The organism is Mesorhizobium loti, assembly GCA_014189435.1.
In the GTDB taxonomy this organism is placed as follows: Bacteria; Pseudomonadota; Alphaproteobacteria; order Rhizobiales; family Rhizobiaceae; genus Mesorhizobium; species Mesorhizobium loti_G.
Genome location: CP050293.1, coordinates 7,102,363 through 7,215,000, shown reverse-complemented (window position 1 = coordinate 7,215,000; position 112,638 = coordinate 7,102,363). Strand labels below are relative to the sequence as shown.

The window sequence follows — 112,638 nt, the reverse complement described above, 5'->3', positions numbered from 1 at the left end:
ACGACCAGGCTGGTGGCGCCGCGTCAGATCGCCAAAGCCAAGGATCGCCGGCGTATGGAGGTGTCGATGGTCACCAAGGTCGGCGACCGCGACGTCATCCACACCATGCCTTTCGTGCAGATCAAGATGGCGCTGGCCGCCGGCCACACCACCAGCCGCGCCTACCCGCCCTTTGACCCGATGCAGGTGTTCGGCGACGACAGCGACGACAGTGCCCAGCCGGCGACCGCCTCTGCCGCTTCCGGCCAGATCTATGGCGCCAAGGTCGAAAGCGAGATGAGCCTGAAGACCGTCGATTTCCCGATCGAGACGGCTTCCTTCGATGAGAAGAGCGACCTGTCCGCCGACGAGGTGGAAAAGGTGGTGCGCGAAGCCGGCACCGACCTCAGCGACGGCGCCGTGCAGGTCGCTTCACTCCACTATGTCGACCCGCAGCGATTCGGCGAAGCCTTTGCCGAGAGCATGGCTGGCTCCTACGACGTCAAGATCGTGCCGGAAAACGTCTCGGTGGCGCCGCGCGCCACCGCCGACGACCAGGCGCCGGCTTTCGCCGAGGAAATCATCCCCTTCACCAAGGATCTCGACGTCACCGAGGCTTTTGCTGATTCGGGCTACACGGGTGAAGACGCCACCGGCATGGCCGAAGCCATCGCCAAGCTGCTGAACGCGACAGCGCTCAAGGCCGGAACCGTGCTGCGTGTCGGCCTGGAGGTTCACGGCGATGACGCCAAGGTCGTGCGCACCAGCGTCTACGACCGAACCCAGCACATCGTCACCATCGCGCTCGACGATCGCGGCCAGTATGTGCCCGCGCAGGAGCCGGATCCAAACCCCGAATTGCTGACGGCCTTCGATGATTCGTCGGCGCCGGTGGTGGTGCGCGGCAACCTGCCCAATGTCTATGACGGCATCTATCGCGCCGCCTATTCCTACGGCATGTCCAAGGCGATGACGCAGCGGCTGATCAAGCTGCTGGCGTCCGACGTCGACTTCCAGTCCCGCCTCAACCCCGCCGACCGCATCGAAGTCCTGTTCTCGCAGCCCGATGGCGACGACCAGACCTCGGACAGCTCCGAGCTTCTCTACGTCTCGGCGACGTTCGGCGGTCAAACGCGCAACTTCTACCGCTTTCAGATGCAGGACGGCGGCACTGACTATTTCGACGAGGACGGCTCGAGCGCCGAGCAATTCCTGTTGCGCAATCCCCTGCCCGCCGGGAAATTCCGCTCCGGGTTCGGCGCGCGCAAGCATCCGATCCTCGGCTATGTCCGCATGCACACCGGCGTCGACTGGTCCGCGCCGATCGGCACGCCGATCATCGCCGCCGGCAACGGCACTGTCGAGAAGGTTGGCTGGGCCGGCGGCTATGGCAAACAGATCATCATCCGGCATGCCAATGGCTATGAGACGTCCTACAATCACCAGAGCGCTTTTGCCAAAGGCATCGAACCGGGCGTGCATGTGCGCCAGGGCCAGACCATCGGCTTCCTCGGCCAGACCGGCCTCGCCACAGGTCCGCATCTTCACTACGAGCTGATCGTCAACGGCACCAAGGTCGATCCGATGCGGGTCCGCTTGCCTGTCGGCAAGGTGCTCAAGGGCGATGACCTCGTCGCCTTCAAGCGTGAACGCGAGCGAATCGACGAACTGCTGAAGCAGGAAGACAGCGATTCGCTGAAAGTCGCGAGCGCCAAGATCGACGGTTGATCCGTCGGGCTTTTTAGATTTCTCAGCCCTGCGGATTCTCGACGCGCCGCGACCATGGCAGCCGCTCCCCGGAAATGGTCGTCCAGGCGATAACAGCCGCAAGCAGGCAAAGCAGCGCGGTCACCGAAGAGACGGCTGCAAACGCAACGTCGCTGGCGGCGAGCCTTGCCGCATCGACGGCGGGTGCAAGTCCACCCGTCGCCGGCTCGCCAAAGCCAGGCACGCCGGGCGTTGCGTTCCCATCCAGTGCATTCGCGTAGACCCAGGCGGCGAGCGAACCCATCGCCGCCACCGCGATCAGACCGCCGATGCGCGAGACGGCATTGTTGATGCCGGAGGCCGCACCCGTATCCTTGTCTTCCACCGCCGTCATGATCGCAGTCGACAATGGCGACACCACCAGCGCCATGCCGAGTCCCATCAGCGCCATCAACGGGAATGTTCCTGTCCAGAAATTGTGCATGCCGGCATGGGTGAGCAAGGCAAGTCCGGCAAAGGCGAAAGCCACGACGAGGCTGCCGCAGGCGATCGGAAAACGTGGGCCGATCCGGTCCGACAGCTGGCCGACCGGTCCAGACAAAAGTGCGATCGACGCCGACAGGGGCAGGAAGATGAAGCCGACCTCGGCCGTGCTCAGACCCCAGCCGGCGATCAGCAGCATCGGCAGATAGAAAAGATTGGCCGACAGCGCGAAATAGAGGAAGAGCGTCGCGACATTGGCGCCGGCGAAAGCGCCGACGCGAAACAGGCTAAGATCGATCATCGGCTCGCGCTGCCGGAGTTCGAAGACGATGAAGACCGCCAGCAATACGACGCCGGCGGCAATGCTCGGCCCGGCCATGCGGCCCTCACCGCTGGCGCTCATTGAGGTCAGCCCGTAAGCGAGCGCGCCGAAGGCCAATGTCGCGAGCGCGGCGCCGCCGAGATCCAGGCTGCGTTTCTCCGTCGGCGCGTCGGCTGGAATCTTGGCCAGCAGCAGATAGATCGAGATCAGGCCGAGCGGCAGGTTGATGGCGAAGATCGCCCGCCAGATGCCGTCGCCGAAAGCCGACAGCACGAAGCCGCCAAGCACCGGGCCAAGTGCCGTGGTCAGCGCCGAAGCCGCCGCCCAGATGCCGATGGCGCGCCCGCGTTCCTTTTTCGGGTAGGCTTTGGCGATGATGGCGAGACTGCCCGGCACCATGATCGCCGCACCAATGCCCTGGACGGCACGAAATGCGATCAGCACCACCGCATTCGGCGCCAGCGCACAGGCAAGCGAAGCGACAATGAACAACGCAATGCCCGCCACGAAGGCGCGGCGCAGGCCGAATCGATCGCCGGCAGCGCCACCGGCTAGGATCAGCGCTGAGAGCGTCAACGCATAGGCATTTGAAATCCACTGCGCCTCAGCCAGGCTGGCGCCGAGGTTGACGCGGATGGCCGGTGTGGCGATGGCCAGGATCGAACCGTCGATGAAGCCGAGCGCCGAGGCCAGGATTGCCGCGATGAGCACGAAGCGCCGCTGCGACTGCGGACAGAACGTTCCATTCGTGACCGGGCTGGTCAACGGGACGGCGGCGGCTTCGCTCGGTGAATGCATGGAACCTTGCTTAGACCCCCAGCGCACAGGCAACAACCGGCCAGTGGCTTGCCGTCCTTGAAACCAGCCAGTTGGCCAGGGTCGCCCCCTATCCGGATGCAAACGGCGGCAGCCGTGCTAGGTTTTCTGGAAAGATGCAGGCGGGGAGACATCGATGAAGCGGCCACTTGAGGCATCGGCGGAGGGACGCGGCCGTATCGTCGGCATCACCGACGGGGTGTTCGCCATCGCGCTCACCCTGATCGTTCTGGAAATCAGGGTGCCGGCGCACAAGGCGATCCATTCCGAACGCGAGCTGGTTGCCGCGATCGCTGCACTGGCGCCGCGTTTCCTGACTTACGCCTTGAGCTTCCTGACGCTGACCATCTTCTGGTTCGGCCAGCAGGCGCAGCATGGTCTGATCGCCAAGTCCGACAGACGGCTTGCCACGCTGAACCTCTGCTTTCTCGCCTTCATCGCCCTGCTGCCGTTCTCGACCGACCTTCTGGCAGACTTCCTCGAGTTCAGAACCGCGGTGCTGGTCTACTGGCTCAATCTGCTGATGCTCGGCGTCACGCTGTTCGCCAGCTGGCGCTATGCGGAGAAAAACGGCTTCGTGGCAGAGGACGTCGATGCGGAAACGAAACGCACGGTCTATCTGCGCATCGTCAAGGCACAAATCCTGTGGGCGCTCGGCGCCGCACTCTCACTCATCAGTCCCTTGCTCGGCATCGGCTTCATTCTGGTCGTGCAGTTGGTCTATGCCACCGCACTTCGCAGTTCACTGCTGCGCAAAGTCATCGGCTGAAGGTCCGCCGACAAACTCCACCGTCACACCTGGCGACACCAGTTTGGCCAGTTCCCGCGCATCCCAGTTGGTCAGGCGCACGCAGCCATGGCTTTCGGTCTTGCCGATCTTCGATGGGTCCGGTGTGCCGTGGATGCCGTAGGTCGGCTTGTCCAGGGCGATCCAGACCGAGCCGACCGGGCCGTTCGGGCCCGGCGGAATGGTCAGGACCTTGTCGTTCTGGCCCTGCTTGAAATTGATGCTGGGGTTGTAGGTGTAGTTCGGATCGAGCGCGACGCGCGACACCGTATGCGTGCCGGACGGCGACGGCGTATCCGACGAGCCGATGGTGGCGGGATAGGCTGCCACCAGCTTGCCGCCGGCATCATAGGCGAAAACCTCTTTCTTGTCCTTGTCGGCGACGATGCGGGCAACCGGCGTCGAGACCAGCCTGCCGAAATTGGCGACCTTGATGATCGTGCCGGGGCGATTGAAGTTGAGCTCCGGGTTGAGCGCCTTGAGATAATTCTCGTCCATGTGGAAGCGCTCCGCCAGCGCCTCGGTCACCGACGTGTAGGCCATGCGGTCGAGCTGCGCCTTCTGGCTGTAGTCTTCAGGGATCGAGGCGACGTAGGGACCGGCCGCATCTTCCGGCGTGATGGTGTAGTTGGCGAAGGCATCGCCGCCGGATTGCGCCAGTGCCGCCTGGATGCCAACCGCATCGGTCGATCGCAGATTGCTGCCGGTGATCTGGTTGTAGGCGGCGAGCGCCTTGTCGACATTCGAACCGAAACGCCCATCGATGACGCCAGGCGAAGCGCCACCGCGGTCGAGCAGCACCTGAAGTGCGGCGACATCCTGGCGCGCTCCCAGCGAAAGCGCCGGGGCGACAGTGGTCTTGTCGCCAGCCTTGGGCGGCAGTGCCGCCTGGTCGGCGGGCGCGACCTCTTCGGTGGAATCTGCCGGCTGGGCAGGGTCTATCGAAGCCTCGTTCAGCGGCTGACGCTTGATGGTACCCGGTTTTGCCGGCTGCGGCGCATCGGGGTAATTGTTGTCGTAGTTGCCATCGTCCTGCGGTGCCGGCGGATAGGCGTCGACCGAATTGTCCCCGTAGGGATCGGATTCGTCCGACGGCGGCGGGATGACCCGGCCTTCCTCCTCCAACTGCTTGCGGCGGAACCGCGCCATGTCTTCCGGATCGTCGAGATAGTAGCGGTCGTCGGGGTTGGGCGCGCGCCCCAACTCGCGCAGACGCGTCTCCCGGCGCAACACGCGGCGATCGAGCCGGGTCTGCGGCGGCTGGATGGCGATGACCTTGCCGGAATCGGCATCGACGATGACGCGATTGCCCCTGGCGTCGTAATAGATGTCCACATTGCCGTCCTGGGCGAGCAGGATGCCGCCATCATTGGCAGCGCGGACAATCGGCTGCGCGCTGTCCTGCGTCGGGGCGGCGAACGCGCCTGAAAAGGACATCCCGACGGCCAGGGCCGAAAGAGTCAAGATCGTGCGGAACATGGTAGCCAAACTCTCCGGTCCGTAATTGCCGCCGCCCGGCAGTGTCCCTGTAAGGCGAACCCCTTCGCCAGCAAACCAGTTACACACCATATGGTTCCAACATGAACCGGGCATGAAGATGGCGGTTCTCCGGCGCGTCGAGGAATATTCGCTAGTTTGCGGCGAGTCCCAATTCCTTGCGCGCCTGCCTGGTAAGCTTCAGGGCGACAAGGCGATGGCTCTCGCGCAGATAGTCCTTCAGCGCAGCATCATCCATGCTCTGGCTTGTCCGACGCTGGATCCACGTCATGCCGCGCGAGGCGAGATAGGGCGCAGGCCGCAGGCCTGGCTGCTCCTTGAGCACATCATAGGCGATATCGGAGCATTTGAAGGTAACGAAGAGCTGCTGGCCCTGGTCCCAGCCGCCGATCGCAAACATCTTGGTCCCGACCTTCCAGACATGGGCGCCGCCCCACTGGACGACATGGTTTGTCGCGGGCAGCGAGGCGCAGAAGCTGTTGTAGTCGTCCAGTGTCATCCGCCCCCCACGTTTGTATGAAAACGCCGCGCGTCCAGCATGGACGCGCGGCGTTAGGATCAGGCTGCCGCTTCCGCGGCGACGATCGTCGGCTTCGAGCGGAAGTTCAGCCGATCGGAACCGGCTGTCACCTTGACGGTCGAGCCGTCGAGGATGTCGCCGAGCAGGATCTTCTCCGCCAGCGGATCCTGCAATTCCTTCTGCATCACCCGCTTCAGCGGCCGCGCGCCATAGGCCGGGTCGTAGCCCTTCGCCGCCAGCCAATCGACCGCCTCCTGGTCCAGCGACAGCGTGATCTTGCGGTCGACAAGCAGGCTCTCCAGCCGCTTGAGCTGGATCTCGACGATGCGGCCCATATCCTGCCGGCGCAGCCGGTGGAACAGGATCACCTCGTCGACGCGGTTGAGGAACTCCGGCCGGAACGACGCCTTGACGACATTCATCACCTCGTCGCGAACCTCATCGACATCCTGGTCCTCGCGGAGATTGACGAGATACTCTGCGCCGAGATTCGAGGTCATGATGATCAGCGTGTTGCGGAAATCGACGGTGCGGCCCTGGCCGTCGGTGAGACGGCCGTCATCGAGCACCTGCAACAACACGTTGAAGACATCCGGATGCGCCTTCTCGATCTCGTCGAACAGCACGACCTGATAGGGCCTGCGCCGCACCGCTTCGGTCAGCGCGCCACCTTCCTCATAGCCGACATAGCCGGGAGGCGCGCCGATCAGCCGGGCGACCGAGTGCTTCTCCATGAACTCCGACATGTCGATGCGCACCATGGCGCTCTCGTCGTCGAACAGGAAATTGGCGAGTGCCTTGGTCAGTTCGGTCTTGCCGACACCCGTCGGCCCGAGGAACATGAACGAGCCGATCGGCCGGTTCGGATCCTGCAGGCCGGCGCGGGCGCGCCGCACCGCTTTGGAAACGGCTTGCACCGCCTCGCCCTGGCCGACGACCCGCTTGCCGATCTCGTCCTCCATGCGCAGCAGCTTGTCGCGCTCGCCCTGCAGCATCTTGTCGACCGGAATGCCGGTCCAGCGCGAGACGATATGGGCGACGTGGTCGGGGGTGACCACCTCTTCGACCATGCCGACCTTGCCGTCCTGGGCCTCGGCCTCCTTCAGCTTCTTTTCCAGTTCCGGGATCTTGCCATAGGCAAGCTCGCCGGCGCGCTGGAACTCGCCCTTGCGCTGGGCAATGGCAAGATCGTTGCGCGCCTCGTCGAGCTGCTTCTTGAGATCGGCGGCCAGACCGAGCTTCTGCTTCTCGGCCTGCCATTTGGCGGTGATCTCGGTTGATTCCTCCTCGAGGCCGACGAGTTCCTTTTCCAGGCGGGCGAGCCGGTCCTTCGAGGCGTCGTCCGTCTCGACCTTCAGCGCCTCGCGCTCGATCTTGAGCTGCATGATGCGGCGGTCGATCTCGTCCAGCGCCTCGGGCTTGGAATCGACCTGCATGCGCAGCCGCGATGCGGCTTCGTCGACCAGGTCGATTGCCTTGTCGGGCAGGAAGCGATCGGCGATGTAGCGGTTGGACAGCGTCGCCGCCGCCACCAGCGCCGAATCCGAAATCCGCACCTTGTGGTGTTGCTCGTACTTCTCCTTCAGGCCGCGCAGGATCGAAACGGTGTCTTCCACCGTCGGCTCATCGACGAACACCGGCTGGAAGCGGCGGGCAAGGGCTGCGTCCTTCTCGACATGCTTGCGATATTCATCGAGCGTGGTCGCGCCGACGCAGTGCAGCTCGCCGCGCGCCAGGGCCGGCTTCAGGAGGTTCGACGCATCCATGGCGCCATCCGCCTTGCCGGCGCCGACCAGCGTGTGCATCTCGTCGATGAACAGGATGATGTTGCCGTTGGCCGAAGTGACTTCGGAGAGCACGGCCTTCAGCCGCTCCTCGAACTCGCCGCGATATTTGGCGCCGGCAATCAGCGCGCCCATGTCGAGCGCCATCAATTGCTTGTCCTTCAGCGATTCCGGCACGTCGCCATTGACGATGCGCAGCGCCAGGCCCTCGGCGATCGCCGTCTTGCCGACGCCCGGTTCGCCGATCAGCACCGGATTGTTCTTGGTGCGGCGCGACAGCACCTGGATGGTGCGGCGAATCTCGTCGTCACGGCCGATGACCGGATCGAGCTTGCCGGCGCGGGCATCGGCGGTCAGGTCGCGCGCGTATTTCTTCAGCGCGTCGTAACCCTGTTCGGCACTCGCCGAATCGGCGGTGCGGCCCTTGCGGACATCGTTGATGACCTGGTTGAGCGCCTGCGCGGTGACGCCGGCCTTGGCCAGTATGTCGGCGGTCTTGGCCGACTTTTCCATGGCGAGCGCCTGCAGGAGCCGCTCTACCGTGACAAAGCTGTCGCCGGCTTTCTTGGCCAGCTCCTCGGCGGTCGAGAACACTTTTGCCAGCGGCTGCGCCAGATAGAGTTGGCCATTGCCGCCCTCGACCTTGGGCATCGCTTCGAGCGCCGTCTCGACGCCAAGCTTGACGTCGCGGACGTTGCCGCCGGCGCGTTCGATCAGCGACGCGGCCAGGCCCTCGTCGTCGTCGACGAGCACTTTCAGGATGTGTTCGGGGGTGAATTGCTGGTGGTTGCGGGAGAGCGCCATGGTCTGCGCGGACTGGATGAAGCCGCGCACGCGCTCCGAGTATTTCTCAAGGTTCATATCTGTCTCCTTCCATCACCGGCCCGCTTTGCGGCACCGGATCCGATTGCGGTGACGGACCCGCCCATTCGAGCCGGGTCCAGTTGAGGCTGATATGGTGCACAGGCCCCGAACCCTCAAGACGTCTCGATACCGGCAACCGCATAATATTGCACCGCCGCCCAAAACAAAAACGGCGGAGATTTCTCCCCGCCGCTCAACGCCTTGAAATGTCGTTCGATCAGTTGTCGATGTCGACAATGACCGGTTCGGCATTGCCGCTGTCGACCGGGCTAGCTGCCACCGCGCCGGTATCGGCATTATCGCTGCCGCCGTCGACCTGATCGGCATTCACGCGCGGACGGCGCGGACGCCTCGGGCGACGGGCAGCACCGCTTTCGGCGGCCGCCTCGTTGAGTTCGGCCTGGGCGGCAAGACCTGCCGGCGACAGGTTCTCGAACAACGGAGCCGGTTCGGCCGCTGCAACGGACTCGGTCGGCGAAGCGGCTTCGGCCTCGATCGGAGCCTCGTTGCGCTGGGGCTGACCACCTTGCTCCACGGACGAACCGAAGTCGCGCTGGCCGTTCTGGCCGTAACCGCCATTGGGGCGACGATCGCGATGGCGTGCGCCATTGTTGTCGCGGCCACCATTGTTGCGGCCATTGTTGTCACGGCTACCATTGTTATCGCGGTTCTCGCGGCCACCTTCCCGGTTGAGCGCGACCTCGGCCGGCATGCCTTCGATGACCGGCTGCGGGCCGGCGCCATGGTTGGCCACCGGAACCTGAGCATCGGAGACAGTGTTGCTGTTGTTGCCGGCATTGTCGAAATCGTCGCGATCCTCGTCGCCGTCATCGTCGAAATCATCGCGATTCTGCTGCGCGTTCTGGATCGGCATCTGCGCCTGCGCGGCCGCGATGATGCGGTTGTAATGCTCGGCGTGCTGGAGATAGTTCTCCGCCATGACCCGATCGCCGGAGCTTTGCGCATCACGGGCAAGGGTGGCGTATTTTTCGGCGATCTGCTGAGCCGAACCGCGGATCTTCACGTCCGGGCCATTGCTCTCGTAGTTGCGCGTCAGGGGGATTAGGTCCCTTGCGGTTGTTGTTGTTATTATTGTTGTTATTGTTACCACCGCCGCCGCCATTGTTGTTGCGACCGCGCATGCGCCTGTTCTGCTGTTGTGGCCTCATCAAACTCTCTTCATTTTGAAATTTTCGAAAAACTCTTCACGAACGGAGGCGCTCATGCAGCCAGCCGTTTCGTCTCTTCACCGGCGTTCGCCCGCATCGATTGCGTTGGCGCCACGTGCCATCCTGTTCCGGTTACATCACTTGCCGGACGATTCCCGCACGAAGCTTGGGCATCGTTTGCGCAAGAAGGCAGCTATTTCAAAGGAAAACCGAATCGCTAAGAGCACTGCCTGCTTCGTCTCATCCGGTTAAGGCGACCCTAGCCGCATTCCCCGGCATTGCCAAGCGCTTTTTTGCACTGCGTCAAGGCTTTATCCTTTCAAAGACAATAACCCTGTCGTTTCCACCAAGGTCGCGAAAAACACCGCCCGGCCTATAGCCGGCGACAGCGAATATTTCGCAGACCTCATTGCACTGTGTATGGCCGATCTCGACCGCAATCCTGCCTTCAGTTTCCAAAAACCTTGCCGCCTCCGCGGCGATGATCCTGTAGGGGTTCAGACCGTCCGCGCCGCCATCCAAGGCCAGGCGCGGGTCGAAATTGCGGACTTCGTCCTGCAGATTTCCAATGTCTTCGGAAGGTATATAGGGAGGGTTTGCGGCAATTACATGGTACCGGCCGGAAACTTTTTCGAACCAGTTCGACTGGAGCGCCGTGAACCGGCCCGCAAGGCCCAGTTGCCCGGCATTGCGGGTTGCCGTCGCCAGCGCACCCGCGGACAGATCGACGCCGGTGGCGTTGGCTGTCGGCACGGCGCTGAGCAGGGCCAGTGCAATGGCGCCGGTGCCGGTGCCAAGATCGAGAATGCGGCATTCTCCTTCCCGGACTGCCAAGGCCCTGACGAAAGGCAGCATCGCATCGACCAGCGTTTCGGTATCCGGCCGCGGTTCCAGCGTTTCCGGCGACAGCGACAGGCGCAAACCGTAGAATTCTCGATAGCCGAGGATGCGGTGCACCGGCTCGCCACCGGCGCGGCGTCGCAAGGCGGCATCGATTTCGGCAACAACGCCGGCGTCGACCTTGCGTTCGGGGTCCGCGATGGCTTGCGTGCGGGTCGTACCGGAAAAATGCTCGACGATCAGCCTCGCATCGAGCGCCGGGTCATCGATAGCGACAGCGGCAAGCCGAGCCTGCGCTTCCCGCAGCACCTGCCCCAGCGTCTCGGGATCAGCCATCGATGCCGATATCGGCGAGCAGCTTCGACTGGTGATCGGCGATCAGCGCGTTGATGATCTCGTCGAGTTCGCCCATCATTACCCGGTCGAGCTTGTAGAGCGTCAGGTTGATGCGGTGGTCGGTGACGCGGCCTTGCGGGAAATTGTAGGTCCGGATGCGTTCCGAGCGGTCGCCGGAACCGACCTGCGACTTGCGCGATTCGGAGCGCTCCTCATCCGCCTTGCCGCGTTCGAGGTCATAGAGCCGGGCGCGCAGGATCTGCATCGCCTTGGCGCGATTCTGGTGCTGCGACTTTTCCGCTTGCACCACCATGATGCCGGTCGGCAAATGGGTGATGCGGACAGCCGAATCGGTGGTGTTGACGTGCTGGCCGCCCGAGCCCGAGGCGCGCATCGTGTCGATGCGGATGTCTTCGGCCCTGATGTCGATGTCGACCTCTTCGGCTTCGGGCAGCACCGCGACGGTTGCCGCCGACGTGTGGATGCGCCCGCTGGCCTCAGTCGCCGGCACACGCTGCACACGGTGCACGCCGGATTCGAATTTCAGATGCGCGAAGACGCCCTTGCCCGACACCGTGGCGATGATTTCCTTGAAACCGCCGGCATCGCCATCGCTGGCCGAGGCCGTCTCGAAACGCCAGCCGCGTTCGGCGGCGTAGCGCTCATACATCCGAAACAGGTCGCCGGCGAAAAGCGCCGCCTCATCGCCGCCGGTGCCGGCGCGGATTTCGAGAATGGCGTTCTTGTCGTCGGCGGCATCCTTGGGCAACAGCAGGATCTGGATGTCCTTCTGCAGCGTTTCGATGCGATCCTCGACCTCCGGCAGGTCGGCCTCGGCGAGCGCCCGCATCTCGGCGTCGGTGCCCTTGTCGGCAAGCATGGCTTCGAGGTCGGCCTGCTCATGCTCGGCCAGGCGCAGTGCCCTGACCTTGGCTACCATGTCCTGGATTTCGGCATATTCGGACGCCATGCGCACATAGGCATCGGCCGCCGGGCCGGCCGACATCTGCGCTTCGAGCATCTCGAAACGCTTGACGACTTGATCCATACGATCGCGGGGCAGGTTGACCATGATGAGGGTACTACAATGGAATCGAACGGTCGTCGGCGAAGGCCTGCAGCAGCGCCCGCATCGGCAAGCCCTGCGCCGGCGCCATCAGATTGTCGTCGAAGAACGCCTCCAACTCATCCAGCGGCAGTTCCGTCAGCATTGCCTTGACCGGGCCGATCGAAGCCGGTGACATCGAGATCGAACGGAAGCCGAGGCCGATCAGCGCCATGGCGGAAATGGGTTTGCCGGCGAGTTCGCCGCACAGGGTGACCGGCGTGTGGTTGCGGACACCGGCATCGGCGATCTGCTTCAGGACGCGCAGGAACGGCGCCGACAGCGTGTCGAAGCGGTTGGCCAATTGCGTGTTGCCGCGGTCGACAGCCATGACGAACTGGAACAGATCGTTCGAGCCTACCGAGACGAAGTCGACCGCCTTCATCAGTTCGTCGAGCTGGAACAGGAGCGACGGCACTTCAAGCATCGCACCCAGCTTCAGGCTGGTTGGCAAATGATGGGCAAAACGCGACAGATGCCGCACTTCGCGGTCGATGATCTCGCGCGCCTGGGCGATCTCGCCAAGTTCGGTCACCATCGGCAGCATAAGCTTCAATTCACGCCCGCCACTGGCCTTGAGCAGAGCGCGGATCTGGGTGCGCAGCAGCCCCGGCCGGTCAAGCGTCAGGCGGATCGCCCGCCAGCCGAGCGCCGGGTTCTCTTCCTGGATCGAGCCCTTGAAATAGGGCAGCACCTTGTCGCCGCCAATATCGATGGTGCGGAAGGTGACCGGCTTGCCGCGTGCAGCCTCGAGCACGTCGCGGTAGAGCTTTTCCTGGGCTTCGGCACGGGGAAATGTCGAGGCGACCATGAATTGCAGTTCGGTGCGGAACAGGCCGATGCCGGCCGCACCCGCTTCGGCCAGCTGCGGCAGGTCGACGGCAAGACCGGCATTCATCAGCAGATCGACCTGGACACCGTCCCTGGTCGTCGACGGCTTCTTGCGCAGCTCGCGATAGACCTCTTGCCGGCGCGCCCGGAAACGCACCTTTTCGGCATAGGCGGCTTCGAGATCGGGCTGCGGCCGCAAATGGATCACGCCCTCTTCGCCGTCGACGATGATGGCGTCGCCGTTTTCCGCCATGGAAACGGCGCCCTTCATCTGGCCGGCGACAGGGATGCCCATGGCCCGCGCGACGATGACGACGTGGCTGGTCGCAGCACCATCCTCGAGCACCAGCCCGCGCATCTTGTCCCTGGGATAGTCGAGCAGCTCGGCGGCCCCCATCGAACGGGCGACGATGATGGCGTCCTTCGGCAGCGATGCGGCGACATCCTCCGGCCCACGTCCCATCAGCTGGCGCAGAAGGCGGTTGGCGAGGTCGTCGAAATCGCTCATCCGCTCGCGCAGATAGGGATCGGTCATGTGCAGCATGCGGGCGCGCATGTCGCTCTGCACCTTTTCAACGGCTGCTTCCGCCGTCAGGCCGTTGCGGATCGCCTCTTCCAGCCGGCGCACCCAGCCGCGGTCGTTGGCGAACATGCGATAGGCTTCCAGCACCTGGCGATGCTCGCCCTCGAAGGCGACGTCGCGGCGCTCCAGCATGTCATCTATCGAGAGCCTGAGCGAGCCGAGCGAGGTTTCGAGCCGGCGAACCTCTTCCTCGCTGTCCTCGTTGAACAGATTGGTGACGACGATACGCGGCTCGTGCAACACGACATGGCCAAGCCCGACGCCGTCATTGAAGGACAGGCCGGTGAAGCTGACCGGACGGCGCAGATCGAGCTCGAGGCCGGGCCTGGTCAGCCGCGCCAGATCGCCGGTGGCGATCATCTCGGCGATCACCATCGCCGTGGTTTCGAGCGCCTCGACCTCGTCGTCGCGGTAATGCCGCATGGTCTTGTTCTGCACCACAAGCACGCCCAGCGTGCGCCCTGCCCGCAGCACCGGCACGCCGAGGAACGAGTTGTAGATCTCTTCCCCGGTCTCCGGCAGATAGGCGAAAGCCGGGTGTTCCTGGGCATTGGAGAGGTTGAGTGGCCGCGCGCTGGCCGCGATCGTGCCGACCAGGCCTTGCCCCAATCGCAACTGCGCCAGGTGGACGGCGTTCGGGTTCAAACCTTCGGTGGCGTAGAGTTCGAGCACCGAATCGGCGCGCAGCACATAAAGCGAGCACACTTCGGCGACCATGTTGGAGGCGATGTCGCGCACGATCCGGTCAAGCCGCTCCTGCGGCTCCAGCGGCTCCTGCATGAGCTCGCGGAGCCGTTTCAGCAAAACGCGCGGGCCACTGGCCTGATCACGCATCGCGGCTTCTTCTCCAATGGGCATTCTGCCCGCCGCAGTTTCCACTGCGACCGGCGCACACGCAACAACTCAAATCGTTCTCGCTACTGCTTATCCAGACCGTAGACGGAATGCAAAGTACGAACCGCAAGTTCGGTGTACGGACCGTCGATCAGGATCGAAATCTTGATCTCGGAGGTCGTGATGGCGCGGATGTTGATCGACTTGTCGGCCAGCGCCTTGAAAGCGGTGGCGGCGACGCCGGCATGGCTCCTCATGCCGATGCCGATGACCGAAACCTTCGACATGCCGGCTTCCGACTGCACGACATCGTAGCCGATCTCGGCTTTCAGCCGCTCGAGCACGGCGAGCGCCTTGTCGACATCGCCCGACGGCACGGTGAAGGTCATGTCGGTGAACTTGCCGTCCTCGGAAATGTTCTGGACGATCATGTCGACATTGATGTTGGCCTCGGCCAGCGGCCCGAAGATGCCGGCGGCAACGCCCGGCCTGTCGCCGACCCGGCGCAGCGAAATCTGCGCCTCGTCCTTGGCATAGGCAATTCCGGTGACGACCTGCTGTTCCACGATCTCTTCCTCGTCGCAAATGAGCGTTCCGGGCGGATTGAGCAAATCCCCCATTCCGGGCGCATCGGGATCGTCGAAGGACGACCGCACGAAGGTGCGCACCCGGTGCACCATGGCAAGCTCGACCGAACGCACCTGCAGAACCTTGGCGCCGAGCGAGGCCATTTCAAGCATTTCCTCGAACGAGATCTTGGCCAGCCGCCGCGCCTTGGGCTCCATGCGCGGATCGGTGGTGTAGACCCCGTCGACGTCGGTGTAGATGTCGCAACGGTCGGCCTTGACCGCCGCGGCGATGGCCACCGCGCTGGTGTCGGAGCCGCCGCGGCCGAGCGTGGCTATGCGATTGTCCGGGCCGATGCCCTGGAAACCGGCGATCACCGCCACCTGGCCCTCGCCGAAGCGCTTGACCAGGAAGGCACCGTCGATGTCGAGGATGCGCGCCGCGCCATGCGCATTGTCGGTCTTGATCGGAATCTGCCAGCCCTGCCACGAACGGGCATGCACGCCCATGTTCTGCAAGGTGATTGCCAGAAGGCCGGCCGTGACCTGTTCGCCGGAAGCGACGACCGCGTCATATTCGCGTGCGTCGTGCATCGGCGAGGCCTCGCGCGTCCAGCCGACCAGTTCATTGGTCTTGCCTGCCATCGCCGAAACGACCACCGCCACCTCATGGCCGGCATCGACCTCGCGTTTGACGTGACGCGCCACGTTGCGGATGCGGGCGATGTCGGCGACGGAGGTTCCGCCGAATTTCATCACGATGCGCGCCATGGAAGCGAAATGCCTTTGACTGAAGCCGGACCCAGCCAGAACAGCGGGAATCCCGAATAGCGGAAGGCCGGCTGACGCCGGCCGTTGAATGCGCGGCCTCCTTAGCCAAATGATGAAGGTTTCGCAAGGCTGGCGGCGGATTGCAGGCTTCAAGAAGACGGCATATTGCGTTCCACCCCGCCGCCGCCTACGAAATGCTGCCCGCGGGGAATTCCTTTTGGTCCGGCATTGCAGATGATTGCTCGTCTTCGACGCGCCACACGATGGCAATCGCTCCCGCTTGTCATTGGCTTCGCGGTGTTGGCGCTGATCGTCGGCAGCCGTGCCATGCTGGTCGAGGGCCAGAGGGCCAATCGCGCCGCCGCGCGCGAGGCAATCGAATATCAGCAATTGCTTTCCGGCCTGGTTTCGCTGGCGCAAGACGCGGAGAGCGGTCAGCGCGGCTATCTGCTGACCGGCGAGAAATCCTATCTCGAACCCTATCGGCGGGCTGTCGGCGCCATTCCGGGGCAACTTGCGCGCATCGAGAGCATGACTGCCCCGGACGACCAGGTCGTCCAGCAGATCAACCATATCAAGGACGCGCTTTCGCAAAAGCAGGCTGAAATGGCCGAGACGATTGCCCTGTACGACCAGGGCAATGCGACGAAGGCGCTGGATCTGGTCCGCAGCGGTCAGGGCAAGGCCGTCATGGACGAGATCCGGACCAGCATGGATGCGATCCGACGCATCGGCGCCGCCGCCGTCGCCGCGCGCGACGAGCATACCGACAAGGTCGAGACCTGGCTGCGCATCGGTTCGCTGGCGGCGCTACTGGCGATCTTCCTGCTTGGCGCCTACACGATCAGGGAATCGCGCCGCCGCTTCAACGAGGTGGCTGTCGCCCAGGATGAGCTGGTGCGCAAGAACATCGCGCTGGGCAATGAAATCCAGACGCGCGAAAAGGCCGAATCCCAGATCCGCCAGATGCACAAGATGGAGGCGGTCGGTCAACTCACAGGCGGTATCGCTCACGATTTCAACAACATGCTGGCGGTGATCATCAGTGCCATGAACCTCGCCCAGCGCAAGCTGGCGCGCGGCGAGCACGACATCGCAAAATTCATCGAAGCGGCGATAGACGCGGCGAACCGTGCCGCCAATCTGACCGCCCGGCTGCTCGCCTTCTCGCGCCAGCAGCCACTGGCGCCGCAGATCGTCGACGCCAACCGTCTGCTGACCGGAATGTCGGACCTGATCCGGCGCGCGCTCGGCGAAACCATCCGCATCGAAACCGTGCTGGCGGGAGGCTTGTGGAAAACCCATGCCGACCCGAGCCAGATCGAGAACGCCATTCTCAACCTGGCGGTCAACGCGCGTGACGCCATGGGCGACGACGGCAAGCTGACCATCGAGACCGCCAACAGCCATCTCGACGACGGCTACGCCGCCACCCATGCCGAGGTCGCGGCCGGCCAGTATGTGATGATCGCCGTCAGCGACACCGGTTCGGGCATGCCCCCCGAAATCATCGCCAGGGCCTTCGAGCCCTTTTTCACCACCAAGCCGGTCAACAAGGGCACCGGCCTGGGGCTGAGCCAGGTGTTCGGCTTCGTCAAACAGTCGGGTGGCCACGTCAAGATCTATTCCGAACCCGGCGAAGGCACGACGATCAAGATCTACTTGCCGCGGTATTTCGGCCCGGAGGAGCCCGCCATGCCCGCATGGCGAGGCGACAGCCCCGCCGCACCGGTTTCCGAAACGATCCTCGTCGTCGAGGACGATGCCCGCGTGCGTGCCTCCACCACCGATGCCTTGCGCGAACTCGGCTACGCCGTCATCGATGCCGCGAGTGGCCAGGAAGCGTTGCAGAAGCTGGCGGAAAACCCTGATGTCGCGCTTCTGTTCACCGATATCGTCATGCCTGTCATGAACGGCCGCAAGCTGGCGGAAGAAGCGGTTGCCCGCATGCCAGGGCTGAAAGTGATCTTCACCACCGGCTTCACCAGGAACGCCGTGGTCCACAACGGCGTGCTCGACCATGACGTGCATTTCCTGGCCAAACCCTTCACCATCGAGCAACTGGCGGCGAAACTGCGCGACGTACTGGACACGAAACAAGGCACACCGGACTGATTTCGTCGGACCTCGACAGCAGCCGGACGCCGGACCTCAAGCCACGCTTTTGCTGGCCTTGGCCTGTTGCCGGTCAGCATGGGCCTTGCCCAGCCCGACGACGACACGGTCACGCCCGTCTGCCTTCGCCTGATAGAGCGCGCGATCCGCGGCGTTGACGATCTCCGCCCATGAGGCGCCAAGCTCCGGAAAGGCAGCCACTCCGAATGACGCGGTAATGGTGCCAAGCGTGCGACCGCGATGAGCGAGATGAAGCTGCTTGATCGCTTTTCGCAGTGCCTCGGCACGCTCGGCGCCGTCCGCCAGCGAAGTGGCCGGCATCATAAGGGCGAATTCCTCGCCGCCGTAGCGGGACACCACGTCGCTATCCCTGGCATGGTCGAGCAGCACGGCGGCGACCTGTTTGAGGACGAGATCGCCGGCTTCATGGCCGAACGTGTCGTTGAACTGCTTGAAATGATCCACATCGAGCATGATCATCGCCAGAGGCTGTTCTGAACGCTCCATGCGCCTCAGTTCGCGACTGCTTGTTTCCTCGAGATAGCGGCGATTGTAGAGCCCGGTGTTCGGATCGCGGATCGATTGTTGCCGCAGCGTTTCGCGCAGGCGCAGATTGGCGAGGGCCAATGCCAGTGTATCGACGACGCCGCGCAGGATCTGCTGCCGCTCGACCAGCCAGTCCGGCCTGTCGGCGGCGTTTGGTTCGCACAGATGCACGATGCCAAGCGTCTCCCCCTGCGCCGCCAGAGGCATGCAGACATAACCGCGGCCGCCATTCTCGGTGATGTGGTTGCAGCGCGGCGTCAGCATGCCGGGGCCGGCAACATGCTCCTGGCCGCGCCGCAGCGCCCAGCAATCTTCGGGCGCAAATTGGCCAACGCTCGAACGCACAGTGCCCCAATGCGCCATCTCCTCGACCAGATTGCGCGAGGCGCTGGTCAGATGAACGGTTCCACTCAATCCGCCAAAGAAGTCGGGCATGGCCGAGCCAACGACGGAAAACGCCTCCTGGAAGGTGACGCAGGCCTGAAGCAGCTCGCCGAGTTTGACCAGGCGGGTCGTTGCCTGGGAGGTCTCCTTCAGTTCCCGGTTCAGCGTTGCCAGCTCCTCGGCGCGATCGCTGACCGCCCGCTCGGCGCTGCGCAACTCGCTGATGTCGCTCAACGTCAGCACGATGCCGCCATCGGAGCGATTGAGCGGGTTGCAGCTCGCAATCACCGGCAGGTACGATCCGTCCGGTTTTGCCAGCCGCATTTCGGCCTGATGCTGGCGGCCCGTGGTCAACGCCAGTTCAATCGGGGATGTTCCCTGCGCCAGCCTGTCTCCCGATAGTCCCCGCATGTCGAGGACCGACGGCCAATCCTGCCCCTCGATCTTGTCGTTGCGCCGCCCGACGATCTCGGCGGCCGCCGGATTGACCGAGACGATCTGGCCATTGCCGTCGATGACGGCAATGCCCTCGGCAACGGTGCGGACGATATCCTCGATATAGGCCTTTTGCTCGACGAGCTGTCCACGCGAGGATTCGAGCTCGGATGCCATGCGGTCGAACCCTTGCGCCAATTGGCCGAACTCGTCATTGGCGGTACGGCCGATGCGCGCCCCGGCGTCGCCGCGCGCCAGCGATTCGATGCCGCGATTGAGGCCGGAAAGACCGGCGCCAAAGCCGCGCAGCAGAAGGAAGGCAGAGAGCGCCGAAAGCAGCACGGCGGCCGTGGTGCTCAGACCGACAAGCCAGAGCATGTTGTTAGTGCGCTGCTCAGCGGCGCGCAGCAGCGGCGTGTACTCGAACAGGACCGCTCCGACGGTCTTGCCGGGAGGATCCTTGATCGGCACCGCGACCAGATTGATCGCTTCTGATACGTCGGCGCTGTTTTCGACGAAGTTGCGCGGCGTGCCATCCTCGATCGTCCGGCCGACTTCATTGTCGGGATCGTGGCCGTACCGTGTGCCGACATTCTGTTCTTCGCCTGGGACATCGGCAAGGATGACCTTGTCGTGACCGACGACAACGAGATCGCGTTTCGAGCCACTGTGCTGCGACCTCACGAATTCGCGTAGCGCATCGGCTCTTTCGAACAAGGAGTGCGGCGCATCGGAAGCCCTGAAGGCGATCGTCTCGGCCAATTGCCGTCCAACGCTCGTCGCTTCGGCGATTGCACCGGATCTGATCAGCGATATCTGGGAGACTATTGCAATGCCGCCCACCACGCCGATCAAGGCCGCGGCGCTTAACAAGGTAGCGATAATCTGGGTCTTGATCCGCAACAAGCCACCCCAATCCGTGGGAGGGCAATGTATATGCCGAATCCCGGTCGTGCTTCAGGAAACCGCCAACCTCGTAAATTTGATGTTAAGAAATCCTGATCGACCGCCATCTCCGGGACCGACACCCGGTGCCGGGGATTCAACGCGGCGCCAAGTTTTCTTGCTGAAGATGGCGGCTGACATGTCCCAGGGAACGCACAGCCCTGCTGGCAGAGGAAAATGCTGCCTTGACATTCGCGGCCTCACGCCCGACTTCCTAGCCTTCGAGGAGACCAACCGATGCCAGAGCCCCGACGATCGACGATCGATGCCGGAGAAGTGGAACGCTTTTCCGCCCTTGCCGCCGAATGGTGGAACCCCAACGGCAAGTTCCGTCCCCTGCACAAATTCAATCCGGTCCGGCTGTCCTATATCCGCGACCAGATAGCGGCGCGCTTCGGCCGCGATCCGCGCGCGGCACGGCCTTTCGAGGGCCTGCGCATCCTCGATATAGGCTGCGGCGGCGGCCTTTTGTGCGAGCCGATGGCGCGGCTTGGCGCCGAGGTGGTGGGCGCGGATGCCTCCGAAACAAACATCGAAGTGGCAAAGCTGCACGCGGCCGAGGGCAATGTCAGCGTCGACTATCGCGCCACGACGGCCGAGGACCTTGCCGACGCCGGTGAAAAATTCGACGTCATCCTCAACATGGAAGTGGTCGAGCATGTCGCCGACATCGACCTGTTCGTCGCCAAATGCGGCGAGATGGTCCGGCCGGGCGGCATCATGTTCGTGGCCACCATCAACCGCACGCTGAAGGCGCTCGGGCTGGCCATCATCGGCGCCGAATATGTGCTTCGCTGGCTGCCGCGCGGCACCCACCAGTTCGGCAAGCTGGTGCGCCCGGAAGAACTCGAAAAGGCGCTTGGCGGCGCCGGCCTGACCATCATCGACCGCACCGGCGTCACTTACAACCCGCTTGCCGACCGCTGGGCGCGGTCGAAGGACATGGACGTCAACTACATGGTCCTGGCGGAAAAAGGCTCCGTCTGACCAACAACGCTTTTGCTGGAATTGCTCCAGGGCCCTAGGCGTCGAGCGGCCGGTAGCCGCCGCGCCAGTAGATCAGCGCCTGGCCGGCATCGCGGGTGCGCACGGCCTCGACCGAGCCAATGACGATCGAATGCGTGCCGCGGTCGATCATCTCGTCGAGGCTGCAGTCGAAGGCGGCCACCGCATCCGAAAGCAACAAAGCTCCGGTCTTCAGCGTCATCCATTCGGCGCCCTCATAGCGGTCCTTGCCCTTGATGCCGCCGAAACCGGAGAACCGCTCGGCCACCCTTTGATGCCGGGGGCCGAGCGAGTTGACGCCGAAATGCCGGTAACGTTCGATCACCGGCCAGGTCGACGACGACCGGTTGACACAGGCGATCACCTTGGGCGGTTCGGCCGACAGCGAGACAACCGAAATGACCACCAGGCCGGAGCGGTCCTCGCCGGTGCCGGCGGTGATGACGCTGACATTGCCAACGATCAGCCGCATCGCGGCGCGAAAGTCCGCGACACCGACAGGATTTGCCTCCGAAGTCGTTGGCTCGGTCATGGTTTTCTCCAAAAAGCAATTCCAGGAAAAGTGTGAAACGGTTTTCCGTCCAGAATTGCGACAAAACAAAAAGAAGTAGAGCGGTTTGGCGTTTCCGTGAAACGATGAACCGCTCTACGCCGCCGACTGCATGGCGGCCGGCGCGATACGGATGCCGCGCTGCTCGAGGATGGGCAGGACGGTGTCGCGAAAATACGGGAACTCCTCGACATAGTCGACAAAGGACAGGGTCGAGCCGCGAAATCCGGCCTCGTGCAAGGCGGTGATCCCATCGGCGACCTGTTCGGGCGTGCCGGTGAGCGGGAAGCCGCCATGGCCAGCCGCCATCCGATCGCGGATGAGCGCAAGAAGGTCATGCGGGAACGACTGCGCATGGGCAAATTGCAGCCGCACCAGATTGTCGACCGCTGTCCAGTCGGCATTGGTGCGGGCGAAATGCTCGAGATAGTCCGTCGCTTCCTTTTCGGTCGGCCGGCAGACGACATGGGCAAAAGTCAGCACGTCGACAGTGCTGCCGGCGGCGATCGCCTGCTGCTTCAGCGCCGCGATCTCGTCCCGGGAGCGTGACAGATCGATTGCCGGCGTGAACAGGAAATCGGCATTGCGGACAGCGAATTTGCGCCCTTCTTCCGAGCCGGCGGCATTGAGGATCGGCAGGCGTGCCGACGGGCGCGGATCGCCAAGCACGTTCTTCAGCTTGAAATAGGTGCCGTCCCAGTCGAACGCCTCGGTGCGATCCCACAGCGCCCTGACGATATCGAACCATTCCTGTGCATAGCCGTATCGTGTGATGTGGTCGTCGGGCAGCGTCAGCCCGAGCGCTTCATATTCCGGCTTGTTCCAGCCGGCGACGATGTTGAGGCCGATACGGCCGCGGCTGATCTGGTCGATGGTCGCCAATTGCTTGGCGACGACGACGGGATGATTGGCCGCCGTGTGCGTGGTGGCGAAAACTGTGATGTTGCGGGTGAGCGCCAGGAGCCCGGCGGCCCAGGTGATCGTCTCCAGCACATTGCCGTGGAAATTGGTCTCGCCGCCATAGCCGATCCAGCGCGCGATCGGCAGCATGAAATCGATGCCGGCCTCGTCGAGCAGATGCGCCAGCCGCAGATTATTGTCCCAGGAACTGACCCATCGTTCGGGAACCTTGGTGACGGTCATGCCGCCGGAGCAATTGGACGCGAAGGTTCCGAGAAAGAAGGGCTGCGCATTGGCTGCGGTCTTGTCGAGCATGCTCATCGGTCGTGTTCTCCTCACTTTTTGATTATATTTTATGATAGAAAGTCTATCATAAAATCGTATGGACGCAATCGGCCGGATCGGCGCATGCTGCCGGGCGGGGAGACATGGATGAACGACCGGCGCAAACCTTCGGAAACGCAAGCCAAGCTGCTGGATCGCGGCTGGCATCTGGCGCGGACGCCGCTCGAAATCGATGTCGCCGAAGTCGAATATGCGCTGATGCGCTCTTATGAGGCGTTCGGCCACTGGCAAGCCGAATGCCTGGCAACGGTGATCGAGTTTTCCGCCAGCGGGCCGGAAAACGCGCTGCTCCACATCATCAGGATGAACGACCGGCCAAAGAGCATCCGCGACCTGGCGCAGATGACCAACCGCGACGACATCCCCAACATCCAGTACAGCCTGCGCAAATTGCTCAAGAGCGGGCTGGTCAAGCGGACCGGAAGCGGCAGGGCCGGCGTCACCTACGAAGTCACGCCGCTCGGCTATCGCGTGACCGAACGCTATGCCGACATCCGTTCCGTCCTGCTCATCGAAGCGGTGACGCGCGTTCCGGAGATGGCGGCCAAGCTCGAGGAAGCGGCGCGCACGCTCGAGCTGATGACTGGCATCTATGAACAGGCGGCCCGCGCCGCGGCCACCCACCGCCGCCGGCACCCAAGGCCGGAACCCGGCGGTGACGGCAACAGCGGCGCCGACTGACACCGCCGGCGAACTGGACCTCACCCACAATCCGCTGGCAGCGGTCGAAGGACATCGACGTGAACTAAATGGTGCTGGCTGAAAGGGCGCGGTGTATAGGACCTGATCCCGAAAAACTGGAAAGTGTCATTCCGGACTCGGCAACAACCGGAGTTGTTCGGTGGAATCCGCAAGTGCCCGCCAGATCGCGCTGAACCTCCCGGAAGCGGTGGAGAAGTCGCATTTCGGCAAGCCGGACTATCGGGTGCGCAATCGCATCTTCATGTCGTTGCCCGACGATGGCCGCGCCGTTGTCAAGTTTGGCCGCGATCAGCAGGAAATGATGACCGCTGCCGAGCCTTCGGTGTTCGTGCCCGTGCCGGGCGGCTGGGGACGGCAGGGCTGGACGTCGATCATGCTTGACGCGTGCGACGAGCAGACATTCCGCAGCGCGATCGTTGCCGCCTGGCGCAATGTCGCTCCTGCGAGCCTTAGAAAATCCTTTGAGGCCAAGTCCTGACGAACCGGAGGATGCTCAGCCCTTCTGCGTTTTGCGCCACGGTGGTGATGAACACGCCGGCGGTGATGATGATAGCGCCGACCCAGGTCAGCAACTGATAGTGCTCGCCGAGGAAGATGGTGCCGGCAAACAGGCCGACGGCCGCCGCCACATAGCCGATCTGGCTGAGATAGACCGGACCACCAACCGCCTGCAGCCTGAAGAAAAAGGCGAACATCGCCGACGCCGACGCGACCTGCGCGACGACGACCAGCGGCACGCCGCCGAGCGGCACGAAAGCCTTGCCGCCGAACAGGAGAAAAATGCCGACAAGCAGCATCGCCGCTGACGCCAGATGGCTGCCGACGGCAAGCTCGATCGGGCCGGTGCCTTCCGGCCAGTCGACCGTGCGATAGATGTTGCCGGCGGCAAGACTGACCGGAATGAGCAGCCCCATCACCACCCAGAACAGATCGGCCGGCTGGCCGGCCTCGCCGCGCGTCACCGCCACCATGACGGCGCCGACGAAGCCGACGGCGATGCCGACAATGCCCAGCATGTTGGGCCGCCGGACACGCAACAGGATGGAGAACACCAGCGTGATGACAGGTGACAGCGTGAACATGATGCCGGTGTAGCCGGCGCCCAGATGCGGGATGGCCGAGAACATCAGGAGATTGGGGACGGCATAGGACACCGCCGCGGTGACGAAAAAGTAGCGCAATTTGTGCGCGGTAAGCCGGACGCGCTGGCCGCGCAACAAGAGCACGCACAGCAAGACGCCGCCGGCGCCGAGCGAGATGACGAAGGCCCAGACCATGGCCGGCACGCCGGCAGCCGTGGCGAGCTTGCCGAACGGCAGTGTCAGGCCGAGTAGGCCGCCGGTGACGACCAGCAGGCCGAGCGCCGAATCCCAGAGAAATTTCATGATCGAACCCTGTCGCCGCGGCCCTTGGCCGGCATTGCATCTTGAGGTAAGATAATGGAAAGATTCTTAACGTCAAGATATATGATGGTGAGACAGTTGGACAGGGCAGCAAGAGCGATCGAGCAATGGAAGCGGGAGCGGCCCGATCTGGATGTCTCGCCGATGGCCGTGCTCGGGCGGCTGAACGAGGCCGCCTCGCTGATCGCTCGCGAGCGCCTGGCGCCGTTGTTTGGCCGCTATGGATTGCAGTCGGGAGAGTTCGATGTGCTGGCGACACTGCGCCGCTCTGGATCACCCTACGCGCTAACGCCGACCGCGCTCTATGAAGCGACGATGGTGACGTCGGGCGCCATGACCAACCGGCTCGACCGGCTCGAAAAATCCGGATTGATCCTGCGCGGGCCGCACCCCAACGATCGGCGCGGCATTGTCGTGAGGCTGACCGAAAAGGGCCTGGCCTTGATCGACGACGCAGTTAGCGCCCATGTCGCCAACGAGCATGAGGTTCTTGCGGGCCTGACACCGGCGGAACAGGAAACGCTCTCTCGGCTGCTTGAGAAACTGATCGGCAGCGTGAGCTAGCCGGGTCAGTTCGTCGGCTGCCGCGAAAACCGGCGCCGGTGTTTCCAGCGCCGGTATGATACGGTGAGGTCGACAAGCCGGGTCGGCATGTTGAGGTAGAGCAGAGCATCTCGCAAACCGCTGAGATAGCGTTCACTCATCGCCCTGTCGGAAAAGTCCGGCATGGCCTCGAGTGTCGCTTCGGCTTGCTGGCTCCGGCCCTTTCCGGTCGGCAATCTGGCAGCAAAGGCTATTTCTCGGCGCAGACAGACCTGCTCCACGCGATCCCGCAACGCCTCTTCGTAGCCGATACCGCATCGCATAAGCCGCGCGTGGGTGGCCTCATGGACGATAATCGAAGCGACCAATTCCGGCGTCGTCTCTTCGCTGATGATATGACGCTCGTCCAATTCGCACGCCTTCGAAGAATCCGCCCACTGCGCGACGGAAGCAGGAAGGGTTGTGACGAAGACCTGTCTTACGTCACCAAGCAGCCGTCTGTAGCGCACTGGATCAAAATCACGAATAAGCTGAAGCGCCTCGACGATCTTGTCAGTGCCCTTGTCGCTGATGATGAGCAACCCGTCGATCGTTCGGGTACCGCTGAACTTGACGGCGCCCCAGCGGGCCAATCGGCCAACGACGGCTCTTATGCTTCCTCGCGGCTCAATCGCTTCTGGGTCGCGCAAAGCTCCCTCGGAACTCAGTTGCGGTCGTCCGGAAACACCGGGATCGGCATGAACTCGACGCCGTCCTCGGCCAGGCTCTTGGCTTCTTCCAGCGTCGCCTCGCCATAGATGCCCCGCGCGTCGCTTTCCCCGAAATGGATTTTGCGCGCTTCCTCGGCGAACTTGTCGCCGACATAGTCGGCATTCTCGCGCACCTTCTCGGCCATCGCCTTCAGCTGCGCCAAAGCCTGCTTCTGCGCCTCGCCCATGGCCAGCGCTATCGTTTCCTGCTTGCGCGCCGTGGAGACGGCCGGTGCCATGAGCGCTTTCTGCACCTTGTGCGAGCCGCAGCTCGGACAGTCGACAAAGCCGCGCTTCTTCTGGGTGTCGAAATCGTCGTTGCTGCGGAACCAGCCTTCGAATTCGTGCTCGTGCTCGCAAATCAGGGCAAAGCGGATCAAGAGGCTGCACCCCTGAGACGCGGCGCCTCGCCCAAGCCGGCATTGACGGCAAAATCCCGCGCATTTTTGAGGTTGGGGATCTTCTTGCGCGCGGCAAGCGACTGCGCCGGGTCGATCTCGGCGACGATCACCGCCGGCTCGTCATGCCCGGCTTCCGCAATGATACGGCCCCACGGATCGACGATCAGCGAATGACCGTATGTTTCGCGGCCATCTTCATGCAAGCCGCCTTGCGCGGCGGCGACGACGTAGGCGCCGTTCTCGATGGCGCGGGCCCTGAGCAACACGTGCCAGTGCGCCTCGCCCGTCTGGCGGGTGAAGGCCGCCGGCACCGAAAGCAGATCCGCGCCGGCCAGTGCCTCGGCGCGGAAGAGTTGCGGAAAGCGCAGATCGTAGCAAACGGCAAAGCCGAGCTTTGCGCCCTCGAGGTCGGTGACGACGGCCTCGGTGCCCGGTTCATAGGCGGCGGATTCACGCCAGCTCTCGCCATTGTCGAGATCGACGTCGAACATGTGGATCTTGTCGTAGGTGGCGAGCGTGGCGCCGTCCGGGCCGAACAGCAGCGCCCGGTTGGCGAGCTTGCCGTCGGCGCGCAGGATGGCGGTCGAGCCGATATGCAGGAAAACGCCGAGTTCCTTGGCCAGCTTGCGCGCGGTCGAGACGATGATGTCCTTGTCCTCGGAGGTGAAGGAGGCGGCGCGCGCTTCCTTGTCGCGGATCAGCGCGCCGGTCATTTCCGGCGTCTGGATGTAGGTCGCGCCCTGGCTTGCGGCTTCACGCACCAGCCGTTCGAGATCGACCGCGTTGCGCTCGGGGCTCTCGCCTGAACGCATCTGGATCGCAGCCGCCTTGAAAACACCCATCGTCATAATCCTTAAATCGTCGCGCCGTTGGCGAGCAGTTTGTCCAGCCGGCCTTCGGCCTCCAGGTCGTGGAGTTCGTCACAGCCGCCGACATGCGTATCGCCGATGAAAATCTGCGGAAAGGTCGAGCGGCCGTGGGCGCGGGAGATCATCTCCTGGCGCAATTCCGGCGAGAAGGAGGCATCGTGCTCGGTAAAGGCGACGCCCTTGCGTTCGAGCAGCCGCTTGGCTGCCGTGCAATAGCCGCACATCATGCGGGTGTAGATTGTGACATCGGTCATGACGAAATTTCCGCTGTTCGTTGCCGACTTATATAGTCGCGGACTCGTCGGCCCGGAAGTCCCCCGGCAACACACGGGCAAAGGTCAGCACGTCGACGGCGGCCGCTCCTCCTCTTTTCAGCGCCTTGGTGGCGGAACGCACGGTGGCGCCGGTCGTGTAGACATCGTCGATCAAAAGCACCCTGCGGCCGGCAATCTCGATTTCCGCCTCGGCGGGCACTCGGAAGGCGGCCCGCACATTCTCCTCGCGTTCCCCGCGCTCCAGCCCGACCTGCTGGCGGGTGAGTTTCACACGCCGCACCGCCGAGGGAGCGAAGGGCAATTCGCTGAGCGCCGAGACCGCCCTTGCCAGTTCCGCCGACTGGTTGAAGCGTCGCCTGAAGAAGCGCCGCCAGTGCAGCGGCACCGGCACCACCACTTCCGCCTCGGCGATGAGATCGGCACCCGCGCGCACCATCCAGCGCGCCATCCATGGCGCGAGATCCGTGCGATCCTGGTATTTCAGCCCCTGCACCATCTGGCGGGCGACGCCGGAATAGGCGACGGCCGCCCGCGCCCGCTCGAAAGGCGGCGGATCGGCGATTGCCTCGGCCGACAGAAAGCCGTCGCCCATGTGATGGGTAAACGGCGTGCCCATCACCGGGCACCATGGCCGTTCCAGCAGCCTGAGCTTCGGCCAGCAGGCGCCACAAAGCACGCCGGGCTGCGAGACATGCCGCCGGCAGCCGGCGCAAACCGGTGGAAACAGGATGCGCGCCGGCCAGCCGAGCGCCGATCGGGCCAGGCTGCTGATCTCGATGGGGTTGATCTTGGGCATCGGATCGGCCACGTGGTTGGTTCTCCGCGCAGGTATACCAACTATATCAGGGCGTGGACAAACAAGGATCTGCCCGTTGCAGCCGATAATGGATACCTCCCTGTGGCTGGCGCACAAGCGGCGCGCGCTTGCCCATCCGGTTGACGGCGCGGACTTCCTCATGCGCCGTACGGCCGAGGACCTTGCCGACCGGCTGGGTGCTGTCGAGCGTCGGTTCGGGAAGGCGGCGGTGCTGTTTTGCCAGACGCCGGCGGCAGCCGAAATGCTCGCCGAGAGCGACAAGGTCGCCGATATTGTCCGCGTCGAGGCGGACACGGCTTTCCTGACAGGCGGCGGCGCCGGCTTGATCGCACCGCTGGAAACCGTGCCGTTCGAGCCTGAGAGCCTCGATCTGGTGGTCTCGCTTCTGTCGCTGCAGGCGATGAACGACATTCCCGGCATGCTGATCCAGATCCGCCGCGCGTTGCGGCCGGACGGGCTTTTCCTCGGCGCCTTTGCTGGCGCCGGCACGCTTTTCGAGCTACGCGAAAGCCTGCTTGCGGCCGAGACCGAGCTCTACGGCGGCGCCAGCCCACGCGTCATCCCGTTCACCGACGTGCGCGACGCCGGTGCGCTTCTGCAGCGCGCCGGTCTCGCTCTGCCGGTTGCCGACGTGGAGACGGTGACGGTGCGCTATGCCAGCCTGTTCAACCTGATGGCGGATCTGCGGGCCATGGGCGAGACCAGTGCGCTCACCGATCGCAGCCGGCGGCCGGGCTCGCGCACGCTGTTTGCCCGCGCGGCGGAAATCTACGCCGAGCGGTTTTCGGACCCCGACGGCCGCGTGCGGGCAAGTTTCTCGATCGTCTGGATGTCCGGCTGGGCGCCCGACGCATCGCAGCAAAAGCCGCTGAAACCGGGTTCGGCCAAGGTCTCGCTGAAGGCAATCCTGGAGGCGCCCGACGGGCGTTGATCCTGCCCGCAAGCGCGGAAAGGTTGGATCAGGGTGTGGGTGCGAAAGCGTTCGCAAGCTTGCTGTTGTTGTCGCTGAACAGCCAAGTGAGCGAGTCGGCAAACTGACCAACTCCGGTGATGATCCCCAGCGCCACCAAGGTCGCGATCAGTCCATATTCGATGGCTGTCGCGCCGGTCTCGTCCTTCAGAAAACCCAGCAGCAGTGCTTTCATGACCTCGACCCCTCTCGCCAGGAGATTACCGCCGATCCGTTAAGAAAGGTTAACGGCAAAGGCTTAACAGGCGGTGAAACCGCCGCCTTGCCGAAAACTCTTAACCATGTCAGCAGTCGCCGCTGCTTCTGCCATTGGACCGGATGATGCAGACCGAACTGGGCTGCGGCTGCAGCACGCTGCGGCGCAGCGTGTAGGTTTCGCGATGGCTGACCGAGCCGGTGGCCGTCATGTCGAGCCCGCCGGCAAGATCATCGCGGGACGACAGCGATCGTGTCTGGCTGTCGAGAAAAGGGGTTGCTATCAGCGCCAGCGCCACCGCGGCCGAACCGAACAGCAGCGTGATGCGCAATATGCCCATGCCTGCGTCGGCGGCGCGAAAGCTGCGCTCGGGCCGGATCGAGTCCCAATCCCTGTCTAGGCTCATGCTATCGCTCCCCAGCGAATCGTCGGCGCGGCCGCGAACGGCGATGCTTCAATTTTTCATGATGAGATAAATCTTCCATTAACGCTGGCTGATACAACGCCCCGGCCAGGAAGCGGCCGGGCGAGAGCCCTCAAAGAAGATCGATGAGGAAGGGGATCAGCGGTGCGTCGGCCGGCGGCATCGGATAGTCGCGCATCTGCTTTGGCCGCACCCATTTCAGCGCCTGGCCTTCCCTGGGTTGGGCGATGCCGCGGAAACGGCGGCAGATGAACAGCGGCATCAGCAGGTGGAAATCGTCGTAGGAATGACTGGCGAAGGTGAGCGGCGCCAGGCATGGAATGTCGGTTTCGATGCCGATTTCCTCGTGCAACTCGCGAATGATGCATTGTTCGGGCGTCTCGCCGGGTTCGACCTTGCCGCCGGGAAATTCCCACAGCCCGGCCAGTTGCTTGCCCTCCGGCCGCTGCGCCAAGAGCACCCGGCCGTCGGCATCGACCAGCGCGCAGGCGGCGACCAGGAGCAGGCGCTTGCCGGCGGTCGTCCCGTCACTCATGCCATCACATCATTCATGCCATCACTTCATTCATGACCGGGCGGCCGGCGGTAGTGGTAGCGATAGACTTCGTCAAAGCCGAGCGAATGGTAGAGCGCCAGCGCCGGCACATTGCCGGCCTCGACCTGCAGCCAGGCCTCCCGCGCGCCACGCAGCCGCGCCCATTTCAGCGCCGACAGGATCAGGTTGCGGCCATGGCCCTTGTTGCGCGCCGCCTTGTCGGTGGCGACCTCGAACAGGCCGGCAAGATCGCCGTCGTGCACGCAGATCAGCGTCGCCAGCGCTTCGGCTCCGTCTTCGAGCGCGAACAGTCCGGCCTCGGGCTGGATGGCGCCGATGATCTCCGACAGGCCCGGCCGCAGCGAAACATCCGAACCGCTGACCTTGAGCGACGCGCCGATGAAGCGGCTGATGTCCTTGAGCGGAATCTGGTCCATGGCACCGTCGAGTTGCGCGTCGGCCAGCGGCAGCCGCATGACCAGCGACTCGTCGAACCGGCTCCAGCCCTCGCGGTCGAGATGGCTGGCGAGATCCGGGCCCGACAGCGGCGACATGCGGAACGTCAGCGGCCGGCCATAGGCATCGAAACGGCGGCTGGCCCGGCCGATACGGTCGGCAATGTGCTGGGTGTCGCCTGGATCGAGGGGGTTAACCGAGTTCAGCCGCTTGGCCGGATGGCCGGCGGTCAGTCGTACCACCCAGGTGCCGTCATAGTGGACGGCGGCTGCCGGCCAGGCACGAAAGCCGGCCGCCTCGTAGCGGCGCACGATCGCGAGCATGCTTGCCGGGTGCCTGGAGCCCAAAACCATCAGCTCCGATAATCGCCATTGATGGCGACATATTCCTTGGTGAGGTCGCAGGTCCACACCGTCGCCTTGCCGCGGCCGATGCCGATATCGGCGCGGATGCGGATGTCGTCGCGCTTCATGTAGGCCGACGTCGCCTGCTCGGAATATGAGGGGTCGCGCTCGCCTTCATGCGCCAGCCTGTTGTCGCCGAACCAGATCGACAGTCGGTCGCGATCGGCGGGCTCGCCGGCTTTGCCGACAGCCATGACGACGCGGCCCCAATTGGCATCCTCGCCGGCGACCGCTGTCTTGACCAGCGGCGAATTGGCGATCGACAGCGCGATACGCTTGGCCGAGCGCGCCGATTTGGCGCCGGTGACGGTGACTTCGACCTGCTTGCGGGCGCCCTCGCCGTCGCGCACCACTTGCAGCGCCAGCGATTTCAACACCTTGCCGAGTGCCCTGCGGAATGCGCCGAGACGAGCATCCTTGGCGTCGGTTATCTCAGGCGCGCCGCGCTTGGCGGCTTTGCCGGTGGCGAAGATCAGCAGCGTGTCGCTGGTCGAGGTGTCGCTGTCGACGGTGACCGCGTTGAAGGTCTTGGCCGTGCCGCGCGACAACAGGTCCTGCAGGACAGGGGCGGCGATCGGCGCGTCGGTGGCGATGAAGGACAGCATCGTTGCCATGTCGGGCGCGATCATGCCGGCGCCCTTGGAGATACCGTTGATGGTGACATCGGTGTCGCCGAGCTTGACGGTCGCCGTCGCCACTTTCGGATAGGTATCCGTGGTCATGATCGCCTTTGCCGCTTCGGTCCACAGCTCAGGCTTGCCATTGCTGACCAGCCCTGCGAGCAGATGGCTGAATTTGCTGGTGTCGAGCGGCTCGCCGATAACGCCGGTCGAGGCCAGGAAAACCTCAGACGCCTTGCAGCCGGCGGCCTTCGCCGCCGCCTCGCCGGTCAGTGCGGTCGACTCGCGGCCTTTCTTGCCGGTGAAGGCGTTGGCGTTGCCGGAATTGACGACCAGCACCCGCGCCTTGCCGGCCCCGAGATTCTGCCGGCAGAAATCGACCGGCGCCGAGGGGCATTTCGATTTCGTGAACACGCCGGCGACCGCGGTGCCTTCATCGAAGACCATGGTCAAAAGGTCGGTGCGGTTCTTGTACTTTATCCCCGCCTCGGCGGTGGCGATGCGCACCCCCTCGATTTGTGGCATCTTGGGGTATTTCTTCGGCGCAAGCGGCGAAATCGTCGTGGACATGAGGGCCTCGGGCGGGAAAAATCGCAAGGGAAGGCCGGTTTGCCCGATACGCCGCGCGGGCGCAAGGGCGTTTTCGTCGCTCTCGCCGGGGGGCCGGGGCCCGCTCGGGATTAAGCTTGCATTTCAAATCTGTTGGCGCCGCCGGGGCCGATGGCGTTATGATCCTGGCCATGGGCAGGCTTGCGATCCTCGCATGGGCATTTCTGGGACTTTTGCTGCTGAGCGCGGATGCGCAGCCGCAACGGCGTGTGGCGCTTGTCATCGGCAACGGCACTTACGCGGAAGCCGGCACGCTGGCCAATCCGGTCAACGACGCGCTCGACATCGCCGACAAGCTGCGCTCCATCGGCTTCGAGGTCATCGAAGGCAATGATCTCGGCAAGCGTGAGCTCGAACGCAGCATCGGCGAATTCTCCGACGCACTCGAAGGCGCCGGCGTCGGGCTTTTCTATTATGCTGGCCACGGCCTGCAGGTCGACGGGCGCAACTACATCGTGCCGGTCGACGCCAGGTTGGACGTGCCGGTCAAACTCCAGCTCGAAGCGGTGCCGATCGACGAAGTCCTCGACATCATGGAACAGCAGACCAAGGTCAGCCTGGTGTTTCTCGATGCCTGCCGCAACAATCCGTTTGCCCGCAGCTTGAGCCGCACCGCAACCACGCGCTCGGCGACGGCGCTGGCCGGGCTGGCGCAGTTCGATTCGACGCGCGGCTCGTTCATTGCCTTCTCGACGGCGCCTGGTGCCGTCGCCATGGACGGGAGCGGGCGCAACTCGCCTTTTGCCGCCGCCCTGCTGCGCCACATCGCCGAACCCGGCCAGAGCATCAACGACATGATGATCGCGGTGCGCCGCGACGTGGTTTCGCAAACCCGCGAGGCCCAGCGCCCCTGGGAGCAGGGCTCGCTGCTCGAGCGTTTCGAATTCGTCTCCGACGGGCAATCTGCAGAGCCACAGAAGCCGGCCGCCGCTCCGGCGCTCCCAACCGAAGTTGCCGTGCTCGAGCGCTCGGTGGGCGACGACAAGGGATCGATCGAAAAATTCCTGCGCCAGGACTATCTGGCGCCGGACGCCAAGGCGATGAGCGAGACCGTCAAGCGGCTCTACGGCCCGTCGGCCACCATTTTCGGCACCCGTTACGACGCCGATGCCATCGCCAAGGTCAAGGCCGACTGGTTCGCGCAGTGGGCCTCCTGGTCGCTTGGCCTGGAACCTGGCAGCCTGGAGGTCACTCCACATGGCGAGGACCGCGCCGAGGCCGTCTTTGCGATGCGCTATGACTATCTTCCAAAGGACAAGTCGGCGGCACGCCTGACCGGCAAGGCGCGCGTCACGCTTGGCCTGGTCAAGGCCGACGGCGGCTGGCGCATCGAATCCGAGACATCGCAAGCGATGCAATAGGCGTCATCTGACGCAGTCTTCGATCCCGTCGAAAACGGTCCGTTTCGTTTCACCCCGACCTCATTTATAGTGCCGGCGAAATTGTTGGCGAGGACGACAGACATGGCCGAGGACGCCGACCCGGCGCGTAGATCGATCGGTGCGCGGCGCAACCCCGCCAGCGCCGATGCCATTCTCGAAGCCGCCGAGGCCGTGCTGGTCGAGGCCGGCTATGCCGGCTTCTCGATCGAGGCGGTGGCGCGCCGCGCCCGCGCCGGCAAACCCACCATCTATCGCTGGTGGCCGAGCAAGGCCGCATTGCTGCTCGAAGTCTACCAGCGCCAGAAACGTGTCGATGTTCCCGATACCGGGCGACTGGAGGAGGATCTCGTCGGCTTCCTGAAAAACCTGTTCGCGCACTGGCGCGAGACATCGTCGGGCAGCGTGTTCAGGTCGCTGATCGCCGAGGCGCAGTCGGACGAGACCGCTGCCGCGGCCCTTGCCGATTACGCGCTTGGCCGACGCTCCCATACCGGACAGATGGTCGAGCGCGCCAGGGCAAGAGGCGAAATCGGCGTCGACATCGATTCAGCTGTTGTCGCCGACCTGATCGCCTCCTTCGCCTGGAGGCATCTGTTGACCAACCGGCTCGACGAGGACGAAGCGACCATACGCAAGGCCGTCAACTACGTGATGCGCGGCATAGCGGCGTCTGGAAGGTAAAAGGGCGGCCGATGCTGGCCGACAAAAAAGGGCGCGGCACCCTTGGCTGCCGCGCCCCCTTTCGAAAAATTCTTTCAGGCTTATTTGGCGCTTTCCAGCGTATCGACAGCCTTCTTCAGGTTGGCGTCGGGGATTTCGACCTTGGCGCCGGCGCGCAGCGACTTGACCAGCGCGAAATACTTGTCGCGGATGACCGCTTGCTTGGCCTGGTCCTTGACGTCGTCGAAGGCTGGCGGCTGCTTGGTGCGCTTGTCCTCGAGCTTGATGACATGCCAGCCGAACTGCGTTTGCACCGGCTGCTCGGTGTATTTGCCGACCTCGAGCGCGGAGGCCGCCTTGTCGAACTCCGGCACCATCTGGCCAGGTCCGAACCAGCCGAGATCGCCGCCGCTGGTCTTGCCTGACGGATCGCTGGTGTGCTCGTTGGCGAGTTTCTGGAAGTCGGCGCCGCCGTCGAGCTGCTTGATGATCGCCTCGGCCTCTTCCTTCGTCTTCACGAGGATGTGACGGGCATGCAGCTCGTTGGTGGGCGGCGTGTTGGCGATTTCCTGGTCGTAGCGGGCGCGGACCTCGGCGTCGGTGACCTTGTCGACAACGCCCTTCTCGACCATCTCGCCATGCAGCGCGCGCTGCTGCAGGAAGGCCATGCGGCGCTGGAAGTCGGGATCCTTGTCGAGGCCTGTGGTGACCGCCTGGGCGGCCATGACGCGGATTTCGATGGCAGCCGAAAGGGCGGCGGCACGGCGCTGCTCGGGCGGCAGCTGCGCGAACTGCTGCGACAATTCTCCTTCGGCGAGCACGAGGTCGGCCTCGGTCAAGGGCTGGCCGTTGACCGTGGCGATCACGGTATTCGGATCGACCGGTGCCGCGGCCGGTGCTGCTGCATCCGCCGGAGCGGGAGCGGTTTGCTGCGCCATCAGCGGCGACAGCGAAAGGGCCGACAGGCCGAAGGCCAAGCCAAGGCTGGCGAGCGACGCGCGACGGAACAACAAGGACATAAGATGACTCCGGTGGGGATTGTGAGGAGGGGGTGGCTTCCAGATCAGCCAGATTGTGGCGGAATTTGGCGCGCCCGGCAGGGCCAGCGCGGCGTTGACATCAGTTGAGCCCCCTCTTATCTGTCCAACGACTTTGCGTCCAGAACCGTTTTCCGGACGCTTTTTGTGTTTGTCCACGTTCACGTGGAATTGATGGGGCCGGCCGGCGCTCATCGCAAGATTGAGAATTCTATCGAAAGGACCATTGGATGGTCAGTCTCGGCGGTCTCGCCCGTAAGGTTTTCGGTTCCTCCAACGACCGTCGGGTCAAATCGACCCGGCCTCGTGTCGAGGCGATCAACGCCATGGAAAACGAGATGCGGGCGCTCTCCGACGAGGAGTTGGTCGGCCGCACCGCGAAATTCCGCCAGGATATCGCCAACGGCGCCACGCTCGATGACCTTTTGGTGCCAGCCTTTGCCACTGCCCGCGAAGCAGCGCGCCGCGTGCTCGGCATGCGCCCCTTCGATGTCCAGTTGATCGGCGGCATGGTGCTGCATAATGGCGGCATTGCCGAGATGCGCACCGGCGAGGGCAAGACCCTGGTCGCGACGCTGCCGGTCTACCTCAACGCGCTTGCCGGCAAGGGCGTCCACGTCGTCACGGTCAACGACTATCTTGCCACCCGCGACTCCGAATGGATGGGCCGCGTCTACAAGTTCCTCGGCCTCTCGGTCGGCGTCATCGTCCACGGCCTGTCCGACGAGGAGCGCAGCACCGCCTATGCCGCCGATGTCACCTACGCCACCAACAATGAGCTCGGCTTCGACTATCTGCGCGACAACATGAAGTACGAGCGCGCCCAGATGGTGCAGCGCGGTCACAATTACGCGATCGTCGACGAAGTCGACTCCATCCTGGTCGACGAGGCGCGCACGCCGCTGATCATTTCCGGTCCTCTCGAGGACCGTTCGGAAATGTACAACACCATCGACACCTTCATCATCCAGCTGCAGCCGCAGGATTATGAGATCGACGAGAAGCAGAAGACCTCGATCTTCACCGAGGAAGGCACCGAGAAGCTCGAAAACCTGCTGCGTGACGCCGACCTGCTCAAGGGCGAGTCGCTGTACGACGTCGAGAACGTCGCCATCGTCCACCATGTCAACAACGCGTTGAAGGCGCACCGGCTGTTCCAGAAGGACAAGGACTATATCGTGCGCAACGGCGAGATCGTCATCATCGACGAGTTCACCGGCCGCATGATGCCGGGCCGCCGCTATTCGGAAGGCCTGCACCAGGCGCTCGAAGCCAAGGAGCATGTGGCGATCCAGCCGGAAAACCAGACGCTGGCCTCCGTCACCTTCCAGAACTACTTCCGCCTCTACAAGAAGCTTTCCGGCATGACCGGCACCGCGCTGACCGAGGCCGAGGAGTTCGGCAACATCTACAATCTCGATGTCACCGAGATTCCGACCAATTTGCCGGTCATCCGCAAGGACGAGGACGACGAGGTCTACCGGACGGTCGAGGAGAAGTACAAGGCGATCGTCAGGGAGATCCGCGAAGCCAGCGCCAAGGGCCAGCCGACGCTGGTCGGCACCACCTCCATTGAAAAGTCCGAGCAGCTGGCCGAGCGCCTGCGCAAGGAAGGCTTCACCGATTTCGAGGTGCTGAACGCCCGCCACCACGAGCGCGAGGCGGCGATCGTCGCCCAGGCCGGCAAGCCCGGCGCCATCACCATTGCCACCAACATGGCCGGCCGCGGCACCGACATCAAGCTCGGCGGCAATGCCGAGATGCGCATCGAAGACGAACTCGGCGACATGCCGGCCGGACCCGAGCGCGAGGCGCGGGAAAAGGAAATTATTGCCGACATCGAGCGCCTGAAGGATAAGGCGCTGGCCGCCGGCGGCCTCTATGTGCTGGCCACCGAACGCCACGAATCGCGCCGTATCGACAACCAGCTGCGCGGCCGTTCCGGTCGTCAGGGCGACCCCGGCCGCTCGAAATTCTTCCTGTCGCTGCAGGATGACCTGATGCGCATCTTCGGCTCCGAGCGCATGGACGGCATGCTGCAGAAGCTCGGCCTCAAGGAAGACGAGGCGATCATCCATCCCTGGATCAACAAGGCGCTGGAAAAGGCGCAGAAGAAGGTCGAGGCGCGCAATTTCGACATCCGCAAGAACCTTTTGAAATATGACGACGTCTCCAACGACCAGCGCAAGGTGGTGTTCGAGCAGCGCATTGAGCTGATGGACGGCGAAGGCCTTTCTGAAACCATTGGCGAGATGCGCGAAGGCGTCATCGACGAGATCGTCGCCAAGGCCATTCCCGAAAACGCCTATGCCGAGCAGTGGGATGTCGCGGGCCTGAAGGCCGAGATCGCCGAATTCCTCAATCTCGACCTGCCGGTCGAGGACTGGGCCAAGGAAGAGGGCATCGCCGAGGACGACATCCGCGAGCGCATCGCCCAGGCCGCCGAGGCCGCCGCCAAGGAGCGCGCCGAGCGCTTCGGCCCCGAGGTGATGAACTATGTCGAACGCTCGGTGGTGCTGCAGACGCTCGACCATCTGTGGCGCGAGCACATCGTCAATCTCGACCATCTGCGTTCGGTCGTCGGCTTCCGCGGCTACGCCCAGCGCGATCCGCTGCAGGAATACAAGGGCGAGGCGTTCGAGCTGTTCCAGGCGATGCTGGGCAATCTGCGCCAGGCCGTCACCGCGCAGCTGATGCGCGTCGAACTGGTCCGCCAGGCCGCCGAAGCGCCGCCTCCGGAAGCCCCCGACATGTTCGGCACCCATATCGACGGCACCACCGGCGAAAACGACTTCGAAGGCGGCGAGACCGCCCTCCTGGTCCGCCCGGAGGTCACCGCGATCGTCGCCCCCGAAGACCGCGACCCGAACAACCAGGCCACCTGGGGCAAGGTCGGCCGCAACGAAGCCTGCCCCTGCGGATCGGGGAAGAAGTACAAGCACTGCCACGGGGCTTTCGCGTAAGGACGCGCTTTTTCCTTCTCCCCGTGAACGGGGCGAAGGGAAGCTCACCCAACCGTTTCTTAATGTGTCTCCGCTACACAGAACTCTGAAAAGAGGCGGAAAACGGAGAGAAATCGGGGTGCGCTTTTCCGCGGCCACGACAGCCGGGCGGTTCCTGCCGCAGCGCTTGGCGCTGCGCATGGAGCCGTTGCTTGGCCGTATCGACGCCGTGCTGTTCACCGCCGACGAGCGCGGCGAGGCCGGCCGCATGTCGGTCATCGCCTTCTCCATCCGCATCGTCAGCGCCGTCATCGCGTTTATCAGCCAGGTGCTGATGGCACGCTGGATGGGCTCGTTCGAATACGGCATCTTCGTCCTCGTCTGGGTGACGATGGTCATCGTCGGCAACCTCGCCTGCCTCGGCTTCCACACCTCGGTCATCCGCTTCATTCCCGAATACCGCGAGCGCGGCCTGATGGACGAACTGCGCGGCATCGTGCTGGCCAGCCGTCTGTTCGTGCTGATCGCCTCCACGCTCATCGCCGGGCTCGGCGCGCTCGGCGTCTGGCTGGCGGCGCCCTGGATCGAAAACTACTATGTGATCCCGTTCATCCTCGGCGTCATCTGCCTGCCGATGATTGCCATGTCCGACCTTCTGTCGGGACTGGCGCGTGCCAACAGCTGGGCGCTGTTTGCCCTGTCGCCGACCTATCTCGTGCGGCCCATCCTGATCCTGCTGTTCATGGCGCTGATGCTTGTCGCGGGCTACGCCCCCGATGCCAGGACCGCCATCTTCGCCTCGATCGCCGCCACCTACGTCACCACGCTTGGTCAGCTCATCGGCGTCACCCAGCGCATGGAAAGGCAGATTCCGGCTGGGCCGATGAAAGTGCATTTCGGGCAGTGGTTCATCGTCTCGCTGCCGATCTTCCTGGTCGAAAGCTTCTTCTTCCTGCTCACCAATGCCGACGTGCTGATGGTCGGCGCCTATATGGATCCCAACGACGTCGCCGTCTATTTCGCCACGGTGAAGACACTGGCGCTGGTGCATTTCGTCTACTTCGCCGTCAAGGCCGGCGTCGCCCAGCGCTATGCGCAGTTCACCCATGGCGACCCGCAAAGGCTCGCCGCCTTTGCCCGCGAGACGGTGTCGTGGACGTTCTGGCCATCGCTCTTGATGGCGCTGCTGGTGCTGGCGCTCGGCGAGCCGATGCTGGTGCTGTTCGGGCCTGAATTCAGCAGCGGCTATCCCTTGCTGTTCCTGCTCGTCTTCGGCGTCGTGGCGCGCGCCGCCGTCGGCCCCTGCGAAAGCCTGCTGACGATGAGCGGCAACCAGAACATCTGCGCCGCCGTCTATGCCATGACGCTGGCCTTCAACATCGCGCTCAACGTGGTGTTGATCCCGATGTTCGGCCTGTGGGGCGCGGCCATGGCCACCGCCTTTGCCATGATCTTCGAAGCCGGCGCGCTGTCCTTCACGGTGTGGCGCAAGCTCGGCATCGTCATGCTCATCTTCGTGCCTGCGAAAGGAGCCGCGTGATGGCTGCCATCCCGTTGCTTGAGGAAACCAGCGGTGGCACCGCCGGCGCCATGGTGTCCGGCCTTGCCGGGCTGACCCGCGACGCCGATCCCGCCCACATAGAAATCCTCGCCAACAACCGGCCCGAGCGCAAGCTTGCCATCTATCCGGCATCGGCCGGCTTCGACCTGGTCGAGGAACTGGATTATCTCTGCGCTCGCACGGTCGAGCCCAACGTGTTCTTCAACCCGCGTTTCCTGGCGCCCGCCATGCCGCGGCTGGAGGATCGAGAGGTGCGGCTGGCGGTCATCCGCGACGGCGACGAATACCGCAACCGGCTTCGTTTGCTGGTGCCGTTCTCGGTGGAACGGCCCGTGGTGCCGCTCGGCGTGCCGGTCATGCGCACATGGTCGAGCCCGTTCGGTCCGCTCGGCACGCCGCTGGTCGATCGCGACGACCCGGTCGGTGTCGTCGAGGACTTCTTCTCGATGTTGTCGCGCCCGCACCTCAAGCTGCCGAAAGTGTTCGTCCTGGCCGACGTCCGGCTCGATGGCCCGGTAGCGAGCCTGCTTGCCACCGTGGCCGAGACGCGCGGCCTGATGCTGGTCACCACCGGCCAGACCCAGCGCCCGGCGTTGGAGAGCGAGCTCGATGGAGATGATTATCTGAAGGCCTCGCTGCGCTCGCACCATTATCGCGAGTTCCGCCGCCTGAAGCGGCGCCTTGGCGACCTTGGCAAGCTCGAGCATGTCGTGGCGCGCGGGCCTGAAGACATCCGCCATGCCATCGAAGGCTTCCTGACGCTGGAAGCGGCCGGCTGGAAGGGCCGCGAACGCACCGCCATGGCCATCGACCGCTTCCGCGCCGCCTTCGCCCGCGAAGCCGTGCACCGGCTGGCCGAGCAGGACATGTGCCGCATCCATTCGCTGACGCTCGACGGCCGCACCATCGCCTGCCTGATCGTCTTCGTCGAAGCCGGCGTCGCCTACACCTGGAAGACGGCCTATGACGAGACCCTGGCCAGCTATTCGCCGGGCACGCTGCTGATGATCGAGGTGACCAGGCAGCATCTCGACGATCCCAACATCATGATGACCGATTCCTGCGCGGTGCCCGACCATCCGGTGATGAGCCGGCTGTGGGCCGAGCGCAAACCGATGGGCACGCTGGTGATCGGGCTGACGCCGGACGCCGACCGCCTCACCCGCCAGGCCGCCTCACAGTTGCACCTCTACCGCGAAACCCGCAACATGGCCCGCCTGCTGCGCAACCGCATGAAGAGCTTGTTGGGGCGGCGGTGAGGCTGACGAGGTGCGATTCTGCGAGAATGGCATTTTTCACTACAAGATTTGATAGAAGTGACCAGGGATTTACTTCGATAGCCCAGCAAACAAACGCCAATATCGCCATTTTCTCATAAAAAACGAGATTTCTTGCAGAAATTTTCGGTGAATGCCGGCCAAACCGGCTCGCAATATTGTCCATAATCCTCGACAATCTAGTGATTCGGTAGCGATGAGAGAAAAATGTCGCTGAACCATGAGGCCAACGGCGCCCGGCACATCAGTGCAGACGGCAGCGCCGTTGTCCAAAAGGGCGACAACGATCCGTTTGAAGACCTGATCCAAAGCATTCGAGCCGCCACGCATCAGGCTTCGCCTCTCTTCGAAGATGAGCCCACCAGATTGGCCCGGCCAGACACGCCGGCTCCCCTTGGTTCGACCGAGACCGGCTCAAGTCGGACCCAGTCCAGGCGCGGTTCCTCCCCCTTGTCCAGCCATCCGTTGAGTCTGCATACCGACGACGACTTGGCCGCTCATCTGAAAGGCGTAGCGGAAGGGCTGGAATTGTCGCGTCATGCATGGTCCTTCGTGCAGGACTATTTTGCCAGGCTCGATGCGCAAACGCGCCATGCCGACGCTCTCGATACCGAGAAATGGAATTTGCAAGAGGAGGTGGCGAAGCTCGAACTCTTGCACGATCGCGGCTCGAAAGAGCTTGAGCGAAAATCGCGCGAGCTATCGATCGCGAGCGCGACCATCGCCGACCTGCAGGTCGAACTCGACAGAGCCCGACAGGCCATTGCGCGGGCCGACAGGCATGCCGACCAGCGCGCAACGCGGTTCCTCGAGGCGAATGTCGAGGTCGAGCGTCTGGGACGCAACCTGGCGCGGATCTCGGAGCAGCTTCGCAATGAGACCATGGCCCGGCATGCCGCCGAGCAGGCGCGTGAGGACGTTGCATCGCGGCTCTCCGGCTTGGAACAGGCCGCCATGCTGCTTCATTCCAAGGTCGCGGAGTACAAACTCCTTAACGAGCAACTGACCGGGAAACTGTCACGGCAGATGGCGGTGCAGCAAGACTTGCACGCGCGGCTGTCCACGGTCGAGCATGAGCGCGGCGTTCTCGACGACTGCGCCGCCGCCGCGCAGGAGCGGGCCGCGGGACTCGAAAGGGAGTTGCGCTCGCTCCAGCGCCGCGCCACCGCTCTGCTTGTCGATCAAGCCGTGGTCCACGCAGCGCCGGGCCAATTCGGGCAACGTGCCGAGGACATGCCCGAGCATTGGCGCCCGGAAGCCGAGACCGCGAAGTTACGCGAGGAGCGCGACGCGGCGCGCAGGGACTGTGCCGCGATGAAGGTTCAACTCGCCGATCTCCGCTTGCGCGGCGTGACCGACGAACGCGCGCATGCCCGTTGCCGCGATGAGAACCGCGAGCTTCACCATAGGCTGGAAACGCTAACCCCCCAGGACCGGCACAGCGGACCGGCAGCGGATGACGGTGCCGATCTCGAACGGGCATTCGACGAATTGCTGGCAACCGGCGAGCTTAGCGCGGCCAACGACGGCGACGCCACTGTGACGCGCAAAGCGTCTTGATCGCGTTGCTGAGGCATATCGGCAGGCAGGTGGCCATGACGTCGAGCTGGCGGACGTGTTGGTGATCGGCGTGACGCCGCCCCCTCGTCTGAAGGCCGAAGTAGGTAAATGGTGCCCCTAGCCGGAATCGAACCAGCACTCCTTGCGGAACTCGATTTTGAGTCGAGCGCGTCTACCAATTCCGCCATAGGGGCTCAGGCCGGGCGGCCTGGATGGCGCGGGACTATACGGTTGGAGGCCTGTTCGTCAACTGGCCAATTGTTGCCGGCCCGGGATGCGACCAAACTGCGCCTTTCGATTTCGTGACGAGGCTGCCATTGTGCAGCGCGGAAAATCTTTCTAGACAGGCGGCGCATCAAGTGCTGCGCGTCTGACTGGATGGATGGCGCGCGCTTTGGGTCTTTGTTTTGTCCCGAAACCGCTGCGCATTTTTGGGCGACATGCATTAGGAGTGCCGATGCTTCGCGGACTTTACGACTGGACCTTGTCGCTGGCAGCGCGCAAATCCGCCGAATGGTGGCTGGCCTTCATCGCTTTCGTCGAAAGCTCGGTGTTCCTGGTGCCGGCCGACGTGCTCTATCTGCCGATGGCGCTGTCGCGGCCGGATCGCGCTTACCGCTATGCGCTGATCGCCACCGTCGCCTCGGTGCTGGGCGGCATCGCCGGCTGGTTCATCGGCCACTACGCCTATGACGCGGTGGCGAGGCCGATCCTGGAATTCTACGGCAAATATGACGAGTTCGAAGCCCTGCGCACCTCGTCGGGCGTCGGTTTCATCATCCTGATGCTGATCACGTCGGGCGCTGCCCATCTGCCGCCTATCAAGGTAGTGACGATCCTGTCCGGCGTTATCGGCGTCAATTTGCTGCTGTTCATCGTGCTGGCGATCGTGGCGCGCGGCGGCCGCTTCCTGCTGCTCGCCTGGCTGCTACGCCGCTATGGCGAGCCGATCCGCGAATTCATCGAAAAGCGCCTCGGCCTGATCGCCGGCGCCGCCGCGGCTGCCCTGATTTTGCTCTATATCGTCGTCAAATACGCGTTCTGAACACAGCCCTGGCAAGCCGGACGGAGCCGATTGAAATGACAGCGACCATGAATGCCGACACCGGACGCCAGCGGACACGCACGGCCCTGTTTCTCGCCGTCGCCATGGCCGCGACCGTCGGCTCGGCGCTCGGTTTCCAGTATCTCGGCGGCTACATCCCTTGCCACCTCTGCCTCGAACAGCGCACGCCCTACTATATCGGCGTGCCGCTGATGGTGCTGGCGGTGATTGCATCGATGCTGCACGCGCCTAGCTGGCTGACGCGCGGCCTGCTGGCCGTCGGCGGCCTCTTGATGCTCTACGGCCTCTATCTCGGCGTCTACCACTCCGGTGTCGAATGGCAGTGGTGGGCCGGCCCGACCGACTGCACCGCGGGTGCCGGACCGGTCGACACTGGCGGCAAGGGCGTGCTCGACGCGCTCGATAAATTCGTGCCGCCATCCTGCGACAAGGCCGCGCTGCGCATCCTCGGCCTATCGCTGGCCGGCTGGAACGCCATCGCCAGCCTTGTCCTTGCCGCAGTCGCCTTCCGCGGCGCCCTCACCCGCGACTAAGCCAATTCGATTGAACGGCGCGACGCAGAGTTCGGGCAAAAAGTTCGGCAGGCTGAGTCGGATGGCGCGGCTTTCGACGTCCGAGCCAGGTCGACCCCCACTCCGTCTCGGCTTCGCCGAGCCACCTCTCCCCGATCGACGGGGTAGAGGAAGGGCGCGAGCTTGTTGTAGCCAGCGCTTCTCCAACAGGCTCCCTTCCTCTCCCTCCGGAGGGGAGAGGTGGCGCTGCGAAGCAGCGACGGAGTGGGGGAAACCGGTCCTTAAGCGCGAAGCCACTGGTAAGTGAGCGCGACCGAGCTGGTCCGATATCGGGGGAGTGTAAGATTATCATGGTCTGGCAGGCATGTGAGCATCGGAAGCGCAGACAATCGCTCCAGACGGCCAGCCTCCCGAATTCTCGGACGATCTCAGGGTTCGAGTTCGACATCCCAGTACAGATAATCCATCCAGCTTTCGTGCAGATGGTTGGGCGGGAACAGGCGGCCGTTGTTGTGCAGATCATGCACCGTCGGCTGGAAAGGCTTCTGCAGCGGCCACATCTTGGCATGCGCCGGCATCATGCCGCCCTTCCTGAGGTTGCAGGGCGAGCAGGCGGCAACGACATTCTCCCATGTCGTCGCACCGCCGCGGTGGCGGGGGATGACATGGTCGAAGGTCAGGTCCTCCGGCGTGCCGCAATACTGGCACTGGAAGCGGTCGCGCAGGAAGACGTTGAAACGGGTGAAGGCCGGATGCCTGGACGGCTTCACATAGGCCTTCAGGCTGACCACGCTCGGCAGCTTCATCGAGAAGGTCGGCGAGGAGACGGCGTGCTCGTATTCGGCGACGATGTTCACGCGGTCGAGGAACACCGCCTTGATGGCGTCCTGCCACGACCAGAGCGACAGGGGGTAATAGCTGAGCGGACGGTAATCCGCATTCAGCACCAGTGCTGGAAGCCCATCCGGAGATACGGCGACCGTCACGTGTTTACCTCCTTGGTTCTAGACCCGAACGGCGCGGATACTGTAAGCCCGACATGACAGGGATGTGAAGCAGATTGTCGCGCCGCCGAAGCGCCAAAAATACATGATTTTTATGCTTTTTTGCGGATTCAGGCCGGCGGCGCGGCGTCCCGCCCTCTAGTTTCGCGATAATAGGACCAGAAAAGCCGTGATGCGACACCTCGCCACGGGCTCCATGATTCGGCCAAGGCGATCAGTGTTTTCTCGGGTGGACGCGGCTCGATGCCGAGCGCGTGACCGACCGCGCTCTGTAAGGCGACGTCTCGCGCGGGGAAGATGTCGGGGTGTCCGGCGGCGAACAGAAGGTACACTTCCGCCGTCCATGGACCGATGCCAGGCACCGCAGTCATCGTCGTGATCGCCTCCTGGGCATCGAGCGAACAGAGGTGATGCAGGTCGAGCCCGTCGACCACGGCCTGGGCAATTGCGATCAGGCCGCGCTGCTTCGGCCGTGACAGGCCGGCCTCGCGAAACATGTCTTCGCCGGCGCCAAGGATCGCCTGCGGCGTCAAAGGATCGACGAGCTTGGTCAGCCGACCGAAGATGGCATCGGCGCTGGCGCGGGACACTTGCTGTGAAACGACGATCGACGCCAGGCTCCTGAACCCCGGCTCGGACAGCCGCAGCGGCACTTCGCCGGCCATGCCGCGCACCTTTTCCAGGCGCGGGTCGATCACGCAAAGCGCATCGAGCCCTCGGGCAATGTCGTCTGATGTCACGATACGCTGCATGCTTTCTTGTTCCTTGACTGTCGACAGGGTAGCAATTGGCGAAGCGCCGCAAAACATGATTGCCGCCTCAGAGATGACACTCCTGACATTCCGCTTCGCCCCCAGCCCCAACGGCGACCTGCATCTCGGCCACGCCTATTCGGCGCTGCTCAACCGGAAGCTGGCGACACAGGCAGACGGCCGCCTGCTGCTGCGCATCGAGGATATCGACACGACGCGCTGCACGCCGCAATTCGAGGCCGGCGTGCTTGCCGACCTGAAATGGCTGGGGCTTGGCTGGGAAGAGCCGGTGCGCCGCCAGTCCGAGCATTTCGCCGAATACCAGCTGGTGCTCGAGCGGCTGATCGCGGAAGAGCTCGTCTATCCCGCCTTCATGAGCCGTGGCGAAATCCGCGCTTTCATCACCGACAGTGAAGGGCGCGGGCGCGACTGGCCGCGCGATCCCGACGGCGTGCCGCTCTACCCCGCAGCCGACAAGGCGCTGCCGGCCAAGGAACGCAAGCGGCGGATCTCCGAGAATGCGCCCTTCGCCTGGCGGCTGGATGTCGATGCCGCCATGGCGCGTGTCGGCAAGGACCTGTCATGGAGCGAATTCGTCGACGAGAGCCTTTCCGCGACCCGATCGGTCGAAGCCCGTCCACGGGACTGGGGCGACGTGATCATCGCGCGCCGCGACATCCCGACCAGCTACCACCTCGCGGTCGTTATGGACGATGCGCTGCAAGGCGTCAGCCATGTCGTGCGCGGGCAGGATCTGTTTTCCGCCACCGGCGTGCAGCGCCTGCTTCAGGAGCTCCTCGGACTGCCGCAACCGGCCTATTTCCATCATCGTCTCATCCTCGGGCCCGACGGACGAAAGCTGTCCAAGAGTCTCGGCGACACCGGCCTCACCGCCTTGTGCGATGCCGGTGCATCACCGGATGACGTCAGGCGGATGGTCGGGCTTTGAGCCCGGCGAGATCAGGGAAACCGCCTGCCAAATGCGCCGACCGTTGAATTCCGGTGATGTATGGATCAACGGTTTCATTTTGCGCGCCGGGTTGAAGCGCAGTAGAGCAGCGCCACGATCAACTCCCTCCAGCGCGGCGGTCTCCGGAACATGCACAGCATCAAGCGGTTCATTCCCGCCACCTTCGTCGTCTTGTGGGCGACCGGCTTCATCGGCGCGCGCTACGCCATGCCATGGGCGGAGCCGTTCACCTTTCTCGCCGCACGGTTCGTCATCGCCGCCATCCTGCTGGCTGTCCTGATGCTTGTGCTGGGCTCGAAACGAGCCACCCGCGAGGAGGCGCTGCATGCCACCGGCGCCGGCATCCTGATGCACGGCGTCTATCTCGGCGCCGTCTTCTGGGCCATCCACAGGGGTATGCCGGCCGGCTTTTCGGCCCTGATCGTCGGCCTGCAGCCGCTGATCACGGCGGTGCTTGCCGGCAAGTTTCTTGGCGAGGCGATCCTGCCGCGTCACTGGCTTGGTCTTGGCATCGGCCTCATCGGCATCGTCATCGTGCTGTGGCCCAAGCTCGGCGCGCTCGGCGGCGGCGTGACCGCGGCGACGCTCACTGCCTCGCTGGTCTCGGTGCTCGGCATGAGCGCCGGCACCATCTGGCAGAAGCGCTTCGCTTCCGGCGGCGACCTCGTCGCCGCGACCATGTGGCAATATGTCGGCGGCGCGGCTGTGATGATCCTGGCCGCGCTGGCCTTCGAAACGCACACGGTCGTCATCAACGGCGAACTGATCTTCGCCATGGCCTGGCTGGTGCTGGTGCTGTCGCTCGGCGCCATCTTCCTGCTGATGGTGATGATCCGCGACGGCGAAATGTCGAAAGTGGCCTCGCTGTTCTACCTGGTGCCGGCGGTGACGGCCATTATCGCCTGGGCCTTGTTCGACGAGCAGCTCAATGCGCTGCAGATTGTCGGCATGGCCATCACGACATTCGGCGTTGGCCTGGCAACGGCGAGGCCGAACAGAGGAATTGAAGAATTGAGGAATTGAAGAATTCGGGGGCCTCAATTCCTCAATTCTCCAGTTCTTCAATTCCTCTTCCCTATCTGCCCGGCATCCGCTCATCCTACCCGGGCGCGGGCCTCCAGATAGCGGCTGATCGCGGCATTGAGCTCGCCACCGAGGATGAAGATCGCCGAGACCATGTAGAGGAAGACCACGGCGATCATGATCGAAGCCAGGCCGGCATAGGTCGTCACATAGGACGAGAAGTGGTCGAGATAGGTGGCGAAGATGGTCGAACCGATAAGCCATGCCGCCAGCGTGAAGATGATGCCCGGCACCAGCGAGACGAAGCGGCGCTTGCCTGCCGGCAGCCAGAAATGCACGGCGAACAATCCGCCGACAATGACCGCCGAGGCGATGACATAACGCCACAGCGTGATCGTGCCCATATAGGGCTTGATCCAGTCGATATGGGCTTCGGCGAGCCGCGCCAGCAGCGGCGCGAACACCAGGAGCACGCTGATCGCCAGGAAGCCGGCGGTGGCGATGAGAACGAAGATGATGCTCTGCACCCGGCGGTAGATGATGCCGCGCGTCTCCGAGACGCGATAGGCGCGGTTGAGCGACGTGCGCAGCGCCTCGATGCCGTTCGAGGCAAAATAAGCCGCAAGCACCACGCCGTAGGTCAAAAGGTCTGTGCGCCTGACGGTCAGCACATTGAGCACCTCGCGCGCAATCGGCTTGGCGATCTGTTCGGGCCAGGTGTCGAAGACCAGGTGCACGGCCGTGTCGGAAAACGCCTGCGCGCCGAGGAAGCTCGCCAGCGTCGTGGCAAAGATCAGGAACGGGAACAGCGCCATCAGCGAGGTGATCGCCAGATGGCTGGCCATCGCCCAGCCGTCATCGGTGTTGAAATGGCCAAGCGCGTCGTAGAGAACCCGCTTGAGGGCTACGATCTTCCGCATCAAGGACCGCGCCCTCCAATTGTCTCCACGCCGGGAATATGGGAAGGGATTGCGGCAAATGGCAACCCTTGGCGAAACCACGAACAGTCCGGCGCAGGAATTGCGCTCGATCCTCGTCACCGGCGCATCTTCGGGGATAGGCGCGTACTGCGCCCGTGCGTTGAAGGCGGAAGGCTGGCGGGTGTTCGCGACGGCACGCAAGCCGCAGGACATCGCCGCGCTCGAAGCCGACGGTATCGAGGCCTTCTATCTCGATTATTGCGAGCCGGACTCCATCGCCGCGCTGGTGGCGGCTGTGCTCGACCGCACCGGCGGCCGGCTCGACGCCCTGTTCAACAATGGCGCCTATGCGCAGCCGGGCGCCGTCGAGGATCTGCCCGTTGCAGCGCTCAAGGAGCAGTTCGAGGCGAATTTCTTCGGCTGGCATGACCTGACCCGCCGGCTCGTGCCGGTGATGCGCCGCCAGGGTCACGGCCGCATGGTCCACTGCTCGTCGATCCTCGGCCTGACGCCAGTGCGTTTTCGCGGCGCCTATTCGGCGTCGAAGCACGCCCTGGAGGCCCTGATGCTCTGCCAGCGCCAGGAACTGGCCGGCAGCGGCGTCCATGTTTCGCTGATCGAGCCGGGACCGGTGAAGTCAAGGATCGCCAGCAACGGCCTCATTTGGTTTCTCAGGAACATCGACCACGAGAATTCCGTGCACCGCGTGGACTATGCCGCGCAACTCGAGCGGCTGCGGGCCGGCGGCAGCCAATCGGCCTTGAAGCCGGGGCCGGAAGTGGTTCACGCGGCGCTACGCCATGCACTTCTGTCGCGGCGCCCGCGCCCGCACTATGTGGTAACAGTGCCGGCCAGGATCGGTGCGGTGCTCAAACGCATCCTGCCGGCATCGATGCTCTATCGCATCCTTGCCAAACGCGCCTGAAACAACCGAACTGGGAACACACCATGGCAACCGTCTTCAACATCCTCGCCATTCTGGTCATGGTCGCCGTGGTGATCGTTCTTGTTCGCGGCCTCATCAACATGATGCGCGGCGGCTCCGGCGTCACCTCCAACAAGCTGATGCAGGCGCGCGTCATGCTGCAGGCGGTGGCGCTGGTGCTGATCCTGCTGGCGGTGTATTTCACCCGCAAGTGAGGATATCGGCAGCCGGGGAAGCGAATGGTCAAGCTCAACAAGATCTACACCCGCACCGGCGATGACGGCACCACGGGGCTTGGCACCGGCGAACGGCGGCTGAAATCCGATCTGCGGGTGGACGCCTACGGCACGGTCGACGAGGCCAATGCCTGCATCGGCATCGCCCGGGTCCACACGGCCGCGACCCACCCCGCGATCGACGCCATGCTTTCCCGCATCCAGAACGATCTTTTCGACCTCGGCGCCGATCTCGCCGTGCCCGACGACGGCAAGCCGCTCGGCTATGAGCCGCTCCGCATCATCGCCGTGCAGACCGACCGGGTCGAGAAGGACATCGACCTCATCAACAAGGAGCTTCAGCCGCTCAAATCCTTCGTGCTCAATGGCGGCACACCGGCGGCGGCGGCACTTCACCTTGCCCGCACCGTGGCCCGGCGGGCAGAAAGGCTGATGGTGGCGCTGGCCCAGGATCCGAACGAACACGTCAACCGCGACGGCCTGAAATACATCAACCGCGTCTCGGATTTCCTGTTTGTCGCCGCCCGGGCGGTCAATGACAACGGAAACGCCGACGTGCTATGGGTTCCCGGCAAGAACCGCTGATTGTCGAAAGCGGAAGAGGGCCTCGGGCATGTTCATCCCGCTTTACGACACCAACAGGCTGCGGCACATCCGCCTGCAATATGTGACGATCGGGCTGATCGTGGTCAACGCCCTGGTCTACCTCGCCACCGCGCTCGGCGGCGAGAGTTTCTCCAATGCCGCCGTACTTGGCCTCGGCTTCATCCCGTCGGTCGTCCATGACACCGCCGAGCTTGATCCCCGTTTTATCGTCATCCCTGAAAGCCTGAGCTACCTCACCTATTCCTTCCTGCATGCCGACATCTTCCACCTTGGCGGCAACATGCTGTTCCTGTGGGTGTTCGGCGACAATGTCGAGGATGCGCTGGGCCACATCCGCTACCTCATCTTCTACCTGTTGTGCGCCGTCGCCGGAGCCGCCTTCCAGGGGCTCGTCGCCTGGGATTCGCAGGTGCCACTGATCGGCGCCTCGGGCGCCATCGCCGGCGTGGTCGTCGCCTATCTGATCCTTTATCCCAGGGTGAAGGTCTGGGTGCTGGCCTTTGCCCGTATCCCGTTGCGCATTCCGGCGTTCATCCCGCTCATCCTGTGGGTGCTGTTCCAGGTGGTGATGTTTGCCGCCGGCGGCGAGGACCAGATTTCCTGGGCCTGCCACATCGGCGGCATCATCGCTGGTGCCGTTCTGGTGCTCGTTTTGCGCAGCCGCGGCGTGCCGCTGTTTGCCGGCGCTGACGAGGATACCGCGGTCGCCGCTCCCAACCAGCCGCAGGCCACTGCCGAGTCGTTGGCGCCTGAACCACCCGCCGCGACGCCGCGCTGGGGGCGAGGAAACGCTTCCAGTTCGGACTGAACCGATTTGAGCCGCTTGCAGCGTATTGACGTGCAGGGTTGCCGCAACTACGGAAACGTCTCCGTCGCAGCCTAAGGCGGGCAGAAGACCAGAATTTCCATCCGAAATGTCGGCTTTCGACAACTCAGAACGGGCGCAGGCTGTTATAGCGCGCCCAACTAGCGTGAAGAGGTGACAGGCAAATGAAGATCCTTGTGCCCGTGAAGCGGGTTGTGGATGCGAACGTCAAGGTTCGCGTGAAGGCTGATGGTTCGGCCGTGGAGCTCGCCAACGTCAAGATGGCGATGAACCCGTTCGACGAGATCGCGGTCGAAGAAGCAATCCGGCTGAAGGAGGCCGGCAAGGCGGAAGAGATCATCGTCGTCTCGATCGGCCCGCAGCAGGCTCAAGAAACCCTGCGCACCGCGCTCGCCATGGGCGCCGACCGCGCCATCCTGGTCAAGACCGACGAACAGACCGAGCCGCTCGGCGTCGCCAAGGTGCTGAAGGGCGTCGTCGACGCTGAGCAGCCCGGCCTCGTCATTCTCGGCAAGCAGGCGATCGACGACGACTCCAACCAGACCGGCCAGATGCTGGCGGCACTGCTGGGCTGGGCGCAGGGCACCTTCGCCTCCAAGATCGTGCTCGACGGCGACAAGGCCAAGGTGACGCGCGAGGTCGACGGCGGCCTGCAGACGGTGGAACTGAAGATGCCGGCGATCGTCACCGCCGACCTTCGCCTCAACCAGCCGCGCTATGCCTCCTTGCCCAACATCATGAAGGCCAAGAAGAAGCAGCTCGACGAGAAGACCCCGGCCGACTACGGCGCCGACGTCAAGCCGCGGCTGAAGGTCATCAAGACCGAGGAGCCGAGTGGCCGCAAGGCAGGCGTCAAGGTCAAGTCGGTGGCCGAACTGGTCGACAAGCTCAAGAACGAAGCCGGCGTGCTGTAAGCGATCGGGAAAGGAACAGAAAAATGACCATTCTCCTCATCGCGGAACACGACAACGCAACGCTTTCCGACCAGACCGCGAAGGCGCTGTCGGCCGCTTTGCAGATCGGCTCGGACGTGCATGTGCTGGTTGCCGGCAAGGGCGCCAAGCCGGCAGCGGATGCCGCCGCCAAGCTGAAGGGCGTGAGCAAGGTCCTGCTCGCCGAAGCCGACGAACTCGCCGAGCGCCTCGCCGAACCGACGGCGGCGCTGGTCGTGTCGCTGGCCGGCGCTTACGACACCATCATCGCGCCGGCGACTTCGTCGGGCAAGAATGTCGCGCCGCGCGTGGCAGCGCTCCTCGACGTCGCGCAAGTGTCCGAGATCATCGAAGTCGTATCGCCCGATACCTTCAAGCGGCCGATCTATGCCGGCAACGCCATCCAGACGGTGCAGTCGAGCGACGCCAAGAAGGTGATCACGGTCCGCACGGCCTCCTTCCAGGCAGCCCCCGAGGGCGGCTCGGCGGCGGTCGAGACCGTCAAGGCGGCAGCCAATCCAGGCCTCTCCACCTTCGTCGAGAACAAGCTTTCCGAGACCGACCGTCCGGAGCTGACCTCGGCCAAGATCATCATCTCGGGTGGTCGTGCGCTGGGTTCGGCGGAGAAGTTCCAGGAAGTCATCCTGCCGGTCGCCGACAAGCTCGGTGCAGCCGTCGGCGCCTCCCGCGCCGCGGTCGATGCCGGCTATGCGCCGAACGACTGGCAGGTCGGCCAGACAGGCAAGGTGGTTGCCCCCGATCTCTACATCGCGGTGGGCATCTCCGGCGCCATCCAGCACCTCGCCGGCATGAAGGATTCGAAGGTCATCGTCGCCATCAACAAGGACGAGGAGGCGCCTATCTTCCAGGTTGCCGACTACGGCCTCGTCGGCGATCTCTTCGTCATTCTGCCGGAGCTGCAAAAGGCGCTTTGACGCTTTCTGCCAAAGCGTATTAAATAGTGAGGGGTGGGGTAGACGAAGTCGCCCCGCCCTTTTAGTTTGCACTGCACAAAAACCAGGCCACAAAGGCCAAAAGCAATTCAGCAAAAGTGCGCAGCGGTTTTGCGTCCGGAATTGCGATAAAACAAAAGGTGGAGCGCTTTCGCATTTCATGCGGAAGGGCTCCGGACGGGATCGGTGTAATGAGCAAGATCGAGACGATCGGCATCATCGGCGCGGGCCAGATGGGCGGCGGCATCGCCCATGTCTCCGCGCTTTCGGGCTACAAGGTGCTGATCTACGATATATCGCCCGACCGCATCGAGAAGGGCATCGCCACCATCAGCGGCAACATGGCCCGCCAGGTGGGGTCCGGCAAGCTCGACGAGAAGGTCCGCAACGACGCGATGGGCCGCATTTCGGCCGCCCCGGCGATGGCCGATCTAGCCGGCGCCGACCTGGTGATCGAGGCGGCGACCGAGGACGAGACGGTCAAGCGCAAGATCTACGCCCAGCTCTGTCCGCAGCTTAATCCCGAAGCCATCCTGGCGACCAACACCTCGTCGATCTCGATCACGCGGCTTGCCGCGCAGACCGACCGGCCGGAGCGGTTCATCGGCATACATTTCATGAACCCGGTGCCACTCATGAAGCTGGTCGAGCTGGTGCGCGGCATCGCCACCGAGGACCAGACCTTCGAGGCCGCCAAGACCTACGTAAAGCAGCTCGACAAGACGATCACGGTCTCGGAGGATTTTCCGGCCTTCATCGTCAACCGCATCCTGCTGCCGATGATCAACGAGGCGATCTACACGCTCTATGAGGGCGTCGGCTCGGTCGATGCCATCGACACCGCCATGCGGCTCGGCGCCAACCATCCGATGGGGCCGCTGCAGTTGGCTGACTTCATCGGGCTCGATACCTGCCTGTCGATCATGCAGGTGCTGCATGACGGCCTGTCGGACTCGAAGTACCGCCCTTGCCCGCTGCTGGTGAAATATGTCGAGGCCGGCTGGCTCGGTCGCAAGACCGGGCGCGGCTTCTACGACTATCGCGGCGAGCATCCCGTCCCGACGCGCTGATCAGATCCGCGTCAGCGGAAACCTAGGCCTTTCGGATCAGCGGTTGAGACCCGGATCAGGAGGCCGCAGCCAGCGGCTCGGGCGGCACTGCCCTGCCGTCCACAATCTCCGCGTCGTCCGGCGCCACGCAAACGCAGCCACGGCCGGCCGCCTTGGCCGCGTAGCAAGCCGCATCGGCCCTGGCGATGACCTCGTCGACTTCACCGCAATTGGCGTTGATCGCAGCCAGCCCGATGCTGGCGCCGATCACGTGCGGACGGCCGTCCCAGGTGAAATCCAGGCTGCGTATCGCATCGATGATGGAGCGTGCGGCGATCTTGGCGCCGGTTGCCGAACCCGATTTCAGAACGACCGCGAATTCGTCGCCGCCCAAACGAGCAACGATGTCGTCTGGACCAAGCACGCCGCGAACCGCCTCGGCAACCCGCTTCAGCAGCGCGTCTCCCGCCGCGTGGCCGCCCGTATCGTTGACCAGTTTGAAGTGGTCGAGATCGATGAACATGAACTGATGTCCGGCACCTTTGCCAGAGGTACCGTCCTTGCGCGCCTGGCCAACCAGATCCTCCATGGCGCGGATGAAGCTCGAGCGATTGGCAAGGCCGGTCAGCGCATCGTGTGCTGCGGCGTGGGCGAGCTGGCGCTGCAGCGCGCGCGCATCGGTAAAGTCCTGGAAAACGATGACCAGCCCGCAGAATTCGTTCCGTTCATTGATGATTGGCGACACGACCTGACGGATGCTGCAGCGCGTGTCGTCGCGCCGGATGAGAACGGCGCGGCTGTTCTGGTCTGCGGGCGCCTGACCGCCGATCGCCGGTCGGGTCACGCCGATCCGGTGTCCCGTCTCCTCGTCGACCGCCCAGTAGACATGGCCAAGCATCTTGCCGAGAGCCTCGCTGCCGGCAACACCGGTCAGCTTTTCGGCGACCGGATTCATGAAGGTGACGCGGTTTGCGGCATCGGTGCAGATGACGGCATCGCCGATCGACTGCAGGGTCACCCTCAGTCGCTCCTTTTCATCGGCCAGCATTGCCGCCGACACGGTGAGGTGTGCTTCGGCCTCTTTGCGCAGGGTGATGTCGGTCAGGCTGCCTATGGCCCTGATCAGCCGGCCGTCCTCGTCGCGCTCGATGGCCTTGCCGCGGTCGAGGAACCACATCCAGTGGCCATCCTTGTGGCGCATCCTGAACTCGGCTTCGAAGAACGGCGTCTTGCCCTCGAGATGGGCGCGATCCGCTTCGGCGACAGTCTCGCGATCGTCGGGATGGATCATCGTCAGCCAGCGGTCGGTGTCGCCATCGAGCTCGCCATCCGCATAGCCCAGCATCTTGACCCAGGTCGAGGAATAGGTCGTGCCGCCCTTGCGCATGTCGAGGTCCCAGACACCTTGGCCGGCGCCGGCCAGGGCGAAATTCCAACGCGTTTCCGCTTCGGCGATGCGCGCCTCGGCTTGCTTGCGCGCATCGATGTTCTCGATTTGCGAGACAAGATAGAGCGGGCGGCCGCTGTTCTCGTCACGAATGACCGAACCCGCAAGATGCGCCCAGACGGGCGTTCCGTCCTTGCGGAGGTATCGCTTCTCGAAGTGGAAGGAATTGACCGTGCCCGCCTTCAGATCGTCCATCGTTTCCCGACCGATCTGCAGATCGTCTGGATGCGTGATCTGGAAGAAGGTCAGCGCCTCGATCTCCTCGCTCGTGTAGCCAAGCATGGCGGCGAAGGCCGGGTTGGTCTGGCGAATGCGCCCGTCGAGACCGACAACGACGATACCGATCGCCGAATCCTCCATGGCGCGGCGGAAGCGCAGCTCGCTCTCGGCGATCTGCCGGCGATCCTCGCTGATCCGACGGGTGGACAGGGCGGCCAGGAACAGCGCGCCCGCCGCCACCGCCACCGAGATCTGCAGGCAGAGTTTCAGCGCATCCGAGCCGAGCTCCAGGCGCGACAGCAGGATCGAGGCCGCCACGCCGCCCAGGCCGGCCACCAGCAACGCCAACCCTGCATACCCAAGAGATTTTCGGCCGGTCAATCCACGCCACATCACGATACGTGCCACCCCCGTGCGCAAACGCATGTTCTCGCATCAACCTTGACGGATCGATTTTAAGGAAAGGTTGCGTCCGGCCTGCCGGCGCCATTGCTAACCGGCAAACAATTGCCGGCATGATTAAGGATCGGTGTGTATGGGCTCGCGATCGTGGCGGAACGCTACCAGCGCACGAAAAACCGTCCGCCAAGCGCGCCGAGCAATGCGAGCGCTGCGATCGCTATCGTGTACCAGGTGGCGACGAAAAGCGGCGAATCGTCGAAACAGTGCGCGGCGTAGAAGGTCGCCGCCAGCCCGCCGGCGAGCAGGCCGGCGACAGCGCCGGCAAACACCGGCCGTGTCGGCGCGCCGTAGCGCAGCATCCATAGGAAGATGGCAAGCGGGCCAATGCCGATCAACGGGATGAAACCCATGCAGATCATCATATTGGAGCCGACCATGCGCGTGCCCCACAACGCCTCCGGCACCATGAAGAGCTCCAACACCACCGCCACGGCCACCAGCAGCGGTGCGGTAAGCATCCCTGCCATCGCCCGACCTGTCGAGGCGCCCGGCGTCGACAAAGCGCGGATCAGGGCGAAGGCGCTAACGGCCAGCACGATGGTGAAAACGAACTTGGACAGGAAACGCATCGTGTGCGCGGCCACCATGAAGTCGGGACGCGGACCGATCGTCAGCAGGAAGACTATTGCCGCAATGACAACGGCAGCCCCAGCAGCCAGCCACCAGGCAGATCGCAGCGGCATCGCCTTGCTGCGCGCATCGGCGTCCAGCGCCTTGATGAGATCGTCCGTCCTCATGTCATTCCCGCCCGAATCGCTTGGCTATCGCGGCAAGTCCACGATGCAGCGACACACGCACCGCCGTCTCGCTGATGCCGAACTTTGCCGCCGTCTCACCGATGGACCGCCCTTCCACCGACACGGCCGAGACCACGGAGCGTTGCGCCGGAGACAGGCCGTCCAATGCCCGGTTGATGTCGCGCTCGCTGACGCTCTCCGTTTCCGGCTCGGCGAAGGTCTCGGCGATATCGTCGACATCGATCTCGATGCGCCGCCCACGCCGCCGGAACGCGTCGATCAGCTTGAAGCGGGCAATCGCATAGATCCACGGCAACACCGGCGCATCCTGGCGCCAGGTATGCCGTTTCACATGAATGGCCAGCAAGGTTTCCTGCACGACATCCTCGGGATCGACCCCGCCCTGCACGATCTTGCGTCGGACAAAACCGCGCACCAGCGTGGCAATCCGATGCAGAAAGTCGGCATAGGCCTTTTCGTCTCCCGCGATCGCGGCCCGCATCAGCCGGGAAAGCTCGGCCTCATCCTTGCCGCTCACAAGAGTTCACTCCCCGATTTTCGCGTCTCGGCGCTGATTTGTTACGTGGCCGGCGAAATAATGTCCAAGCCAAACTGTCGGTAAATCACGAAAGTTTGCGCTACCGCCGAGCCGTGAGCATCACGCGGAATTGTCCGTGCGGCACCGACCTTTGCACTTCAGCGACCGATTGAAGCACATCAACAATGTTGACTATCGCTGTCATGTATCGATAGGTGCAGCCGTGACAGACCGAAGACTCCCAAGATCGAGGACAATGCCATGAAATACGCCCTTTCCACCCTCGTCGGCGCCACCGCGCTGGCAATCAGCCTGATCGGCGGTCCGGCGATGGCGGAAGACGACGGCATCATTGTCTACAACGCCCAGCATGAAAACCTGACCAAGGCGTGGGCCGAAGGCTTCACCAAGGAAACCGGCATCAAGGTCACCGTGCGCAATGGCGGCGACAGCGACTTTTCCAACCAGATCGTCGCCGAGGGCGCTGCTTCGCCGGCCGACGTCTTCCTCACGGAAAACTCGCCGGCCATGGTGCTGGTCGAGACATCAGGCCTGTTCGCGCCGGTCGACGCCGACACGCTGGCGCAAGTTCCGCCGGACTATCAGCCGGCCAGCGGCAAATGGGTCGGCGTCGCCGCGCGCAGCACGGTCTTTGCCTACAACAAGACCAAGCTGACCGCCGATCAGCTGCCCAAGTCGATGCTTGACCTGGCCGATCCGAGCTGGAAGGGCCGTTGGGCCGCCTCCCCATCGGGCGCCGATTTCCAGGCCATCATCAGCGCGCTGCTTCAGCTCAAGGGCGAGGCCGCTACCGCGGACTGGCTGAAGGCGATGAAAACCAATTTCACCGCCTACAAGGGCAACAGCACGGTGATGAAGGCGGTCAATGCCGGCGAGATCGAAGGCGGCGTGATCTACCACTATTACTATTTCGGCGATCAGGCCAAGACCGGCGAAAACAGCAAGAATGTTGAACTGCACTATTTCAAGAATCAGGATCCGGGCGCGTTCGTCTCGATCTCCGGCGGCGGTGTGCTGGCCTCGAGCAAGCACCCGAAGGAAGCCCAGGCCTTCCTGAAATGGGTGACCGGCAAGGGCGGCCAGGACGTGCTGAAGACCGGCGATTCCTTCGAATACGCGGTCGGCAAGGGTGCGGAGTCCAACCCCAAGCTGGTGCCGCTCGCCGATCTGCAGGCGCCGAAAGTCGATGCCACGACGCTGAACTCCAAGAAGGTCACCGACCTGATGACGGCAGCCGGCTTGCTTTAGTTGCCATTCCTCCTAAAAGGACAACCGACCACGCTCCCGCGGGAATTCGCCTTCCGCGGGAGTGATTTTGTTTTTCGAGATGGCATTCGTCGATGACGACACGCTGTGTTCCCGACCGCGATCGCGGTCCTTCAATTGCTGCCGCTGGACGGCAACGGCACGGCGTCTGACTTGATGCAGTCTGCGGTCGATCTCGCGCGCTCGGGTCTGCCTTCGGGCACAGGCCGAAGGGCTCGGCGACGCGCACCGCTTTGGCTGGTCATCGCCGCCATCTTCGTTGCGCTGCTGGCGCTGGTGCCGCTTGCCTTCATCATCTGGATCGCGGTGCTGACCGGTTGGGAAACCGTCTCGGCGCTGGTCTTCCGGCCGCGTGTCGGCGAGCTTCTGGTCAACACCGTCCTGCTGGTCGCGCTCTCCGTGCCGATCACCATCGTGCTGTCGGTTGCGCTGGCCTGGCTGACCGAGCGCAGCGACCTGCCGGGCGCCCGGCTCTGGGCCTGGCTGTGCGTGGCGCCGCTCGCCATCCCGGCTTTCGTGCACAGCTATGCCTGGATCACCATGGTGCCCGGCCTGCACGGCCTGTGGGCCGGCGTGCTGGTTTCGGTGATCGCCTATTTCCCGTTCCTGTATCTGCCGGTGTCGGCAGCGTTGCGCCGCCTCGATCCCGCCCTTGAGGACGCCGCCGCAGCACTCGGCCTTGGACCCTGGCGCGTGTTCTGGCGGGTCGTGCTGCCGCAGTTGCGGCTCGCCATCTGCGGCGGCTCGCTGCTGGTCGGCCTGCACCTGCTGGCCGAGTACGGCCTCTATGTCTTCATCCGCTTCGACACTTTCACCACGGCGATCGTCGACCAGTTCCAGTCGACCTTCAACGGACCGGCCGCCAACATGCTGGCCGGTGTGCTGGTGAGCTGCTGCTTCGTGCTGCTCGGCCTCGAAGTCCTGGTGCGCGGTGAGGAGCGCTATGCCCGTGTCGGCTCAGGTGCGGCGCGCTATCAGCAGCGTACGAGCCTCGGACGCGCCACCATCCCAAGCCTGCTCCTGCTTGTCGTCACCACGCTTTTGGCGCTCGGCGTGCCGTTCGTCACCATTGGCGGCTGGCTTGCCGCCGGCGGCGCCGCTGTCTGGCGCTTCGACGAGATCGGCCTGGCGCTTGGCCAGACGCTGTTCCTAGCGCTCGCCGGCGCCTTGCTCGCTACGGTCGCCGCCATGCCGATGGCCTGGATCTCGATCCGCGCGCCGGGGCCATTGCAGCGTCTGCTGGAGGGCTGCAACTACATTGTCGGCTCGTTGCCGGGGGTCGTCATTGCGCTGGCGCTGGTCACCATCACCGTGCGCATCGCGCTGCCGCTCTACCAGACCCTGTTCACCATCCTGGTTGCCTATGCGCTGATGTTCCTGCCGCGCGCGCTGGTCAGCCTGCGGGCATCGATCGCGCAGGCGCCGGTCGAACTCGAACGCGCCGCTTCCAGCCTCGGCCGGCCGCCGCTGCTGGCGCTGTGGTCGACGACGATCCGCCTGTCGGCGCCAGGCGCCGCGGCCGGCATGGCGCTGGTGGCGCTCGGCATCATGAACGAACTGACCGCGACCCAGATGCTGGCGCCGAACGGCACCCGCACGCTGGCGATGGCGTTCTGGTCCTATAGCGGCGAGATTGATTATGCCTCGGCGGCACCTTACGCCTTCATCATGGTGGCGATGTCGCTTCCCTTGACCTGGCTGCTCTATGTCCAGTCGAAACGGATGGCCGGACGATGAGCTTTCTTGAAATCAGCGGCCTGCACAAGCATTACGGCCCGGTGGCCGCCCTTGCCGGCGTCGACCTGAACATCAGCAGCGGCAGCCGCACGGCGATCGTCGGTCCGTCCGGCTGCGGCAAGACGACCTTGCTGCGGCTGATCGCCGGCTTCGAGGCCCCGGACAAGGGCCGCATCACGCTTGACGGCGAGGTGCTGGCCAATGGCGGCGCGGCGGTGCCGGCGCATCGCCGCGGCATCGGCGTGGTGGCGCAGGATGGCGCGCTGTTCCCGCATCTGACCATTGCCGACAATATCGGTTTCGGCATGGGACGCGGCGAGGAGAAGCGTACCGAGCGCATCGTCGAGCTCGCCTATATCGTCGGGCTCGACAAGGCGATCCTCAAACGCCGCCCGCACGAGCTCTCCGGCGGCCAGCAGCAGCGTGTGGCGCTGGCCCGCGCCATGGCGATGAAGCCCAGGCTGATGCTTCTCGACGAGCCCTTCTCGGCCCTCGATACCGGCCTTCGCGCCTCGATGCGCAAGGCGGTGGCCGAGCTTCTGGAAGCCGCCGGCATCACCACCATCCTGGTGACGCACGACCAGGCCGAGGCGCTGTCCTTCGCCAGCCAGGTCGCGGTGATGCGCGACGGCAAGTTCTCGCAGGTCGGTACGCCGCGCGACCTCTATCTCAAGCCGAAGGACAGGATGATCGCCGAGTTCCTCGGCGACGCCATCATCCTGCCGGCAAAGATATCGGGCGGCTTCGCCAACTCGCCGCTTGGCCGCATCGCCGTCGACACCAATGAAAGCCGCGACATCGCCCGCATCATGCTGCGGCCGGAGCAGATCGCGCTGAAGAGAACGTCACGCGAGGGCATGTCGGGCACCTCGGACATGCTGTTCGGCGAAGTGACGGAATCGGAATTCGCCGGCTCGATGTGCACCATCGCGGTGCGGCTCTTGAACAATGCCGATCCGCCCGATGCGGCCGCCATCGGCAACACACCGCTGGTCCTGCGCAAACCGGGCATGGACGCGCCGGCGGTCGGCGAGATCGTCCGCCTGACCGTATCGGGAAAGGCGCATGTCTTCGCCTGATTGATCGAAGCGCCGCCACACCGCGCCTCAACGCGATGGTCGGCTCACGCCGTGATGCGTTCGCCGGTTTCACCGGAATAGGTCGGCCATCGTTCGAGAAAATCGCAACCGTGCACGACCACCTGCTCGTTGGCGCTGTCGATGAGGACGACCGCGTAGGAAGGTGGCGCCTGCTCGACGATCTCGCTCGATCTGTCGAGCGCAAGCTCAAACCTGGCATGCAGGCCGCGCTGCGCCGAGAACGGAATGCCGGCGACGGTGCCGGCAATGTCGCGATGGACGTGACCGAAGAAGATGTGGCGGACATTGCCATGGCGCCGTAACAAGCCCAGCAGCCGTTCGGGCTGCTCGAGGGCCAGCGGATCGAGCTGCGGCAGGCCGAGCGCGACCGGCGGATGATGCATGAAGACATAGGCAGGCTTGCCGGCCGCTTCCTCGAGCCGGGCTTCGAGCCAGGCAAGCCGCCTGTCGCACAATTCGCCTTCGATGCGTCCTTCCGCCAGGCAGTCGAGAAACAGCAGCACCTCGTCGGCCGTTCGATGGGCAGACTGCACGAAGCCGTTCTCATCGACCGGAATCTCGGGAAAGGCTGCGACCAGATTGGCCCGCCGGTCGTGATTGCCCGCCAGCAGCCGCCAGGGCACCGACAGCGCGCTCAGGGCTGTCCTGAGATCGGCGTAGCTTTCGGGCGCACCGGTCTCGGTCAGGTCGCCGGTGAAGACGCAAAGCGCGGCATCGGCGTGATGCGCATTGATGTGCGCGATGCATGAAGCCAGCCGCTGATGCAGGTCGGCGCCATAACGGCGCTCACCTTGCCGGCCAAGATGGACATCGGTGACCTGGATAATTTTCATTGCATGCTTCTTGGATTTGACGGCGGCGCCTGCCCGTCATCGGCGACAATGGCTGGTTCAGAAATCAGAGTGCCGGTTCCGGCACCGAAGCCTTGAAGACCTCGAGACGCGTTCCCGTATCCGACGAGAAGAAATGCAGATCATCGGGCGAAAACCGCAGGCCCACCGCGCTGCCCGGTTCGGGGTGGACGGCCTCCGAGGTCATCACGGAAAACGGCGCGCCGTCGAGATCGACATAGATGACGCGACCCGCGCCCAGTTCCTCGACCAGGTCGACGGTCGCGTTGAGCGCGCCCGCGGTGCCCGGCGCCACCAACCGCACGGCTTCCGGCCGAATGCCCATCGCTACCTTCGTGCCGACCGGCAGCCCCGCGCGGGCCATGGCCAGGCGCCTGCCGCCGCCGAGCAGCGACAGCCCGTCGAGCTCAACCGTGCCTTCGAGGATGTTCATGGCCGGCGCGCCGACGAAGGTGGCGACGAAACGGCTGGCCGGACGGCTGTAGATCTGGGCTGGCGTGCCGACCTGCTCGACGCGTCCGCCATTCATCACCACCAGCCGGTCGGCCAGCGTCATCGCCTCGACCTGGTCATGGGTGACGAAGACCGAGGTGGCGTTCAGCCGGCGATGCAGCTTGCGGATTTCCGAGCGCATCTGGACGCGCAGCTTGGCGTCGAGGTTGGACAGCGGCTCGTCGAACAGGAACACTTTCGGTTCGCGGATCATCGCCCGGCCCATGGCGACGCGCTGCCTCTGGCCGCCGGAAAGCGCCATCGGCTTGCGGTCGAGCAGGTGATCGAGCTCAAGCGTGCGGGCGACCGCCTGGATGCGCTGCGTGCGTTCAGCCGAGGGAACACCGGCGACCTTGAGCGAATAGCCGATATTCTGCGCAACGCTCATATGCGGATAGAGCGCGTAGTTCTGGAACACCATGGCGCAGCCGCGCTCACGCGGTTCCAGTTTGTTGACGACGGTGCCATCGATGGCGATCGTGCCGCCGGAAATGTCTTCCAGCCCGGCGATCATGCGCAGCAGCGTGGACTTGCCGCAGCCGGACGGTCCCAGGATGACGACGAACTCGCCCGAGGCGAAGTCGAGGTCGACACCGTGCACGACCTGCGTCTTGGCGTAGTTCTTCTTGACGCCGCGAATGGTGATGGAGGCCATTTTTTGTCTCCTGTTATTTTTCGGTGGCGATCAGGCCGCGCACGAACCAGCGCTGCATGAGCACCACGACAATCAGCGGCGGCAGCATGACGATAAGCGTTCCGGCCATGGCGATGTTCCATTCTGGAATGCCGCCGACATTGGGGATGAGCTGCTTGAGTTCGGTCACCGCTGTCGCATGCGACTGATCGGTGGTGATGAGCAGCGGCCACAGATACTGGTTCCACGCCCACAGGAACATGATGGTCCCAAGCGCGGCCATGTTGTTGCGCGACAGTGGCAGCAGAATATCGATGAAGAAGCGCAGGGCGCCGGCGCCGTCCATGCGCGCGGCCTCGGTCAGTTCATCCGGCACGGTGAGGAAGAACTGCCTGTAGAGGAAGGTACCAGTGGCGGTCGCGATCAGCGGCAGGATCAGCCCGGAATAGGAATTGAGCAGCCCGAGGCTGAGCGAAACCTGGACGCCCGAGACTTTTTCGATGAGCCAGCTCAGGCCGGTCACGTCGAGGATGGCCTGATAGGGCGACAGCACGTTGGCGACGACCGCGTAGGTCGGCACGATGCGCACTTCCAGCGGCAGCATCAACGTGACGAAGATCAGCCAGAAGATGAAGGTGCGGCCGGGGTAGCGGAAATAGACGATCGAGAAGGCGGTAAGCGCCGAGATGATCACTTTGCCCGCCGCGACACCGGCGGCCATGATGAAACTGTTCAGAAGTTTGGGGCCGAGATCGGCCGTCGTCCATGCCGTCTTGATGTTGAGCCAGAAGTCACTGCCCGGCAGCAGCGACATCGGCACATCGTTGACATCTTTGAGATTGTGCGACGCGGCGATGGCGACGACCACGAACGGCGCGATGCAAAGCACGAAGCCGACGAACAGGATCACATGCGTGAAGAAATTGAGGAACGGGGTGCGCTCTACCATATCGGCCTCACCTGTAGTGCACACGCCGCTCGATGAAGCGGAACTGGAAGATGGTCAGCACGACGATGAGCACCATCAGGATGATGCTCTGTGCGGCAGCACCCGAATAGTCCAAACCTTTGAAGCCGTCGGAATAGATCTTGTAGACCATCAGATTGGTGGCGTTCGCCGGTCCGCCCGAGGTCATGATATCGACGATGCCGAAGGAATCCTGGAAGCTCTCGGTGATGTTGATGACCAGCAGGAAGAAGATCGTCGGCGTGATCAGCGGGAACTGGATGTCCCAGAAGCGTCTGAGGACACCTGAGCCGTCCATCGCCGCCGCCTCGATCAGCGAACGCGGGATGGCCTGGAACGCGGCGAGGAAGAAGATGAAGTTATAGCCGACATATTTCCAGGAAAAGGCGATGATGATCGAGGCCATGGCGTCAGTGCCGTCAAGGCCGGGATCCCAGAAGCCGGGCCAAACCTGGTTGACGACGGCCATGAAGCCGGCTTCCGGCGCCAGGATGAAGCGGAACGCCATGGCCAGCGCCGGCGCCGCGATGCCGTAGGGCCAGATCAGCACCACGCGGTAGAAGCGCGACCCGGTAAGCTGGCGATCGGTCAAGGCGGCCAGCACGAGGCCGACGAACATCGCAAGCCCGGTGCTGATGCCGGCAAAGACAAGGCTGGCGGTGATCGAGTTCCAGTAGTCGGCATTGGCCAGGATCGAGCGGAAATTGTCGAGCCCGACCCAGATGTTGCCGCCGCCCCAGGGCTGCTGCAGCGTCAGCGACCAGTACACGGCCTGACCGGCGGGCCAGTAGAAGAACGTGAAGATCAAGAGAAGCTGCGGCACCGCGAAAAGGATGCCGATCGTCCAGCTGCTGAAAGTGACGCGTTTTTCCATCGGTCCGCCGATGCCGCTGAACGGCCAGTCACGTTTGCATTAAATACGCGAAAAGGATGCCCGTCGACTCGGAGCGTGAGAGTCGACGGGCAGCCTGAATTTCCAGTGCTCAGGGCAGGGTCTTGCCCGGATAGGTCTGCTGGAAGCGGTCGAGGATGGCGTCGCCATTCTTGACCAGCGTGTCGAGGCCTTCCTGGACGCTGACCTTGTTGGCGAAGATCGCCTGCATCTGCGTGCCGAATTCGGCGCGGATCTGGGTAAAATTGCCCAGCCGGATGCCACGGGTGATTTCGGTCGGCTCCGAGGCGGTCAGGCTGGCGATGGCGGTTTCACGGCCCTTGAAGGGCGCCTTGTCATAGAAGCCGGTGGACTTCATGTAGTCGAAGCCCGACTTGGTCACCGGGATGTAGCCGGTGTTGGTCGACCAGAACAATGCGGTCTTGGGGTCGTGGATGAAGTTGAGGAACGCGGCCGCGCCCTTGTATTCCGCATCCGACTTGCCCGAGAGAACCCATAGCGAAGCGCCGCCGACGAGCGAATTCTTGCGCTCGGTGCCGGCATAGACCGGCAGTTCGGCGACATCCCAGTTCATGCCTTCCTTCTGCGTCTTGCCGACGGTGCCGTGATCGCCGACCGAGGTCATGATGACCTGGCAGGTGCCGGACGCGAAAGCCTGGACCATGTCCTGGCCGAGGTCCTTGGACTTGATCTTGATCAGGCCGGCGTCATACCACTTCTTCAGATCGGTGACGTATTGAACGAACTTGGTCTTGTTGACTTCCAGACGCGCGTCGAGGCCGTCATAGCCGTTGTTCTTGGTGGCGATCGGCTGGTTGTGGAGGGCCGAGAACTGCTCCATCAGCTGCCAGCTTTCATTGGCCGAGATGTTGATCGCCATCGGACATTCGTAACCAGCGTCCTTCATCGCCTGGAGGTCGGCGCCGACATCTTCCCAGGTCTTCGGCGCTTCGGTCTTGCCGATCTTGGCGAAGGCATCCTTGTTCCAGTACATCAGCGCCGTCGAGGAATTGAACGGGAAGGACAGCATCTCGCCCTTCGAGGTCGCATAGTAGCGCGCGATGCCGGGGAAATAGTCGGCGTAGTCGATCTTGTAGCCGTTCTCTTCCATCAGTTTGTCGGCAGGCTTGTAGGCGCCCGACAGCATCATGGTGGCGGTGCCGACATCGTAGACCTGGACGACGGCGGGCTGCTTGCCGGCGCGGAAGGCGGCGATCGTGTTCTGCAGCGTGGCGTCGTAATTGCCCTGGCTGGTGCAGACGACTTCATAGTCGGTCTGCGAGGCGTTGAAGTTCTTGCACAGCGTATCGACGACGCGGGCCAGGTCGCCCGAAAGGCCGAACCAGAAATCGAATTTTACCGGCTCTGCGACGGCAGGCATGGCAAGTGCTGCGCTGAGCGCGCCAGCGGCAAGGGCTGTGAGGCCCCGCTTGATGATGGTCATGGTTTCTTCCCTCTTGGGTGGCGGTTGACAAGGGTCTTGCGCAAGTCCTTGCCCGCTCTCTTAGAGAAGGTATGTGACAGTTCTGTTGTGGCCTACAGCCCTGTGGACAGCCCGTCTCTCCTCCCTCCGGCGGTTGCGCCGGCATGAAAATGTCATGCCGGCGCCCTAGGTAGCTAGAGCGACTGCCGAAGACGTAAAGACCTGAAGAGCAGTCCTGATTATCCGGCTAAGGGGATGGATGAAATGCTGGTGCCACAGCTGACGCATGTTCCACTCGCTGAGCGCCACGCCATGCGCGACGGGCCGCGCGACAGCGCCACCCATCTGCGCCTGGCAGCCGCCACGCCCGCACTTGGCCAGATCGAAATCGGCGGCAAGGCCTCACGCGAAAGCGCCGGCGAAACGCTCACCGTCGTGGCCTGGAACGTCGAACGGCTGCGCCATGGCGATGCCATCGCGGCCACGCTTGCCGGCCAGTCACCGGATGTCGTGCTGTTGTCTGAGGTCGACGAAGGCATGGCGCGCTCAGGCAACGGCCATCCTTTGCGCGCTCTTGCCGACCGGCTCGGCCATGCCTTCGCCTATGGCGTCGAATTCGTCGAACTCGGCGGCGGCAACGAGACTGAGCAGGCCGCAACCGGCGCGGTCCAGAATACAGAAGGCTTCCACGGCAATGCCGTGACCAGCGCCGTCCCGCTGCTTCGCCCTTTCCTGGTGCGCCTCGACGCGGCTGGCGGCTGGTTCCGGCCGGAGCGAGGCCAGCCGCGCATCGGCGGACGCATGGCCATCGGTGGCCAGGTGCGGATCGGCGACCGCAGGGTGACGGTGGTCTCGGTGCATCTCGAAAACCGCACCGATCCCGCCGGCCGGGCCATCCAGACCAGCCATCTCCTCGATGCCATCGACAAATACGATTCGCAGGCGCCGGTCCTGCTTGGCGGCGACTTCAACACGCTGACATCAAGCCATGAGGAGCGCAATGACGATCCCGAAGCCTGGGCGGCGCGCATCGCGGCCGAACCCGAGAGGCTGATCGATGTCGAACGCCATGAACCGCTGTTCGCGGTCCTCGCCGGGAGCGGCTACGACTGGAAGGCCGCCAACAAGCTCGACCTGCCCACGCAGCGGCGCGAGGCCGGCGATCCCACCCCGCTCGGCCGCATCGACTGGTTCTTCACGCGCGGCCTCAACGCAACGGCTCCTGCCGTTCTTCCGGCTGTGCTGGCGGACGGCAGCCCGAGCTCCGATCACGAGGCACTTGTCGTGACGGTCCGCATCGCCTGACGAGCACTCTCCTCCGGAAAACACGCCAGGGTTGCAAGTGACTTAATCGATCCTTCAACGGCAAAGCGCTACTCAATCCTGCTGCCTTGTTTGTTTTCGATAGATCAGGTGAAATAAGATGCTGACGGTCTACAATTGTATCGTCAACGAACATGATCTGAGACTGGTCGCACTCGCCGCGCTGATCTGCGGAATTTCCTGTTTCTCTGCTGTCAACCTGCTTCACCACATCAGCCGCTCCGCAGATCGGAACCGGCTTGCCTGGTTGATGATTGCGGCAACGTCGACCGGCTTCGGCATCTGGGCAACGCATTTCATCGCCATGCTCGCATTCACGCCGGGAATACCCAGTGCCTACGATCCGGCGCTTTCCGTGCTGTCGCTCGCTGCTTCGGTCGCGCTGACGGCGGCCGGCATGTGGATCGCCACCTTGCGGGACGAGTTCGATTATCATCTGGTTGGCGGCGCCGTCCTGGGCGGTGGTATTGGAGCCATGCACTACATCGGCATGGCGGCATTCGAAGTCCAGGGCCGGATCGAATGGAACTTGTTGCTTGTCGCCGTTTCCCTGCTGGCCGGCGTAACGCTTGCGGCGCTGGCGCTGCGTGTCGTGCTGCGCCGCCCCTCCCTGAAGGCGACATCCGTCGGCGCGGTGCTGCTGACGCTGGCGATCTGCACCTTGCATTTCATCGGCATGGGTGCCGTCTCGATCTTTCCCGATTCCTCGATCGTCATATCCGAATACACGATCGAGCCGACCTCGCAGGCTTTCGCGGCCGCGGCCGCCACGCTGGTGATCCTGGTGCTGTCGGCGTCGGCGCTGTGGATCGATTTGCGCTTCCGTCGCCAGAAGCTCGAGGTCGACCGTATGCACGGCCTGGCCAATGCCGCCGTGGAAGGCCTGATCGTCTGCGACGGCAACCGCATCATCAGCGCCAATGACAGCATTGCGAGGCTGACAGGCATGGCAACCGCGACGCTGAACGGAATGCAGCTTGGCGATCTCTTCGGGTCCGATATGTCCGGCTTCGGCGAACAGCCGCAGGAGGTCGAACTGAGGGGCCGCGATGGCACAAGCATTCCTGTCGAGCTGATCGCCAGGAGCATCGACTACTGTGGCAAGCCTCACAACGTGGTTGCAGTCCGCGACATTCGCGAGCGCAAGAAGGCAGAACAGGAGATCCTGCGCCTTGCCCATTTCGATCCATTGACCGGACTGGCCAATCGCCGCAGCTTTTCCGGCCGGCTGGAGACGGAAATTGCTGCAATGGGCCGGGCCAGGAAAGGCGGCCACCTTGCGCTTCTGCTGCTCGATCTCGACCGGTTCAAGGAGGTCAACGACCTCTACGGGCATGGCGCCGGCGACGCCATGCTGCAGAAGGTTGCGCATTGCGTGACCGGCATCCTTCGTCAAGGACAGATGGTGGCGCGGCTGGGCGGCGACGAATTCGCCATCATCGCCCCGAACCTGACCGACCCGTTGGAGGCCGGCCGTATCGCCAACGCCGTGCTGACCGTCATGCGCGAGGAAAACCGGCTCTCGGTCGGCGGCGGCCTTGTGTCGGCCAGTATCGGCATTGCGCTTTATCCATCGGATGCCGAAAACCAGACCAGCCTGATAAGCCACGCCGATACGGCACTCTACCGGGCCAAGACCGAAGGCAAGGACACCTACCGCTATTTCGAGGCCTCGATGGGGGCCGAGGCCCGCGACAAGCGCGTGATGGAGCACGAACTGCGCCAGGCGGTCGCGCGCCAGGAGTTCTACCTCGTCTACCAGCCGCAAAAGGAGATCAGCAGCGGCAAGATGATCGGCTTCGAAGCCCTGATCCGTTGGCGCCATCCGACGCGCGGCGACGTGTCCCCGAGCATCTTCATCCCGGTGGCCGAAGACAGTGGAGCCATTGGCCAGATTGGCGATTGGGTGCTGACCGCGGCCTGCGAGGAAGCCGCCCGCTGGGAAAATCCGCTGACGGTGGCCGTCAACGTTTCGGCGGTGCAGCTTCACAATCCGCATTTCAGCCGCAAGGTCCACGAAACATTGCTGAATTCCGGCCTGGCGCCCGGCAGGCTTGAACTTGAGATCACCGAGACGGCGCTTGTGAAGGACATGCCGCGCGCGCTGGCCACCTTGCGGCAGGTCAAGGCGCTGGGCGTGCGCGTGGCCATGGACGATTTCGGAACCGGCTATTCCTCGCTCTCCAACCTGCGCGCCTTCCCCTTCGACAAGATCAAGATCGACGGATCCTTCATCAAGTCCGTCGACAAGAACGGCCAGGTCGCGGCGATCGTGCGCGCGGTTCTCGGACTTGGACGCGGCCTCGGCCTGCCGGTTCTGGCGGAGGGTGTCGAGACGCTCGGCGAACTGAAATTCCTGGACGCCGAAGCCTGCGAGATCGGCCAGGGCTACTATATCGGCAGGCCCGGCCTCATCGAGGAATTCTGCGACCTGACCGGTGTCGACGCACCCACCGTCAGCAACAAGACCGCCAGCCTGCGCGACAGAAGCGTTCTGGCCTTCGCACCCGCGCCAGCACTCGGTCTGAACAGGGCCTAAAAGCAATTCCAGGAAAAATGTGTAACGGTTTTCCCGGGAAAAGCGCATGGCGCTTTCCCTTGGGAATTGCGTCAAACCGCCCTAGAGGCTGTCGGGCTTGAGCGCGGTCTCAACCAGCCGCCTGGCGTCCGGCCCCGACCATTCGGCCGGGCCGTTCATATGGGCGATCAGGCAGCCTTCGCCGTCGATCAGCATGGTGACCGGAAGGCCGAGCGCCAGGCCGCGCGTCTTGAGGTCGTTGAACAGCGCCATCGTCGAATCCCTGTAGTAGCCGAGCGTCGCGACGCCGGTATCGCTGAGAAACTTCTTCGGCTTCACATCGTCGCCGGCATCGACATTGACGGCGACCACCTGAAAGGCGTCGCTGCCTTTTTCTTTCTGCAGTGCATCGAGCGCCGGCATTTCGGCTCGGCACGGCGCGCACCATGTCGCCCACAAATTGAGCAGCACCGTCTTGCCGGCATGATCGGCAAGCGTCATCGGCTTGCCGTCCGGGCCATTGAAGGCAAGGCTCTTCAAGGATTGTGGCGGATCGGCCGGCAAAAGTGCCGCGACCTCCCCGGTGGCCGACGCCGCGACCTTCTTGGCGCGGTCGCTCTTGGCCGCGCAGGCGACGTCGTCCTTGCTCTCGCCGACGGCCGCTTGTGCCGGTGCATTGTTGCCAGACCGGCTCTCGCTGACATATACCGCGACCGCGCCGGCCAGCGCGCCCGCCACCAGGGCGGCGAGGATCAGGCGCGGGGCCGGGAAGAATCTATTACCGTCTGCCATTTTCTCAAAACTGCTCCGAAGCACGGGTTATAGCCATGAGCGACAAGAAAACCAGCAACCAGATGTGGGGCGGACGTTTTGCCTCGGGTCCGGCCGCGATCATGGAAGCGATCAACGCGTCGATCTCGTTCGACCGCAAACTCTATGCGCAGGACATCAAAGGCTCGATCGCCCATAGCGAGATGCTGGCGCAAACGGGCATTATTTCGGCAGCCGATCAAGAAAAAATCGCTCACGGGCTGAACACGATCCTGAAAGAGATCGAGGCCGGCAGCTTCGAGTTCTCGACCCGGCTCGAAGACATCCACATGAATATAGAGGCGCGCCTTGCCGACCTGATCGGCCCGGCCGCCGGCCGGCTGCACACCGCCCGCTCGCGCAACGACCAGGTGGCTGTCGACCTGAGGTTGTGGGTCAAGGACGAGTGCTTCCGCGTCGCCGAGGCGCTGAAAGGGCTTATCAAGGCGCTGCTGGAGCGGGCCGAGGAGCATGCGGCTACCGTGATGCCGGGCTTCACCCATATGCAGGCCGCACAACCGGTGACCTTCGGCCATCACTGCATGGCCTATGTCGAGATGTTTTCGCGTGACCTGTCGCGTGTGCGCGATGCGATCGAACGGATGGATGAGAGCCCGCTCGGTGCCGCGGCGCTCGCCGGCACCAGCTTCCCGATCGACCGTCACCAGACCGCCAAGGCGCTCGGCTTCCGCGAACCGACGCGCAATTCGCTCGACAGCGTTTCGGATCGCGATTTCGCGCTCGAGTTCCTCGCTCTTGCCGCGATCTGCGCTACGCATCTGTCGCGGCTGGCCGAAGAGATCATCATCTGGTCGACGCCGCAATTCGGCTTCGTCAGGCTCTCGGACTCGTTTTCCACCGGCTCCTCGATCATGCCGCAAAAGAAAAATCCCGATGCCGCCGAACTGGTGCGCGGCAAGACCGGCCGCGTCACCGGCCATCTTGTCGGTCTGCTGACGGTGATGAAAGGCATGCCTTTGACCTATGGCAAGGACATGCAGGAAGACAAGGAATCGGTGTTCGATACCGCCGAGACGCTCGACCTGATGCTGGCGGCGATGACCGGCATGGTCTCGGACATGACGGTCAACGCAGCCGCGATGAAGAAGGCCGCCGGCTCCGGCCACGCGACCGCGACCGACCTCGCCGACTGGCTGGTGCGCACGCTCGGCCTGCCGTTCCGCGAAGCACATCATGTCACCGGCCGGGCGGTGGCGCTGGCCGAAGACAGGAAGGTGGGGCTGGAGAAGCTTTCGCTGGAGGATTTGCAGTCGATCAACCCAGGCATCACGGCGGACATATTTTCGGTGCTGGCGGTGCAGAACTCGGTCAAGAGCCGCACCAGTTTCGGCGGCACCGCGCCGTCGGAAGTGCGCAAGCAGATCCGCGGCTGGAAAAAGCGACTGGCGAAAGCGTGACCCCGGATGTTGCGACCAGCAATATCCCGGGGATATTGCGAGCAGCAATATCACGGGGTGCAATGCGCCGAGAACTCGGCTAAAAGCGGCGGCTGACAAACGTTTCGGACGGATGGATCGATGACCGGAAGCAGGATTTTGGTGACGCTGACGCTGCTGGTTGCGGTCGCGGCCGTTTCGGCCTGCGGCAGGAGGGGCGGTCTCGACACGCCCTATGAGGCAGCCGTGCAAGCGCGCAAGGATGCCTCCAAGGCCCACCAGCCTGTGCCGCCGGAGCCGGAAAAACCGGTCGTGGACAAGAAGTTCATCCTCGACCCGCTGATCTAGGGCCTATGACGCCCGGGGCTTTCCAAACCCGGTCTCATCGTGCCCCAACTTTCCGGAACCACTCTCGTGAACCATTTCGACTACCGCGACGGCGTGCTCCATGCCGAGGACGTGGCGATATCAGACATCGCCGCACAGGTCGGCACGCCGTTCTACTGCTATTCGACGGCCACCTTGACCAGACACTACCGGGTTTTTGCGCAGGCCTTTGCCGGGCTCGACGCGCTGGTCTGCTACGCCATGAAGGCCAATTCCAACCAGGCCGTTCTGCGGACGCTGGCGAAGCTCGGCGCCGGCGCCGACGTGGTTTCGGAAGGCGAATTGCGCCGGGCGCTGGCCGCCGGCATTCCGGCCGGCAAGATCCTGTTTTCGGGCGTCGGCAAGACCGCGCGCGAAATGGACTTTGCCCTTGCCGCCGGCATCCTCTGCTTCAACGTCGAGTCCGAGCCAGAACTCGAACTGCTGTCGGCGCGTGCCGCCGCACTCGGCAAGGTGGCGTCGATCTCGCTGCGCATCAATCCCGACGTCGACGCCAGGACACACAAGAAGATCTCCACCGGCAAGGCAGAGAACAAGTTCGGCATTCCGTGGCAGAAGGCGCGTCAGGTCTATGCCCGCGCGGCAAAGCTTCCCGGCATCAAGATCACCGGCATCGACACCCATATCGGCAGCCAGATCACCGAACTGCAGCCTTTCGACGACGCCTTCGCCCTGCTTGTCGATCTGGTCGGCGCGCTGCGTGCCGACGGCCATGCCATCGAGCATGTCGACCTCGGCGGCGGCCTCGGCATCCCCTATCGCGTCGACAACAACCCGCCGCCGTTGCCCGACGCCTACGCCCAGATCGTCAGAAAGCACGTCACCAAGCTCGGCCTGAAGGTGATGTTCGAGCCGGGCCGGCTGATCGTGGGCAATGCCGGCATCCTCGTCTCGGAAGTGATCTTCGTGAAGGAAGGCGACGCCAAGAATTTTCTGGTCGTCGACGCCGCCATGAACGATCTCATCCGGCCGACGCTCTATGATGCTTTCCACGATATCCGTCCGGTCGTGCAGCCACCGGCCGACACACCGCGCATGATGGTCGATGTGGTTGGCCCGGTCTGCGAGACCGGCGATTATATCGGCCTCGATCGCGATCTGCCCAGGCTGAAGGCCGGCGACCTGATTGCCGTCTCCACCGCCGGCGCCTATGGCGCGGTGCAGGCCGGCACCTACAACACCCGCCTGTTGGTGCCGGAGGTGCTGGTCGATGGCGACCGGTTCCACGTCGTGCGTCCGCGCCTGACCTATGACGATCTGATCGGGTTGGATTCCGTGCCCGACTGGCTGGCATAGCAGCTGCCCGGCCTGCATGCCGCGGCCGGCAACGCTACAGCCGGCTCTGGATGAGCGCCCTGACGTCGGCGATCCTGTCCTCGTCGCGGCGGTAGAATGTCCATTGCTTGATGCGCCTGGCGCGCAACAGGCCGGCCTGGATGAGCACGCGCATATGCTCACTGAGCGTGGCTTGCGTGATGCCGAGCTTTTCGGCGATCAGTAGCGCGCAAACGCCGTCCTCGACCAGATCGCCATCCGCCTGGGCAGGGAAATGCGCGCACGGATCCTTCAGCCAGTGGAGTATCTGCAGCCTGCGTTCGTTGGCGATCGCCTTGAAGACATCAACCTCTTGCATTTAGCCATTTTGCCAAGTTACTAATTGCTGTCAATCCCGAGGAGATCACCATGTCGCAGGGCAATACCGTCACACGCGAGCGCATTGCCGCGATGGAACCGCGCATCCGCCCCTATATCAGACACACGCCGGTGCTGCGCGTCGACATGGCCGACTTCGACCACGCGCCGCTGGCCATCGACCTGAAGCTGGAATGCCTGCAGCATTCCGGCTCGTTCAAGGCGCGCGGCGCCTTCACCAATCTGCTGGAGCGGCCGGTCCCCGAGGCCGGCGTTGTCGCCGCATCGGGCGGCAACCATGGCGCGGCCGTCGCCTATGCCGCCATGCGGCTGGGCCACAAGGCGACCATCTTCGTTCCCGAAGTGAGCCCGGCGGCCAAGCTGGAGCGGATCCGCAGCTACGGCGCCGAGTTGATCGTCGGCGGCGCCCGCTATGCCGAGGCGCTGGCCGCCAGCGAACGTTTCGCCGAGGAGACCGGCGCCTTGCAGATCCATGCCTTCAACCAGGAGGAAACGCTGGTCGGCCAGGGCACGCTCGGGCTCGAAATCGAGCGCGATTTGCCTGAGATCGACACGCTGCTGGTCGCCGTCGGCGGCGGCGGCCTGATCGGCGGCATCGCCGCCTGGTTTGCCGGCCGCATCCGCATCATCGCCGTCGAGCCGGAAGGGGCGCCGACGCTTCATCGCGCCTTCGAGGCGGGCCATCCGGTCGACGCGCCCGCCGAGGGCATCGCCGCCGATTCTCTGGCGCCAAAGCGCGTCGGCGAGATGATGTTCCCGATCGCCGAAGCCTTTGTCGAACGCTCGATCCTGGTCAGCGACGACGACATCATCGCCGCGCAGAAGGCGCTGTGGAACCGGGTGCGCATCATCTCCGAACCGGGAGGCGCCGCCGCCTTTGCCGCGATCCTGTCGGGCCATTATGCGCCGGCGCCGGGTGAACGCGTCGCCGTGCTGGTCTGCGGGGCGAATGCCAACCCCGCGCAGTTCTGACGATGACTGGGCCGATACCCCCTCATGTTTTTTGGAACTGCCTCGCCTTTGCCGTGTTTGCTGGTATTCTTTGAGTCGAGAGGTTCGGGCTATCCCGCCCGGACAGGAAGGGCCGATGACGCAACGACCCACCTCCAGCAGCGATCGCGGCCTGGCCGGGCGCCTAGCCTTGAGCCGGCTGGCGACGCGGGTCTCGATGATGGTCGAGCGTGGCTGGCCGTTATTGCTTCCGCTCGTCATCGTCGCCAGCCTGTTCCTCAGCGTCTCCTGGCTCGGCCTCTTCTCCCGGCTGCCGGACATGGCGCGCATCGGCCTCGTCGCCGCATTCGCCATCGCGGCATTGGCCGCGGTTTACCCGCTGCGCTTCTTCCGCCTGCCTGGCGCCACCGAAGTCGACCGCCGCATCGAGGCGGCCAATCAACTGCTGCACAGCCCGGTGCTGGTGCAGACCGACCGGCCAAGCGGCCGGGAAAGCAGCTTCTCGCAGGCGCTGTGGCGCGAACACCAGAAGCGCATGGCCGGAAAGCTCGACAGCCTTGGCGCCGACCTGCCGCGCACACGCGTGCCGGAACGCGACCCCTGGGGCCTGCGCGCGGTGGCGGCACTTTTGCTCGTTACCGCCTTCGCCTTCTCCTTCGGGCCGACTGGCGGCAGGATCAGTGACGGCTTCAATGCCCATGGCGCGCACGACGCCGTGCCGCCGCGCATCGACGCCTGGGTGACGCCACCGGCCTACACCGGCAAGCCGCCGATTTTCCTGACCGCCGACGCCAACCAGGCGACCCCGACCTTTACCGTTCCCGAAGGCAGCGACGTCTCGCTACGCGTGACCGGCGGCTCCGGCGAGGAAACGCTCGGCTATGCCGACAAGAATGGCAATTCCCGCACCATCGACCCGGCCGGCCCGCAGGCCACCGCCAAGCAGGCGGCAAGCCCGGCGACGCCGTCCAAGGTACGCCAGTTCACCGGCAAGTTGACCGGCGACGGCACGCTGACGCTGACGTCGGGCGAGGACCAGCTCGGCCGTTGGGCCTTCGCGGTCATATCCGACAAGCCGCCGCAGATCCGCTTCGTCGGCGAGCCGAAGCGCGCCGCCAATGGCGCTTTCGAACTCAACTATCAGATCGACGACGACTATGGCGCCGCTACCGCAAAGGCGGTGTTCGCGCTCGCCGATCCGCAGGCGCCCAATGCACATCCGCTCTATGGCCCGCCTGAAATGCCGCTGACGTTGCCGCGTCGTGGTGGCAAGTCGAACGCCGCCAGGACCTCGAAGGATCTGACCGAGCATGTCTGGGCCGGCAGCAGCATCAAGCTGACGCTGGTTGCCACCGACGATGCCGGCCACACCGCTTCGAGCGAAACCAAGACGCTGCTGATGCCGGAGCGGCCATTCGCCAATCCGCTGGCGCGCGCGGTGATAGAACAGCGCCGCCTGCTGGCGCTCGACGCCAACGCCAAGCCGCGCGTCTTCGACCTGATGGACGCCATCACGTTGCGGCCGGAAGACACGTTCGACAACATGTCCCACTACCTCGCCATCATGAGCGCCCGCAGCCGACTGAAGATGGCCGACAGCGACGATCAATTGCGCAACGAGGTCGCCTATCTCTGGGAAATCGCGCTCGGCATCGAGGAAGGCAATCTCTCGGCCGCGGAAAAGCGGCTGCGCCAGGCGCAGCAGGCGCTGCAGGACGCCATCAAGAATGGCGCCAGCGACGCTGAAATCGAAAAGGCGATGAAGGAACTGCGCGAGGCGATGAACCAGTTCCTGCAGGAATTCGCGGAGCGCGCCAAGCAGAACCCCAGCGCTCCGCAGATGCAGCAGAACGGCCAGGAACTGCGCCAGAGCGACATCGACCGCATGATGGACCAGATCGAGAATCTGGCGAAATCGGGCGACCGCGACAAGGCCCAGCAATTGCTGTCGCAACTGCAGGACATGATGAACAATCTCCAGGCCGGCCGCCAGCAGCAAGGCGACCAGCAGGACAGCGAGATGCGCCAGCAGATGGACAAGCTCGGCGAGATCCTGCGGCGCCAGCAGGAGATGATGAACGACACCTTCCGCATGGACCAGATGCAGCGCGGCGAGCGCCAGCGTGGACAGAACCGCGACGAGCAGCTCGGCGAAGGCAACGGCCAGGATGAGGACAAGCCAGGGGTCGGCGAGGACCGCGATCCGCTCGCCCGGCAAAAGCCGATGACACCGCAGGAATTCGCCGAAGCGCTAAAGCAGCTGCAGCAGGGACAGGGCCAGCTGAAAAGCGACCTCGAGCAGCTGAAGAAAGGCCTCGAAGGCATGGGCATGGAGCCTAATGAAGGATTTGGCGAGGCCGGCAAGTCCATGGGCAATGCCGAGCAGGCGCTCGGCGAAGGCCAGGGCGATGAGGCCGTCGGCCATCAGGGCCGGGCACTGGAGGCGCTGCGCAAGGGCGCCAAGGACATGATGAAGCAGATGCAGGCCATGCAGGGCGATCAGGGCGGCAGCGAGCAAGGCGGCCGCCAGCAGAACGCCGATCGTGATCCGCTCGGTCGGCCGCGCGCCAGCCAGGGTCCCGATTTCGGCGATTCGGTGAAGGTGCCCGACGAGATCGACGTGCAGCGCGCCCGTCAGATTCTGGAAGCGATCCGCAAACGGCTCGGCAATGCGCTCAGCCCCGACATCGAACGCAGCTACCTGGAACGGCTGCTCGAGCTGAAATAGGGATTGCCGCCTCCACCCCGCCCGAAAGCCCTCTCGAACGGTTGCACCCCCTATGCCGAAACTTGGCACTGTCACGCCCATTCTGCGCATCTTCGACATTGCCAAGGCGCGTGAATTCTATGTCGGCTTTCTCGGCTTCGAGGTGCAGTGGGAGCATCGCTTCGACGACAACGCGCCGCTCTACATGGCGATCGGCCGCGACGCCTGCGTCCTGCATCTGAGCGAACATCACGGCGATGGCGCGCCTGGCATTGCCGTGCGCATCAAGGTCGAGGACATCGCCGCACTGCATGGCGAACTGATCGGCAAGAAATACCGCTTCGCCAGGCCGGGCCTGGAAGAGACGCCGTGGAAGACCCGCGAGGTATCGGTCGCCGACCCATTCGGCAACCGCCTGCATTTCTACGAGGATGCCACCGGCTGATTCAGCCTGTTGACGAACGCTTCGCGGATCGCCTCCTGCATGCCGTCGATCGCCTCGCCTGACGCATTCGGGTTGCGATGCATCACCACATTCGAGGAATCGATGTCGCCGAACCCGTCGGCGGACGTCAGCTCACGGCAGCCGTCCGGAATGTTGCTGCGCGAAATCGGCGCGATCGCCAGCCCTGATGTGACGGCAAGCTTCAAGCCGCCGGTGGTGTCGCTGGTATAGGCGACACGGTAGGCGAGCCCGCGCTGCTCCAGTGATTTGATGGCAAAGTCCTTGCACCAGCCGGCTCGGTTGTAGAGCGCGATCGGCACCGGCTGTTCCTCATGCATGTGATGCAGGTTCGATGTCACCCATACGGTCGGATCGTGCATCAGTACCTCGCCGCCGGCAGGATCCTGCCATTCGAACACCACGCACAGATCGAGTTCGCCGGCGGCAAGCGCCGCTATCTGTGCCCCCGAATGCGCATAGCGCACCGTGACCTCGACCTGCCTGTGGCGCTTCGAAAAGGCACCGAGCGCGCGCGACAGGATGGCGTGGCCATACTCCTCGGGAATGCCGATGCGCACCGGCCCGCCAAGCGGCGCTGCCGCCATCGACGCCGACGTCTCGTCGAGCAGCGAGACGATGCGGCGGGCGTTGACGATGAGTTCGCCGCCGCGCCGCGTCAGCGCGACGCCGCGCGAACCGCGCTCGAACAGGCTGTCGCCGATCAGCTCTTCGAGCTTCTTCATCTGCATCGACACCGCCGACTGGGTGCGGCCGGCCTGCTCCGCCGCCTTGGTGAAATTGCCGGTCTCGGCAATCGCCACGAAGGTGCGCAGGAGGTCGCTGTCGAGGGTTGGTCGCATGAAATCCGCCATAAGGAAATTTGATCTCTGGTATCATTCCAATTCGTTTGCAACATGTCAAACGCAGGATGATAGTGGCCTCACCCATTGGATATGCGGCTGAGAAATCAGCGGCGGACCAATCAAGAGTCCTCACTCGTGCCCGCTGCCCGAAACGGTGGCGGGTTCTTTTTTCACTTGCAGCAAGCGTGCTTGCGGGCGGTACTGGAGCCTGGAACCCTCATGCAGAACCGGATGGTGCGCGGCATCCTGAGCCTCTGTCTGGGCGTGCTGGTCTTCTCGCTGCAGGATCCGCTCGTCAAAGCCGTGTCGAGCGGTTATCCGGTGACCGAGGTGATGGCGATCCGCTCGATCGTCGCCCTGCCGATCCTGATCTTTCTGGTCCATGCCGATGTCGGCTTGCGGGCGATCCTGTCGAAGCGATTCGGCATGCTGACGGTGCGCGCCTTCATCCAGTTCACCTCCTATACGGTGTACTATCTGGCCATCGCCGCTTTGCCGCTGGCCGATGCGGTGGCGCTCTATTTCATGGCGCCGCTGTTCATCATGGCGCTGGCCGGGCCGTATCTTGGCGAACGCGTCTCCTGGCGGACGCTGGCGACCGTGCTGATCGGGCTGTTCGGCGTCCTCGTGATGCTGCGCCCGGGCGTCGGGCTGTTCGACTGGGCGGCGCTGCTGTCGCTGGGCTCGGCGGCGCTCTATGGTTTCTCGCAGCTGATGGCCCGCAAGATCGGCGACACCGAATCGTCCACCGTCATGGCCTTCTATCAGAACGGCGCCTATCTGATTGGCGCCGCCGTGGTGGCCGGCGCGTTTCACCTTGCCGGCATAACCCACGCCGTCCACCCGAGCCTGGAATTCCTGGTGCGGCCCTGGCTGTGGCCGACGCTGCCGGATTTTCTCAAGATGGCGGCCTGCGGTTTCGTCGCTTCGGCCGGCATGATCCTTCTGTCCCAGGCCTACCGGATGGCGCCGGCCAACCGCGTTGCCACCTTCGAATATACCGGCATCCTGTGGTCGCCGCTGTGGGGCTTCCTGTTCTTCGCCGAGGTGCCGCGGTCGACGACCGTGATCGGTGCTGCCTTGATCATCGGCGCCGGCCTGCTGGCGCTCAACACCGAACGGCGCAAGAGCGCTCCACCCGTGCTCACCGCTGCCGATCCAGCCTGATCAAGCGAAGCAGATCAGTGCCCGTTCGACGCGCGAGCGGATTTCGGCCAGTGTAAAAGGCTTCTGCACGACATCGAGGATGATGCCGTTCAACTCCTCGGCGCGCTCGCGCTGGTCGGCATAGCCGGTCATCAGCAAGATCTTCAACGCCGGGAAGAGCGCTGCCGCCGCGATCGCCATCTCGATGCCGTCCATCTCCGGCATGCGGATGTCGGAGACGACAAGATCGTAGCCGCCACGCGCGGCCTGGATCAGCGAAAGCCCTTGCGCGCCGTCCGCCGCGATATCGATTGTGTGCCCGGCACGCTCAAGCGCGCGGGCGGCCAGGGTGCGGACGGACTCATCGTCCTCGACGATCAGAAGCTTTGCCATGGCCGGCATATTTGGCGCTGAAAAGTTGACTTTTCCTGAAGGCGCGAAGGGTCGGCAGGCCTTTTTGAAAGTCGCTTAGACATCACCCTTGACGATGCCGACGAAGGGTAGCTCGCGAAAGGCGTGGGCAACGTCCATGCCGTAGCCGACGACGAAATAGTCGGGGCAGTCGAAGCCGACATAGTCGGCATTGAGCGCGGTCTGGCGGCGCATGCGCTTGTCGAGCAGCACGGCGATGGAACAGCTCTTGGCGCCCCGCGACAACATCAGATCGCGGGTGAAACTCAGCGTCTTGCCCGATTCGAGAATGTCGTCGATCAACAGCACGTCGCGGCCGGCGACCTCATTGTCGATGTCGCGCAGCACCCTCACCTCGCCGCTGGTGGTGCCGGCGCCGTAGCTGGAGATGAAGATGAACTCGACCTCGGGCGACAGGCCGACATCGTGCATGGCGCGGATCAGATCGGCGGCGAAGATGAACGAGCCCTTCAGCACCGAGATCACCAGCAGATCGTGATAGTCGTGGCCGGCAATCTCCTTGGCGAGCTCGAGATTGCGCCGCGCGATCGCCGATGCCGAAAACAGGACTTCGATGTCCTTGCCGCGTACGATGGGCATTGATGGTCTTTCCCCGATGATCGCCTATTGGGCGAAAGTGACCAAAACGGTCCTTACGCCGTTCTTAGGCACGTCGAGCCGGCTGGCAAAGCCGAATCTTTCGCCCGACGCCAGCGCGCGGCCAGATGTCCCCAACGTATAGCGGGTTGTGCGCCCATCATTGCCGGTCACCCGGATTTCGAGCGGCGGCAGCTGCACCGGCTTTGCGCCATCATTGGCGGCCTCACCATCGACGAACAACGCGGGGTTCGGCCCGGAAGCGTCGACGCGTGACGTGACACCTGAAATGCTGAGCGCCGAGGCCTGCGCGCCGGACAGGAACGGCGCCTGGCGCACCAGCACGTGCCCGCCGGAAACCCAGAAGGCTGCCAACGCGGCGCCAATGCCGGCGATCCAGAAGATCGGCCCGCCGCGCGAGGCCGGTGGCCGTTCCGCCGGGGCTTCGGGCTTGCGCAACATGTCCATGCCCTCGATGGGCGGTGTGACGATCGCGCGCGGCAGGGGCGAAACGCTTTCCACGGCCGGGACAAGACGCGGTATCACCACATAGTCGGCATCGACGATGTCGGCGGCCGAACCACGCATGAACCGGTCCGCTGCGGCAATTGCCGCCGGATCGGTCATGATTTCGCCGGAAACCGGGCGCGCGGTTCGATCGTCAGCCATCATGGCCCCAGCATTGCAGCACGTGTTCGCTTTTCGTTTCTTTTGCGTAAACACAAATGGTTAACGCTTCCCCACCGGAGCCCTCGTGACGAGCCGAAAGAGCCCAGAAATTAACCGCCGGTTAACCATGCCGGCCGATGGTCTTTATCCAGAACAGGCGGGCTCGCTGCCGCGCCGAATTTCAGGTCGCCGAAATTGATTCGTTTCGAAAATGTCGGCCTCCGCTATGGCATGGGTCCGGAAATCCTCCGCGACATCTCCCTGCACATTCCGGAGCGCTCCTTCCAGTTCCTCAGCGGGCCTTCGGGCGCCGGCAAGACGACATTGCTGCGCCTGCTGTTCATGTCGCTGAAGCCGACGCGCGGACTGATCACCATATTCGGCAAGGATCGCTCGCGCATCTCGCGCACCGAACTGCCGCATCTGCGGCGCCGCATCGGCGTGGTGTTCCAGGATTTTCGTCTGCTCGACCACATGACCACCTACGAGAACGTCGCGCTGCCGCTGCGCGTGCGCGGGCGCGAGGAGGCGAGCTACCGCACCGACGTCACCGAGCTGTTGAAATGGGTCGGGCTGGGCGAACGCATGCATGTGCTGCCGCCGGTTCTGTCGGGCGGCGAGAAGCAGCGCGCGGCGATCGCGCGTGCGCTGATCGAGCAGCCGGAAATCCTGCTGGCCGACGAGCCGACCGGCAATGTCGATCCGCCGCTGGCGCGACGCCTGCTGCGGCTGTTCATCGAGCTCAACCGCCTGGGCACCGCCGTGGTGATCGCCACCCACGACCTCGGCCTGATGGAACAGGTCGACGCACGCCGCATGATTCTGGCCGGCGGAAGGCTGGATATCTATGACTGAACTGTCCGCCGACCATCTTGTGGAACGGGAGCACGAGGCCGAGGCGACCGAGGCAAAGCCGCGCGCCCAGCGCAGGATGGCGCCGATCGTGCCGGCGCAGAACATTGCCGGCCGGGCGCTGGTGCTGGTCATCGCCATCATGACCTTCCTGTCCTGCCTGACCTTCGGCGCGGTGACGCTGGTGCGCGACACTGCTTCCGTCTGGGAGAACCAGATCTCGCGCGAGGCGACGATCCAGGTCAAGCCGGTCGACGGCCTCGACATGGAGGCAGCCCTTGCCCAGGCCTCGCAGATCGCCGGCGAGTTTCCCGGCGTCAAGGCAACCAAGATCATCGATCGCGAGGCGACCGCGAGGTTGCTGGAGCCATGGCTGGGTTCAGGCCTCAACATCGACGAGCTGCCGGTGCCGCGCCTGATCATCGTCACCATCGATGAGAGCAGCCCGCCCGATTTCGCTGCCATGCGCGCCGCGATCACACCGAAACTGCCGAGCGCGTCGCTGGACGATCACCGCACCTGGGTCGACCGGCTGGTCGCCATGGCCCGCACCACGGTGACCATCGGCATCGCCGTGCTGGCGCTGATGCTGTCGGCGACGGTGTTGACCGTGGTGTTCGCCACACGCGGCGCCATGGCCGGTAACGGCCACATCATCGAGGTGCTGCATTTCGTCGGCGCCGAGGCACAATTCATCGCACGCGAATTCCGCCGTCATTTCCTGGTCACCGGCATGAAGGGCGCGGCGGCCGGCGGGGCGGCGGCAGTGCTCGTCTTCATCGTCTTTTCCTGGTGGTCGTCACGCAACATGGCGACGCCGCAGGCCGACCAGGCGACCGCCCTGTTCGGCAATTTCGCCATCGGTTCGGCAGGCTATCTCGGTGTCGTCTTGATGGTGCTGGTAATCGGCGGGCTGACGGCGGCGACGTCCCACGCCACCGTCGTTGCCTATCTCAGCGACATCGATGTCCGCCAACCGGATGCAGGCTGATCCATGGCGCCCAAAAGTGGGAACCGGTTTTTGGACAACGACACGGATAAGACAGGGTGATCACGGATGGAGAATTCACGTAACGCAAAGTGCGTCTTTTACCTACCCAAGGCCGCATTTCAGGGTTAACCATATGGCTATGGACGCGCGGGAATCGACCGGTACGGCTGGGCAGATGCCAGTGGTGGTTGCCCGTTCGCATGACCGCCGCACGGTGAGCCGTCTAAGGGCCGCGTTGCGTTTATCCGCTCTCTCCGTCCTCATCCTCGCAACTTTGTTTGCCGGCGGCTTCGGCTGGTTCGCCAACAAGGTCAGCCATCTGACGACGCCCGCCAATCCGGCCAAGGCAGACGCGATCATCGTGCTGACCGGCGGCCAGTCCCGCCTCGATGCCGCGATGGACCTGCTGGCGTCCGGCAAGGGCGAACGGCTGCTGATCAGCGGCGTGCATCCTTCCGCCAGCCGTCGCCAGTTGCAGGCGGCGACCGGTGGCGACATCAGGCTGTTCTCCTGCTGCGTCGACATCGACCGCGCTGCGCTCGACACGATCGGCAATGCCGAGGAAAGCGCCAAATGGGTGGAGAGCCACGCCTATGGTACGGTGATCCTCGTCACCAACAATTATCATATGCCGCGCAGCCTGCTGGAGATGGGCCGGCTGCTGCATGGCGCCAAGCTCGAGCCCTATCCGGTGGTCAATTCCAACCTCGAAAATGGCGGCTGGCTGACCAAGCCGCGGGCCTTGCGGGTGCTGTTCACCGAATACAACAAATATTTGCTGGCGCTGGCGCGCGGCATCGTGCCGGTCAAGCCGACGCCCAACGGCATCGCGCTGGCCGAAACCGCGGCCGGCGGCTGAACCATTAGTCCCCTGCGGCTGCGCCTGCCCCGGCGGCGGCGCCTCAATTCCCCTTGAGACGTGCGATCTCCTGTTCAAGTCGCTCGATGCGCTTGTCCCGCTCGCCGAGCGCGGCCGCCACGTCGGCCGCCTCGAACCGTTGCGGGATATGTTGCGGGCAATTGGCATCCCAGGCCGAGACCGTGAACAGGATGACCTGCTCGGGGCGCGCCTTGTAATCCTGCGGCATCAGCTTCGCCATCAGCTCGGCATCGTTCTCGACAACGCGCGCGGTGCCCCAGAGCTTGATGCGCTGGCGGTGCATGTAGTCGATCAGGAACAGAAAGGCCTGCGGATTGTCGGCCAGATTGCCCTGCGTGATGAATTGCCGGTTACCGGAAAAATCCGCGAAGCCGATCGTGTGTTCATCCAGCACCTTGAGGAAGCCGGCCGGCCCGCCGCGATGCTGGATATAGGGCTGGCCCTCGCCATTGGCCGTCGACAGGAAGACGCTGGTCTGCATCTCGATGAAGGCGGCAAGGTCAGGGGTGATGACAGCCTGCCAGCCGCCACGTTCCTCGACGCGGGCATAGGATTGGCGTGAGCCCTTGCGAGCCTGGATCGCCTTGACCGTCGGCGTGAAGGCGACGTCGCTGGTGATAGCATGCGCGTTCATCAAAAGCCTCCTTGCGGGAAAGTTGCTAAAGCCCGAGTTCCGACAATGTTAGGTGATCGTCCGGCCGCCGGCCGAGCGGCCAGTGATGCTTGCGATCAGCCGCACCGATCGGCAGGTCGTCGATGCTGGCGATGCGCAGAGGCAAGCGCGACCCGTGCCGGGAGGGGGCCGGCGGACACCACCGGCCCTGTCCGCATTCAGGCAGCATCGCGGGCGGAAACAGCCGGAAAATCGATCTCGGTCCGGGCAACCTCGTTGATATAGTTGGTCCAGACGTTCAGCGCGACGTGCTGGACGATCTCGATGATCTGCCCGTCATCATAGCCCGCCAGCCTTACAGCGAAGAGGTCTTCATCGCCGACGTGCCCGCGGCTTTGCGCAACCTTGGCGGCAAAACGCACCGCCGCGGCCGCCTTGGGATCCGTGGAACCGCCATGGCGGTTGGCGATCATCTCGGCTTCATCGAGCTTGGCGAGATTCTTGCCGAGGTAGCTGTGCGCGGAAAGACAATAACTGCAGCCATTGATCTCGGCGACCGCCAGCGCGATGCGCTCGCGCGTCGGCGCCGGCAGCCGGCCCTTGGCCAGCGCACCCGACATGCCGAGATAGCCTTCAAGCGCGGCCGGACTGTTGGCGACCATCCGAAACAGGTTCGGCACGACACCGAGCTGTTTTTCCACTGCCTGCAGCATCGGCTGTGCGGCTGCGGGAGCGGCGGCGATGGACGAAGGCGTGGCGATACGGAGCATGAGAATTCCTCTGGATTTGCCAGCCCTATATGAACCCTTCCATCATGCGGATGTAGATGCCATAATTGTAATCCATCCTTCCAATTTCTGGAAAAACCATGGATCGCCTCGAAGCCATGTCCCTTTTCGTCGCGGCAGCGGAGTCCGGCAGCCTTTCCGCTGCTGCGCGTCGTCTGGGCACTCCGCTGGCGACCGTCAGCCGCAAGGTCGCCGAGCTGGAACGGCATCTCAAGACACGCTTGTTGAACCGGTCGACACGGCGCCTGACGCTGACCGATGCGGGCCACGCCTATCTTGCCGCCTGCCGTCGCATCCTGGAGGACGTCGGAGAGGCCGAGCGTACCGCTGGCGGCGAGTACAGCGCACCGACAGGCGATCTGATCATCACCGCGCCGATCGTTTTCGGCCGCCTTCACGTGCTGCCGGTCGTCACGGCCTTCCTCGCCGCGTACCCGCAGGTGGATATCCGCCTGACGCTCGGCGACAGGATAGCCCAGTTGGCCGAGGACCATATCGACCTCGCCATCCGCATCGGCCGGTTGCCGGACTCGCGTATGATCGCGACCAGGGTCGGTTCGATCGGACATGTCGTGTGCGCAAGTCCGGCGTATCTGGCCGAGTACGGGGCGCCGAAAACCCCGAAAGACCTTGAAACGCATAGCTGCATCACCTTTGAGGGCCTTGGCTCGCTCGCCACATGGACCTTCGCGGTGGACAAAGTTGACGTTCCTGTCCCTGTCCGTTCCAGGCTCCGGGTCAACACCGCCGAGGCAGCGATTGATGCGGCGACCGCGGGGGTCGGGATGACGCGCGTGCTCTCCTACCAGATCGTCGCCGCTGTACGCTCAGGGACATTGCAGCCCGTGCTCAGGGATTTCGAACCTGAACCCTGGCCGGTAAACCTGGTGCATGCCGGCCAGGGCCGGCTGCCAGTGAAACTACGCGCCTTCCTGGACTTTGCCGGCCCGCGCCTCAGGGAACGTCTGGCGCAGGCGACCTGGTAGATGCGCCGCATTGTACCGTTTCCTTTTTGCGCCTGCTTGGTGTAACCAACGCTCACCTCCTGACCGGGCCTCCCCCAATGCTCTATTTCAGATCGCTGACGTTCAATTTCGTCTTCTACGTCAACCTGATCGTCCAGATGATCCTCTGGACCCCCTATTACTTCCTGTCGCCCCGTCACCGCGCCTGGTTCGTGCCGAAATTCTGGTCGCGCACCTCGATGTGGCTCTATGACAAGATCGCCGGAACGAAGAACGACATCACCGGTCGGGAAAACCTGCCCGAGGGCTCCTTCATCCTGGCGCCCAAGCACCAGTCGTTCTGGGATGCGATCGCCTTCTTCCCCTTCCTCCAGGACCCGCTCTACATCTTGAAGCGCGAGCTGACCTGGATCCCGTTCTTCGGCTGGTACATCATGAAGATGCGCATGATCCCGGTTCACCGCGGCAGCCGCTCGAAGGCGCTGAAGGCCGTGGTCGCCGCGACCAAGGAGGAGATGGCCCGCAACCCTCGCCAGCTCATCATCTACCCCGAAGGTACAAGACGCGCGCCGGGCGACGAGCCGGCCTACAAATACGGCATCGTCGAAATCTACACGCAACTTGGCATTCCGGTGGTGCCGGTCGCCCATGTCGCCGGTCTCTATTGGCCGCGTCGGAAATTTCTGCGCTATCCCGGCACCGTGAAGGCGCGTTTCCTGCCGCCGATCCCACCGGGACTGAGCAAGGACGAATTCATGGCCCGGCTGATCGGCGAGACCGAGGCTGCCTGTGACCAGTTCCTGATTGATGCGGCACGCGGCCCGAACCCACCTGCCTTGCCGCCGACAGCGGTGAAAAGGCTGCAAGAGTTGGACGCGGCTGCAAGAACCAAAGTCTGAACCGGAAGTCTCCGGCCGGCAGGTCTCAGCCGAACACCGCCAGCGCGGTGGTCAACACCAGCGTCGCGGCAAAGACCAGATTGATGATCCGCGAAGCCGCCGGCCGGCGCAGGAAGCGCGCGAAAGCTGCCCCCGCGACGAGCCACAGAGCGTGGATGGCAACGATCATCAGGGCGAGAACCGTGAGCTTCAGCCATAGACCAAGCTCAGCGGCGGCCTGTTTCGACGAGGCACCGGCAAACACGGCGGCGATCGCCACATAGGCCTTTGGGTTGGCGACCGCGAGAAGAAACCCAGCCAGCCATGTTGGGCGCGAAGCTTCGGCGGCACGTGCTGCCAAGGACGGGGCCGTGGCGATCTTGAAGGCGAGATAGAGGATGTAGGCGGCGGACGCGGCAGCCAGCAACGGCGCCAGCTTCGGCATCGACGCAAGCACCGCCATGACCCCCGTCGCGACGACCAAAAGCACGGCGATCGTGCCCAGGATGATCCCCCAGGCATAGCCCAGCGAATGGCGCAAACCGAAGGCGGCGCCAACGGCGGTGACGCTTATCGTAGCCGGCCCAGGGCTGCCCATGACGACGGCGGAAGCAAGCACCAGCGCGAGCAGCTGGCGCCAAAGGTCCGGCTGCGAAAGAAGCGGTTCAGTCATCTCACCCTCTGCCTTGCCCCGTGCGAAGGAGGCTATGGCAAGACAGGAGGGTCGTCTTGGACGTTCGTGCGAGGCGCGCGGCCGCCGAAAACCTCAGTCGCTCGCCCTGTCGAGTTCGGCCATGTCGGCGGCGCTCAGTTTCAGCGACGCCGCCTTGATCAGGCTGTCCATCTGCTCGGGCTTGGTCGCACTGGCGATCGGTGCGGTGACACCTGGCCGCGCGATAACCCAGGCAAGCGCCACCTCAGCCTGCTTGGCCGAATGCCTTGATGAAACCGCGTCGAGGGCTGCAAGGATGCGTATGCCGCGCGCATTGAGGTAGTCCTTCACCCCGCCGCCACGCGGGCTTTGGCCGAGATCGGCCTCGCTGCGGTATTTGCCGCTGAGAAAACCCTTGGCCAGGCTGAAATAGGTGATGACGCCGATGTCCTCGGCCACGCACAGATCGCGCAGCGGCCCGTCAAAGGACGAGCGATCGTAGAGATTGTATTCCGGCTGCAGCACCTCGTAGCGCGGCAGGCTGCGCAGGCTCGCCACATCGAGTGCCGCGCGCAGCTGGCCGGCGTCGAGGTTCGAGCAGCCGGCATAGCGGATCTTGCCCTTGGCGAGCAGCTTCTCGTAGGCACCAAGGGTTTCCTCATAGGGCGTCGTCGGGTCCGGCCAGTGCGACAGATAGAGATCTATGACATCGATCTGCAGCCGCTTCAGCGACGCGTCGACGGCCTTTTCGATGTATGCCGCGGACAGGTCCTTGTGGCCCTGCCCCATATCCGAACCGACCTTGGTGATCACCACGACCTTGTCACGATTGCCACGGTCCTTCATCCACTTGCCGATGATGCTTTCCGACTCACCGCCCTTGTGGCCGGAGACCCAGCGCGAATAAGCGTCCGCCGTATCGATGGCGTTGAGGCCGGCGCCGACGAAACGGTCGAGCAGGTCGAACGAGGTTTTCTCGTCGGCGGTCCAGCCGAAGACATTGCCGCCCAGGACCAGCGGCGCGATGGACAGGTCGGTGCGACCGAGACGGCGTTTCTGCAAGGCGGATCTCCGGGATGATTGGGGCGGGCGAATGGCGCCCGCAGGCTGAGGTTCAGGGCCTAACCTAGGTCTTGCCTGATCGAGGTCAAAGGCCTGGCCGCCTTTTTCCGCAGAGCCAGCTTCACAAAGGCGCGACCTGCCGGGCGACATCCTCCAGCCAGTGGTCGCTTATGCCCAGCGCCTTGAGATGCTCCAGCGTGCTGAGCACATAGTCCTCGTTGTTGCCGGACTGGCCGACCGCGCCGCGCACCACGGCCGCCGCATCCACCGCGTGGAGTGCGCCGGCATATTGCTCATGCTGGCGGTCGACGATGTAGGCCACCGCATCGACCGTGCCCCCACCGTCGAGGCGAACCTTGAGCATGCGCTCGAGATAGACTGATGTGACCAGTTCACGCTCGCGCAGATAGGTGATGACCTCGTCGCGCAAGTCGCCGGGAACGCGGAATGCCAGGCCGATGCAGGAGCCGCCACGATCGAGGCCGAGCACCAGCCCCGGCCGCTGACGCGTGCCGCGATGCACGAAGGAATAGACGCAGAGCGACCGGCGGTAGCCATGCAGGCGCGCGCGCTGGGTCTCGACATGCGCGAAACCCGGCCGCCAGATCAGCGAACCATAGCCAAACACCCAAAAATCGCCCATATCGCCGCGCCTGATTGCAAAAGAGTGGCAGCACCACAGGGAATCGGTGTTTTTTCCGCCCGTCTCTGTCTACCTATCCGTCTCTGTCTACTGTTGTTGGCGGAATCGACTGTCCGCTCGCAACACCCATGCGTTAACGAGAGCCAAAGCATGACGTCAAGTGACGAACGCCAGCCAAGTAACCGTCGCCGCCTGTTCTGGCTTGCAGCGTTCATCGTCGTGCTGTTCGCCATCTACAGCGGCGGCTGGTTCTATCTGGCTGACCGGGTGAGGAGCGAGGCCGACAAGGCGGTCGCCACGCTGAACAAGACCGGCGTCGAGGCCGGCTGCGCCAATCTCCAGGTCAGCGGCTATCCCCTGAGCTTTACCGTCTCCTGCGACAACCTGGCCTACGAGGACGATGCCAGGAACATCGCCGCTTCGGCAGGCAGCTTCAACGCAGCCGCCCAGATCATCCAGCCTCTGTCGCCGGTAGCCAATCTGCGCGGTCCGCTCAGGACCTCCGTTCCGGACATGATGCCGCTGTGGATCGACTGGGACAATCTGCAGGCCAACGTCAAATTGTGGTGGCCGCTGCCGCAGCGGATTTCTCTGGAGGCGGAGGGCCTGTCAGGCCAGACCGATCCGGCCGACGACACCGATCCGGTGCAACTGTTCAGCGCCGGCAAGGCATCAGGTCAGTTGCAGCCGAATGGCAAAGACATCGACTATGTCGGCAGCTTTGGCGATCTCGAGATCGACCCTGACGCGATCGGCGGGCGCGTGCTGCCGGCGCTCGACGCCAGCGGCGACGTCACGCTGAAGAACGGCGTCGCGTTGATTGGCACGCAGGTGAAGAGCCTGCGCGGCCAGGCGATCGAAATCCGTAACCTCGATTTGTCGTCGGGGACGGCACGCATCACTGTTTCGGGACCGCTCTCGGTTGATGCCGAGGGCCTGGTCAGCGCCGATCTGATGATCAGGCTGAAGGACCCGAAGGCGGTGGCGGCCATCCTGGGCGCCGCCATACCGGAGCAGAAAAGCCAGATCGAGCAGGGCTTTGCTGCCCTGGCGGTGCTCGGCAACGAACCGTCGATGCCACTGAAGGTGGTCAAGGGCAAGGCCTCGCTCGGCTTCATTCCGCTCGGCAAGATCAAGCCGGTGGAATAGCGCTGCCATGGCAAGACCCGTTAAGCTGCTGAGTGTTGGCGCGCTGACGCTGGACACCATCCTGCGTGTCGAGACGCTGCCCGTGCATCAGGGCAAGTTCATCGCCTCCGACGGCGTCCAGATCGCCTCGGGCATGGCCACGAGCGCTGCCTGCGCCGCCCACCGCCTGGGCGCCGAGGTATCGCTGTGGGCGAGTGCCGGCGACGATGCCGTCGCCGACCAGCTCATCGCCGGCATCGAGGCCGAAGGCGTCGATTGCACCTTTGTGCGCCGCGTCAGCGGCGCCCGCTCGGCGCTGGCCTCGATCCTGGTCGACGCGCATGGCGAGCGAATCATCGTGCCGTTCTATGACCGGCTTGCCCAGGCCGATCCCGAAGCCTTGCCGGTCGCCGACCTAATGGCATTCGACGCCGTGCTGGTCGATGTCCGCTGGCCAGGTGCGGCGGCACTTGCCCTGAAGGCGGCGCGCGCCGGTGGCCGTCCGGCGATCCTCGATGCCGACACCGCACCGCTGGAGGTCTTGGAGCAGCTGTTGCCGCTCGCCACGCACATCGTCGCTTCGGAGCCGGCGGCGCGCATTGTCTGCGGCCAGGCGCTCGATCCGGAAACGGCTTGCGCCGATCTTGCCAGCCGTACCGACGCCTTTGTCGCGGTGACCGGCGGCGCGGCGGGCAGTTGGTGGCACGACCGTTCCGCAGGCTGTGTGCGCCATGTCGCGGCGCCGAGGATCAAGGCGGTGGATACGCTCGCCGCCGGCGATGTCTTCCACGGCGCCTTCGCCGTCGGGCTGGCGGAAGCCATGCCGGTCGAGCAGGCTTTGCGCTTTGCCAGTGCGGCCGCCGCGCTCAAATGCCTGCGCTTCGGCGGCAGGCTGGGCGCGCCGGACCGCGCCGAGACGCTGGCGATGATGGCGAGTCACTGGCCGGCAGGCTAAGCCGAATCGGCCTAGCTCTTTGCCGGATGTTCCACGGCCTGACGGCCGAAGTCGGGCACGTCGATGTCCTGGCCGGCTTCGATAATCGAGCGCCGCACGGCGCGGGTGCGGGTGAACAGGTCGAAGAGTTTTTCGCCGTCGCCCCAGCGGATCGCGCGTTGCAGCGACGCTAGATCTTCCGAAAACCGCGCCAGCATTTCGAGGATGGCGTCCTTGTTGTGCAGGCACACATCCCGCCACATGGTCGGGTCGGAAGCGGCAAGGCGGGTGAAGTCGCGAAAACCCGAAGCCGAATATTTGATCACTTCGGACTTGGTCACCGACTGCAGATCATCGGCGGTGCCGACGATGTTGTAGGCGATGATGTGCGGCAAATGCGAGACGATGGCCAGCGTCATGTCGTGATGCTGGGGATCCATCGTGTCGATGTTGGCGCCGCAGCGCCGCCAGAATTCCGACAGCCTCTCCAGCGCGGCCGGGTCGGTGTCGGGCACCGGCGTGAAGATGCACCAGCGATTGTCGAACAGGTCGGCGAACCCGGCATCGGGGCCGGATTTTTCCGTGCCGGCCAGCGGGTGACCGGGAATGAAATGGACGCCGGCTGGCACATAAGGCTGCATCTGGGCGATGACCGATGCTTTGGTCGAGCCGACATCGGTGAGGATCGCGCCCGGCTTCAGCGCCGGCGCGATTTCCTCGGCCACTGCGCCGGATGAGCCGACCGGCACCGAGACGATGACCAGATCGGCATCGCGGACCGCCTCTCTCGCGTCGGTGGTGTAGCTATCACCCAACCCAAGCTCCTCAGCCCGCGCCAGCGTCGCGGCACTGCGCGTCGAGATGGCAACGTGGCGGGCCAGTCCCTCGCGGCGGATGACGCGGGCCAGCGACGAGCCGATCAGGCCGATGCCGACCAGCGCGATCTTTTCAAACATCGGTGATGTCATGGTGTTCTAGCTTTTCAGGAATGTCGTGAGAGCGGCGACAACGCCGCGATTGGCCTCTTCTGTGCCGACGGTCATGCGCAGCGCGTTGGGAAAGCCGTAGCCGGAAACGCGCCGCAATATATAGCCGCGCGCCGTCAGATAGTCGTCCGCCGCCGCTGCTGAATGCTTCTGGTCCTCGGGAAAATGGATGAGGATGAAATTGCCGACGCTGGGCGTCACCCGCAGCCCGAGCCCGGTCATCTGTTCGCTTAGCCAGGCCAGCCAGGTTTCGTTGTGCGTCACGCTACGCTCGACATGGGCACGGTCGCGGATCGCGGCGATGCCGGCCTCGATCGCAGTCGCATTGACGTTGAAGGGGCCACGCACGCGGTTGATGGCATCGACGATGTGCATCGGCGCGTACATCCAGCCGATCCGCGCGCCGCCAAGGCCGATCTTGGAGAAGGTACGGGTCATCACCACGTTCTGAGCAGCACCGACCAGCTCGATGCCGGCTTCATAATCGTTGCGGCGGACATATTCGGCATAAGCCGCGTCGAGCACCAGAAGCACGTTCGTCGGCAGTGCGGCATGTAGGCGCCGCACCTCCTGGAACGGCACATAGGTGCCGGTCGGGTTGTTGGGATTGGCCAGGAACACGATCCGGGTAGCGGGCGTGACGGCGGCCAGGATGGCGTCGATATCGGCGCGCTCGTCTGTTTCCTTGATCGTCACCGGAACGGCGCCCGCCGACTGGATGTAGATCTTATAGACCATGAAGGCGTGTTCGGTGATGACGGCCTCATCGCCGGGCGCCAGATAGGTCTGTGCCAGCAGGCCGAGTATCTCGTCGGAGCCATTGGAACAAATGATGTTCTGTGGGTTGAGGCCATGCACCTCGGCGATCGCTTCGCGCAGCCGCCTGGCGGTGCCATCGGGATAGATGTCGAGCTTGCCGGCAATCTCGCGCGCGGCTTCGATCGCCTTCGGTGAGGGACCGAGCGGGTTCTCGTTCGATGACAGCTTGTAGACCTTGGCGACGCCAGCAGGCGCCGTGCTCTTGCCCGGCACATAGGCGTCGATGTCCATGATGCCCGCGCGCGGGGTTGGACGTGCCTTGTCCGGTGTCTGGCTCATGTCGCAAAATCCGTCGAGAACGCTTCCTGAGGGAAGCCGCAGCGGAAATACAAGCCACGGCCCCCAATGTCGAGAGGAGACCCCTCTGGACAAAGGCGGGCCGTTGACGCCGGCGCGCCACGGTCCTAGAAGGAGTGCGAACTTCCGTGGTGATTTGGCCGGTCGGCTTGCAGCCACGTTAAACAACTTGCTAAAGGGCCGTTTGCATCCTGTAACCGGCTTTGCGACTGCAATGCCGGTTTTTTGTTGTCCGCGCCGGCCGGACACCCATATCGGCATCGATTTTCGAAAAGCGCGATGCATGGGCTCAAAGTGTGAGATGGATGTCATGGCCGTTCTGCGCGCCCGCAAAACCAACAACGAGGCCGACCAGCCGTCGAGCCCGGTTTTGCGTTTTGGCTCCGACAAACCGCTCAAGCTGGATGCCGGCACGCTGCTGTCGCCGTTCCAGATCGCCTACCAGACCTATGGCACGCTGAACGACGCCCGCTCCAACGCCATCCTCGTCTGCCACGCGTTGACCGGCGACCAGCACGTCGCCAGCACCAATCCGGTGACCGGCAAGCCGGGCTGGTGGGAGGTGCTGATCGGGCCCGGCAAGATCATCGACACCAACCGCTTCTTCGTCATCTGTTCCAACGTCATCGGCGGTTGTCTTGGGTCCACCGGACCAGCCTCGACCAACCCCGCCACCGGCAAGCCCTATGGGCTCGACCTGCCCATCATCACCATCCGCGACATGGTGCGCGCCCAGCAGATGCTGATCGACCATTTCGGCATCGAGAAGCTGTTTTGCGTGCTCGGCGGCTCGATGGGCGGCATGCAGGTGCTGGAATGGGCGTCGAGCTATCCGGAGCGCGTCTTCTCGGCGCTGCCGATCGCCACCGGCGCGCGCCATTCCTCGCAGAACATCGCCTTCCACGAGGTCGGCCGGCAGGCTGTCATGGCCGATCCGGACTGGCATGGCGGCAAATATTTCGAGCACGGCAAACGCCCGGAAAAGGGCCTGGCGGTGGCGCGCATGGCCGCCCACATCACCTATCTGTCGGAAGCCGCCCTGCACCGGAAATTCGGCCGCAATCTGCAGGATCGCGAAGCGCTGACCTTCGGCTTCGATGCCGACTTCCAGATCGAAAGCTATCTGCGCCACCAGGGCATGACCTTCGTCGATCGCTTCGACGCCAATTCCTACCTCTACATGACGCGGTCGATGGACTATTTCGACCTCGCCGCCGACCATGGCGGCCGGTTGGCCGATGCCTTTGCCGGCACCAAAACCCGCTTCTGCCTGGTGTCCTTCACAAGCGATTGGCTATTCCCGACCGAGGAGAGCCGCTCGATCGTGCACGCACTCAACGCGGCCGGCGCATCGGTATCCTTCGTCGAGATCGAGACCGACCGCGGCCACGATGCCTTCCTGCTTGACGAGCCGGAACTGTTTGCCGCCATCAACGGCTTCATCGGCTCGGCTGCCCGGGCGAGAGGATTGAGCCTATGAGTGTCAACCGCGACCAGCGCGTCGACCTCGAAGTCGTCGCCAACCTCATCCCGCCGCAGTCGCGCGTGCTAGACGTCGGCTCGGGCGACGGCTCGCTGCTCGAATTGCTGCAGGACACCAAGCAGGTCGACGGCCGTGGACTTGAGCTGTCGCAGCGCGGCGTCAACGAATGCGTGGCGCGCGGCCTCTCGGTCATCCAGGGCGATGCCGACAAGGACCTCGAATTCTATCCCGACAAGGGTTTTGACTTCGTCGTCCTGTCGCAGACGCTGCAGGCCACCCGCAACCCGAAGCTGGTGCTCGACGAACTGCTCAGGATCGGCAATCGCGCCATCGTGTCCTTCCCCAATTTCGGCCATTGGCGGGTGCGCCTGTCGCTGTTCATCCAGGGCCGCATGCCGGTGACCAAGGACCTGCCCTATTCCTGGTACGACACGCCCAACATCCACTTCTGCACCATCCGCGACTTCGTCAATCTCTGCGACGAGCTCGGTGCGACAGTCGAGAAGGCAACCGCACTCGACGCCAATGGCCAGAAGATCGGCCTGTCGATGCCGTGGTGGTTCTGGAATTTCTTCGGCCAGCAGGCAGTGTTCTTGCTGAAGCGGTAAGCGCCGCCCGCTATTCCAGGACATCCGTCGCCTTGTGCGGATGTTCGACGCCGTCGGCGAACACCACGTCGGCTTCCGAATTGTCCGTGCGCAGCGTCAGTATGGCCTGGTAGGCCCGCGAATTGTACCAGCCACGCACATGCTCTCTGTCGGGGAATTCGATGATGATCAGATGGCCTGGCCAGCTGTTCTCGATCACCTCCACATCGCCGCCATGAACCAGAAAACGGCCGCCGAAAGGTTCCAGTGTGGCATCGATCCCGTGCAGATATTCGACGATCTGCGGACCCATTGTGGCTTGGCGCATATGGGCAACGGCGTAGGCGGTCATGACTGTACTCCCTTGTCGTCGAAGCCGAGTTGCCGGCCTCGCAAGGGCAATCTGAACAAACGACGAGCGCAAAGCGATTACGTCTGAAGTAATGAAGTGCATGCTATGCTGTCACGGTGGGTCGCTTCCATGGTGATTCGCAAGTGCTCCGCGCGGTAGTGCTGTTGCAATTGGAACGCTAGCAACCGGAATTCGTTATCTCGCGCGGGTTGCGTGCTGGCGCAGTGGGTGACATGGGAAGCTGGTTTTCGTAACGTCGCGTCGATGACGATGACCGGAAAGGAAAGTCCGATCCATTCGACCGTTCTGAAAATCGAAAAGTCCTGGACAGACACGCAACTCTGCGCAGGAAACGGCTGACACGACATGGCCGGGATCGATCCAACACCTCTCATCACGGTCATAACGCCGACTCACAATCGGCGGGAAGCGGTATTGCGCGCTGTCGAAAGCGTACTTTCCCAGAGCATGTCGAGGCTCGAGCATATTGTCGTCGATGACGGCTCGACCGATGGAACCGAGGCGGCGCTCGCCCGCATTCGCGACCCGCGGCTGATCTATGTCGGCGCAAAATGGCGGGGCGCCAATGCCGCACGCAATGCCGGCATCGAGCGGGCGCGGGCGCCGGTGGTGACATTCCTCGATTCCGACGATGTCTATCTGCCGCATCGGCTTGAGCGCACCCTGGCCTGGTTCGACGCCGATCCGGGGCTCGAAGTGCTGATCAGCTCATATGTCTCCCTGAAGGGCGGACGCGCCACCAATTGCATCAATCGTGACGCGTTTCTCAACCCGGCCACGCTGGAGCGAACGCTGGTCGCGGAGACGATCTTGATCGCGGGATCGGCGATAACAGCTCGCCGCGAGGCCTTGCTGGCCATCGGCGGCTACGACAGCGACATCACCCGGATGCAGGATCGCGAATTGCTGCTGCGCCTCGCCCGGCGCTACGGCGCACAATTGTCCCAGAACATCGACTGGACAAAGTACAATTCGGCAAACTCGATTTCGCGACGCCGCCGCGGCTATGTCGAAGCCTATGCGGACCTGATGCGCAAACATCCGAACATTGCCCGCTCTTACCCGCATATTCCGCCCTACATGATCTCGCGACAGATCATTGCCGATATTCTGAAATGCCGGATCCCGGAAGCCTTCTCGGGCTACGTGGCCAACCGTTCGTCGAAAGATCTCGGCTACTCTCTGCCCGAACTGATCAATGGTTATATCTATGGCCGGCGCTGGCGCCGCGACCTCTACGACGAATTTCGGCAGAAGTTCGGCGCCCGCCCGACCTGATACAGGCCCCCAAAAAGCAAAAATTCACCGGTCGAGTTCCGGAAAATACGGATCGGACAGGAACCGCCTGTCCCGCTCGCCTAGCAGACAATCGATCGGCGCGGCCGCGTCGACGGGGATGATTCTCGCCTTGTTCCGGATGCCGCTTACTTCGAGGATCAGCTTACGCCGGATGGCCGTCGAGAATTCGGCCGCCGCATAGATCGGCAGCACGAAGGAGCCGGGTCCTCCGGTCACGCATTGCGCATAATACTGGTCGAGATGGCTGAAGGTTGGCGAGGGGTTGATCAGGATCGGCAGTCCGTTGATGACGATGCCTTTTGCGGTCGCCGCATCACGCGTCGCGGTGACCGGCGGCCCGATATTGTTCGGGCCATCGCCGGAAATATCGATGACGCTGCGCTCGCCGTCGAAAGAAGTGCGATCGAAAAGCTCGGTGCCAAAGGCCAATGCACCGGAAATCGAAGTGCCGCGGAAGCTCCGGAACGGGCGGGCCGCGACCTTGTCGGCAAAGCTGTTGGCGCTCTCGGCGCTGTCGATGATCTGCCAGCCGATGACCGCGTCATCGCGCACCGTGCCGGCCCATTCGAAATAGGTGAGCGCGATGCGGCCCGTGGCGCCGGCGCGAACGGCCCGGATGAAGTCGGGATGCCGCAGCGCCTCGACATAGCCGGCGCGCTGCAGGGCGAACTCCTTCTCGTCCATCGACAGCGAGATGTCGACCGCCAGCACCAGCTCGACGTCCACAGGCAGTGCATCCGTCGGCGACGCGATGGGCGCGGCCTGGGCGCAGGCAAGACAGGCAAGGAGGCGCAGAGCATCAAGCATGGCCGTCGCCAGGGTTGTTTCTCCCGGAGAGCTTCCCTCGCGATCGCGGCAAAATAAAGCTTTGCGCCGGCAATCCGGATATCGGCCTATGTCTTGCGGCGGGCGCCGGCTGGCGGCGGTTCGATAGCACCCGCCCTGATGCGAGCAGGTTTCAGCGCCGGCGCGCCGGAATCCTTGACGATCGTCAACGCGCGCGGAAAGAACTGATTGTTGTGCAGGCCGCGTCCGATATTGAGGATCGCGGCGCCAGGCAAACGATTCTCCAGCATCGACAGCACGCGCCGCAGGGAGGGCCCGTCGAACGCATCCATGGCTTCGTCGATGATCACCCATTTCGGCTGCCGCAAGGCGAGCCTGGCGAAGGCCAGCGAGCGCTGTTCGTCATCGCCCAGTTCGTGATCCCAGCGCCCGGCGCGGTCGAGCGACGACGACAGCCGTTCCAGACCGACTTCGGCAAGCACCGCCGAAATGTCGGCATCGCTCGCCGGCGCAACTCCGTTCGGGTGATCGAGGACCTCGCGCAACGTACCGGCCGGGAAATAGGGGACGCGCGGCACGAATATGAGGGTTTCTCCCTCCGGCAGGCCGATCCGCCCCCTTCCCCATGGCCACAGGCCGGCAATGGCGCGGAAGAACAGCGTCTTGCCGGCGCCCCGGTCGCCGGTGATCATGACGCGCTCGCCGGCACGGATTTCGACATGCTCGTCGGCGAGCCTGGTGCAGCCCTCCGGCGAAGCCACTTCGAGCGTCTCGAAAGTCAGGCTGCCGTTGGCGTTTTGATCAAAGGCGATGCGCTTTTCCGTGTCATGCAGCACATCGGTTTCATCGAGCGCGATGCGGAAGTCGGCAACGCGCATCAGCGTGGCGCGCCAATCGGCGATGCTGCCGATGTTGTTGATGAACCAGCGCAGGGACGAGTGGACCTGGTTGAAGGCGCCGACCGCCATCATCAGTCCGCCAAAGCTGATATCGCCTGAGAAATAGACCGGCGAGGCGACCAGAATGGGTGCCACGACGGTGATCCAGCCATAGGTGTCGGTCACCCAGGACAGGTTGATCTGGGCGGTGTAGATACGCCGCATGGCGCCCAGCACCGTGCCGAGGTCGAGTTCAAGCCGTCGCCTGGCGTCGGCCTCGCCATGGTACAGCGCAATGGCATCGACATTCTCGTTGACGCGCACCATCGAGGAGCGCAGCTCGGCTTCGCGTGTGTAGCGGTCGCTGTTCAGGCGGATGAGCGGGCGCCCGACCAGCCAACTCAGCCAGGAGGCGATGCCGGCATAGAGGATGGCGGCCCAGACCATGTAACCCGGTATGGCCAGCGAGGTCCCGCCAATGTGGAACACGAAGCCCGAGGACAGCTGCCACAGCACGCCGACGAAGGACGCGAGCAGGATGCACGACTGCAGCAGGCCGACGCCGAGATCGGTCGACAGGTCGGACAGATGTGCGGCGTCCTGCTGCATGCGCTGGTCGGGATTGACGCCGATGGCGCCGGCATTGGCCAGCCGGAAGGCGCGCGCCGGCCGCATCCACTGGTCGATCAGGTCCAGCGTCAGCGCCTCGCGCAGCTTGAGCCTGATCATCTGGTTGAGCCAGGTCTGGCCGATGTTGAGCACCAGCAGCCCGCCGGCGATCATTGCAAAGACGAGAAGCTGGTGCACGAACGCCGCCATGTCGCGGCGCGCAAGCGCATCGTAGAAAGGCTGATTCCAGCGGTTGAGCAGAACCTGGCCGATCGACGTTGCGATGATCACGGCCATGATGCCGACCGATGTCCACAGCAACCACTTGCGAACCGGCGATCCCGCCAGCGCCCGCCTGATCGTCGCCACCTGATCGCTCAGGCTGCTGGCTTCGACCGCCACGGCAACCGGCTGAGCGGCGGCAGCATTGTCCGGTTGATCAGCCATGGCCGAGGTCCTTGCGTTCAGTGCTGAAACCGGTTGGAGAGACTTGAAGGCATCCGTCGTTCAAATGGGCTGCCAAATGGGCTGTCAGTCCACTTGCGACAGATAGGCAGGGAAAAGCCACCAGGCACTCTTGCCGTGATCACGAAGCCGTCACCCGCGCAACCGATGGCTTGGCATCCCCGGCCTCATTGCGACGGCCAAGCCGGGTGGCGCCATGCGGCGACAGCACCGGCACGAAGACACGGCGCGAGGCGCGCTGGGCGACCGGTACGCCTTGATAAAGCCGCTTCTGCGCCTCGACGACGATGACCCCGGAGAAGATCGGCCACAGCCGCCGGCCGGCGCGCTCCAGCACATTGTGGAACCGCATCATGAAACGGCGCCGCGATGGCGGAAAGAACAGCGCATCGGACCAGGCGGCGGGCGTGAAATTCGCCTCGCGCAGCAGTTCGGTGAGCTGGCCGCGCGAGAAAGGCCGGCCATTGCCGAACGGCGTGTGCTCGAAGCGCGCCCAGACACCACGCCGGTTGGGCACGACGATGACCACGCGCCCGGCCGGCGACAGCACACGCCAGATCTCGTTCAGCGTCTCACGCGGGTTCTCGACATGTTCGAGCGAATGGACGAGCAGCATGCGGTCGATGCAGGAATCGACCAGCGGCAGTTCCTCGTCGAAGACCAGTGCCGTGGCGGTCGGCCCTGTCGCCGGCCACACTACGGCGCCTTGCGTTGCCGGCATGAAGGCGAAGACCCGCTCGGCGTCGGTGCCGAACCGCTCCAGCCAGGGCAAAGTGTAACCCAGACCAACCAGCCGCTCGTTGGGCACCGCTGCCCATATCGACGACAACGCCATGGTGATCGAACGCTCGGCGAACCGGCCGAGCGTTGTCGAATAGAAGGAGCGAAGATCGACGATGTCGGAATGCATGGCAGGGATGTAGCCGCGATATCGGCTGGTTTCAACAAAAGGCCTCGATGAGCCCGACATTCCGGGAATGACATCGACATCCCGGGATGACATCCGCGCGCCAGCGCCCTATGTGTGCCGCGACAATGGAGAGATGCGATGCCGGTCGAAATCGAACAGTTCATGTGCCGCAGCGACAATTTCGGCGTGCTGGTGCATGATCCCAAAAGCGGCCAGACCGCGATCATCGACGCGCCCGAGGAGGCACCGATCCTGGCCGCGCTCGAGCGCACCGGCTGGACGCCGACGATGATCCTGACCACGCATCACCATGTCGATCACGTCCAGGCCAATCTGGCGCTGAAGGAGCGCTTCAAATTACGCATCGTCGGCCCGGAAGCGGAGAAGGCCAAGATTCCCGGCATCGACGAAACCGTCGAAGACGGCTCGGTTCTCCATCTTGGCGATGAAAAGATCGAAGTGATCGCCACGCCCGGCCACACCGCGGGCCACGTTTCATACTATTTGCCGGCTTCGAGTGTGGCGTTCACCGCCGACACGCTGTTTGCGCTGGGCTGCGGGCGGCTGTTCGAATGCAAGCCGCCGGTGATGTATGATTCGCTGAAGAAGCTGGCTGCACTTCCGGCTGAAACGGTCATCTATTGCGGCCACGAATACACGCTCGCCAACGCCCGTTTCGCGCTGACCATCGACCCGACCAATTCAGCGCTGAAGGAACGCGCCGCCAAGATCGAGGCGCTGCGCACCGCCGACAAGCCGACGCTGCCGACGACGATCGGCGAGGAACTGTCGACCAATCCCTTCCTGCGCTGGCACGATCCGGCGATCCGCAAGCATCTTGGGCTCGAGAAAGCTTCGGACGCCGAGGTTTTTGCCGAGATCCGCAAGCGCAAGGACAATTTCTGAACGGGACTGCGTGGAACGAATGACCAGTTCTGCCGAAATCATCGCGACGCTCGGCCTGAAGCCGCATCCGGAAGGCGGCTGGTACGCCGAGACCTTTCGCGATGGCGCCGGCGGTGCGCGCGGCCATTCGACCGCGATCTACTTCCTGCTGGAACAGCATCAGCTTTCGGCCTGGCACCGGGTCAAGGACGCCGCCGAGGTCTGGCACTTCCATGCCGGCGCCCCGCTGGCGCTGGCAATGTGGGAGGAAGGCAGCGCCGTTGTGGAGCAGGTGCTCGGCATCGATCTTGCAGCCGGTGAGCGGCCGCAGATCGTCGTGCCGGCGGGCTGGTGGCAATCGGCGCGCAGCCTGGGAGAGTGGACGTTGGTCGGTTGCACCGTCGCACCGGGCTTCGAGTTTGCCGCCTTCGAACTGGCAGCACCCGGCTGGCAGCCGAAACAACCCTAATTCAGCAGAAAACCCAAGGTGATCGCGAGTTGGGCGGCGTAGTAGAGCGCCCAGACCGCAAAACGCATCCAGGCGCGGTGCGGCGAGATGGCGGCGACCAGGAATTTCTCCGTGGCGAGCAACCCGTCTGATGCCATGAACAGCAGCGCACCACCGATCACCCAGAGGTTGCTTGTCGTCAGCGCCGAGACGCCCATTGCCAGGATCGCAGCGACATAGACGGTAATCGGGACACGCAGGCCGGGGCCGACGCGGCGCCAAAGCGCCGCCAGCATGCCGATCGCGAACACCGCCATGGCGAGCGCAATCGCCCCGCGCCACGATTCGGCGCCAAGCAACTCCAAGCCGCCGCCGCTGCGCAGGAACAGCGCGACATAGACGATGTGGGCGACAAGAAAGCTGGCCAGCCCGCCAAGAAAGGCCTTTTCGCCGTCGCGCGACAGGAAGGCGTCGCCAACGGCGCTGAGCGCGAGCGCAGCAACCAGCAGCAACGGGCCGCCCTGCAGCGCCGCCAGCACGGCAAGCATTGCCACGGCGAGCGTCTTGGCGGCCGAGCGGGCCAGCGTCGGCGGCATGCCAAGCGTGAAGGCATAGATGACCGCCGCCGCCAGCGAAAAGATCAGTGTCGCATTGGCGTTGGCGTCGATGCCGCCCGCAAACGGCATCGTCATGCCCCGGCTCCGCCTTCGGATGCCCGGGCTCCGCTTTCGCTCGCGGCTGGCTTGCGCAGGAACAGCGACTTTGCCGCCAGCGCCGCACCGCCGGTGATCAGCACGCAGGCAGCGAGGATGCGCAGCGACGGCTCGGCGACGCCGGCCGCGATCAGCACCAGCGTCGACAACAGCGGTGCGGCGTAGCTTGCGGCACCCAGCACCTGGATGTTCCCACGCTTGACGCCGATGTCCCAGGCATAGAAGGCAGCACCCACCGGCATCAGGCCAAGCCCAAGCACGGCCAACCACTGGCCGGCGCCGTCAGGCAGAACCGTTTGTTCCAGCGCCAAATGGCAGGCGAGCGACAGCACCGCGGTCGCCGCGCAGAACCAGGTGACGATGCTGGTCGGCACCGACGGGAAGCGCCGCGACAAAAGCGAATAGGACGACCACAGGACCGCACAGACGGCGGCCATGGCATAGCCGAAGGCATAGCGGGCGTCGAAGGCCAGCCCACCGCCCTTGGTGACGATCAGCACCGTGCCGGCAAGGCCGAGCAGCGCGCCGACGACATGGTTCCAGGCCAGCCGTTCGCCCGGCATCAGCGCCGAGCCGAGCACGATCAGCAGCGGCCACAGATAGGCGATCAGGCTCGCCTCCACCGCCGGCGCATTGCGCAGCGCGGTGAAGTAGAAGAAGTGGTAACCGAACAGGCCGGCAATGCCGATCAGCCACACCTGCGGCGGTATCCTCTGGCTCTTGTCGGGCGCCGGCATGAACAGCCGTGCGACGAGCCCGACGCCGGTGCCGATCGAGAAGGTGATTGCCGACAAAAGGAACGGCGGCACTTGGCCCGACGCATCCGTGAGCAACGCCAGCAGCGCCCACATGGCGACCGCCGAAAAGCCGATCAGTGTAGCGCGCCCCATTCTGTCTCCAGTGGCGCGCCAATTCCGCGCCTGGCTATTGTACCGCTTCGAAACGCCCGGCGCTGATGGTCAAAGTGCCGATCTGCGTGCCCACCGTGGCATGGATCGGCGCATATACGCCGGTTTGGCCGAGCGGTGCAAACGTCACCATCATGCGGCTTTTGTTCTTGAGATAGTTGAGCGCCTTGCGACCCTTGCGGTAGCCCGCCACCGGCTCGAAACCCATCCGGCAAGTGACCGTGTCGCCCTTGTAGCCCGGCACCGAGATCGTGCCTTTCGAAGCATAGGTCAGCGCCAGGTTGGCGCGCATCTCGCCGTCATAGAACTTCACCGTGCGGCCACAGACCTGGTCGAGGCTGTCGGCATGGATGACGGTGGCGGCCATCGGATCGAGCACCGATGCCAGGTCGCCGGCACTGATCGGCACCCAACTGTTGGGATCGCGCTTGCCCGGCGCCGGGACGACCTGCGTCGAGGTGACCGCGCCATTGGCAAAGCGGATATCGACCACCGACGCTTTCTTGCCGGAGGTGTAATCGGCACGGAACGCCTGCGGCACCATCTTCTTGCCCGCAATCGTGCCTTTGGACGAGATCGTGCCACGCGTGTCGTCGAACAGCTTGGCCAGCCCGGCCGCGGTGACGCTGCCTTCGATGGCGTAGGCGCCGTTCTCATAGCGGCTTGAAAACGTTGATCTCGCTATCGAAAGACCAAGGAACGACACCGTGTACTCGCCCTTGAACGACTGCGGCGAGGCAGCAGACGCGGCGGACGGCAAGGCAATGGCAAGCATGGCGACAAGGGCATATGACGAACGAAGCATGGCGGGATCGGGTCCTTGATTTTCGGCCGGAGGCGGGCAACTCCGGTCTGGCATGTCCCTATCAGACCGCTTATAGGATGAATTCCGGCCTTAATATGAAATGCCGGGCGCTTCCGTGGGGAAGCCGGAGCTTGACGCCTCGGCGAAATGCAACTATGGAACGCCAACTTTTTCCATAAGGCCGCCTGACCAGAACCGCGCGCCACCCGGCGTGGGCACAAAGGTTTGGCAGACCCCGAGAACTGAAGGTTAGAACCATGTCCCGCACCTGCGAACTCACTGCCAAGGCAGTCATGTCCGGCAACAATGTGAGCCACGCCAACAACAAGACCAAGCGTCGCTTCCTGCCGAACCTCGTCAATGTGACGCTGATTTCGGAAGCGCTGAACCAGAATGTGCGCCTGCGCATCTCGGCCAACGCGCTGCGTTCGGTCGAACATCGCGGCGGTCTCGACGCCTTCCTGGCCAAGGCCGACGTCAAGGAATTGTCGCAGCGCGCGCGTCTCTTGAAGAAGCAGATCGCCAAGAAGACCGCCGAGCAGGCTGCCGCTTAAAACAGTTCAAAGGCGGGGGACGACCGCCCTGGCCAACCTCTTGTTGGCCTCTGGCCAACCTCTTGTTGGCCTTGGCATCGGATCGAATCCGCAAGGTTTCGGCAATCCGGTGCTCAAATACGAGCGAGCATCGCCTAAAAGGTGCTCCGCTGGTTCCATTACCCAGGATAAAAAAATGACTTTCTTCTCGCGATATCTGCCATTCGTGGCCGCCATGGCGCTTGTCGTCGTGGCATCGAACATTCTCGTGCAGTTCCCGATGCAGGGTCAGATCGGCGGCCTGTCGCTGGCCGACCTTTTGACCTGGGGCGCCTTCACCTATCCCTTCTCCTTCCTGGTCACCGACCTCGCCAACCGCCGCTACGGGCCTACCGTGGCGCGCAGGATCGTCCTTGTCGGCTTCATGACAGCGGTGGTCTGCTCGATCCTTGTCCCGCCCTTCCTGTTTCGCCACGGCCTGATCGAATTCGAGACCGCCGCCGACCGGCTGGTGCGCATCGCTGCAGCGTCCGGCGCCGCGTTCCTTTCCGCGCAATTGCTCGATGTGACCGTGTTCAACCGGCTGCGCCGGCAGAGCTGGTGGCGCGCGCCGATCGTCGGCACACTGGCCGGGTCGGTGTTCGACACCGCCGTGTTCTTCACCGTCGCCTTCTCGGCCGCCTTTGCCTTCGCTGGCCCCAACGACAGCTTTGCGCTGGAAACTGCGCCTTTGATGGGCGTCTTCCATGTCGATGCGATGCGCTGGGTTTCGTGGGCGCTTGGCGATCTCTCGGTGAAGCTGATCATCGCCGTGGTGGCATTGATCCCCTACCGGCTGCTCGCCGCCCGCTGGAGCCAGCCGGCGATAGCGGCTTAAGCCATGATCCCGAACCGAAGGTCCGCGTCAGCGAAACTTGAGACCCGGTTTTCGGAAAAGATCATGGTCGGACAAAGACCATGATCCCCTGGGTCCAGCTCGATACGGCGAAGACTCCTGACGGCGCACAAGAACTTCGCCTCAAGCGGCGCGGTTCCGAATTCTCGATCATGCTCGGCGGCAACGAGCTGATGAACAGCCGCCTCAGCGGCTCCGAGGAAGCGCTGGCAAAACTGTCATGCGAGCGGATTGCCGGCCACCGGCAGCCAAGAATCCTGATCGGTGGGCTTGGCATGGGTTTTACGCTGCGCGCCGCACTCGCTGAACGCAGTGACGCAGGCATCGTCGTCGCCGAACTGGTGCCGGCGGTCGTTGCCTGGGCACGTGGCCCAATGGCCGAAATCTTTGGCAGCTGTCTCGACGATCCGCGCGTCACCATCCGGGAGACCGATGTCGGGCAGTTGATACGGTCTGGGCCCGCGGCCTGGGACGCCATCCTGCTCGATGTCGACAACGGCCCGGAAGGCATCGTCCACAAATCCAACGATGCGCTTTACAGCCTGCAGGGCCTCAGTGCCGCACGCGCCGCGCTGAAGCCGGGTGGTGTGCTGGCGGTGTGGTCGCAAGGCCCCGACAGCGGCTTCACGCGGCGGCTGAAGCAGGCAGGCTTCACGGTCGAGGAGGTCAGTACGCGCGCCAACGGCAAGCGCGGCGCGCGCCATGTCATCTGGATCGCCGCCAGCGGCTCACGATCCTGACCTGAGGCTGGGCGGGTCGACCGCAGAAGTGCTCAGCCACGTTTACTTCGACTTCTGAAGTTCCGCAGCAAGGGCTTCCAGCAGCCCACGGGTTCCCTCTTCTCGCCCCTTGGCGGAATCGACACCGTCGAAAAAAGCGCCCTGCTCGGTATAGGTCAGCCGCGCGCCATTGCCTGAGGGCGTCAGCTCGACAGTGGTAAGGGATGCCGACATCGGCTGCGGCCCGATCGCCATCCGGTAGGAAAACACGATGCGCTGGTCGGGAACGATGTCCTGAAACTGCGCGTCGAGCCTGACCTCCGGACCGCCGGCATAGCTGAATCGCGACACCTCGCCACCTCCGATGCGGAAGTCGAAGCTGAATTCAGCGATGGCAAAACCATCGCCTTCGACCCGCCAGCGCCGCACGGTCGCCTTGTCGGCGAAGGCATGGAAGACTTGGGCCGGCGATTGTGGATAGGTCCGCTCGATGGTGAAGGTGGAGTGGATGACGGAATGCTCGTCTTTGACGGGGGCGATCTGGTTCATTGCTGCTCGTCCTTTTCCTGGTCCTGATTTTTCTTGGGGGATTGGTCTGTCTCGGCCAGGATCTGGCCGAGCCGGTCGAGGTAGCGTTCCGCCGGTATGCGGCGTTCGGTAATCCAGTCGGCGAGCGGAGCAAGCCCGCCCGGCTCGATCCGGCAGGTGCGCACCCGCCCGATCGGTTCAGAAGCGACAATGGCCCACCCTTCGCGTCGCCCGGCGTCACCGGGCTGACGCCACTTGCGACGCGCTTCATCAAGCTCGGCATCACGCTGGAGCGGATTGCGCCCGGCAAGCCGCAGCAGAACGGACGCCATGAGCGCTTTCATCTGACCATGCTGCCACTGGCCAAGGACCCTGCGGCCGACAGAATGGCCCAGGGCCAAGCCTTCGAGGCCTTCCGGCGCAGCTACAATGAGGAACGCCCGCATGAGGCACTGGCCATGGACACGCCGGCCCAGCATTACCGCCCCTCACTGCGCGCCATGCCAGGAACGCCGCCCGAGCCCGAGTACCCGGACGAGGCGGCGGTGCGCCGTGTGCGCCACAATGGTGAGATCAAGTGGAATGGCGGCTTCGTCTATGTCTCGCAAACGCTGGCCGGCGAAGCTGTCGCCGCCGCACAGACCGAGGATGGCCAATGGGCGCTCAGCTTCCATGCTCATCCGCTCGGCATCATCGACACCAAGCGTATGAAGCTTGTCCGTCGCAGCGCCGCGCCAACCAAACCGCTTGGCGCTGCGCCGGACACATAGGGGGAGAACTGTTACCCATGTATCCGGTTCAAACTGTTACCCATCTATCGGCTGGACACCGCGTAGCGGCGACGGGGTGGGGGAAGGCGTTGGCGAAAACGCTCAGCCGCCGTTGAAAACCCTCAACGTCAGCTTCGCAGTTGGAGCGACGCTCAATCCTGATGCAGGATGAATTCCAGATAGAGGTTGCGCTGCAGGATCGAGTGGTTGTCGTCGGAGATCAGCGACACCATCTGCGCGCCGTCGTCGCGGGTCCAGACGTCGAGCCCTTCCATATTGTCGATCTGGTAGCCCATGTCGGCCTCCAGCAGCACCGGTCCGTCGGCGACAGCGCCTTTCTCGACGCTTTCGCCATAGATGCGCCGCAGCCGCATCTTGACGCCGCGGGCCATCGAGAAGCTGCGCTCCAGAAGCAGCAGATCGCCATCCGGCAGGAAGGCGCCGTCGGTGATGTCGAAATCGCCGTTGCGCTTGACGGTGAAGACACCCTTGTGCGGCCCTTCGATGATGGCGGCGTAGATGTTGCCGGCCTTGTCGAGGCTCTTCTCGGAGACCACGACCAGACCGCCCTCGTGCTGGCCGTTGGCATTGGCATGGGTGATGGTCTCGAAGCCGCGATTCTGCCGCAACTCCCGGGCCGGAACCACGAAATCCAGCTGCTTGAACGGCGCCTTCATGTCGGCCGGGTCGATCTTGAACTGAGCGACGCGGTGGGTACGCTCGAAGCCGACGGTGGCTATGCCGTCCTTGACCGCGAGGCCTTCGGCATCGACCTCCCATTTCTTGTCGATCGGCCGGCCGGTCTCGTCGACCATCTGCTGCATGCGGAAATTCTGGATGCCGGACGGCCGCTTGTCGGCGTCGCGAACCACCGTACCGAAGAACCAGAAGCCGGTGTCGGCAACGCCGATGAAGTCACCGCCAGCTTTCAGGAAACGGAAGGCCGACAGCGCACCGAAATCGCGAATCGGCGAGGTCATCTCCAGCCCGCCGACGAATTCGAGCGGGCCGAACTGCTTGTCGGCATGGCCGATGTGGAATTCGGTGATCGGGCGAGCTGACACCTCGACCGGTTCGACCGCGCTTGAGCCGGCCGAGCCGGCTGCCGCCGAAACGACGCCGGAAAGCAGGGCGATGGCGGCGAAAAGCGTGCGCTGAAAGCCGCCGCGCGAGAAGATCATCCGGCGCGCCGCATGCCGCCGCGCCGCGTGTCCTTGGCGCTCTCCTCGGCGAACAGCGAAGCCAGCTGCTCGGTCATGGCACCGGCCAGTTCCTCGGCATCGACGATGGTGACGGCGCGGCGGTAGTAGCGCGTGACGTCATGGCCGATGCCGATGGCCAGCAGTTCCACCGGCGAGCGCGTCTCGATCAGTTCGATGACGGCGCGCAGATGGCGTTCGAGATAGTTGCCCGGATTGACCGACAGCGTCGAATCGTCGACCGGCGCGCCGTCCGAGATCATCATCAGGATCTTGCGCTGCTCCGGCCGCGCAATCAGCCGATTGTGCGCCCACAGCAGCGCCTCGCCGTCGATGTTTTCCTTGAGCAGGCCTTCGCGCATCATCAGGCCGAGATTGCGCCGTGCCCGCCGCCACGGATGGTCGGCGGACTTGTAGATGATGTGGCGCAGATCGTTGAGCCGGCCTGGGTTCGGCGGCTTGCCGTCCTTCAGCCACTTCTCGCGCGCCTGTCCGCCCTTCCACGCCCG

109 protein-coding genes, 1 tRNA gene, 3 pseudogenes and 1 riboswitch (2 of these 114 cut by a window edge) are annotated in these 112,638 nt (G+C 63.9%); of the genes and pseudogenes, 53 read left to right on the top strand and 60 right to left on the bottom strand.

The window, feature by feature from the left end; genetic code table 11:
* Window positions 1-1,707 carry the 3' portion of a M23 family metallopeptidase gene (locus HB777_34725; GenBank protein QND68594.1) on the top strand. 261 nt of this gene lie to the left of the window's left edge, so only the last 1,707 of its 1,968 coding nucleotides appear in the window; its start codon lies off the left edge, out of view; the stop codon is at window positions 1,705-1,707.
* Window positions 1,708-1,729: 22 nt separating this feature from the next.
* Here the strand turns inward: HB777_34725 and HB777_34720 are convergent, their stop codons facing one another.
* Complete coding sequence (locus tag HB777_34720) at window positions 1,730-3,289, bottom strand: MFS transporter (GenBank protein QND68593.1); 1,560 nt, start codon at window positions 3,287-3,289, stop codon at window positions 1,730-1,732.
* Between the two features lie 154 nt (window positions 3,290-3,443).
* On the opposite strand from HB777_34720, the gene HB777_34715 reads away from it, so the two are divergent.
* The gene (locus tag HB777_34715) at window positions 3,444-4,076 is read left to right on the top strand and encodes a DUF1211 domain-containing protein (protein QND68592.1); all 633 of its coding nucleotides are present in this window, start codon (window positions 3,444-3,446) and stop codon (window positions 4,074-4,076) included.
* On the opposite strand, the gene HB777_34710 is transcribed toward HB777_34715, so the two are convergent.
* The 8 genes and pseudogenes from HB777_34710 to HB777_34675 form a co-directional block, all read right to left on the bottom strand.
* Entirely contained in the window at window positions 4,050-5,573 is a 1,524-nt protein-coding gene (locus HB777_34710) for a L,D-transpeptidase family protein (GenBank protein ID QND68591.1), read from the bottom strand. The two genes, HB777_34715 and HB777_34710, sit on opposite strands and share 27 nt — an antisense overlap.
* A 151-nt stretch (window positions 5,574-5,724) precedes the next feature.
* On the bottom strand, window positions 5,725-6,090 hold the full coding sequence (locus HB777_34705; GenBank protein QND68590.1) for an MmcQ/YjbR family DNA-binding protein: 366 nt from the start codon (window positions 6,088-6,090) through the stop codon (window positions 5,725-5,727).
* A 59-nt stretch (window positions 6,091-6,149) separates the two neighbouring features.
* Window positions 6,150-8,756, bottom strand: a complete 2,607-nt coding sequence (gene clpB / locus HB777_34700) for an ATP-dependent chaperone ClpB (protein ID QND68589.1) — start codon at window positions 8,754-8,756, stop codon at window positions 6,150-6,152.
* A gap of 220 nt (window positions 8,757-8,976) precedes the next feature.
* Window positions 8,977-9,928: pseudogene (locus tag HB777_34695) on the bottom strand (DUF4167 domain-containing protein).
* A 303-nt stretch (window positions 9,929-10,231) separates the two neighbouring features.
* A complete protein-coding gene (gene prmC, locus HB777_34690; GenBank protein ID QND68588.1) occupies window positions 10,232-11,104 on the bottom strand; it encodes a peptide chain release factor N(5)-glutamine methyltransferase in 873 nt (290 codons plus the stop codon).
* On the bottom strand, window positions 11,097-12,176 hold the full coding sequence (gene prfA, locus HB777_34685) for a peptide chain release factor 1 (protein QND68587.1): 1,080 nt from the start codon (window positions 12,174-12,176) through the stop codon (window positions 11,097-11,099). Before prfA ends, prmC begins: the two co-directional genes overlap by 8 nt.
* A 10-nt stretch (window positions 12,177-12,186) precedes the next feature.
* Window positions 12,187-14,457: a phosphoenolpyruvate--protein phosphotransferase gene (gene ptsP / locus HB777_34680; protein ID QND68586.1), complete on the bottom strand. Its 2,271-nt coding sequence runs from the start codon at window positions 14,455-14,457 to the stop codon at window positions 12,187-12,189.
* A gap of 83 nt (window positions 14,458-14,540) precedes the next feature.
* A complete protein-coding gene (locus tag HB777_34675) occupies window positions 14,541-15,794 on the bottom strand; it encodes an aspartate kinase (protein QND68585.1) in 1,254 nt (417 codons plus the stop codon).
* A gap of 234 nt (window positions 15,795-16,028) precedes the next feature.
* Here HB777_34675 and HB777_34670 point away from each other — a divergent pair, with 234 nt between their 5' ends.
* Complete coding sequence (locus HB777_34670; GenBank protein ID QND68584.1) at window positions 16,029-17,909, top strand: response regulator; 1,881 nt, start codon at window positions 16,029-16,031, stop codon at window positions 17,907-17,909.
* A gap of 36 nt (window positions 17,910-17,945) precedes the next feature.
* On the opposite strand, the gene HB777_34665 is transcribed toward HB777_34670, so the two are convergent.
* Window positions 17,946-20,177 (bottom strand): diguanylate cyclase, encoded by a 2,232-nt coding sequence (locus tag HB777_34665; GenBank protein ID QND68583.1) that lies wholly within the window; start codon window positions 20,175-20,177, stop codon window positions 17,946-17,948.
* A gap of 279 nt (window positions 20,178-20,456) precedes the next feature.
* Here HB777_34665 and ubiG point away from each other — a divergent pair, with 279 nt between their 5' ends.
* Window positions 20,457-21,206, top strand: a complete 750-nt coding sequence (gene ubiG, locus HB777_34660; protein ID QND68582.1) for a bifunctional 2-polyprenyl-6-hydroxyphenol methylase/3-demethylubiquinol 3-O-methyltransferase UbiG — start codon at window positions 20,457-20,459, stop codon at window positions 21,204-21,206.
* Window positions 21,207-21,240: 34 nt separating this feature from the next.
* Here the strand turns inward: ubiG and HB777_34655 are convergent, their stop codons facing one another.
* Window positions 21,241-21,756 (bottom strand): flavin reductase family protein, encoded by a 516-nt coding sequence (locus tag HB777_34655; protein QND68581.1) that lies wholly within the window; start codon window positions 21,754-21,756, stop codon window positions 21,241-21,243.
* Between the two features lie 114 nt (window positions 21,757-21,870).
* Entirely contained in the window at window positions 21,871-22,995 is a 1,125-nt protein-coding gene (locus tag HB777_34650) for an LLM class flavin-dependent oxidoreductase (GenBank protein QND68580.1), read from the bottom strand.
* Between the two features lie 111 nt (window positions 22,996-23,106).
* Here HB777_34650 and HB777_34645 point away from each other — a divergent pair, with 111 nt between their 5' ends.
* Together HB777_34645 and HB777_34640 are read left to right on the top strand one after the other, a co-directional pair.
* Window positions 23,107-23,700, top strand: coding sequence for a winged helix DNA-binding protein (locus tag HB777_34645; GenBank protein ID QND68579.1), 594 nt, complete (start codon window positions 23,107-23,109; stop codon window positions 23,698-23,700).
* Between the two features lie 190 nt (window positions 23,701-23,890).
* Window positions 23,891-24,199, top strand: a complete 309-nt coding sequence (locus HB777_34640) for an MmcQ/YjbR family DNA-binding protein (GenBank protein ID QND69013.1) — start codon at window positions 23,891-23,893, stop codon at window positions 24,197-24,199.
* Here the strand turns inward: HB777_34640 and HB777_34635 are convergent.
* Window positions 24,171-25,106 (bottom strand): DMT family transporter, encoded by a 936-nt coding sequence (locus HB777_34635; protein ID QND68578.1) that lies wholly within the window; start codon window positions 25,104-25,106, stop codon window positions 24,171-24,173. The genes HB777_34640 and HB777_34635 overlap by 29 nt on opposite strands.
* Before the next feature lie 96 nt (window positions 25,107-25,202).
* On the opposite strand from HB777_34635, the gene HB777_34630 reads away from it, so the two are divergent.
* A complete protein-coding gene (locus HB777_34630; protein QND68577.1) occupies window positions 25,203-25,688 on the top strand; it encodes a MarR family transcriptional regulator in 486 nt (161 codons plus the stop codon).
* Window positions 25,689-25,693: 5 nt separating this feature from the next.
* Here the strand turns inward: HB777_34630 and HB777_34625 are convergent, their stop codons facing one another.
* The 5 genes from HB777_34625 to HB777_34605 all read right to left on the bottom strand — a co-directional run bounded on the left by HB777_34625 (window position 25,694) and on the right by HB777_34605 (window position 28,769).
* A complete protein-coding gene (locus HB777_34625; protein ID QND68576.1) occupies window positions 25,694-26,248 on the bottom strand; it encodes a hypothetical protein in 555 nt (184 codons plus the stop codon).
* Window positions 26,249-26,370: 122 nt separating this feature from the next.
* On the bottom strand, window positions 26,371-26,796 hold the full coding sequence (locus tag HB777_34620) for a DUF1178 family protein (GenBank protein QND68575.1): 426 nt from the start codon (window positions 26,794-26,796) through the stop codon (window positions 26,371-26,373).
* Window positions 26,793-27,665, bottom strand: a complete 873-nt coding sequence (locus tag HB777_34615; protein ID QND68574.1) for a carbon-nitrogen hydrolase family protein — start codon at window positions 27,663-27,665, stop codon at window positions 26,793-26,795. Before HB777_34615 ends, HB777_34620 begins: the two co-directional genes overlap by 4 nt.
* A gap of 5 nt (window positions 27,666-27,670) precedes the next feature.
* The gene (grxC, locus tag HB777_34610) at window positions 27,671-27,940 is read right to left on the bottom strand and encodes a glutaredoxin 3 (GenBank protein QND68573.1); all 270 of its coding nucleotides are present in this window, start codon (window positions 27,938-27,940) and stop codon (window positions 27,671-27,673) included.
* 28 nt (window positions 27,941-27,968) lie between these two features.
* The gene (locus HB777_34605; GenBank protein ID QND68572.1) at window positions 27,969-28,769 is read right to left on the bottom strand and encodes a ComF family protein; all 801 of its coding nucleotides are present in this window, start codon (window positions 28,767-28,769) and stop codon (window positions 27,969-27,971) included.
* A gap of 64 nt (window positions 28,770-28,833) precedes the next feature.
* Between HB777_34605 and HB777_34600 the strand changes: the two genes are divergently transcribed.
* Window positions 28,834-29,709, top strand: coding sequence for a methyltransferase domain-containing protein (locus tag HB777_34600; GenBank protein ID QND68571.1), 876 nt, complete (start codon window positions 28,834-28,836; stop codon window positions 29,707-29,709).
* Window positions 29,710-29,737: 28 nt separating this feature from the next.
* Here the strand turns inward: HB777_34600 and HB777_34595 are convergent, their stop codons facing one another.
* From HB777_34595 to argJ, 5 genes are all read right to left on the bottom strand, one after another.
* A complete protein-coding gene (locus HB777_34595) occupies window positions 29,738-29,923 on the bottom strand; it encodes a Flp family type IVb pilin (protein QND68570.1) in 186 nt (61 codons plus the stop codon).
* A 109-nt stretch (window positions 29,924-30,032) separates the two neighbouring features.
* Entirely contained in the window at window positions 30,033-30,350 is a 318-nt protein-coding gene (locus HB777_34590) for a hypothetical protein (GenBank protein QND68569.1), read from the bottom strand.
* Window positions 30,351-30,480: 130 nt separating this feature from the next.
* Window positions 30,481-30,903 carry a (deoxy)nucleoside triphosphate pyrophosphohydrolase gene (locus HB777_34585; protein QND68568.1) on the bottom strand — a complete coding sequence of 141 codons (423 nt, stop codon included), beginning with the start codon at window positions 30,901-30,903 and terminating at the stop codon, window positions 30,481-30,483.
* A gap of 26 nt (window positions 30,904-30,929) precedes the next feature.
* Window positions 30,930-31,682: a GNAT family N-acetyltransferase gene (locus HB777_34580; GenBank protein ID QND68567.1), complete on the bottom strand. Its 753-nt coding sequence runs from the start codon at window positions 31,680-31,682 to the stop codon at window positions 30,930-30,932.
* A gap of 29 nt (window positions 31,683-31,711) precedes the next feature.
* Window positions 31,712-32,953: a bifunctional glutamate N-acetyltransferase/amino-acid acetyltransferase ArgJ gene (argJ, locus tag HB777_34575; GenBank protein QND68566.1), complete on the bottom strand. Its 1,242-nt coding sequence runs from the start codon at window positions 32,951-32,953 to the stop codon at window positions 31,712-31,714.
* Window positions 32,954-33,123: 170 nt separating this feature from the next.
* Here argJ and HB777_34570 point away from each other — a divergent pair, with 170 nt between their 5' ends.
* Both HB777_34570 and HB777_34565 read left to right on the top strand, forming a co-directional pair.
* Entirely contained in the window at window positions 33,124-34,353 is a 1,230-nt protein-coding gene (locus HB777_34570) for a peptidase C14 (GenBank protein QND69012.1), read from the top strand.
* Between the two features lie 102 nt (window positions 34,354-34,455).
* Window positions 34,456-35,055: a TetR/AcrR family transcriptional regulator gene (locus HB777_34565; protein ID QND68565.1), complete on the top strand. Its 600-nt coding sequence runs from the start codon at window positions 34,456-34,458 to the stop codon at window positions 35,053-35,055.
* A gap of 80 nt (window positions 35,056-35,135) precedes the next feature.
* Here HB777_34565 and HB777_34560 read toward each other — a convergent pair whose 3' ends face one another.
* Window positions 35,136-36,053: a peptidylprolyl isomerase gene (locus tag HB777_34560; GenBank protein QND68564.1), complete on the bottom strand. Its 918-nt coding sequence runs from the start codon at window positions 36,051-36,053 to the stop codon at window positions 35,136-35,138.
* 248 nt (window positions 36,054-36,301) lie between these two features.
* On the opposite strand from HB777_34560, the gene secA reads away from it, so the two are divergent.
* The 4 genes from secA (at window position 36,302) to HB777_34540 (ending at window position 43,411) form a co-directional block, all read left to right on the top strand.
* Window positions 36,302-39,034, top strand: a complete 2,733-nt coding sequence (gene secA / locus HB777_34555) for a preprotein translocase subunit SecA (protein ID QND68563.1) — start codon at window positions 36,302-36,304, stop codon at window positions 39,032-39,034.
* Between the two features lie 118 nt (window positions 39,035-39,152).
* Window positions 39,153-40,553 (top strand): lipopolysaccharide biosynthesis protein, encoded by a 1,401-nt coding sequence (locus HB777_34550; protein ID QND68562.1) that lies wholly within the window; start codon window positions 39,153-39,155, stop codon window positions 40,551-40,553.
* Window positions 40,553-41,833 (top strand): GNAT family N-acetyltransferase, encoded by a 1,281-nt coding sequence (locus HB777_34545; GenBank protein ID QND68561.1) that lies wholly within the window; start codon window positions 40,553-40,555, stop codon window positions 41,831-41,833. Before HB777_34550 ends, HB777_34545 begins: the two co-directional genes overlap by 1 nt.
* A gap of 225 nt (window positions 41,834-42,058) precedes the next feature.
* Window positions 42,059-43,411 (top strand): hypothetical protein, encoded by a 1,353-nt coding sequence (locus HB777_34540; GenBank protein ID QND68560.1) that lies wholly within the window; start codon window positions 42,059-42,061, stop codon window positions 43,409-43,411.
* Between the two features lie 109 nt (window positions 43,412-43,520).
* On the opposite strand, the gene HB777_34535 is transcribed toward HB777_34540, so the two are convergent.
* A tRNA-Leu gene (locus HB777_34535) sits at window positions 43,521-43,605 on the bottom strand.
* Window positions 43,606-43,868: 263 nt separating this feature from the next.
* Between HB777_34535 and HB777_34530 the strand changes: the two genes are divergently transcribed.
* Window positions 43,869-44,456: a DedA family protein gene (locus HB777_34530; protein QND68559.1), complete on the top strand. Its 588-nt coding sequence runs from the start codon at window positions 43,869-43,871 to the stop codon at window positions 44,454-44,456.
* Window positions 44,457-44,491: 35 nt separating this feature from the next.
* Window positions 44,492-45,010 (top strand): disulfide bond formation protein B, encoded by a 519-nt coding sequence (locus tag HB777_34525; GenBank protein ID QND68558.1) that lies wholly within the window; start codon window positions 44,492-44,494, stop codon window positions 45,008-45,010.
* Window positions 45,011-45,417: 407 nt separating this feature from the next.
* Here the strand turns inward: HB777_34525 and HB777_34520 are convergent, their stop codons facing one another.
* Window positions 45,418-45,975 (bottom strand): HNH endonuclease, encoded by a 558-nt coding sequence (locus HB777_34520; protein ID QND68557.1) that lies wholly within the window; start codon window positions 45,973-45,975, stop codon window positions 45,418-45,420.
* 128 nt (window positions 45,976-46,103) lie between these two features.
* Complete coding sequence (locus tag HB777_34515; GenBank protein ID QND68556.1) at window positions 46,104-46,745, bottom strand: DNA-3-methyladenine glycosylase 2 family protein; 642 nt, start codon at window positions 46,743-46,745, stop codon at window positions 46,104-46,106.
* Window positions 46,746-46,818: 73 nt separating this feature from the next.
* Between HB777_34515 and HB777_34510 the strand changes: the two genes are divergently transcribed.
* Window positions 46,819-47,694, top strand: a complete 876-nt coding sequence (locus HB777_34510; GenBank protein QND68555.1) for a tRNA glutamyl-Q(34) synthetase GluQRS — start codon at window positions 46,819-46,821, stop codon at window positions 47,692-47,694.
* Window positions 47,695-47,844: 150 nt separating this feature from the next.
* Complete coding sequence (locus HB777_34505) at window positions 47,845-48,738, top strand: DMT family transporter (GenBank protein QND68554.1); 894 nt, start codon at window positions 47,845-47,847, stop codon at window positions 48,736-48,738.
* A 71-nt stretch (window positions 48,739-48,809) separates the two neighbouring features.
* Here the strand turns inward: HB777_34505 and HB777_34500 are convergent, their stop codons facing one another.
* Window positions 48,810-49,661, bottom strand: a complete 852-nt coding sequence (locus HB777_34500; protein QND68553.1) for a YihY/virulence factor BrkB family protein — start codon at window positions 49,659-49,661, stop codon at window positions 48,810-48,812.
* A gap of 55 nt (window positions 49,662-49,716) precedes the next feature.
* Here HB777_34500 and HB777_34495 point away from each other — a divergent pair, with 55 nt between their 5' ends.
* From HB777_34495 to HB777_34465, 7 genes are all read left to right on the top strand, one after another.
* Window positions 49,717-50,583 (top strand): SDR family oxidoreductase, encoded by an 867-nt coding sequence (locus HB777_34495; protein QND68552.1) that lies wholly within the window; start codon window positions 49,717-49,719, stop codon window positions 50,581-50,583.
* Between the two features lie 23 nt (window positions 50,584-50,606).
* Window positions 50,607-50,798: a twin transmembrane helix small protein gene (locus HB777_34490; protein QND68551.1), complete on the top strand. Its 192-nt coding sequence runs from the start codon at window positions 50,607-50,609 to the stop codon at window positions 50,796-50,798.
* Window positions 50,799-50,822: 24 nt separating this feature from the next.
* On the top strand, window positions 50,823-51,404 hold the full coding sequence (locus tag HB777_34485; GenBank protein QND68550.1) for a cob(I)yrinic acid a,c-diamide adenosyltransferase: 582 nt from the start codon (window positions 50,823-50,825) through the stop codon (window positions 51,402-51,404).
* A 28-nt stretch (window positions 51,405-51,432) separates the two neighbouring features.
* On the top strand, window positions 51,433-52,233 hold the full coding sequence (locus HB777_34480; protein ID QND68549.1) for a rhomboid family intramembrane serine protease: 801 nt from the start codon (window positions 51,433-51,435) through the stop codon (window positions 52,231-52,233).
* A gap of 182 nt (window positions 52,234-52,415) precedes the next feature.
* Window positions 52,416-53,165, top strand: coding sequence for an electron transfer flavoprotein subunit beta/FixA family protein (locus tag HB777_34475; protein QND68548.1), 750 nt, complete (start codon window positions 52,416-52,418; stop codon window positions 53,163-53,165).
* A gap of 23 nt (window positions 53,166-53,188) precedes the next feature.
* The gene (locus HB777_34470; GenBank protein QND68547.1) at window positions 53,189-54,118 is read left to right on the top strand and encodes an electron transfer flavoprotein subunit alpha/FixB family protein; all 930 of its coding nucleotides are present in this window, start codon (window positions 53,189-53,191) and stop codon (window positions 54,116-54,118) included.
* A gap of 209 nt (window positions 54,119-54,327) precedes the next feature.
* Window positions 54,328-55,206: a 3-hydroxybutyryl-CoA dehydrogenase gene (locus HB777_34465; protein ID QND68546.1), complete on the top strand. Its 879-nt coding sequence runs from the start codon at window positions 54,328-54,330 to the stop codon at window positions 55,204-55,206.
* Window positions 55,207-55,261: 55 nt separating this feature from the next.
* On the opposite strand, the gene HB777_34460 is transcribed toward HB777_34465, so the two are convergent.
* The 3 genes from HB777_34460 to HB777_34450 all read right to left on the bottom strand — a co-directional run bounded on the left by HB777_34460 (window position 55,262) and on the right by HB777_34450 (window position 58,588).
* Window positions 55,262-57,244, bottom strand: a complete 1,983-nt coding sequence (locus HB777_34460; GenBank protein QND69011.1) for a PAS domain S-box protein — start codon at window positions 57,242-57,244, stop codon at window positions 55,262-55,264.
* A 167-nt stretch (window positions 57,245-57,411) separates the two neighbouring features.
* On the bottom strand, window positions 57,412-58,050 hold the full coding sequence (locus HB777_34455; protein QND68545.1) for a DUF1109 family protein: 639 nt from the start codon (window positions 58,048-58,050) through the stop codon (window positions 57,412-57,414).
* 1 nt (window position 58,051) lies between these two features.
* Entirely contained in the window at window positions 58,052-58,588 is a 537-nt protein-coding gene (locus tag HB777_34450; GenBank protein ID QND68544.1) for a sigma-70 family RNA polymerase sigma factor, read from the bottom strand.
* A gap of 261 nt (window positions 58,589-58,849) precedes the next feature.
* Between HB777_34450 and HB777_34445 the strand changes: the two genes are divergently transcribed.
* The 3 genes from HB777_34445 (at window position 58,850) to HB777_34435 (ending at window position 62,691) form a co-directional block, all read left to right on the top strand.
* Window positions 58,850-59,857, top strand: a complete 1,008-nt coding sequence (locus tag HB777_34445; GenBank protein QND68543.1) for an iron ABC transporter substrate-binding protein — start codon at window positions 58,850-58,852, stop codon at window positions 59,855-59,857.
* A gap of 174 nt (window positions 59,858-60,031) precedes the next feature.
* Entirely contained in the window at window positions 60,032-61,612 is a 1,581-nt protein-coding gene (locus HB777_34440) for an iron ABC transporter permease (protein ID QND69010.1), read from the top strand.
* Window positions 61,609-62,691 (top strand): ABC transporter ATP-binding protein, encoded by a 1,083-nt coding sequence (locus HB777_34435; GenBank protein QND68542.1) that lies wholly within the window; start codon window positions 61,609-61,611, stop codon window positions 62,689-62,691. Before HB777_34440 ends, HB777_34435 begins: the two co-directional genes overlap by 4 nt.
* Before the next feature lie 44 nt (window positions 62,692-62,735).
* Here HB777_34435 and HB777_34430 read toward each other — a convergent pair whose 3' ends face one another.
* The 5 genes from HB777_34430 to HB777_34410 all read right to left on the bottom strand — a co-directional run bounded on the left by HB777_34430 (window position 62,736) and on the right by HB777_34410 (window position 67,992).
* A complete protein-coding gene (locus HB777_34430) occupies window positions 62,736-63,545 on the bottom strand; it encodes a phosphodiesterase (GenBank protein ID QND68541.1) in 810 nt (269 codons plus the stop codon).
* A 64-nt stretch (window positions 63,546-63,609) separates the two neighbouring features.
* The gene (gene ugpC / locus HB777_34425) at window positions 63,610-64,710 is read right to left on the bottom strand and encodes a sn-glycerol-3-phosphate ABC transporter ATP-binding protein UgpC (GenBank protein ID QND68540.1); all 1,101 of its coding nucleotides are present in this window, start codon (window positions 64,708-64,710) and stop codon (window positions 63,610-63,612) included.
* Window positions 64,711-64,723: 13 nt separating this feature from the next.
* Entirely contained in the window at window positions 64,724-65,638 is a 915-nt protein-coding gene (locus HB777_34420) for an ABC transporter permease subunit (protein QND68539.1), read from the bottom strand.
* 7 nt (window positions 65,639-65,645) lie between these two features.
* Window positions 65,646-66,530, bottom strand: coding sequence for a sugar ABC transporter permease (locus HB777_34415; GenBank protein ID QND68538.1), 885 nt, complete (start codon window positions 66,528-66,530; stop codon window positions 65,646-65,648).
* Between the two features lie 109 nt (window positions 66,531-66,639).
* Window positions 66,640-67,992: an extracellular solute-binding protein gene (locus HB777_34410; GenBank protein ID QND68537.1), complete on the bottom strand. Its 1,353-nt coding sequence runs from the start codon at window positions 67,990-67,992 to the stop codon at window positions 66,640-66,642.
* Window positions 67,993-68,235: 243 nt separating this feature from the next.
* On the opposite strand from HB777_34410, the gene HB777_34405 reads away from it, so the two are divergent.
* Together HB777_34405 and HB777_34400 are read left to right on the top strand one after the other, a co-directional pair.
* The gene (locus tag HB777_34405; protein QND68536.1) at window positions 68,236-69,276 is read left to right on the top strand and encodes an endonuclease; all 1,041 of its coding nucleotides are present in this window, start codon (window positions 68,236-68,238) and stop codon (window positions 69,274-69,276) included.
* 118 nt (window positions 69,277-69,394) lie between these two features.
* Window positions 69,395-71,833, top strand: coding sequence for an EAL domain-containing protein (locus HB777_34400; GenBank protein QND68535.1), 2,439 nt, complete (start codon window positions 69,395-69,397; stop codon window positions 71,831-71,833).
* Between the two features lie 81 nt (window positions 71,834-71,914).
* On the opposite strand, the gene HB777_34395 is transcribed toward HB777_34400, so the two are convergent.
* Window positions 71,915-72,604, bottom strand: coding sequence for a TlpA family protein disulfide reductase (locus HB777_34395; protein QND68534.1), 690 nt, complete (start codon window positions 72,602-72,604; stop codon window positions 71,915-71,917).
* Window positions 72,605-72,639: 35 nt separating this feature from the next.
* Here HB777_34395 and argH point away from each other — a divergent pair, with 35 nt between their 5' ends.
* The 3 genes from argH to lysA all read left to right on the top strand — a co-directional run bounded on the left by argH (window position 72,640) and on the right by lysA (window position 75,702).
* A complete protein-coding gene (gene argH / locus HB777_34390) occupies window positions 72,640-74,040 on the top strand; it encodes an argininosuccinate lyase (GenBank protein QND68533.1) in 1,401 nt (466 codons plus the stop codon).
* Between the two features lie 120 nt (window positions 74,041-74,160).
* A complete protein-coding gene (locus tag HB777_34385) occupies window positions 74,161-74,367 on the top strand; it encodes a lipoprotein (protein ID QND68532.1) in 207 nt (68 codons plus the stop codon).
* A gap of 66 nt (window positions 74,368-74,433) precedes the next feature.
* Entirely contained in the window at window positions 74,434-75,702 is a 1,269-nt protein-coding gene (gene lysA / locus HB777_34380; protein QND68531.1) for a diaminopimelate decarboxylase, read from the top strand.
* 34 nt (window positions 75,703-75,736) lie between these two features.
* Here the strand turns inward: lysA and HB777_34375 are convergent, their stop codons facing one another.
* Window positions 75,737-76,039, bottom strand: coding sequence for a winged helix-turn-helix transcriptional regulator (locus tag HB777_34375; GenBank protein QND68530.1), 303 nt, complete (start codon window positions 76,037-76,039; stop codon window positions 75,737-75,739).
* Between the two features lie 50 nt (window positions 76,040-76,089).
* Between HB777_34375 and HB777_34370 the strand changes: the two genes are divergently transcribed.
* The 3 genes from HB777_34370 to HB777_34360 all read left to right on the top strand — a co-directional run bounded on the left by HB777_34370 (window position 76,090) and on the right by HB777_34360 (window position 80,162).
* Complete coding sequence (locus tag HB777_34370) at window positions 76,090-77,031, top strand: threonine/serine dehydratase (GenBank protein ID QND68529.1); 942 nt, start codon at window positions 76,090-76,092, stop codon at window positions 77,029-77,031.
* A 115-nt stretch (window positions 77,032-77,146) separates the two neighbouring features.
* Window positions 77,147-79,738: a TIGR02302 family protein gene (locus tag HB777_34365; protein ID QND68528.1), complete on the top strand. Its 2,592-nt coding sequence runs from the start codon at window positions 77,147-77,149 to the stop codon at window positions 79,736-79,738.
* A 52-nt stretch (window positions 79,739-79,790) separates the two neighbouring features.
* Window positions 79,791-80,162 (top strand): VOC family protein, encoded by a 372-nt coding sequence (locus HB777_34360; GenBank protein QND68527.1) that lies wholly within the window; start codon window positions 79,791-79,793, stop codon window positions 80,160-80,162.
* Here the strand turns inward: HB777_34360 and HB777_34355 are convergent.
* Window positions 80,141-81,022, bottom strand: a complete 882-nt coding sequence (locus tag HB777_34355) for a LysR family transcriptional regulator (GenBank protein QND68526.1) — start codon at window positions 81,020-81,022, stop codon at window positions 80,141-80,143. The genes HB777_34360 and HB777_34355 overlap by 22 nt on opposite strands.
* 222 nt (window positions 81,023-81,244) lie before the next feature.
* Here HB777_34355 and HB777_34350 point away from each other — a divergent pair, with 222 nt between their 5' ends.
* Window positions 81,245-82,192: a DMT family transporter gene (locus HB777_34350; GenBank protein QND68525.1), complete on the top strand. Its 948-nt coding sequence runs from the start codon at window positions 81,245-81,247 to the stop codon at window positions 82,190-82,192.
* Here HB777_34350 and HB777_34345 read toward each other — a convergent pair whose 3' ends face one another.
* From HB777_34345 to HB777_34335, 3 genes are all read right to left on the bottom strand, one after another.
* Window positions 82,193-82,564, bottom strand: coding sequence for a response regulator (locus HB777_34345; protein QND68524.1), 372 nt, complete (start codon window positions 82,562-82,564; stop codon window positions 82,193-82,195).
* A 75-nt stretch (window positions 82,565-82,639) separates the two neighbouring features.
* Window positions 82,640-83,182 (bottom strand): hypoxanthine phosphoribosyltransferase, encoded by a 543-nt coding sequence (gene hpt / locus HB777_34340; protein ID QND68523.1) that lies wholly within the window; start codon window positions 83,180-83,182, stop codon window positions 82,640-82,642.
* 24 nt (window positions 83,183-83,206) lie between these two features.
* Window positions 83,207-83,851, bottom strand: a complete 645-nt coding sequence (locus tag HB777_34335; protein QND68522.1) for a hypothetical protein — start codon at window positions 83,849-83,851, stop codon at window positions 83,207-83,209.
* A 192-nt stretch (window positions 83,852-84,043) separates the two neighbouring features.
* Between HB777_34335 and ftsE the strand changes: the two genes are divergently transcribed.
* The 3 genes from ftsE to HB777_34320 all read left to right on the top strand — a co-directional run bounded on the left by ftsE (window position 84,044) and on the right by HB777_34320 (window position 86,550).
* Window positions 84,044-84,703 (top strand): cell division ATP-binding protein FtsE, encoded by a 660-nt coding sequence (gene ftsE / locus HB777_34330; GenBank protein ID QND68521.1) that lies wholly within the window; start codon window positions 84,044-84,046, stop codon window positions 84,701-84,703.
* On the top strand, window positions 84,696-85,691 hold the full coding sequence (locus HB777_34325; protein QND68520.1) for an ABC transporter permease: 996 nt from the start codon (window positions 84,696-84,698) through the stop codon (window positions 85,689-85,691). The genes ftsE and HB777_34325 overlap by 8 nt, the downstream gene beginning before the upstream one ends.
* A gap of 133 nt (window positions 85,692-85,824) precedes the next feature.
* Window positions 85,825-86,550 (top strand): YdcF family protein, encoded by a 726-nt coding sequence (locus HB777_34320; protein ID QND68519.1) that lies wholly within the window; start codon window positions 85,825-85,827, stop codon window positions 86,548-86,550.
* A 43-nt stretch (window positions 86,551-86,593) separates the two neighbouring features.
* Here the strand turns inward: HB777_34320 and HB777_34315 are convergent, their stop codons facing one another.
* The 3 genes and pseudogenes from HB777_34315 to HB777_34305 all read right to left on the bottom strand — a co-directional run bounded on the left by HB777_34315 (window position 86,594) and on the right by HB777_34305 (window position 87,954).
* Window positions 86,594-87,205, bottom strand: a complete 612-nt coding sequence (locus tag HB777_34315) for a pyridoxamine 5'-phosphate oxidase (protein QND68518.1) — start codon at window positions 87,203-87,205, stop codon at window positions 86,594-86,596.
* A 25-nt stretch (window positions 87,206-87,230) separates the two neighbouring features.
* Window positions 87,231-87,350: pseudogene (locus HB777_34310) on the bottom strand (DUF1348 domain-containing protein).
* 52 nt (window positions 87,351-87,402) lie between these two features.
* A complete protein-coding gene (locus HB777_34305) occupies window positions 87,403-87,954 on the bottom strand; it encodes a peroxidase-related enzyme (protein QND68517.1) in 552 nt (183 codons plus the stop codon).
* A 98-nt stretch (window positions 87,955-88,052) separates the two neighbouring features.
* Between HB777_34305 and HB777_34300 the strand changes: the two genes are divergently transcribed.
* Both HB777_34300 and HB777_34295 read left to right on the top strand, forming a co-directional pair.
* A complete protein-coding gene (locus HB777_34300) occupies window positions 88,053-88,958 on the top strand; it encodes a LysR family transcriptional regulator (protein ID QND68516.1) in 906 nt (301 codons plus the stop codon).
* A 77-nt stretch (window positions 88,959-89,035) separates the two neighbouring features.
* A complete protein-coding gene (locus HB777_34295; protein QND68515.1) occupies window positions 89,036-89,836 on the top strand; it encodes a 1-acyl-sn-glycerol-3-phosphate acyltransferase in 801 nt (266 codons plus the stop codon).
* A 25-nt stretch (window positions 89,837-89,861) separates the two neighbouring features.
* On the opposite strand, the gene HB777_34290 is transcribed toward HB777_34295, so the two are convergent.
* The 3 genes from HB777_34290 to HB777_34280 all read right to left on the bottom strand — a co-directional run bounded on the left by HB777_34290 (window position 89,862) and on the right by HB777_34280 (window position 92,172).
* Window positions 89,862-90,488, bottom strand: coding sequence for a LysE family translocator (locus HB777_34290; GenBank protein QND68514.1), 627 nt, complete (start codon window positions 90,486-90,488; stop codon window positions 89,862-89,864).
* A gap of 93 nt (window positions 90,489-90,581) precedes the next feature.
* Complete coding sequence (locus tag HB777_34285) at window positions 90,582-91,529, bottom strand: aldo/keto reductase (protein ID QND68513.1); 948 nt, start codon at window positions 91,527-91,529, stop codon at window positions 90,582-90,584.
* Between the two features lie 121 nt (window positions 91,530-91,650).
* Window positions 91,651-92,172 (bottom strand): gamma-glutamylcyclotransferase, encoded by a 522-nt coding sequence (locus HB777_34280; protein ID QND68512.1) that lies wholly within the window; start codon window positions 92,170-92,172, stop codon window positions 91,651-91,653.
* A 150-nt stretch (window positions 92,173-92,322) separates the two neighbouring features.
* Between HB777_34280 and HB777_34275 the strand changes: the two genes are divergently transcribed.
* Both HB777_34275 and HB777_34270 read left to right on the top strand, forming a co-directional pair.
* Complete coding sequence (locus HB777_34275; GenBank protein QND68511.1) at window positions 92,323-93,321, top strand: DUF2125 domain-containing protein; 999 nt, start codon at window positions 92,323-92,325, stop codon at window positions 93,319-93,321.
* Window positions 93,322-93,328: 7 nt separating this feature from the next.
* Complete coding sequence (locus HB777_34270) at window positions 93,329-94,255, top strand: sugar kinase (GenBank protein QND68510.1); 927 nt, start codon at window positions 93,329-93,331, stop codon at window positions 94,253-94,255.
* An 11-nt stretch (window positions 94,256-94,266) separates the two neighbouring features.
* Here the strand turns inward: HB777_34270 and HB777_34265 are convergent, their stop codons facing one another.
* Both HB777_34265 and HB777_34260 read right to left on the bottom strand, forming a co-directional pair.
* Window positions 94,267-95,190: a prephenate/arogenate dehydrogenase family protein gene (locus HB777_34265; protein ID QND68509.1), complete on the bottom strand. Its 924-nt coding sequence runs from the start codon at window positions 95,188-95,190 to the stop codon at window positions 94,267-94,269.
* Between the two features lie 18 nt (window positions 95,191-95,208).
* The gene (locus HB777_34260; protein ID QND68508.1) at window positions 95,209-96,318 is read right to left on the bottom strand and encodes a histidinol-phosphate transaminase; all 1,110 of its coding nucleotides are present in this window, start codon (window positions 96,316-96,318) and stop codon (window positions 95,209-95,211) included.
* 136 nt (window positions 96,319-96,454) lie between these two features.
* A riboswitch (SAM riboswitch) is annotated at window positions 96,455-96,532 on the top strand.
* Window positions 96,533-96,646: 114 nt separating this feature from the next.
* On the opposite strand from HB777_34260, the gene HB777_34255 reads away from it, so the two are divergent.
* A complete protein-coding gene (locus tag HB777_34255; GenBank protein ID QND68507.1) occupies window positions 96,647-97,816 on the top strand; it encodes a homoserine O-acetyltransferase in 1,170 nt (389 codons plus the stop codon).
* Window positions 97,813-98,427, top strand: a complete 615-nt coding sequence (metW, locus tag HB777_34250; GenBank protein ID QND68506.1) for a methionine biosynthesis protein MetW — start codon at window positions 97,813-97,815, stop codon at window positions 98,425-98,427. The genes HB777_34255 and metW overlap by 4 nt, the downstream gene beginning before the upstream one ends.
* 10 nt (window positions 98,428-98,437) lie before the next feature.
* Here metW and HB777_34245 read toward each other — a convergent pair whose 3' ends face one another.
* A complete protein-coding gene (locus tag HB777_34245; protein ID QND68505.1) occupies window positions 98,438-98,758 on the bottom strand; it encodes a DUF1330 domain-containing protein in 321 nt (106 codons plus the stop codon).
* Window positions 98,759-99,124: 366 nt separating this feature from the next.
* On the opposite strand from HB777_34245, the gene HB777_34240 reads away from it, so the two are divergent.
* On the top strand, window positions 99,125-100,057 hold the full coding sequence (locus HB777_34240) for a glycosyltransferase family 2 protein (protein ID QND68504.1): 933 nt from the start codon (window positions 99,125-99,127) through the stop codon (window positions 100,055-100,057).
* A 24-nt stretch (window positions 100,058-100,081) separates the two neighbouring features.
* Here the strand turns inward: HB777_34240 and HB777_34235 are convergent, their stop codons facing one another.
* The 3 genes from HB777_34235 to HB777_34225 form a co-directional block, all read right to left on the bottom strand.
* A complete protein-coding gene (locus HB777_34235; protein QND68503.1) occupies window positions 100,082-100,885 on the bottom strand; it encodes a DUF1194 domain-containing protein in 804 nt (267 codons plus the stop codon).
* Window positions 100,886-100,971: 86 nt separating this feature from the next.
* A complete protein-coding gene (locus HB777_34230) occupies window positions 100,972-102,798 on the bottom strand; it encodes an ABC transporter ATP-binding protein/permease (GenBank protein ID QND68502.1) in 1,827 nt (608 codons plus the stop codon).
* 139 nt (window positions 102,799-102,937) lie between these two features.
* Window positions 102,938-103,726 (bottom strand): class I SAM-dependent methyltransferase, encoded by a 789-nt coding sequence (locus HB777_34225; protein QND68501.1) that lies wholly within the window; start codon window positions 103,724-103,726, stop codon window positions 102,938-102,940.
* A 138-nt stretch (window positions 103,727-103,864) separates the two neighbouring features.
* Here HB777_34225 and gloB point away from each other — a divergent pair, with 138 nt between their 5' ends.
* Together gloB and HB777_34215 are read left to right on the top strand one after the other, a co-directional pair.
* A complete protein-coding gene (gene gloB / locus HB777_34220) occupies window positions 103,865-104,632 on the top strand; it encodes a hydroxyacylglutathione hydrolase (GenBank protein ID QND68500.1) in 768 nt (255 codons plus the stop codon).
* A 19-nt stretch (window positions 104,633-104,651) separates the two neighbouring features.
* Window positions 104,652-105,080: a cupin domain-containing protein gene (locus tag HB777_34215; GenBank protein QND68499.1), complete on the top strand. Its 429-nt coding sequence runs from the start codon at window positions 104,652-104,654 to the stop codon at window positions 105,078-105,080.
* Here HB777_34215 and HB777_34210 read toward each other — a convergent pair.
* The 3 genes from HB777_34210 to HB777_34200 are packed head-to-tail and all read right to left on the bottom strand — an operon-like array spanning window position 105,077 to window position 107,485.
* Window positions 105,077-105,751 (bottom strand): lysoplasmalogenase, encoded by a 675-nt coding sequence (locus HB777_34210; protein ID QND68498.1) that lies wholly within the window; start codon window positions 105,749-105,751, stop codon window positions 105,077-105,079. The genes HB777_34215 and HB777_34210 overlap by 4 nt on opposite strands.
* On the bottom strand, window positions 105,748-106,662 hold the full coding sequence (locus tag HB777_34205; GenBank protein ID QND68497.1) for an EamA family transporter: 915 nt from the start codon (window positions 106,660-106,662) through the stop codon (window positions 105,748-105,750). The genes HB777_34210 and HB777_34205 overlap by 4 nt, the downstream gene beginning before the upstream one ends.
* A 34-nt stretch (window positions 106,663-106,696) precedes the next feature.
* Window positions 106,697-107,485, bottom strand: a complete 789-nt coding sequence (locus HB777_34200) for a DUF3108 domain-containing protein (GenBank protein ID QND68496.1) — start codon at window positions 107,483-107,485, stop codon at window positions 106,697-106,699.
* 257 nt (window positions 107,486-107,742) lie between these two features.
* On the opposite strand from HB777_34200, the gene rpmB reads away from it, so the two are divergent.
* The 3 genes from rpmB to HB777_34185 all read left to right on the top strand — a co-directional run bounded on the left by rpmB (window position 107,743) and on the right by HB777_34185 (window position 109,653).
* Window positions 107,743-108,039, top strand: a complete 297-nt coding sequence (rpmB, locus tag HB777_34195; protein QND68495.1) for a 50S ribosomal protein L28 — start codon at window positions 107,743-107,745, stop codon at window positions 108,037-108,039.
* A 175-nt stretch (window positions 108,040-108,214) separates the two neighbouring features.
* Entirely contained in the window at window positions 108,215-108,895 is a 681-nt protein-coding gene (locus tag HB777_34190; protein ID QND68494.1) for a queuosine precursor transporter, read from the top strand.
* 80 nt (window positions 108,896-108,975) lie between these two features.
* On the top strand, window positions 108,976-109,653 hold the full coding sequence (locus HB777_34185; GenBank protein ID QND68493.1) for a hypothetical protein: 678 nt from the start codon (window positions 108,976-108,978) through the stop codon (window positions 109,651-109,653).
* Window positions 109,654-109,695: 42 nt separating this feature from the next.
* On the opposite strand, the gene HB777_34180 is transcribed toward HB777_34185, so the two are convergent.
* Window positions 109,696-110,181 (bottom strand): polyketide cyclase, encoded by a 486-nt coding sequence (locus tag HB777_34180; protein ID QND68492.1) that lies wholly within the window; start codon window positions 110,179-110,181, stop codon window positions 109,696-109,698.
* Between the two features lie 167 nt (window positions 110,182-110,348).
* Between HB777_34180 and HB777_34175 the strand changes: the two are divergent.
* A pseudogene (locus HB777_34175) lies at window positions 110,349-110,930 on the top strand (transposase family protein).
* A gap of 152 nt (window positions 110,931-111,082) precedes the next feature.
* Here the strand turns inward: HB777_34175 and HB777_34170 are convergent.
* Window positions 111,083-112,111: a hypothetical protein gene (locus HB777_34170; protein ID QND68491.1), complete on the bottom strand. Its 1,029-nt coding sequence runs from the start codon at window positions 112,109-112,111 to the stop codon at window positions 111,083-111,085.
* Window positions 112,108-112,638: the 3' end of a cobaltochelatase subunit CobT gene (cobT, locus tag HB777_34165; GenBank protein QND68490.1), read on the bottom strand. Its footprint extends 1,368 nt past the window's final position; 531 of the gene's 1,899 nt are visible here — the last part of the coding sequence; the start codon falls outside the window, past its right edge; it ends in the stop codon at window positions 112,108-112,110. Before cobT ends, HB777_34170 begins: the two co-directional genes overlap by 4 nt.

What these genes read in the sequence shown, in the direction of transcription:
- HB777_34300 (QND68516.1), top strand. Translation starts at nt 88,053, where the DNA reads ATGGATCGCCTCGAAGCCATGTCCCTTTTCGTCGCGGCAGCGGAGTCC.
- HB777_34505 (QND68554.1), top strand. Translation starts at nt 47,845, where the DNA reads ATGCACAGCATCAAGCGGTTCATTCCCGCCACCTTCGTCGTCTTGTGG.
- HB777_34355 (QND68526.1), bottom strand. Translation starts at nt 81,022, where the DNA reads ATGCGACCAACCCTCGACAGCGACCTCCTGCGCACCTTCGTGGCGATT.
- HB777_34170 (QND68491.1), bottom strand. Translation starts at nt 112,111, where the DNA reads ATGATCTTCTCGCGCGGCGGCTTTCAGCGCACGCTTTTCGCCGCCATC.
- argH (QND68533.1), top strand. Translation starts at nt 72,640, where the DNA reads ATGAGCGACAAGAAAACCAGCAACCAGATGTGGGGCGGACGTTTTGCC.
- HB777_34595 (QND68570.1), bottom strand. Translation starts at nt 29,923, where the DNA reads ATGAAAGCACTGCTGCTGGGTTTTCTGAAGGACGAGACCGGCGCGACA.
- HB777_34525 (QND68558.1), top strand. Translation starts at nt 44,492, where the DNA reads ATGACAGCGACCATGAATGCCGACACCGGACGCCAGCGGACACGCACG.
- HB777_34400 (QND68535.1), top strand. Translation starts at nt 69,395, where the DNA reads ATGCTGACGGTCTACAATTGTATCGTCAACGAACATGATCTGAGACTG.
- prfA (QND68587.1), bottom strand. Translation starts at nt 12,176, where the DNA reads ATGGTCAACCTGCCCCGCGATCGTATGGATCAAGTCGTCAAGCGTTTC.
- HB777_34570 (QND69012.1), top strand. Translation starts at nt 33,124, where the DNA reads ATGGGCAGGCTTGCGATCCTCGCATGGGCATTTCTGGGACTTTTGCTG.
- HB777_34470 (QND68547.1), top strand. Translation starts at nt 53,189, where the DNA reads ATGACCATTCTCCTCATCGCGGAACACGACAACGCAACGCTTTCCGAC.
- HB777_34375 (QND68530.1), bottom strand. Translation starts at nt 76,039, where the DNA reads ATGCAAGAGGTTGATGTCTTCAAGGCGATCGCCAACGAACGCAGGCTG.
- HB777_34305 (QND68517.1), bottom strand. Translation starts at nt 87,954, where the DNA reads ATGCTCCGTATCGCCACGCCTTCGTCCATCGCCGCCGCTCCCGCAGCC.
- grxC (QND68573.1), bottom strand. Translation starts at nt 27,940, where the DNA reads ATGACCGATGTCACAATCTACACCCGCATGATGTGCGGCTATTGCACG.
- HB777_34345 (QND68524.1), bottom strand. Translation starts at nt 82,564, where the DNA reads ATGGCAAAGCTTCTGATCGTCGAGGACGATGAGTCCGTCCGCACCCTG.
- clpB (QND68589.1), bottom strand. Translation starts at nt 8,756, where the DNA reads ATGAACCTTGAGAAATACTCGGAGCGCGTGCGCGGCTTCATCCAGTCC.
- HB777_34405 (QND68536.1), top strand. Translation starts at nt 68,236, where the DNA reads ATGCTGGTGCCACAGCTGACGCATGTTCCACTCGCTGAGCGCCACGCC.
- HB777_34440 (QND69010.1), top strand. Translation starts at nt 60,032, where the DNA reads ATGCAGTCTGCGGTCGATCTCGCGCGCTCGGGTCTGCCTTCGGGCACA.
- HB777_34650 (QND68580.1), bottom strand. Translation starts at nt 22,995, where the DNA reads ATGAGCATGCTCGACAAGACCGCAGCCAATGCGCAGCCCTTCTTTCTC.
- HB777_34480 (QND68549.1), top strand. Translation starts at nt 51,433, where the DNA reads ATGTTCATCCCGCTTTACGACACCAACAGGCTGCGGCACATCCGCCTG.
- HB777_34260 (QND68508.1), bottom strand. Translation starts at nt 96,318, where the DNA reads ATGAGCCAGACACCGGACAAGGCACGTCCAACCCCGCGCGCGGGCATC.
- HB777_34490 (QND68551.1), top strand. Translation starts at nt 50,607, where the DNA reads ATGGCAACCGTCTTCAACATCCTCGCCATTCTGGTCATGGTCGCCGTG.
- HB777_34540 (QND68560.1), top strand. Translation starts at nt 42,059, where the DNA reads ATGTCGCTGAACCATGAGGCCAACGGCGCCCGGCACATCAGTGCAGAC.
- ptsP (QND68586.1), bottom strand. Translation starts at nt 14,457, where the DNA reads ATGCGTGATCAGGCCAGTGGCCCGCGCGTTTTGCTGAAACGGCTCCGC.
- HB777_34495 (QND68552.1), top strand. Translation starts at nt 49,717, where the DNA reads ATGGCAACCCTTGGCGAAACCACGAACAGTCCGGCGCAGGAATTGCGC.
- HB777_34465 (QND68546.1), top strand. Translation starts at nt 54,328, where the DNA reads ATGAGCAAGATCGAGACGATCGGCATCATCGGCGCGGGCCAGATGGGC.
- HB777_34445 (QND68543.1), top strand. Translation starts at nt 58,850, where the DNA reads ATGAAATACGCCCTTTCCACCCTCGTCGGCGCCACCGCGCTGGCAATC.
- HB777_34370 (QND68529.1), top strand. Translation starts at nt 76,090, where the DNA reads ATGTCGCAGGGCAATACCGTCACACGCGAGCGCATTGCCGCGATGGAA.
- HB777_34205 (QND68497.1), bottom strand. Translation starts at nt 106,662, where the DNA reads ATGGGGCGCGCTACACTGATCGGCTTTTCGGCGGTCGCCATGTGGGCG.
- HB777_34315 (QND68518.1), bottom strand. Translation starts at nt 87,205, where the DNA reads ATGAACGCGCATGCTATCACCAGCGACGTCGCCTTCACGCCGACGGTC.
- HB777_34240 (QND68504.1), top strand. Translation starts at nt 99,125, where the DNA reads ATGGCCGGGATCGATCCAACACCTCTCATCACGGTCATAACGCCGACT.
- HB777_34385 (QND68532.1), top strand. Translation starts at nt 74,161, where the DNA reads ATGACCGGAAGCAGGATTTTGGTGACGCTGACGCTGCTGGTTGCGGTC.
- HB777_34290 (QND68514.1), bottom strand. Translation starts at nt 90,488, where the DNA reads ATGACTGAACCGCTTCTTTCGCAGCCGGACCTTTGGCGCCAGCTGCTC.
- HB777_34235 (QND68503.1), bottom strand. Translation starts at nt 100,885, where the DNA reads ATGCTTGATGCTCTGCGCCTCCTTGCCTGTCTTGCCTGCGCCCAGGCC.
- HB777_34420 (QND68539.1), bottom strand. Translation starts at nt 65,638, where the DNA reads ATGGTAGAGCGCACCCCGTTCCTCAATTTCTTCACGCATGTGATCCTG.
- HB777_34430 (QND68541.1), bottom strand. Translation starts at nt 63,545, where the DNA reads ATGAAAATTATCCAGGTCACCGATGTCCATCTTGGCCGGCAAGGTGAG.
- secA (QND68563.1), top strand. Translation starts at nt 36,302, where the DNA reads ATGGTCAGTCTCGGCGGTCTCGCCCGTAAGGTTTTCGGTTCCTCCAAC.
- HB777_34225 (QND68501.1), bottom strand. Translation starts at nt 103,726, where the DNA reads ATGCATTCCGACATCGTCGATCTTCGCTCCTTCTATTCGACAACGCTC.
- HB777_34280 (QND68512.1), bottom strand. Translation starts at nt 92,172, where the DNA reads ATGGGCGATTTTTGGGTGTTTGGCTATGGTTCGCTGATCTGGCGGCCG.
- HB777_34410 (QND68537.1), bottom strand. Translation starts at nt 67,992, where the DNA reads ATGACCATCATCAAGCGGGGCCTCACAGCCCTTGCCGCTGGCGCGCTC.
- HB777_34415 (QND68538.1), bottom strand. Translation starts at nt 66,530, where the DNA reads ATGGAAAAACGCGTCACTTTCAGCAGCTGGACGATCGGCATCCTTTTC.
- HB777_34360 (QND68527.1), top strand. Translation starts at nt 79,791, where the DNA reads ATGCCGAAACTTGGCACTGTCACGCCCATTCTGCGCATCTTCGACATT.
- HB777_34455 (QND68545.1), bottom strand. Translation starts at nt 58,050, where the DNA reads ATGAGGACGGACGATCTCATCAAGGCGCTGGACGCCGATGCGCGCAGC.
- HB777_34200 (QND68496.1), bottom strand. Translation starts at nt 107,485, where the DNA reads ATGCTTCGTTCGTCATATGCCCTTGTCGCCATGCTTGCCATTGCCTTG.
- argJ (QND68566.1), bottom strand. Translation starts at nt 32,953, where the DNA reads ATGTCCACGACGATTTCGCCGCTTGCGCCGAAGAAATACCCCAAGATG.
- HB777_34485 (QND68550.1), top strand. Translation starts at nt 50,823, where the DNA reads ATGGTCAAGCTCAACAAGATCTACACCCGCACCGGCGATGACGGCACC.
- hpt (QND68523.1), bottom strand. Translation starts at nt 83,182, where the DNA reads ATGCCCATCGTACGCGGCAAGGACATCGAAGTCCTGTTTTCGGCATCG.
- HB777_34335 (QND68522.1), bottom strand. Translation starts at nt 83,851, where the DNA reads ATGATGGCTGACGATCGAACCGCGCGCCCGGTTTCCGGCGAAATCATG.
- HB777_34460 (QND69011.1), bottom strand. Translation starts at nt 57,244, where the DNA reads ATGTGGCGTGGATTGACCGGCCGAAAATCTCTTGGGTATGCAGGGTTG.
- HB777_34715 (QND68592.1), top strand. Translation starts at nt 3,444, where the DNA reads ATGAAGCGGCCACTTGAGGCATCGGCGGAGGGACGCGGCCGTATCGTC.
- HB777_34530 (QND68559.1), top strand. Translation starts at nt 43,869, where the DNA reads ATGCTTCGCGGACTTTACGACTGGACCTTGTCGCTGGCAGCGCGCAAA.
- ugpC (QND68540.1), bottom strand. Translation starts at nt 64,710, where the DNA reads ATGGCCTCCATCACCATTCGCGGCGTCAAGAAGAACTACGCCAAGACG.
- HB777_34395 (QND68534.1), bottom strand. Translation starts at nt 72,604, where the DNA reads ATGGCAGACGGTAATAGATTCTTCCCGGCCCCGCGCCTGATCCTCGCC.
- HB777_34675 (QND68585.1), bottom strand. Translation starts at nt 15,794, where the DNA reads ATGGCGCGCATCGTGATGAAATTCGGCGGAACCTCCGTCGCCGACATC.
- HB777_34255 (QND68507.1), top strand. Translation starts at nt 96,647, where the DNA reads ATGGCCGTTCTGCGCGCCCGCAAAACCAACAACGAGGCCGACCAGCCG.
- HB777_34320 (QND68519.1), top strand. Translation starts at nt 85,825, where the DNA reads ATGGCTATGGACGCGCGGGAATCGACCGGTACGGCTGGGCAGATGCCA.
- HB777_34475 (QND68548.1), top strand. Translation starts at nt 52,416, where the DNA reads ATGAAGATCCTTGTGCCCGTGAAGCGGGTTGTGGATGCGAACGTCAAG.
- HB777_34615 (QND68574.1), bottom strand. Translation starts at nt 27,665, where the DNA reads ATGACGATGGGTGTTTTCAAGGCGGCTGCGATCCAGATGCGTTCAGGC.
- HB777_34185 (QND68493.1), top strand. Translation starts at nt 108,976, where the DNA reads ATGATCCCCTGGGTCCAGCTCGATACGGCGAAGACTCCTGACGGCGCA.
- HB777_34215 (QND68499.1), top strand. Translation starts at nt 104,652, where the DNA reads ATGACCAGTTCTGCCGAAATCATCGCGACGCTCGGCCTGAAGCCGCAT.
- HB777_34365 (QND68528.1), top strand. Translation starts at nt 77,147, where the DNA reads ATGACGCAACGACCCACCTCCAGCAGCGATCGCGGCCTGGCCGGGCGC.
- HB777_34190 (QND68494.1), top strand. Translation starts at nt 108,215, where the DNA reads ATGACTTTCTTCTCGCGATATCTGCCATTCGTGGCCGCCATGGCGCTT.
- HB777_34295 (QND68515.1), top strand. Translation starts at nt 89,036, where the DNA reads ATGCTCTATTTCAGATCGCTGACGTTCAATTTCGTCTTCTACGTCAAC.
- HB777_34545 (QND68561.1), top strand. Translation starts at nt 40,553, where the DNA reads ATGGCTGCCATCCCGTTGCTTGAGGAAACCAGCGGTGGCACCGCCGGC.
- HB777_34560 (QND68564.1), bottom strand. Translation starts at nt 36,053, where the DNA reads ATGTCCTTGTTGTTCCGTCGCGCGTCGCTCGCCAGCCTTGGCTTGGCC.
- metW (QND68506.1), top strand. Translation starts at nt 97,813, where the DNA reads ATGAGTGTCAACCGCGACCAGCGCGTCGACCTCGAAGTCGTCGCCAAC.
- HB777_34435 (QND68542.1), top strand. Translation starts at nt 61,609, where the DNA reads ATGAGCTTTCTTGAAATCAGCGGCCTGCACAAGCATTACGGCCCGGTG.
- HB777_34245 (QND68505.1), bottom strand. Translation starts at nt 98,758, where the DNA reads ATGACCGCCTACGCCGTTGCCCATATGCGCCAAGCCACAATGGGTCCG.
- HB777_34270 (QND68510.1), top strand. Translation starts at nt 93,329, where the DNA reads ATGGCAAGACCCGTTAAGCTGCTGAGTGTTGGCGCGCTGACGCTGGAC.
- rpmB (QND68495.1), top strand. Translation starts at nt 107,743, where the DNA reads ATGTCCCGCACCTGCGAACTCACTGCCAAGGCAGTCATGTCCGGCAAC.
- HB777_34325 (QND68520.1), top strand. Translation starts at nt 84,696, where the DNA reads ATGACTGAACTGTCCGCCGACCATCTTGTGGAACGGGAGCACGAGGCC.
- gloB (QND68500.1), top strand. Translation starts at nt 103,865, where the DNA reads ATGCCGGTCGAAATCGAACAGTTCATGTGCCGCAGCGACAATTTCGGC.
- HB777_34565 (QND68565.1), top strand. Translation starts at nt 34,456, where the DNA reads ATGGCCGAGGACGCCGACCCGGCGCGTAGATCGATCGGTGCGCGGCGC.
- HB777_34265 (QND68509.1), bottom strand. Translation starts at nt 95,190, where the DNA reads ATGTTTGAAAAGATCGCGCTGGTCGGCATCGGCCTGATCGGCTCGTCG.
- HB777_34230 (QND68502.1), bottom strand. Translation starts at nt 102,798, where the DNA reads ATGGCTGATCAACCGGACAATGCTGCCGCCGCTCAGCCGGTTGCCGTG.
- HB777_34515 (QND68556.1), bottom strand. Translation starts at nt 46,745, where the DNA reads ATGCAGCGTATCGTGACATCAGACGACATTGCCCGAGGGCTCGATGCG.
- ubiG (QND68582.1), top strand. Translation starts at nt 20,457, where the DNA reads ATGCCAGAGCCCCGACGATCGACGATCGATGCCGGAGAAGTGGAACGC.
- HB777_34580 (QND68567.1), bottom strand. Translation starts at nt 31,682, where the DNA reads ATGCTCGCGATCGTGCGCCGCTACGAGGCGGCCGGCTTTCGTGCCTGG.
- HB777_34720 (QND68593.1), bottom strand. Translation starts at nt 3,289, where the DNA reads ATGCATTCACCGAGCGAAGCCGCCGCCGTCCCGTTGACCAGCCCGGTC.
- HB777_34510 (QND68555.1), top strand. Translation starts at nt 46,819, where the DNA reads ATGACACTCCTGACATTCCGCTTCGCCCCCAGCCCCAACGGCGACCTG.
- HB777_34180 (QND68492.1), bottom strand. Translation starts at nt 110,181, where the DNA reads ATGAACCAGATCGCCCCCGTCAAAGACGAGCATTCCGTCATCCACTCC.
- HB777_34655 (QND68581.1), bottom strand. Translation starts at nt 21,756, where the DNA reads ATGACCGAGCCAACGACTTCGGAGGCAAATCCTGTCGGTGTCGCGGAC.
- prmC (QND68588.1), bottom strand. Translation starts at nt 11,104, where the DNA reads ATGGCTGATCCCGAGACGCTGGGGCAGGTGCTGCGGGAAGCGCAGGCT.
- HB777_34590 (QND68569.1), bottom strand. Translation starts at nt 30,350, where the DNA reads ATGAGCCTAGACAGGGATTGGGACTCGATCCGGCCCGAGCGCAGCTTT.
- HB777_34710 (QND68591.1), bottom strand. Translation starts at nt 5,573, where the DNA reads ATGTTCCGCACGATCTTGACTCTTTCGGCCCTGGCCGTCGGGATGTCC.
- HB777_34350 (QND68525.1), top strand. Translation starts at nt 81,245, where the DNA reads ATGCAGAACCGGATGGTGCGCGGCATCCTGAGCCTCTGTCTGGGCGTG.
- HB777_34210 (QND68498.1), bottom strand. Translation starts at nt 105,751, where the DNA reads ATGACGATGCCGTTTGCGGGCGGCATCGACGCCAACGCCAATGCGACA.
- HB777_34585 (QND68568.1), bottom strand. Translation starts at nt 30,903, where the DNA reads ATGAGTGACGGGACGACCGCCGGCAAGCGCCTGCTCCTGGTCGCCGCC.
- HB777_34275 (QND68511.1), top strand. Translation starts at nt 92,323, where the DNA reads ATGACGTCAAGTGACGAACGCCAGCCAAGTAACCGTCGCCGCCTGTTC.
- HB777_34705 (QND68590.1), bottom strand. Translation starts at nt 6,090, where the DNA reads ATGACACTGGACGACTACAACAGCTTCTGCGCCTCGCTGCCCGCGACA.
- HB777_34635 (QND68578.1), bottom strand. Translation starts at nt 25,106, where the DNA reads ATGAAATTTCTCTGGGATTCGGCGCTCGGCCTGCTGGTCGTCACCGGC.
- HB777_34645 (QND68579.1), top strand. Translation starts at nt 23,107, where the DNA reads ATGAACGACCGGCGCAAACCTTCGGAAACGCAAGCCAAGCTGCTGGAT.
- HB777_34670 (QND68584.1), top strand. Translation starts at nt 16,029, where the DNA reads ATGATTGCTCGTCTTCGACGCGCCACACGATGGCAATCGCTCCCGCTT.